This window comes from Comamonas aquatilis (genome assembly GCF_965139575.1).
Taxonomy (GTDB): domain Bacteria; phylum Pseudomonadota; class Gammaproteobacteria; order Burkholderiales; family Burkholderiaceae_C; genus Comamonas; species Comamonas aquatilis.
In genome coordinates, this window is the sequence record NZ_CBCSIW010000002.1 from 55,497 (window position 1) to 169,233 (window position 113,737).

Annotated in this window: 102 protein-coding genes and 2 pseudogenes (2 of these 104 only partly in view); 46 read left to right on the top strand and 58 right to left on the bottom strand. The window is 61.0% G+C overall.

Annotated elements, in window-relative coordinates; translation table 11 throughout:
- The 3 genes from gluQRS to ACNAZA_RS03305 form a co-directional block, all read right to left on the bottom strand.
- Positions 1-489, bottom strand: the 5' portion of a protein-coding gene (gene gluQRS / locus ACNAZA_RS03295; protein WP_415794985.1) for a tRNA glutamyl-Q(34) synthetase GluQRS. The gene continues 588 nt to the left of window position 1, outside the view; 489 of the gene's 1,077 nt are visible here — the first part of the coding sequence; it begins with the start codon at positions 487-489; its stop codon lies beyond the left edge, outside the window.
- Between the two features lie 56 nt (positions 490-545).
- A complete protein-coding gene (locus ACNAZA_RS03300; protein WP_415794987.1) occupies positions 546-1,655 on the bottom strand; it encodes an NAD(P)/FAD-dependent oxidoreductase in 1,110 nt (369 codons plus the stop codon).
- A gap of 163 nt (positions 1,656-1,818) precedes the next feature.
- Positions 1,819-2,757, bottom strand: coding sequence for a LysR family transcriptional regulator (locus ACNAZA_RS03305; RefSeq protein ID WP_415794988.1), 939 nt, complete (start codon positions 2,755-2,757; stop codon positions 1,819-1,821).
- A gap of 123 nt (positions 2,758-2,880) precedes the next feature.
- Here ACNAZA_RS03305 and ACNAZA_RS03310 point away from each other — a divergent pair, with 123 nt between their 5' ends.
- From ACNAZA_RS03310 to ACNAZA_RS03320, 3 genes are all read left to right on the top strand, one after another.
- Complete coding sequence (locus ACNAZA_RS03310) at positions 2,881-3,582, top strand: pirin family protein (protein ID WP_120968539.1); 702 nt, start codon at positions 2,881-2,883, stop codon at positions 3,580-3,582.
- 77 nt (positions 3,583-3,659) lie between these two features.
- On the top strand, positions 3,660-4,067 hold the full coding sequence (locus ACNAZA_RS03315) for a DoxX family protein (RefSeq protein WP_120971133.1): 408 nt from the start codon (positions 3,660-3,662) through the stop codon (positions 4,065-4,067).
- Positions 4,068-4,197: 130 nt separating this feature from the next.
- Complete coding sequence (locus ACNAZA_RS03320) at positions 4,198-4,749, top strand: flavodoxin family protein (RefSeq protein ID WP_415794989.1); 552 nt, start codon at positions 4,198-4,200, stop codon at positions 4,747-4,749.
- A gap of 63 nt (positions 4,750-4,812) precedes the next feature.
- Here ACNAZA_RS03320 and ACNAZA_RS03325 read toward each other — a convergent pair whose 3' ends face one another.
- From ACNAZA_RS03325 to ACNAZA_RS03340, 4 genes are all read right to left on the bottom strand, one after another.
- On the bottom strand, positions 4,813-5,580 hold the full coding sequence (locus ACNAZA_RS03325; protein ID WP_415794990.1) for a sulfurtransferase: 768 nt from the start codon (positions 5,578-5,580) through the stop codon (positions 4,813-4,815).
- A gap of 126 nt (positions 5,581-5,706) precedes the next feature.
- Entirely contained in the window at positions 5,707-6,561 is an 855-nt protein-coding gene (locus ACNAZA_RS03330; RefSeq protein WP_120968529.1) for a MinD/ParA family protein, read from the bottom strand.
- The gene (locus tag ACNAZA_RS03335) at positions 6,554-7,360 is read right to left on the bottom strand and encodes a GGDEF domain-containing protein (RefSeq protein WP_415794991.1); all 807 of its coding nucleotides are present in this window, start codon (positions 7,358-7,360) and stop codon (positions 6,554-6,556) included. Before ACNAZA_RS03335 ends, ACNAZA_RS03330 begins: the two co-directional genes overlap by 8 nt.
- 46 nt (positions 7,361-7,406) lie before the next feature.
- Entirely contained in the window at positions 7,407-9,116 is a 1,710-nt protein-coding gene (locus ACNAZA_RS03340) for a SulP family inorganic anion transporter (protein WP_415794992.1), read from the bottom strand.
- A 155-nt stretch (positions 9,117-9,271) separates the two neighbouring features.
- On the opposite strand from ACNAZA_RS03340, the gene ACNAZA_RS03345 reads away from it, so the two are divergent.
- The 4 genes from ACNAZA_RS03345 to ACNAZA_RS03360 all read left to right on the top strand — a co-directional run bounded on the left by ACNAZA_RS03345 (position 9,272) and on the right by ACNAZA_RS03360 (position 12,461).
- The gene (locus ACNAZA_RS03345) at positions 9,272-9,772 is read left to right on the top strand and encodes a BON domain-containing protein (RefSeq protein ID WP_415794993.1); all 501 of its coding nucleotides are present in this window, start codon (positions 9,272-9,274) and stop codon (positions 9,770-9,772) included.
- Positions 9,773-9,912: 140 nt separating this feature from the next.
- Positions 9,913-11,139: a PLP-dependent transferase gene (locus ACNAZA_RS03350; RefSeq protein ID WP_415794994.1), complete on the top strand. Its 1,227-nt coding sequence runs from the start codon at positions 9,913-9,915 to the stop codon at positions 11,137-11,139.
- Positions 11,140-11,367: 228 nt separating this feature from the next.
- Entirely contained in the window at positions 11,368-12,162 is a 795-nt protein-coding gene (locus ACNAZA_RS03355) for a DUF2189 domain-containing protein (protein WP_415794995.1), read from the top strand.
- A gap of 23 nt (positions 12,163-12,185) precedes the next feature.
- Positions 12,186-12,461 (top strand): hypothetical protein, encoded by a 276-nt coding sequence (locus tag ACNAZA_RS03360; protein WP_415794996.1) that lies wholly within the window; start codon positions 12,186-12,188, stop codon positions 12,459-12,461.
- A 38-nt stretch (positions 12,462-12,499) separates the two neighbouring features.
- Here the strand turns inward: ACNAZA_RS03360 and ACNAZA_RS03365 are convergent, their stop codons facing one another.
- Positions 12,500-13,207: an arylesterase gene (locus ACNAZA_RS03365; RefSeq protein WP_415794997.1), complete on the bottom strand. Its 708-nt coding sequence runs from the start codon at positions 13,205-13,207 to the stop codon at positions 12,500-12,502.
- Between ACNAZA_RS03365 and ACNAZA_RS03370 the strand changes: the two genes are divergently transcribed.
- Positions 13,206-13,886, top strand: coding sequence for an ABC transporter ATP-binding protein (locus tag ACNAZA_RS03370; protein ID WP_415794998.1), 681 nt, complete (start codon positions 13,206-13,208; stop codon positions 13,884-13,886). The two genes, ACNAZA_RS03365 and ACNAZA_RS03370, sit on opposite strands and share 2 nt — an antisense overlap.
- Before the next feature lie 70 nt (positions 13,887-13,956).
- Here ACNAZA_RS03370 and sstT read toward each other — a convergent pair whose 3' ends face one another.
- Positions 13,957-15,189: a serine/threonine transporter SstT gene (gene sstT, locus ACNAZA_RS03375; RefSeq protein WP_415795000.1), complete on the bottom strand. Its 1,233-nt coding sequence runs from the start codon at positions 15,187-15,189 to the stop codon at positions 13,957-13,959.
- 300 nt (positions 15,190-15,489) lie between these two features.
- Here sstT and rlmB point away from each other — a divergent pair, with 300 nt between their 5' ends.
- Positions 15,490-16,266 (top strand): 23S rRNA (guanosine(2251)-2'-O)-methyltransferase RlmB, encoded by a 777-nt coding sequence (gene rlmB, locus ACNAZA_RS03380; protein ID WP_415795001.1) that lies wholly within the window; start codon positions 15,490-15,492, stop codon positions 16,264-16,266.
- A 90-nt stretch (positions 16,267-16,356) separates the two neighbouring features.
- On the opposite strand, the gene ACNAZA_RS03385 is transcribed toward rlmB, so the two are convergent.
- From ACNAZA_RS03385 to ACNAZA_RS03410, 6 genes are all read right to left on the bottom strand, one after another.
- Positions 16,357-18,303 (bottom strand): ATP-binding protein, encoded by a 1,947-nt coding sequence (locus tag ACNAZA_RS03385; protein WP_415795002.1) that lies wholly within the window; start codon positions 18,301-18,303, stop codon positions 16,357-16,359.
- Between the two features lie 270 nt (positions 18,304-18,573).
- The gene (locus ACNAZA_RS03390; RefSeq protein ID WP_415795003.1) at positions 18,574-19,062 is read right to left on the bottom strand and encodes an SRPBCC family protein; all 489 of its coding nucleotides are present in this window, start codon (positions 19,060-19,062) and stop codon (positions 18,574-18,576) included.
- 91 nt (positions 19,063-19,153) lie between these two features.
- On the bottom strand, positions 19,154-19,753 hold the full coding sequence (locus ACNAZA_RS03395; RefSeq protein ID WP_415795004.1) for a chromate transporter: 600 nt from the start codon (positions 19,751-19,753) through the stop codon (positions 19,154-19,156).
- The gene (locus ACNAZA_RS03400) at positions 19,750-20,331 is read right to left on the bottom strand and encodes a chromate transporter (RefSeq protein WP_415795006.1); all 582 of its coding nucleotides are present in this window, start codon (positions 20,329-20,331) and stop codon (positions 19,750-19,752) included. The genes ACNAZA_RS03395 and ACNAZA_RS03400 overlap by 4 nt, the downstream gene beginning before the upstream one ends.
- A gap of 195 nt (positions 20,332-20,526) precedes the next feature.
- Entirely contained in the window at positions 20,527-21,849 is a 1,323-nt protein-coding gene (locus ACNAZA_RS03405; protein ID WP_415795007.1) for a type II toxin-antitoxin system HipA family toxin, read from the bottom strand.
- Positions 21,850-21,890: 41 nt separating this feature from the next.
- On the bottom strand, positions 21,891-22,187 hold the full coding sequence (locus ACNAZA_RS03410) for a helix-turn-helix transcriptional regulator (RefSeq protein ID WP_120968481.1): 297 nt from the start codon (positions 22,185-22,187) through the stop codon (positions 21,891-21,893).
- Positions 22,188-22,346: 159 nt separating this feature from the next.
- Here ACNAZA_RS03410 and cls point away from each other — a divergent pair, with 159 nt between their 5' ends.
- The 12 genes from cls (at position 22,347) to ACNAZA_RS03470 (ending at position 37,616) form a co-directional block, all read left to right on the top strand.
- Positions 22,347-23,801: a cardiolipin synthase gene (gene cls / locus ACNAZA_RS03415; protein WP_415795008.1), complete on the top strand. Its 1,455-nt coding sequence runs from the start codon at positions 22,347-22,349 to the stop codon at positions 23,799-23,801.
- A complete protein-coding gene (locus ACNAZA_RS03420) occupies positions 23,801-24,619 on the top strand; it encodes an NAD-dependent protein deacetylase (RefSeq protein ID WP_415795010.1) in 819 nt (272 codons plus the stop codon). Before cls ends, ACNAZA_RS03420 begins: the two co-directional genes overlap by 1 nt.
- 163 nt (positions 24,620-24,782) lie before the next feature.
- Entirely contained in the window at positions 24,783-26,222 is a 1,440-nt protein-coding gene (gene sbcB, locus ACNAZA_RS03425; RefSeq protein ID WP_415795011.1) for an exodeoxyribonuclease I, read from the top strand.
- Positions 26,223-26,500: 278 nt separating this feature from the next.
- Complete coding sequence (locus tag ACNAZA_RS03430) at positions 26,501-27,010, top strand: sigma-70 family RNA polymerase sigma factor (RefSeq protein ID WP_415795012.1); 510 nt, start codon at positions 26,501-26,503, stop codon at positions 27,008-27,010.
- Positions 27,011-27,034: 24 nt separating this feature from the next.
- Complete coding sequence (locus ACNAZA_RS03435) at positions 27,035-28,105, top strand: FecR domain-containing protein (protein WP_415795014.1); 1,071 nt, start codon at positions 27,035-27,037, stop codon at positions 28,103-28,105.
- 326 nt (positions 28,106-28,431) lie between these two features.
- Positions 28,432-28,938, top strand: a complete 507-nt coding sequence (locus ACNAZA_RS03440; RefSeq protein WP_415795016.1) for a sigma-70 family RNA polymerase sigma factor — start codon at positions 28,432-28,434, stop codon at positions 28,936-28,938.
- The gene (locus ACNAZA_RS03445; protein WP_415795018.1) at positions 28,917-29,936 is read left to right on the top strand and encodes a FecR domain-containing protein; all 1,020 of its coding nucleotides are present in this window, start codon (positions 28,917-28,919) and stop codon (positions 29,934-29,936) included. Before ACNAZA_RS03440 ends, ACNAZA_RS03445 begins: the two co-directional genes overlap by 22 nt.
- Before the next feature lie 116 nt (positions 29,937-30,052).
- Complete coding sequence (locus ACNAZA_RS03450) at positions 30,053-32,485, top strand: TonB-dependent siderophore receptor (protein WP_415795019.1); 2,433 nt, start codon at positions 30,053-30,055, stop codon at positions 32,483-32,485.
- 178 nt (positions 32,486-32,663) lie between these two features.
- On the top strand, positions 32,664-32,960 hold the full coding sequence (locus ACNAZA_RS03455) for a hypothetical protein (protein WP_415795021.1): 297 nt from the start codon (positions 32,664-32,666) through the stop codon (positions 32,958-32,960).
- 1 nt (position 32,961) lies between these two features.
- Positions 32,962-34,650: a PepSY-associated TM helix domain-containing protein gene (locus ACNAZA_RS03460; protein WP_415795023.1), complete on the top strand. Its 1,689-nt coding sequence runs from the start codon at positions 32,962-32,964 to the stop codon at positions 34,648-34,650.
- Positions 34,647-34,940, top strand: a complete 294-nt coding sequence (locus ACNAZA_RS03465) for a DUF3325 domain-containing protein (RefSeq protein ID WP_415795024.1) — start codon at positions 34,647-34,649, stop codon at positions 34,938-34,940. Before ACNAZA_RS03460 ends, ACNAZA_RS03465 begins: the two co-directional genes overlap by 4 nt.
- Before the next feature lie 183 nt (positions 34,941-35,123).
- Complete coding sequence (locus tag ACNAZA_RS03470) at positions 35,124-37,616, top strand: TonB-dependent siderophore receptor (protein ID WP_415795025.1); 2,493 nt, start codon at positions 35,124-35,126, stop codon at positions 37,614-37,616.
- A gap of 140 nt (positions 37,617-37,756) precedes the next feature.
- On the opposite strand, the gene ACNAZA_RS03475 is transcribed toward ACNAZA_RS03470, so the two are convergent.
- Entirely contained in the window at positions 37,757-38,779 is a 1,023-nt protein-coding gene (locus ACNAZA_RS03475) for an ABC transporter substrate-binding protein (RefSeq protein ID WP_415795026.1), read from the bottom strand.
- A 249-nt stretch (positions 38,780-39,028) separates the two neighbouring features.
- Here ACNAZA_RS03475 and ACNAZA_RS03480 point away from each other — a divergent pair, with 249 nt between their 5' ends.
- Positions 39,029-39,682, top strand: a complete 654-nt coding sequence (locus tag ACNAZA_RS03480) for a flavin reductase family protein (RefSeq protein ID WP_415795027.1) — start codon at positions 39,029-39,031, stop codon at positions 39,680-39,682.
- Positions 39,683-39,818: 136 nt separating this feature from the next.
- Here ACNAZA_RS03480 and ACNAZA_RS03485 read toward each other — a convergent pair whose 3' ends face one another.
- From ACNAZA_RS03485 to ACNAZA_RS03515, 7 genes are all read right to left on the bottom strand, one after another.
- The gene (locus ACNAZA_RS03485; RefSeq protein ID WP_415795028.1) at positions 39,819-40,868 is read right to left on the bottom strand and encodes an NAD(P)-dependent alcohol dehydrogenase; all 1,050 of its coding nucleotides are present in this window, start codon (positions 40,866-40,868) and stop codon (positions 39,819-39,821) included.
- A 321-nt stretch (positions 40,869-41,189) separates the two neighbouring features.
- Entirely contained in the window at positions 41,190-41,990 is an 801-nt protein-coding gene (locus tag ACNAZA_RS03490) for an amino acid ABC transporter permease (protein WP_415795029.1), read from the bottom strand.
- Positions 41,987-42,649, bottom strand: coding sequence for an amino acid ABC transporter permease (locus ACNAZA_RS03495; protein ID WP_120968453.1), 663 nt, complete (start codon positions 42,647-42,649; stop codon positions 41,987-41,989). The genes ACNAZA_RS03490 and ACNAZA_RS03495 overlap by 4 nt, the downstream gene beginning before the upstream one ends.
- A gap of 3 nt (positions 42,650-42,652) precedes the next feature.
- Positions 42,653-43,555, bottom strand: coding sequence for a glutamate ABC transporter substrate-binding protein (locus tag ACNAZA_RS03500; protein ID WP_415795030.1), 903 nt, complete (start codon positions 43,553-43,555; stop codon positions 42,653-42,655).
- Positions 43,556-44,113: 558 nt separating this feature from the next.
- Complete coding sequence (locus tag ACNAZA_RS03505) at positions 44,114-47,929, bottom strand: autotransporter outer membrane beta-barrel domain-containing protein (protein ID WP_415795031.1); 3,816 nt, start codon at positions 47,927-47,929, stop codon at positions 44,114-44,116.
- 138 nt (positions 47,930-48,067) lie between these two features.
- A complete protein-coding gene (locus tag ACNAZA_RS03510) occupies positions 48,068-48,694 on the bottom strand; it encodes an HD domain-containing protein (RefSeq protein ID WP_415795032.1) in 627 nt (208 codons plus the stop codon).
- 72 nt (positions 48,695-48,766) lie between these two features.
- Positions 48,767-49,996: a nucleoside recognition domain-containing protein gene (locus ACNAZA_RS03515; RefSeq protein WP_415795033.1), complete on the bottom strand. Its 1,230-nt coding sequence runs from the start codon at positions 49,994-49,996 to the stop codon at positions 48,767-48,769.
- 90 nt (positions 49,997-50,086) lie between these two features.
- Here ACNAZA_RS03515 and ACNAZA_RS03520 point away from each other — a divergent pair, with 90 nt between their 5' ends.
- Entirely contained in the window at positions 50,087-50,539 is a 453-nt protein-coding gene (locus ACNAZA_RS03520; RefSeq protein WP_415795034.1) for a hypothetical protein, read from the top strand.
- The gene (locus ACNAZA_RS03525) at positions 50,539-50,964 is read left to right on the top strand and encodes a virulence factor MviN (protein WP_415795035.1); all 426 of its coding nucleotides are present in this window, start codon (positions 50,539-50,541) and stop codon (positions 50,962-50,964) included. Before ACNAZA_RS03520 ends, ACNAZA_RS03525 begins: the two co-directional genes overlap by 1 nt.
- A gap of 19 nt (positions 50,965-50,983) precedes the next feature.
- Here ACNAZA_RS03525 and ACNAZA_RS03530 read toward each other — a convergent pair whose 3' ends face one another.
- Positions 50,984-52,114, bottom strand: coding sequence for a PQQ-dependent sugar dehydrogenase (locus ACNAZA_RS03530; protein ID WP_415795342.1), 1,131 nt, complete (start codon positions 52,112-52,114; stop codon positions 50,984-50,986).
- A 241-nt stretch (positions 52,115-52,355) separates the two neighbouring features.
- Between ACNAZA_RS03530 and ACNAZA_RS03535 the strand changes: the two genes are divergently transcribed.
- Positions 52,356-53,060 (top strand): YebC/PmpR family DNA-binding transcriptional regulator, encoded by a 705-nt coding sequence (locus ACNAZA_RS03535; protein WP_415795037.1) that lies wholly within the window; start codon positions 52,356-52,358, stop codon positions 53,058-53,060.
- Between the two features lie 153 nt (positions 53,061-53,213).
- Complete coding sequence (locus ACNAZA_RS03540; protein WP_415795038.1) at positions 53,214-53,762, top strand: cupin domain-containing protein; 549 nt, start codon at positions 53,214-53,216, stop codon at positions 53,760-53,762.
- Between the two features lie 190 nt (positions 53,763-53,952).
- On the opposite strand, the gene upp is transcribed toward ACNAZA_RS03540, so the two are convergent.
- The 5 genes from upp to ACNAZA_RS03565 form a co-directional block, all read right to left on the bottom strand.
- Entirely contained in the window at positions 53,953-54,585 is a 633-nt protein-coding gene (upp, locus tag ACNAZA_RS03545) for a uracil phosphoribosyltransferase (RefSeq protein WP_120968434.1), read from the bottom strand.
- 106 nt (positions 54,586-54,691) lie between these two features.
- Entirely contained in the window at positions 54,692-55,660 is a 969-nt protein-coding gene (locus ACNAZA_RS03550) for a threo-3-hydroxy-L-aspartate ammonia-lyase (protein ID WP_415795039.1), read from the bottom strand.
- A 132-nt stretch (positions 55,661-55,792) separates the two neighbouring features.
- A complete protein-coding gene (locus ACNAZA_RS03555; protein WP_415795040.1) occupies positions 55,793-56,689 on the bottom strand; it encodes an enoyl-CoA hydratase-related protein in 897 nt (298 codons plus the stop codon).
- Between the two features lie 156 nt (positions 56,690-56,845).
- Positions 56,846-58,441 (bottom strand): methyl-accepting chemotaxis protein, encoded by a 1,596-nt coding sequence (locus ACNAZA_RS03560; protein WP_415795042.1) that lies wholly within the window; start codon positions 58,439-58,441, stop codon positions 56,846-56,848.
- 358 nt (positions 58,442-58,799) lie between these two features.
- On the bottom strand, positions 58,800-60,347 hold the full coding sequence (locus ACNAZA_RS03565; RefSeq protein WP_415795043.1) for a helicase HerA-like C-terminal domain-containing protein: 1,548 nt from the start codon (positions 60,345-60,347) through the stop codon (positions 58,800-58,802).
- Between the two features lie 79 nt (positions 60,348-60,426).
- Here ACNAZA_RS03565 and ACNAZA_RS03570 point away from each other — a divergent pair, with 79 nt between their 5' ends.
- From ACNAZA_RS03570 to ACNAZA_RS03605, 8 genes and pseudogenes are all read left to right on the top strand, one after another.
- Positions 60,427-61,146: a YebC/PmpR family DNA-binding transcriptional regulator gene (locus ACNAZA_RS03570; RefSeq protein WP_415795044.1), complete on the top strand. Its 720-nt coding sequence runs from the start codon at positions 60,427-60,429 to the stop codon at positions 61,144-61,146.
- On the top strand, positions 61,143-62,426 hold the full coding sequence (gene purD / locus ACNAZA_RS03575) for a phosphoribosylamine--glycine ligase (RefSeq protein WP_415795045.1): 1,284 nt from the start codon (positions 61,143-61,145) through the stop codon (positions 62,424-62,426). The genes ACNAZA_RS03570 and purD overlap by 4 nt, the downstream gene beginning before the upstream one ends.
- Positions 62,427-62,429: 3 nt before the next feature.
- Entirely contained in the window at positions 62,430-63,377 is a 948-nt protein-coding gene (gene hemF / locus ACNAZA_RS03580; protein WP_415795046.1) for an oxygen-dependent coproporphyrinogen oxidase, read from the top strand.
- A 229-nt stretch (positions 63,378-63,606) separates the two neighbouring features.
- Positions 63,607-64,350 carry a ribosome silencing factor gene (gene rsfS / locus ACNAZA_RS03585; protein WP_415795047.1) on the top strand — a complete coding sequence of 248 codons (744 nt, stop codon included), beginning with the start codon at positions 63,607-63,609 and terminating at the stop codon, positions 64,348-64,350.
- 20 nt (positions 64,351-64,370) lie between these two features.
- Positions 64,371-64,838: a 23S rRNA (pseudouridine(1915)-N(3))-methyltransferase RlmH gene (rlmH, locus tag ACNAZA_RS03590; RefSeq protein WP_415795049.1), complete on the top strand. Its 468-nt coding sequence runs from the start codon at positions 64,371-64,373 to the stop codon at positions 64,836-64,838.
- Between the two features lie 132 nt (positions 64,839-64,970).
- Entirely contained in the window at positions 64,971-65,585 is a 615-nt protein-coding gene (locus ACNAZA_RS03595; protein ID WP_415795050.1) for a Maf family protein, read from the top strand.
- Positions 65,586-65,704: 119 nt separating this feature from the next.
- Positions 65,705-67,192: a ribonuclease G gene (rng, locus tag ACNAZA_RS03600; RefSeq protein WP_415795051.1), complete on the top strand. Its 1,488-nt coding sequence runs from the start codon at positions 65,705-65,707 to the stop codon at positions 67,190-67,192.
- A 423-nt stretch (positions 67,193-67,615) separates the two neighbouring features.
- Positions 67,616-68,328: pseudogene (locus tag ACNAZA_RS03605) on the top strand (IS5 family transposase).
- A gap of 55 nt (positions 68,329-68,383) precedes the next feature.
- Here the strand turns inward: ACNAZA_RS03605 and ACNAZA_RS03610 are convergent.
- The 14 genes from ACNAZA_RS03610 to ACNAZA_RS03675 form a co-directional block, all read right to left on the bottom strand.
- Positions 68,384-69,805, bottom strand: a complete 1,422-nt coding sequence (locus ACNAZA_RS03610; protein ID WP_415795053.1) for an amidohydrolase family protein — start codon at positions 69,803-69,805, stop codon at positions 68,384-68,386.
- 7 nt (positions 69,806-69,812) lie between these two features.
- Positions 69,813-70,928: a BMP family ABC transporter substrate-binding protein gene (locus ACNAZA_RS03615; RefSeq protein ID WP_415795054.1), complete on the bottom strand. Its 1,116-nt coding sequence runs from the start codon at positions 70,926-70,928 to the stop codon at positions 69,813-69,815.
- A gap of 50 nt (positions 70,929-70,978) precedes the next feature.
- A complete protein-coding gene (locus ACNAZA_RS03620; RefSeq protein WP_415795055.1) occupies positions 70,979-71,911 on the bottom strand; it encodes an ABC transporter permease in 933 nt (310 codons plus the stop codon).
- A 2-nt stretch (positions 71,912-71,913) separates the two neighbouring features.
- On the bottom strand, positions 71,914-72,945 hold the full coding sequence (locus ACNAZA_RS03625; RefSeq protein ID WP_415795344.1) for an ABC transporter permease: 1,032 nt from the start codon (positions 72,943-72,945) through the stop codon (positions 71,914-71,916).
- 31 nt (positions 72,946-72,976) lie between these two features.
- A complete protein-coding gene (locus tag ACNAZA_RS03630) occupies positions 72,977-74,599 on the bottom strand; it encodes an ABC transporter ATP-binding protein (protein WP_415795056.1) in 1,623 nt (540 codons plus the stop codon).
- Between the two features lies 1 nt (position 74,600).
- Positions 74,601-75,992 (bottom strand): nucleobase:cation symporter-2 family protein, encoded by a 1,392-nt coding sequence (locus ACNAZA_RS03635; RefSeq protein ID WP_415795057.1) that lies wholly within the window; start codon positions 75,990-75,992, stop codon positions 74,601-74,603.
- Positions 75,993-76,077: 85 nt separating this feature from the next.
- The gene (locus ACNAZA_RS03640) at positions 76,078-77,457 is read right to left on the bottom strand and encodes a UbiD family decarboxylase (RefSeq protein ID WP_415795058.1); all 1,380 of its coding nucleotides are present in this window, start codon (positions 77,455-77,457) and stop codon (positions 76,078-76,080) included.
- A gap of 129 nt (positions 77,458-77,586) precedes the next feature.
- Complete coding sequence (locus ACNAZA_RS03645; RefSeq protein ID WP_120968400.1) at positions 77,587-78,534, bottom strand: amidohydrolase family protein; 948 nt, start codon at positions 78,532-78,534, stop codon at positions 77,587-77,589.
- 20 nt (positions 78,535-78,554) lie between these two features.
- Positions 78,555-79,490: an amidohydrolase family protein gene (locus ACNAZA_RS03650; protein ID WP_415795059.1), complete on the bottom strand. Its 936-nt coding sequence runs from the start codon at positions 79,488-79,490 to the stop codon at positions 78,555-78,557.
- 34 nt (positions 79,491-79,524) lie between these two features.
- Positions 79,525-80,622 (bottom strand): CobW family GTP-binding protein, encoded by a 1,098-nt coding sequence (locus ACNAZA_RS03655; protein ID WP_415795060.1) that lies wholly within the window; start codon positions 80,620-80,622, stop codon positions 79,525-79,527.
- Entirely contained in the window at positions 80,619-82,913 is a 2,295-nt protein-coding gene (locus ACNAZA_RS03660) for a xanthine dehydrogenase family protein molybdopterin-binding subunit (RefSeq protein ID WP_415795061.1), read from the bottom strand. Before ACNAZA_RS03660 ends, ACNAZA_RS03655 begins: the two co-directional genes overlap by 4 nt.
- Positions 82,910-83,398, bottom strand: a complete 489-nt coding sequence (locus ACNAZA_RS03665; RefSeq protein WP_415795062.1) for a (2Fe-2S)-binding protein — start codon at positions 83,396-83,398, stop codon at positions 82,910-82,912. Before ACNAZA_RS03665 ends, ACNAZA_RS03660 begins: the two co-directional genes overlap by 4 nt.
- A complete protein-coding gene (locus ACNAZA_RS03670) occupies positions 83,395-84,264 on the bottom strand; it encodes an FAD binding domain-containing protein (RefSeq protein WP_415795063.1) in 870 nt (289 codons plus the stop codon). The genes ACNAZA_RS03665 and ACNAZA_RS03670 overlap by 4 nt, the downstream gene beginning before the upstream one ends.
- 16 nt (positions 84,265-84,280) lie before the next feature.
- A complete protein-coding gene (locus tag ACNAZA_RS03675; protein ID WP_415795345.1) occupies positions 84,281-84,874 on the bottom strand; it encodes a UbiX family flavin prenyltransferase in 594 nt (197 codons plus the stop codon).
- A 66-nt stretch (positions 84,875-84,940) separates the two neighbouring features.
- Between ACNAZA_RS03675 and ACNAZA_RS03680 the strand changes: the two genes are divergently transcribed.
- A complete protein-coding gene (locus tag ACNAZA_RS03680) occupies positions 84,941-85,336 on the top strand; it encodes a DUF2390 domain-containing protein (protein ID WP_415795064.1) in 396 nt (131 codons plus the stop codon).
- Between the two features lie 185 nt (positions 85,337-85,521).
- A complete protein-coding gene (locus ACNAZA_RS03685; protein WP_415795065.1) occupies positions 85,522-86,499 on the top strand; it encodes a LysR family transcriptional regulator in 978 nt (325 codons plus the stop codon).
- Positions 86,500-86,566: 67 nt separating this feature from the next.
- On the opposite strand, the gene ACNAZA_RS03690 is transcribed toward ACNAZA_RS03685, so the two are convergent.
- Positions 86,567-87,310 (bottom strand): SDR family NAD(P)-dependent oxidoreductase, encoded by a 744-nt coding sequence (locus tag ACNAZA_RS03690; RefSeq protein WP_415795067.1) that lies wholly within the window; start codon positions 87,308-87,310, stop codon positions 86,567-86,569.
- A gap of 280 nt (positions 87,311-87,590) precedes the next feature.
- On the opposite strand from ACNAZA_RS03690, the gene ACNAZA_RS03695 reads away from it, so the two are divergent.
- Positions 87,591-88,208 (top strand): YdeI/OmpD-associated family protein, encoded by a 618-nt coding sequence (locus ACNAZA_RS03695; RefSeq protein WP_415795069.1) that lies wholly within the window; start codon positions 87,591-87,593, stop codon positions 88,206-88,208.
- 106 nt (positions 88,209-88,314) lie between these two features.
- On the opposite strand, the gene ACNAZA_RS03700 is transcribed toward ACNAZA_RS03695, so the two are convergent.
- The 8 genes and pseudogenes from ACNAZA_RS03700 to ACNAZA_RS03735 all read right to left on the bottom strand — a co-directional run bounded on the left by ACNAZA_RS03700 (position 88,315) and on the right by ACNAZA_RS03735 (position 95,085).
- Positions 88,315-89,247 carry an SMP-30/gluconolactonase/LRE family protein gene (locus ACNAZA_RS03700; RefSeq protein ID WP_415795070.1) on the bottom strand — a complete coding sequence of 311 codons (933 nt, stop codon included), beginning with the start codon at positions 89,245-89,247 and terminating at the stop codon, positions 88,315-88,317.
- Positions 89,248-89,256: 9 nt separating this feature from the next.
- Positions 89,257-90,135 (bottom strand): amidohydrolase family protein, encoded by an 879-nt coding sequence (locus tag ACNAZA_RS03705; protein ID WP_415795071.1) that lies wholly within the window; start codon positions 90,133-90,135, stop codon positions 89,257-89,259.
- Positions 90,132-91,109: a Bug family tripartite tricarboxylate transporter substrate binding protein gene (locus ACNAZA_RS03710; protein ID WP_415795072.1), complete on the bottom strand. Its 978-nt coding sequence runs from the start codon at positions 91,107-91,109 to the stop codon at positions 90,132-90,134. Before ACNAZA_RS03710 ends, ACNAZA_RS03705 begins: the two co-directional genes overlap by 4 nt.
- 26 nt (positions 91,110-91,135) lie before the next feature.
- Positions 91,136-92,136, bottom strand: a pseudogene (locus tag ACNAZA_RS03715) (tripartite tricarboxylate transporter substrate binding protein).
- 27 nt (positions 92,137-92,163) lie between these two features.
- Positions 92,164-93,093 carry an NAD(P)-dependent oxidoreductase gene (locus ACNAZA_RS03720; RefSeq protein WP_415795073.1) on the bottom strand — a complete coding sequence of 310 codons (930 nt, stop codon included), beginning with the start codon at positions 93,091-93,093 and terminating at the stop codon, positions 92,164-92,166.
- The gene (locus tag ACNAZA_RS03725; RefSeq protein ID WP_415795074.1) at positions 93,090-93,776 is read right to left on the bottom strand and encodes an RraA family protein; all 687 of its coding nucleotides are present in this window, start codon (positions 93,774-93,776) and stop codon (positions 93,090-93,092) included. Before ACNAZA_RS03725 ends, ACNAZA_RS03720 begins: the two co-directional genes overlap by 4 nt.
- A gap of 44 nt (positions 93,777-93,820) precedes the next feature.
- On the bottom strand, positions 93,821-93,970 hold the full coding sequence (locus ACNAZA_RS03730; protein ID WP_415795075.1) for a hypothetical protein: 150 nt from the start codon (positions 93,968-93,970) through the stop codon (positions 93,821-93,823).
- A gap of 110 nt (positions 93,971-94,080) precedes the next feature.
- A complete protein-coding gene (locus tag ACNAZA_RS03735; RefSeq protein ID WP_415795076.1) occupies positions 94,081-95,085 on the bottom strand; it encodes a Bug family tripartite tricarboxylate transporter substrate binding protein in 1,005 nt (334 codons plus the stop codon).
- A gap of 183 nt (positions 95,086-95,268) precedes the next feature.
- On the opposite strand from ACNAZA_RS03735, the gene ACNAZA_RS03740 reads away from it, so the two are divergent.
- Complete coding sequence (locus ACNAZA_RS03740; RefSeq protein ID WP_415795077.1) at positions 95,269-96,015, top strand: IclR family transcriptional regulator; 747 nt, start codon at positions 95,269-95,271, stop codon at positions 96,013-96,015.
- A gap of 146 nt (positions 96,016-96,161) precedes the next feature.
- Here ACNAZA_RS03740 and ACNAZA_RS03745 read toward each other — a convergent pair whose 3' ends face one another.
- Positions 96,162-97,070, bottom strand: coding sequence for a LysR family transcriptional regulator (locus ACNAZA_RS03745; RefSeq protein WP_415795079.1), 909 nt, complete (start codon positions 97,068-97,070; stop codon positions 96,162-96,164).
- A gap of 48 nt (positions 97,071-97,118) precedes the next feature.
- Between ACNAZA_RS03745 and ACNAZA_RS03750 the strand changes: the two genes are divergently transcribed.
- Genes ACNAZA_RS03750 through ACNAZA_RS03760 form a run of 3 tightly spaced genes read left to right on the top strand, consistent with a single transcriptional unit; the run spans position 97,119 to position 100,469 of the window.
- A complete protein-coding gene (locus ACNAZA_RS03750; RefSeq protein WP_415795081.1) occupies positions 97,119-98,177 on the top strand; it encodes a Bug family tripartite tricarboxylate transporter substrate binding protein in 1,059 nt (352 codons plus the stop codon).
- A gap of 15 nt (positions 98,178-98,192) precedes the next feature.
- Positions 98,193-99,722 (top strand): M81 family metallopeptidase, encoded by a 1,530-nt coding sequence (locus ACNAZA_RS03755; protein WP_415795082.1) that lies wholly within the window; start codon positions 98,193-98,195, stop codon positions 99,720-99,722.
- A gap of 18 nt (positions 99,723-99,740) precedes the next feature.
- Positions 99,741-100,469 (top strand): sulfite exporter TauE/SafE family protein, encoded by a 729-nt coding sequence (locus ACNAZA_RS03760; RefSeq protein ID WP_415795083.1) that lies wholly within the window; start codon positions 99,741-99,743, stop codon positions 100,467-100,469.
- Between the two features lie 156 nt (positions 100,470-100,625).
- On the opposite strand, the gene ACNAZA_RS03765 is transcribed toward ACNAZA_RS03760, so the two are convergent.
- Positions 100,626-101,633 carry a Bug family tripartite tricarboxylate transporter substrate binding protein gene (locus tag ACNAZA_RS03765; RefSeq protein WP_415795084.1) on the bottom strand — a complete coding sequence of 336 codons (1,008 nt, stop codon included), beginning with the start codon at positions 101,631-101,633 and terminating at the stop codon, positions 100,626-100,628.
- Between the two features lie 174 nt (positions 101,634-101,807).
- Between ACNAZA_RS03765 and ACNAZA_RS03770 the strand changes: the two genes are divergently transcribed.
- Positions 101,808-102,812 carry an AraC family transcriptional regulator gene (locus tag ACNAZA_RS03770; RefSeq protein ID WP_415795085.1) on the top strand — a complete coding sequence of 335 codons (1,005 nt, stop codon included), beginning with the start codon at positions 101,808-101,810 and terminating at the stop codon, positions 102,810-102,812.
- Between the two features lie 613 nt (positions 102,813-103,425).
- Complete coding sequence (locus tag ACNAZA_RS03775) at positions 103,426-104,802, top strand: MFS transporter (protein ID WP_415795087.1); 1,377 nt, start codon at positions 103,426-103,428, stop codon at positions 104,800-104,802.
- 94 nt (positions 104,803-104,896) lie between these two features.
- Here the strand turns inward: ACNAZA_RS03775 and ACNAZA_RS03780 are convergent, their stop codons facing one another.
- From ACNAZA_RS03780 to ACNAZA_RS03790, 3 genes are all read right to left on the bottom strand, one after another.
- Entirely contained in the window at positions 104,897-105,757 is an 861-nt protein-coding gene (locus ACNAZA_RS03780; RefSeq protein ID WP_415795089.1) for an isocitrate lyase/PEP mutase family protein, read from the bottom strand.
- A 125-nt stretch (positions 105,758-105,882) separates the two neighbouring features.
- Positions 105,883-106,884 carry a Bug family tripartite tricarboxylate transporter substrate binding protein gene (locus tag ACNAZA_RS03785; RefSeq protein ID WP_415795090.1) on the bottom strand — a complete coding sequence of 334 codons (1,002 nt, stop codon included), beginning with the start codon at positions 106,882-106,884 and terminating at the stop codon, positions 105,883-105,885.
- Positions 106,885-106,960: 76 nt separating this feature from the next.
- Positions 106,961-107,950, bottom strand: a complete 990-nt coding sequence (locus ACNAZA_RS03790) for a Bug family tripartite tricarboxylate transporter substrate binding protein (protein ID WP_415795091.1) — start codon at positions 107,948-107,950, stop codon at positions 106,961-106,963.
- 229 nt (positions 107,951-108,179) lie between these two features.
- Between ACNAZA_RS03790 and prpR the strand changes: the two genes are divergently transcribed.
- Positions 108,180-110,156 carry a propionate catabolism operon regulatory protein PrpR gene (prpR, locus tag ACNAZA_RS03795; protein ID WP_415795347.1) on the top strand — a complete coding sequence of 659 codons (1,977 nt, stop codon included), beginning with the start codon at positions 108,180-108,182 and terminating at the stop codon, positions 110,154-110,156.
- Positions 110,157-110,263: 107 nt separating this feature from the next.
- Here the strand turns inward: prpR and ACNAZA_RS03800 are convergent, their stop codons facing one another.
- On the bottom strand, positions 110,264-111,172 hold the full coding sequence (locus tag ACNAZA_RS03800) for an AraC family transcriptional regulator (protein ID WP_415795093.1): 909 nt from the start codon (positions 111,170-111,172) through the stop codon (positions 110,264-110,266).
- Positions 111,173-111,495: 323 nt separating this feature from the next.
- Between ACNAZA_RS03800 and ACNAZA_RS03805 the strand changes: the two genes are divergently transcribed.
- Positions 111,496-111,969, top strand: a complete 474-nt coding sequence (locus tag ACNAZA_RS03805; RefSeq protein WP_415795094.1) for a (2Fe-2S)-binding protein — start codon at positions 111,496-111,498, stop codon at positions 111,967-111,969.
- An 11-nt stretch (positions 111,970-111,980) separates the two neighbouring features.
- Positions 111,981-113,737, top strand: partial view of a xanthine dehydrogenase family protein molybdopterin-binding subunit gene (locus tag ACNAZA_RS03810; protein WP_415795095.1) — the 5' portion only. 493 nt of this gene lie beyond the right edge of the window; only the first 1,757 of its 2,250 coding nucleotides appear in the window; the start codon lies at positions 111,981-111,983; its stop codon lies off the right edge, out of view.

A 113,737-nucleotide genomic window follows, 5' to 3' on the forward strand; every position in this document is an offset into this window, starting at 1 on the left:
CGCAAAGCGCCAGGCACGTGCCGGTTTGCCCTGCAGGCCTTGGCGGCAGGTGCCTGGGTAGGGGCGCTCCACATGGCGTTCATGCACCAGGCCCATGCTCTGCCAGGCCGCTTCAATTTCCTTGCGCGTGCAGCCGCAGGGGTAGGCCAGTTGCCGGGCCATGAGCTGCTCCAGCGCGTTTTGATACAGGGCTTGGCGTCGGGACTGCCAGAGCACGGGCCCGTCAGAGTGCAGGCCGCAGGCAGCGAGCTGGTGCAGGATATGCAGATCTGCGCCGGGCTGGCAGCGCGGTGGGTCTATGTCCTCGATGCGCACCAGCCACCGGCCGCCATGGGCACGGGCATCCAGCCAACTGGCCAGGGCCGCGACCAGGGAGCCCGCATGCAGAGGCCCGGTGGGCGAGGGGGCAAAGCGGCCGATGTAGGAGTTGGAGCCTACGGAGAGGCCGTTTGAGATGGAGGAGGAAGAAAAGGCGCTGACCACAGACATGAGGGCGCCAGTTTACGCGCAGGCTGCAGGGCGTGCAGCCTGGCGTAGATGTGCCATCAGGTCAGCGCCAGTGCCATTTCAAGGCCGGAGACAAAAGCGTCTTCCACACGGCGGCCAATACACCAGTCGCCGCACAGGCCCAGGCCCGTGGAAGGGTCGTGCACATGGCTCTTGCCCAGCGGGGTCAGCGTCTGAGCTTGCGGCCACAGATAAACACTGGCATGGCGCGGGGCGACGCGGATGCCGGTGATTTCGCCAAAGCCTTTTTGCAGCTTGGTCAGCACGCGGGCGGCATCGTCGCTGCGGTGCTCCTGCGACCACTGCGGGTTGGCGTGCACCGTCCAGCGCTCGGTCTGGGCGCGGCCGGGTTTGGAGGATTCGCGGGCCACCCAGGCAATGCGGTCGTGCGTGCTGCGCGCCGCATTCCATTGGGGGCCCAAGGTGCTGAGGCCTGCCTGTGCCGCCATGGGGTAGGAGAGCGTCAGCACCCAGCAAGGCGCCATTTCCACCTGGCTGAGCGATTGGGCCAGTGCCGTTGCCTGGGGCGCACTTTGTAGCAGGTGTTGGGCCTGTGCCGCAGGCAGGGCCAGCACCACGCTATCAAAATTGCTAGCGGTTTGCAGGCCGTGATCTTCGGTGTCCAGCGTCAGTGTCCACTGGTGTTTGCTATGGCCTTTGCCGCCGGCAATATGATGTTCCAGGCGGGTCACGGTCTGGCCCAGGTGCAGACGACCTGCCTCCCACAGCGGAGCGGCCCAGGTCAGGGGCAGGGCCTGCATATCGGGCGTGCCCACCCAGTGGGTTTCGCGCCCCGACGGTGGTTCGGCTGTCTTGCGGCCCTGGGCGTTGCGGGTCTGCACGCTGTTCACGCTCCAGGCGCGCACGGAGCCGGGCACCGTATCCAGTGCCATCTGAAAGCGGGGATCACGCACGGTGAAGAACTGGGCACCAATGTCAAACGTGCCGTAAGGGCCGCTGACCGAACGCAAACGGCCGCCGGCCTGGGGCAGGCGTTCGTAGACATGAACGTCATGGCCGGCCTGCATCAGGGTGCGGGCGCAGGCCAGACCTGCGATGCCCGCGCCGATGACGGCAATGCGCCGGGCTGTGGTGGATGAAGCAGAGCGAGAGGCTTTGGTGGCCGAGGAAGCACGGGAAGCGTTCATGAACAAGCCTTTTCAACACAAGTCCGTCAGAGCGTAGCAGCTACTCAAAGCATAGCAAGAGCGGTAGATACCCTCAAGGCTATGAATGACTGCAGCCTGTGCTGCAGCGCACACTGAGCCCCACTCTACACCGGGCGCTGTACGGCTTGGTACAGAGCATCACTCAATGGCGGTGATGGTTTTCCATAAGGGCGCGGCGCGTGGCGGGGCTTTCCAGCTGCTGCAGCCACCATTGCAGAGCCCGGCCAGGCGTGTGGTGGGCTGCGCCCGACCAGCCGTAATGCAGGCGCAGATTGCGCCTCGCACGCGTGACCTGGCGGGTGACCAGCAGGCCTGCGTCCAGATAGGCTTGCACCATGCCGCGCGGCAGAAAGCCGCAGCCAATGCCGCGCACCTGGGCTTCGACCTTGGCCTGCATGCTGTCCACCGTCAGCACATCCTGGCCGTCAACCAGGCCGTAGCTGATGTTGCTGCGCACTCCGGAGTCGGCCACGGCGATCAGGCGGTGCTTGAGCAGCGCCTCGTCGGTGAGCGGCTCGGGCGCCTGGGCCAGCGGGTGGTGCGGGGCCACGGCAAAAATGAAGTCCATCTCGCCGATCTCGCGCGTTTGCAGCTCGGCCGCATTGCTGGCGTTGACGGCAATGCCTATGGCCAGATCGGCCTGGCCGCTGGTCAGCGTCTCCAGCGTGCCGGACAGAATGCCGTCCTTGAGCTTGAGGGCCGTGGGCGGGTTCAGGGCGTAGAACGCCTCCACCAGCTCGAACATGGGTGTGCGGGCAATGGCTCCGTCGATGACGATGGTCAGCTGCGGCTCCCAGCCCGTGGCCACGCGCTTGACGCGATGGGCCACGGCGTCTATCTCCTGCAGCAGCCGCGCGCCTTCGCGCAACAGCGCCTGGCCGGCCTCGGTGGGCTGGGCCTGGCGTGAGCGGCGGTCGAACAGCAGCACGTCGAGCGCATCCTCGATCTGGCGCACGCGGTAGGTCAGGGCGCTGGGTACCAGGCCCAGCGAGCGAGCCGCTGCGGCAAAGCTGCCGGTCTCGGAGATGGCTTGCAGCATGGCCAGGCTGTCGGGGGTGAGTACATCGCGGGAGCTGGGCATGGGAAGAGGCGAATGTTCAAAGAGTTTGAATGATGCCATCAATCCCGTGCAGCCGCGCCGGGCCTTGGCAGTTCTACAGTAGAGCCCATCAAGAGCTTGTTTTCAAACAGAAAGGTTCACACCATGATGACTCTTCGTCTCTCTCAGGAACGTGGCTATGCGGACCACGGCTGGCTGAAGTCGTTTCACAGTTTTTCATTCGCCGGCTACCACGACCCCCGTCATATGGGCTTTGGCAATCTGCGCGTGATCAACGAAGACCGTATTGCCCCAGGCACCGGTTTTGGTGCCCACGGCCACCGCGACATGGAAATCATCAGCTATGTGATGCAGGGTGCACTCTCGCACAAGGACAGCATGGGCAATGAGCAAACCATTGTTCCCGGTGAGGTGCAGCGCATGAGCGCCGGCTCTGGCGTGGTGCACAGCGAGCACAACCATGCCCAGGGCGAGACCACGCACTTTCTGCAGATCTGGGTGCTGCCTGCACGTGAGGGTATTGAGCCCGGCTATGAGCAGAAAGCCTTTCCAGAGGCCGAGAAACGGGGGCGTTTGCGCCTGGTGGCTTCGCCCGATGGTGCCGAGGGCTCGGTCACTCTGAATGCCGACGCTCGCTTGTTTGCCGGCCTGTTTGATGGAGCCGAAGCCGCTGAGATGGTGTTACCTGCTGGCCGCAAGACCTATGTACATCTGGTCAGCGGCGAGCTGACTGTGAATGGACAAAGGCTGACAGGCGGTGATGCTGCACTTTTGGACAATGAATCCCGTCTGCACCTGGCACAGGGCAAGCATGCCGAAGTGCTGGTGTTTGATCTGCAAGCCTGATCGATTTTGTCTCGGCACCGGGCGCACGCAGCTCGGTGCCGGTCCCTAACGTGGCCGCGTGCCGCAAGGAGTTCAAGATGTTGAAACAGTTTTCCAATCCTCTGGCCCTGGTGGGCCGTGTTCTGATCGCTCTGCTGTTTGTTCCTGCAGGTTTTCAAAAGCTCACCGGCTTTGCCGGCACCGTGGGCTATGCCGCATCGATGGGCATGCCCATGCCTCAGGTGGCCGTGGCCATAGGCCTGGTGATAGAGATCGTGGCCGGCTTGGCGATCTTGCTGGGCTGGCACACGCGCTGGGCGGCCTTGATTCTGGCTTTCTTCACCCTGGTGGCCAGCTTTTTCTTTCACGCGTTCTGGAGTGTGCCAGCCGAGGCCGCCATGGTGCAGCAGCTGCTGTTCTGGAAAAACGTGGCCGTGGTCGGTGGTCTGCTGGGCTTTGCAGCCCATGGCGCAGGCGGCTGGAGTGCAGATGCCGGAAAGCGCTGAAATGCTTGAGCAAGAAGCGCAGCATGCTATTAATTTGATAGGCTAATGGCCTTGATGGTCAAAGCCCCGCAGCTTCGGGCTGGCGGGGCTTTTTTTGAAGCTTGTCTTCGTAGAAAAACAGGGAAATTTCATGGTGAATACGGTTGTGGTCTACCACTCGGGCTACGGGCACACACAGCGCATGGCTCAGGCGGTGGCACAAGGCGCGGGCGCGCAACTGCTGGCAATCGATGCCGATGGCAATCTGCCGGCCGGTGGCTGGGAAACGCTGGCGGCAGCCAGCACCATTGTGTTTGGGACGCCTACCTATATGGGCGGCCCTAGCTGGCAGTTCAAGCGCTTTGCCGACGCATCGTCCAAGGCCTGGTTTGCCCAGAGCTGGAAGGACAAGCTGTTTGCCGGTTTCACCAACAGCGCGGGCGTGCAAGGCGACAAGCAGGTGACGCTGGACTATCTCTACCACCTGGCCATGCAGCACGGCGGCTTATGGGTGGGTCTGGGCATGCTGCCCTCCAACACCAAAGCCGCGCAGCGCAACGACGTGAACTGGATGGGTTGCTTCAGCGGCGCCATGGCGCAGACGCCTTCGGACGCCTCGGTGGCCGAAATGCTGGCCGGTGATCTGGAAACGGCCCGCCAGTTTGGCGAGCGGGTGGCGAAAACCGCCAGGCGTCTGGCTTGATCTGGCGGTAGAAAAGTTGCCGCCGCCGTCACCGCCGCCAGGCAGTGCTGGCGGCTGGTTTGATCAAGCGGTTTTCTTGACCGGGCGCGGATGAACCAGGGGTGTCAGTTGCAGGTCGGTGCCCAGCGAGTCGCGGCCATCGAAGACAAAGCAGCCGCCGTCATAAAAGCCGCCATCGGTTTCCTCAAAATATTTGAGAATGCCGCCCTCAAGCTGATAGACATGCTCCAGCCCCTCGTCGCGCATGAGGATGGCGGCCTTTTCGCAGCGAATGCCACCCGTGCAATAGCTGACCACGGTCTTGCCTTCGAATTCGGCCTTGTGCTCGCGCAGCGCGGGGGGGAATTCGGTGAATTTGGTCAGCCGCCAGTCTATGGTGTTCCTGAATGCGCCTTCATCCACTTCGTAATCGTTGCGGGTGTCGAGCGTGACGACCTCGCGGCCTTCATCGTCATGGCCTTGCTCCAGCCAGCGGCGCAGCGTGGCGGGCGTGACAGACGGGGCGCGGCCTTGGGCCGGGCGAATCGTCGGGTGGTTCATGCGAATGATCTCGTTCTTGACCTTGACCAGCATCTTGCGAAACGGCACGGTATCCGACCAGCTTTCCTTGGGGTTCAGATCGGCAAAACGCGCATCCTCGCGCAAGGCATTCACAAATTCATGCACCGAGGTTGCGGGACCTGCCAGAAAGAAATTGATGCCTTCTTCGGCCAGCAGCACCGTGCCCTTGAGCGCCAGGGCATTGGCGCGCGCGGACAGGGTATCGCGCAGCTCGGCTGCGTCTGGCAGCTGAACAAATTTGTAGCAGGAAATGTTGAGAATATCGGCCACGGAAGAAACTTAGATGGTGTGGCAAGGCGGTGCGCGCATCTTGCCGGACGTTCGATCAAGGTCGAACGTCTGGGTATCAGGAGAGGTGGCTGCAAAGGCCGCAGGCGCCGGCACTCATTCGGGGGCTCAGGCGTTTGCAGTCAGCGAAGCCTTGATTTTATTGGACAGCTGAGCCACTGCCAGCGACGCGGGTGCACCGGGCATGGATTGCAGCAACAACTGGCGGCGCATGACGGCCTCGCGCACCGAGGGGTCGGCCGGTATATCACCCCAGTGCACCAGCTGCACAGGCTCGCCGCTGGCGGTGGTCACAAAGCGGTTGAGCACCTGCTGCAGCTGGCTGGTGATGGCGCGGCCATCGCCAGGGCGTGCGGCCTGGTTGACAACCAGGCGAACCCGCTGACGTTGTTGCTGAGTGGCCAGCACCTTGATGGCAGCGTAGGCATCAGTCAGCGAGGTGGGCTCCGGGGTGGCCACTACCAGCACTTCGGTGGCCAGAGAGACGGAGAACAGCACCACGTCGGAGATGCCGGCGCCGGTGTCCAGCAAGATGATGTCGTAATGCGGCGCCAAGGACTCTATGGTGCGCATGAACTGGTTGCGGATCTCGGGCGTGAGGCGCGAATACTCGATCATGCCGGAACCGGCCAGCAGCACCGAGTAGCCGCCAGGCGCAGCCAAGATGGCGTTATCCAGCGAAGCCCGGCCCGTGAAGACGTCGTGCAGCGTGACCTTGGGATAGAGATTGAGCACCACGTCGAGATTGGCCAGGCCCAGATCGGCATCCAGCACCAGCACCTTGTAGCCGTGGCGAGTCAGGGCCGCGGCCAGATTGGCCGAGACAAAGGTCTTGCCCACGCCGCCTTTGCCGCTGGTGACTGCAATGATGTGCGCCTGCTGTGCACGCGATGGTGCTCGCAGCGCATCCGACATGGAGATGGAAGCTGGCAAAGAGGGAGGAGGGGCTACTGTGTCAGACATTTCCGCATTCTTTGGCGGGGCTTGCATCATCGGTGATCACGTCAGGGTCTAGTTGGTTATCGGCACAATTGTGTGCGGGTTCAGCCTCGAACAAAGGCGCGAAAAGCAGGCCTTTTTCCTCGGCACTCACCGTGCTGTCTGGTTGTTCTTCAATCTGCACACAGTTGCGGCCATTGGCCTTGGCCAGGTAAAGCTGGCGATCGGCGCGTTCAGTCCATAGCGAGGCAGTGCTTCGAATCCACTGCAGGGCATAGACGCCACCGATACTAACTGTTACATTCAGCGATAAAACCGGTGAGACAGGAATAGGTGTGTTCTCTATTGCCTCACGCAGGCGTTCTGCCACGGATTGGCCAAAGCTGGCAGCGCACACGGGCAAGATGATGGCGAATTCTTCGCCGCCATAACGTGCCAGCGTATCCATGGGGCGAATGCCCTGGCTGAGGGTCCGGGCCACGGACTGGAGCACGCAGTCGCCTGCAATATGGCCATGCTCGTCGTTGATCTGCTTGAAGTGGTCAATGTCCAGCATCAGCATCAAGGCGGTTTCGCCGGAGCGGGTGACGCGGTCGATTTCGCGCTCCACCACGGAGCGGAAATGGCGGCGATTGGCCAGGCCCGTCAGCGGGTCGCGCAGCGAAAGCGCGCACAGTCCATCTATCAGCGACTGCAGATAGTGGGTGGGCGTGTCGGTGGGCAACTGAATGCCGCCAGTGCTGGTGCGAGAGACCAGACTGTGGGCCGTAGCCAAGCGCAGATCACGTAAAAATACGGATTGGTGGGATGCGGAGGAAGTCACGTGGAACTACGAAATTTGCAGGCCAGTGTATCAGTCCGTATCACAATCAAGGGTTTGAATTGTTATCAATGGTGATCTGGGCTGGATCTGGATTTGACGGGGAAACGCGAAAATGTAATAGAAATTCGGCATCGGTGCGATAGGTGCGTAGATGAGGGGACGAATTCAGCATGCCGGCACGCTCCAGCCGTTGTTCGGCCGGCAACTTGAGCCCCACCACATGCAGGATGCCTCCGCGCTTGGCAACCAGAAGCTGCAGCCGCGCAAAAGTTTCTACACCGGTAATGTCGATATTGTTGATGGACTGGGCCAGCAAGGCCAGGTGCTGTGCCTCGGGGTTTTGCTGCCAGATATCACTGGCTCTGCTTTCAAGTGCCGAGGCTGCGGCAAAGTCCAGGTCTGCATCCATGCGCAAGGCGATTAGGTGCGGGGCCAGCGGGGGCAACTGCCACAGCTGGCGGCTTCGCAGGCTGCCATCGCCGTGCAGGCCGACTTCGATGATGCGCGGGTGCAGTCGCTGGTACAGAAAATATCCCAGGCTCAGCACAATGCCGGCAAACACGCCCCAGTACATGCGCGGCGCTGTCAAAATAGTGAGCGCCAGGGTGGCAACGCTGATGCTGCCTTCCACCCGTGAAACCCTGAACAGCTGAATGATGGCTTTGGGCTTGATCAGGTTCAGCACAGCCGTAATCACAATGGCGGCCAGCGCAGCCTGAGGCACATGGTAGAGCCAGGGAATAAACCACAGCACCACGGCGATGACCAGCAAAATGGAGAGCACGTTGGCATAGCCCGTCTTGGCGCCGGCCAGCATATTGACGGCCGAACGTGAGAACGAGGCGCTGGTGGCAAAGCTGCCAAAAAGACCGGCACTGACTTTGGACAGGCCCTGGGCGATCAAATCCTGATTTTCGTTCCAGCGTGTGCCTGCCTGCTGATGCTCCACCTGCGCGCTGGAAGCGGTTTCCAGAAAGCTCACCAGCGAGATCACCAGCACCGGCATCACCAGACCGCCAAACTCCTCCCAGCTCAACATGCCCGGCCACTGGAAATGGGGCAGGCCTGAGGGCAGATAGCCCACCACCGCACCGCCGCCATCGGCGAAGCCGGTGGCCCAGCTCACCATTCCGGTCAGCGCAATGATGACGATGGTGGAAGGAAAGGCGGGGCGCCATTTCTTGGCCAGCATCAGCCCGGCCATGCTGATCACGCCGTAAGCGATGGACTGCCAGTCAAACAGGTAAATCGACGGGGAGTTGAACACGGCCGACCAGCTGCTGCTCAGGCCCAGCAAGGTGGGTAGCTGCGAGGCCAGAATCAGCAAGGCCGCAGCCTGGGTGAAGCCCGTGAGTACCGGCGAGGTCACGAGATTGAGCAACCAGCCGGCCTTCACCATGCCCAGAGCCCATTGCAGCAATCCAGCCAGAATGGCCATCCACGCGGCCAAAGCCACCCAATGGGCAGAGCCGGGTTCGGCCATGCCGGTGAGCGAGGCTCCGATCAACAGCGCACTGAGAGCCGTAGGGCCTACGCCCAGCCGTGGTGAGGGGCTGAACAAAATGGCGATGGCGGCCGGAACGATGGAGGCATAAATCCCGGTGATCAGAGGCATGCCTGCCAAAGCGGCATAGGCTACCCCCTGTGGGAGCAGCATCAGACCGACGGTGATACCCGCCCAGAGTTCGCCACGTAGCAAAGTCAGCGTGGGTTTGGGCCAGGCGAGAAAAGGGAACCAGCGTGCGAGGGATTGCATGGGTGCTATTGTCATGTCAACTAGCTGCGGTAAAACAATGTGATTCTGTAGGAGTTTGTCCTACGGACTTGTGCGCGTCCGTCACATTCAGCTTGTTGTCAGGTCTGCGTACAGTGGGTTCTGTGTTTGATTCTTCAAAGATTAAGGGGGTATTCATGACTTCTATGTCTAAGCGCACCATTCACATGCTGGCAATTTCCACCCTGGCTTTTGGCCTGGCGGCCTGCGGCAAGTCCGAGGACAAGACCGCGGGTCAAAAGCTGGATTCTGCGATTTCCCAGACCCAGCAAGCGGCCGAGAATGCCGGCAGCAAACTGGAAGACAGCGCCGCCAAGGCCGGAGATGCCACCACCAACGCGATGGAAAAGGCCGGCGACAAGATCGCCAGCGTGGCCGATAGTGCCGGCGCCAAGATGGAGCAGGAAGCTGCCAAGGCCGGCGCCGCTCTGGACGATGCCGGCATCACCGCGCAGGTCAAGGCAGATCTGATCAAGGAGCCCAATATCAGCGCTCTGAAGATTGATGTGGACACCAAGAGTGGCGTGGTCACGCTGACCGGCACCGTGCCCAGCGAAGAGCTCAAGACCCGTGCCGGCGAGCTGGCCAAGGCCGTCAAGGGCGTGGGCAATGTGAACAACAATCTGACCGTGGGCTGATCGCCGCAGTCGATTGACGCTCACCCGTCCAGCCAGAGTGCGCAAGCCCTCTGGCTTTTTTGTGTCTGGCCCTCTCATTAACTAACCCTGGCGGTCATTTCTGCGGCTTTGGCGCCTGCCAGAGTCGATAAGATGCCCGCATGACCCAAGCCGACCCCAAGCTGTCCACCCATTTGATCCACCACCCCTACCAGGCTCCGCAGGATTTTTCAGGTCCGCAGCCGCCGGTACACAAGGCTTCCACCGTATTTTTCGAGAATGTGCAGGCCATGCGCGAGCGCCGCTGGCTGGACAAGAGCAGCTATACCTACGGCTTGCACGGCACGCCCACCACTTACACGCTGGAAGAGCGACTGGCCACGCTGGAGGGCGGCTTGCAATGTCTGCTGGTGCCCAGCGGGCTGGCTGCCATTGCCACGGTATCGCTGGCGCTGCTCAAGACCAGCGACGAGGTGCTGCTGCCTGATAACGCTTACGGCCCCAATAAATCGCTGGCCGAAGGCGAGCTGGCCCACTACGGCATTCGCCATCAGTACTACGACCCTATGAATGCGGCCGATCTGGCGGCCAAGATCACGCCGGCCACGGCGCTGGTCTGGCTGGAAGCCCCGGGCTCGGTGACCATGGAGTTTCCGGATCTGATCGAACAGGTGCGCCTGTGCCGCGAGCGTGGCGTGACCACGGTGCTGGACAACACCTGGGGCGCGGGCCTGGCTTTCAAACCCTTTGATTTGCTGGCCGATGGCGGTAGCCTGGGCGTGGATGTGACCGCGCACGCGCTGACCAAATACCCCAGCGGCGGCGGCGATGTGCTCATGGGCAGCATCGTCACCCGCAACCAGCCGCTGCATATGCGCATCAAGCTGGCCCATATGCGCATGGGTCTGGGCGTAAGCGGCAACGATGCCGAAGCCGTGTTGCGCAGCCTGCCCAGCATAGGTCTGCGCTACCACGCCCAGGACCATGCAGCCCGCCAGTTGGCCCAGTGGCTGGGCCGGCAAACTGCGGTGGTGCAGGTTTTGCACTCGGCGCTGGAAGGCGCCCCCGGTCATGCGCAGTGGAAGCAGCTATGCACCAGCGCCCAGCACCCGCAAGGCGTGGCCGCGGGTCTGTTCAGCGTGGTGATTGATGCGCGCTTTGGCCAGGAAGCGGTGGATCTGTTTTGCGACAGCCTGCGCCTTTTCAGGATTGGCTACAGCTGGGGCGGACCGGTGAGTCTGGTCATGCCTTATGAGCTGCCCAGCATGCGTCATTGCGCCACGCCGCAAATCGAACTGGGTACGGTGGTGCGCTTTGCCATCGGCCTGGAGGATGCAGGCGATCTGCAAGCCGATCTGGCCCAGGCCTTGCACATCGCGTTCGGTTGATGCTGCCTGGATCACCGCAAAATTGATAGCGGCTTGCGCATGCAGTGTGTGCAGTTGAAAGAGCTTGCTGACGAATATCAAGCTGCATGCAGCGCAACCCGCTCATCAATTCATAGTGAAACCACGGGGCCGGGTCGAGGGCTTTCCGCAGTGTCTGGGCTTTGAAGCCGGGGGTAAGTTCTGTGCATGTAGCGTTCGCCGAACGCGCTGGCAACCAGGAGACCCCGCATGCAAGCGCCCCCTGTTTCCGAAACCCCGGCCGATCCGCCGCCGCTGCTGGTGCGCCGCCTGCGCTGGGCCCAGCCCTGGCAATGGTTGGCCTGGGGCGTACGCGATGTTTTGCGCGCGCCCTGGATTGCCTTGTTTTACGGCCTGTGCTTCTGGGCCATGGCGCTGCTGCTGGGCTGGGTGTTCAAGGCCAGCCCCGAATACCTGATGTCCATGGCCAGCGGCTGCCTGCTGGTGGGCCCATTTCTGGCCATGGGCCTGTATGAAGTCAGCCGTCGCCTGGAGCGCGGCGAACGGCCCGAGCTGGGGGCCTCGCTGGACTGCTGGAGCGGTCATCTGCAAAGCATGGGCATGCTGGTCATGGTGCTGATGGTGCTGGAAATGCTCTGGGGCCGCGCCGCCATGGTGGTGTTTGCCATCTCCTTCGATACCGGCATGCCCACCACCGCCAGTATTTTGCAAACCGTGCTGCGCCGCGAAAACTGGGAGTTCCTGCTGATCTACCTTGCCGTTGGCGCCGTGTTTGCGGCCCTGGTCTATGCGTTCACCGTGGTGTCTTTGCCCACTATTCTGGACAGAGACACGGATGCGCTGACTGCCTGCATTACCAGCATGCGCGTGGTGGGACTCAATATGGGCGTGATGCTGCTGTGGGCGGGCATGATCACGCTGCTGGTGGGCGCCTCCTTGCTGCTGTATGGCGCGGGCCTGCTGGTGGTGGGGCCGGTACTAGGCTGTGCCAGCTGGCATGCATACCGGGCCAGCGTGTATGTGGAGCAGGCGGCAGACCGCTGACCGTTGACAAAAAGGGGGCAGCAATGGATTTTTGGACCTGGATCACCCAGCTTTTCACTCCCTGGCGGGGCAACGGTGCTGGTGTTGGTACCGGCCTTGGCAGGAGTGAGGGCTCCCATCTTTCCATGACTGCGTCATACAGCCGCGACGATGGCCGCGATGTATTTGGCGACAGCTATTTCAACAATGACAAGTACAGCGATAAGGACTGTGACAGGGCAAGCGCCGAACCTGACAGCTGCAGTGATTCGGGCGATGCAGGCGGGGGAGGTGACGGCGGCGGTAGCGGTGGTGATTGAGGTGGCGGTTGAGTCTCGTCGCGGTGATTTCCCCAGCGCTATTTCAGCAAGGGTTTGAGCTTGGGCCAGACATTGCTCAGCATCTGGGGCTGGGCTTTGGCATTGGGGTGAATGCGGTCGCTTTGAAACCACTGCTCGGCATCTGCCGCATCGCCGACACCGGCCAGCAAAAAAGGCACGAGCGGCAGCTTTTCCTGCTTGGCCAGATTTTCGAACAGGGCGGCAAACTGCTCGGTATAGGTGGCGCCGTAATTGGGCGGTACCTGCATGCCCACCAGCAGTACCTGTGCCTTGGCCTGCTTGGATGCTTGCACCATGGCCTGCAGATTGCTCTGCGTGCTTTGCAGCGCCAGGCCGCGCAAAGCATCGTTGCCGCCCAGCTCCAGCATCACGATCGAAGGCCGGTGCTGCTCCAGCAGTGCCGGTAGCCGCGATTTGCCACCGGCCGTGGTCTCGCCGCTGATGCTGGCATTGATCACGCTGTACGCCGGTTTTTCCGCCTGGATCCGCTGCTGCAGCAAGCCTACCCAGCCTTTGCCGCGCGTGAGCCCGTATTCGGCACTCAGCGAATCGCCCAGCACCAGAATCGGGCCGCCGCTTGCGGGTTTGGGGTTTGGGCTATGGTGGGTGGCCGCCGCATGCGCGCTGGCACTGAAAACGCCCAGTGCCAAGACCAGGGCGATACAGTGGCGGCGTCGGGTGCCGCCACCGCCTTGTGTGGATTCCAACGTTTCAAATTGCTTCATGTCAGAAACTCTTGCCATTCCTTTGATCTCTGTTGAGCAGGTATTCAAATCGGTCACCGATTCGACCGGGACGCTGGACATTTTGCGCGATATCAATCTGCGCTTTGCCGAGCGCGAGACCGTGGCCATTGTGGGTGCCTCGGGCTCGGGCAAGAGCACCTTGATGGCCATTCTGGCCGGACTCGATACCCCTAGCCGGGGAGCGGTGCGTTTGCAGGGCCAGGATTTGTTTGCGCTCAGCGAAGACCAGAGGGCGGCGGTGCGGGCGCAGAAGGTAGGCTTTGTGTTCCAGAGCTTTCAGCTGCTGGGCAATCTGACGGCGCTGGAGAACGTGATGCTGCCGCTGGAGCTCAGCGGCGCACGCGATGCCCGTGCCCGCGCCACGCAGATGCTGGAGCGCGTGGGCCTGGGTCAGCGCCTGGCGCATTACCCCAAGCTGCTCTCGGGCGGAGAGCAGCAGCGCGTGGCTCTGGCGCGTGCCTTTGTGGTGGAGCCCGCCGTGCTGCTGGCCGACGAGCCCACGGGCAGCCTGGACTTTGCCACCGGCCAGACCATCATGGAGCTGATGCTGGCCCTGAACCGCGAGCGCGGCACGACGCTGATCATGGTCACCCACGACAGGGCGATTGCCGCCCAGTGCGAGCGCCGCATCACCATCGAGGCCGGGGCCGTGCTCTGAAAAACAAAAAAAGGCCTGTGATCAAACAGGCCTTTTCCATAGATAGCGCAAGCGCTGGTAGCTATGAAAATCAGAGTTGCGGAACGGCCTGTCCCAGCCGGCGCTGGGCAGCGCGGCTGGCAGCGGCCGTGAACAGCACGTCGGTGGAGGAGTTCAACGCGGTTTCGGTGGAGTCCTGGATCACGCCGATCACATAACCCACGCCGACCACCTGCATGGCCACGTCGTTGGAGATGCCGAACAAGCTGCAGGCCAGCGGGATCAGCAGCAACGAGCCGCCCGCCACGCCGGAGGCGCCGCAGGCACAGACCGAAGCCACGATGCACAGCAAGATGGCGGTGGGAATATCCACCGCAATGCCCAGCGTATGGGCCGCCGCCAGCGACAGCACGCTGATGGTGACGGCCGCGCCGGCCATGTTGATGGTGGCGCCCAGGGGGATGGAGATGCTATAGGTTTCCTCGTCCAGCTGCAGGCGCTTGGCCAGCGCCAGATTCACCGGAATATTGGCCGCCGAGCTGCGGGTGAAGAAGGCCGTCAGCGCGCTTTCGCGCAAGCAGGTCAGCACCAGCGGGTAGGGATTGCGGCGGATTTGCGTCCACACAATGAGGGGGTTGACCACCAGGGCCACAAACGCCATGGAGCCCACCAGCACCAGCAGCAAATGGGCGTAATCCCAGAGGGCGGCTGTGCCGCCCGAAGAGAAGGTGGCCACCACCAAGCCGAAAATACCCAGCGGTGCCAGGCGGATCACGCCCTGGATCACGCGGGTGAGGGCCTTGCCCAGATCCTCGATCATGGTGCGGGTGCTCTGGCTGGCATGTCGCAGTGCCGTGCCCAGGGCCACAGCCCAGGCCAGCACACCAATGTAGTTGGCCTCCATCAGCGCGCGCACCGGATTGTCAACGGCACTATGCACCACATTCATCAGCACCTGGCCGATTTCCCCGGGCACGCCTTGCGTCACCGGGGCTTCGCGGAAATGAATGACCGAGGGAAACAGCACGCTGGCGGCCACGCCCACGCAGGCTGCGGCAAGCGTGCCCAGCACATACAGCCACAGCACGGGCTTGATCTGCGTTTCCTGACCCGGGCGGTGGTTGCCTATGGCGGCAATCACCAGCACGAACACCAGCACCGGTGCCACGGCCTTGAGGGCGGAGATGAACAGCGTGCCCAGCATGGATGCGGGCTGTGCGGCGGCTGGCCACAGCCAGGCGACCAGCACCCCGGCCACCAGGGCAATCACGATCTGCAGCACCAGGCTGCTACGGTTGAGCCAATCAAGCAAGGCGTTGAGCATGCAAGGTCTTTGTTGAAAAATGGAACGGGGGAAAGCACTGCAGGCTTTCAGCGGACAGGGCCTGCAGCGCAGCAGCGGGGAAGCGGAAAACGGACAAGTGGCAAAGCTGGATTTTGTGAGTGTCAAAGCTCACAAACGCTGGCGTGCACCGCGAGCCTGGAGCACTCAGTTATGCATGATAAGCGTCCTTCCCGTCCGAAGGGGGCGCAGTTTAGCCTCTGCATAAAACCACAGTCGCGCGCGCAGGCATGACCTTGCAGGCCGCAGGCCTGTAGGCAAACCCCCGGATAATGGCGGCCTATGTCGTCTCCCAAAGTTCTGTTCGGCTTTCACGCCGTTGGCGTGCGTCTGAAGACCGCCCCCAAATCCATCATCGAGGTTTACTTCGAAGCCTCGCGCCGTGATGCGCGCATGCGTCAGTTTCTGGATCGCGCCAAGGAGGCCGGTGTTCGTCTGATCGAAGCCGATTCCCTGCGCATCGCCAAGCTGGCTGGCTCTCACGGCCATCAGGGCGTGGCCGCGCGCGTGGAGGAGGTCAAGGACACCCGCACGCTGGACGAGTTGCTGGACGATCTGGAAGAAGCCGGCGTCAAGGCACCGCTGTTGCTGGTGCTCGACGGCGTGACCGATCCGCACAATCTGGGTGCCTGCCTGCGCGTGGCCGATGGCGCCGGCGTGCATGCCGTGATTGCCCCCAAGGATCATGCGGCAGGCATCAATGCCACCGTGGCCAAGGTGGCCAGTGGTGCGGCCGAGACCGTGCCTTACTTCATGGTGACCAATCTGGCGCGCACGCTCAATGAGCTCAAGGATCGCGGCATCTGGATCATCGGTACCAGCGGCGATGCCGACAAACACCTCTACCAGATGGATCTGACCGGCCCCACGGCTCTGGTGCTGGGCGCCGAGGGCGACGGCATGCGCCAGCTGACGCGCAAGACCTGTGACGCACTGGTGAGCATTCCCATGCAAGGCGCGGTCGAGAGTCTGAATGTCTCCGTGGCCAGCGGTGTGTGCCTGTATGAGGCACTGCGCCAGCGTCTGGGTCAGGGCATTGCTGCCGCTCCCAAGGTCTGAACCGCAAGCGCAGACCGATTGTTCAGTCTCCAAAGGCTGCAGGGCACAAGCCCTGCGGCCTTTTTTTCAGTCTGTGCTGAGGTGAGGCCGTCAATCGCCTAACTGCTCCGCCGCCGGGCTGCGGTGCAGCAGCGCATGCACGGCTTTTGACAGATCGGGCATGGAGACTGGCTTGATCAGCACGGTGAACTCTTCGGTGGCCGGCTGCTCGCTGCGCAGCTCCTCATGGCTTTTGCCCGTGGTCACCAGCAGCGGAATGTGCAGGCCTTCGTTTCGCAGCTGATGGCATAGCTGGATGGCCGACAAGGGCTTTTGCTGGCGGGCGGAGGCAATGATCAGGTTCACCTTGAGCCCGCTGTTGATATAGCGCAGCGCCACTTCGGGCTTGTAGGCCGTGGCCACCTGGTAATCCAGCTCATACAGCACCTGGGCCATGGCGTTGCGGGTGGGCAGGTCTTGCTCGATCAGCAAAATGGTTTCGCGCCCGCCTTGTTCCAGTGCCTGAGGTTCGTCTTTCGGTGAGCTGTCCTGCTCGGAGCGCGGAAAGTACAGGCGAAAACAGCTGCCCTGGCCCTCGGCAGACTCTACTTCGATCAGACCGTGGGAGTGATCCATGAAGTTCTTGACCATGGGCAGGCCCAGGCCTGCACCCTTGCCCTCGGGTTTGGTGGTGAACAACAGCTCGAAGATCCTGGCCTGCACGGCTTCGCTCATACCTATGCCGTCATCGCGCAAGCTGATCATCAGGTAGTCGCCGGCAAAGTCCTGGCGTTTGAGCACCGCGTTTTCCACCGTCAAGGTGATGTTGCCGCCGCCGGCCGTGGCATCGCGGGCATTGATGGCCAGATTGATCAGCGAATTCTCGAAATACATGCGATCCACGCGGATCGGCCACAGCTTGGCTGCCAGTTGAATCTGTAGCTGGGCTTCATCGCCCACGGCCTTGTACAGCAGCTGCTCGATATCGCGAATCAGAGTTTTGGGGTCTGCCGTGACCAGCGTCATGGACTTGCGGCTGCTGAAACCGGTGAGCTGCGAGGCCAGCCGTCCGGCCTTCTTGATGGTCTCGTGAATCACGTCGATGTGTTCGTGCTGCTGGTTGTCGGTGATCTTTTTCTCGAGCAGACCGGCATGCAGGCCGGTGATGAACAGCAGATTGTTGAGGTCGTGGGCCACGCCGGCGGAGAGGTTGGAGATCAGATCCATCTTTTGCGCCCGTGCCAGACTGGCTTGGGACAGTGCCAGTTCCTGCCTGCCCAGTTGCAGCTGATGCTTGAGGCGGGTGATCTGATCCTGGGATTTGTCTTCGGCCTGTTTGAGGGTCTGAATGCTGATGTTGGAGCCCACCCAGTAAAGGGTTTCATTGCTGGCATTTTTGACGGGAGCCAGCGTGGCATAAAACCATTCGTAGCCGCCGCCATGCTTTTTGATGCGCAAACGATAGCCGGTGGCTTTTTCGGTGATCAGCGCCCGTGACAGACCGGCATTGACGCCCGCCAGATCATGGGGGTGAACAATGTCTATCCAGACCGCATCGCTAAGGTCTATGGGCTGAGCGTGGTTGTAGGCGTAGAGCTTGAGGGCCTTGTTCAGCCAGGTCAGCTCGCCGTGCGGGGTGGCAATCCAGGCCTGGTAGGGCAGAAGATCGAGCAAGGCCTCGAAGCGATCGCTGTGCGCAAGCTCGCCTGACCTTGCCGTGCTGCTCTGCGTCTCTGTGAGGGGCGCCGCTGTCAGATAGCATTGCACGGCGCAGACTTGGCCGTCTTGCTGCATGGGCACAAAATGCCATTGCATGCTTTGTTGGGGCAATTGCACCGTGGTTTCTGCCAGCAGCTGCACGCTGTTGTGCAGGGCTTGCAGCAGCAGGGGGTGACGTACGGGATCGAGTCCTGTCTGAAGCGGGCCTGAGCGCATCTGCATCTGCAGCGCCTTGTTGGCGCAGTCGAGTTGCAGTCCGGGGAACTTGATCAGTCCCCATGGCAGCGTGGCCAGCATCATGGCCTGCCTGAGTACATCGAGATGTTCCATTGTGGTCATGGGCAAGCCTGTGGTACTCAAAATCAGGAGCGGTGATCTAAGCAGTGTAGAGCTGATTCTGTAAATGTTTGTCATCCGATGTCCCAATTGACATCGGCGGGACATTTGAGCCTCTCATGCCAAACCATCAAGTCAATGCTGGCCACTCCCGGCTGCCTGCTTGCTGCTGGTCTTTCGGCCGTGTCGGGGTGAAAAAGCTTTCTCCCCTTTTGTTTAAAAGCGCTTTAAGCTATTTAATTGATAGCGTATGGCTTCAATTCTGCGTCAGCATCAGGCAATTCGGGCGGCCAGTGTCTGCAACTGGTCGGCGCATATGCCCCAGCCTTGCTCAAAGCCCATGTCCAGATGCTGCTGGCGGGCTTCGGCACTCCAGTGGCGTGCACGAGCGGTGTACAGGGTTTGCTCGCCCTCGGGCTCGAAGCTGATGATGGCCGTCATAAAAGGCTTGGCCGCCGGCAGCCAGCCTGCGGTATAGGCATCGGTGAAGACCAGGCGACGGTTGGGGATCACCTCCAAATAGACGCCGGGATTGGGGTGTTGATTGCCTTCGGGATCCTGCATGACGATCAGGCTTTGCCCGCCGGCACGCAGATCCAGCTGCACATGGGCAATCGTCCAGGGGCTGGGCACAAACCACTGCTTGATCAGCTCGGGCTCGGTCCAGCATCTGAACAGGGTTTGCGCCGAGGCGGGTATCCGGCGTATGAGCACCAGATCGTTGGCATGTTCGACAATTGCTGACTGGGACGAGGATGTCATGGAAACGCTCCTTTGGAACACAGGGCAGGGCAGTCATCGTAAACAGCTTCTCGAATCCGCCGGCACTGATTTGCCCCAACCTCAGTTTTGCCTAGACCCAGCCCAGCGCTCCCAGCAAGGCTCCGGCGCCCAGCAGCCACAGCAGGTGTATGCGGGTGCGCCATACCAGCAGCATGCAGACCAGGGACAGCAGCCACAACCCGCCGTCCTGGCGCCACTGGCCGCTGGCGCTGCCCAGCAGCCAGCCTGTGGCCAGCAGCAGGCCTATCACCAGCGGTGCCATGCCTTGCTTGAAGGCCCGCACGGTGCGGCGCTCACGGTTGTGCTGCAGCCAGCGCGAGGCCTGCCAGGTCAGCAGCGAGCTGGGCAGCAAAATGCCCAGCATGCAAATCAGTGCGCCCAAGGCTCCCAGAGCCCAGCCCAGCGTGGCCGAGCCGCCTGCGGCATTGAGCCCCACATTCCAGCCCAGCAGTGCAATGAACAGCACATTGGGGCCGGGGGCCGCCTGGGCAATGGCAATCGAGCTGGTGAACTGGGTCTCGCTCAGCCAGTGCTGGCTGTCCACCAGATAGCGATGCATATCGGGTGCCGTGGCAATGGCGCCGCCCACCGTCATCAGCGACAAGGAAAGAAAATACAGCCACAGGTGCAGCCAGTCCTGCCATTGCATGTTGATCAGCAGCTGGTTCATGGCGCCTGCTTCCGGTAGGTCAGCACGCAGCCGGCACCGCCGATGCTCAGCAGCACCCAGAACAGCGGCCAGCGCAGCACGGCCATGGCCGCAAAAGCGGCCAGCGCCAGCACGGCGCAGCACCAGCGTCCCAGAGGATGGCGGGTCAGCGTAGCGGCCAGCTTCAAGCCCATGCCTGCCACCAGGCCGGCGGCCACGGCGCCCATGCCGCGCAGCGCACCGGCCACGGCCGGGTGGTGGGCAAACTGGGCATAGACCACGGTGAGGCTGATGACCAGCAGCAAAGGAAAGGCCAGGATGCCGCACAGCCCCACCACCGCACCGCGCCAGCCAAAATAGCGCTCGCCCAGCATGATGGAGAGATTGACCACATTGGGGCCGGGCATGATCTGAGCCACGGCCCAGTCTTCCATGAACTCTTCGTTGCTCAGCCAGCCGCGCTTTTCCACCAACTCACGTTGAATCACGGCCAGCACGCCGCCAAAGCCCTGCAGGGCCAACCAGGTCAAAGACCAGAACAGCGCGCGCAGATGGGCGGGGCGGGGTTTTTCGGTGGAGTCGGCAGGTACAGGGTTCATGAGAGCAATTCATGCAGCTGCGCCCGTCTGGATTGCGCACAATGCTATGAATTATGTATTTATTAGCCCGCTTTGGGCATGGTTTTGCTGCCATATCAGCTATCTCTTGCGCTCATACCCCCGTGGCTGAATGTGATGGCTGAGCTTGAAGCCGGTTGGCGAACACCTGTGGATTGATCAAAGTCAGGCCGTTCTTCAAACCGCGAGTTTGACGCCGCCTTGCAGCCTTTCGGCAACGGTCTGTGCCACGGACGCCGGTGCCTGCTTGAGCACAGCCGGCCATTGCGCCTTGGCCTGCAGTACCAAATCGCGCAGCAGACTCAGGTGGCGCGGTATGCGCAGCAGGCCGGCCGCTTGCATCAGGGCGCGCAAATCCTCCCAGTCCAGGTCTCTGAGCTGGGCATCGATGGAGCGGTTGACCGCGTACTGGCCCGCAGGCGCGTCATGAAAAAAAGCCGAAACACAGACCGGGTCGTACAGCGGGGCCAGCTGCGGATGGCGGCCGTCGGGGTAGATCAGGGCCCAGTTCTTGAGATGCGCATCGGTATTGCCCATGAGGATGAAGGCCAGCATGCGGGCCAGAAACTCGCGCGTGTCCTGCACAGGCTGGGTGCTCAGACGGTTGAGCACACGCAGCATGGTGGCCCAGTCCTGCAGTGGCTGGGCCGGGTTGCGCTGGCCGTATTTCTGGCGCGGCGCATAGCCCAGCACCTGGTTGAACTCTTCCATATGCACGCGCACGCCGCCGGGCAGGTGGTCAAAGCGGTCCACGGCCAGGATTTTCTGGAACGGCAGATGCTCGGGCAGCTCGGCCTCGGCACGGCTGACGATGCGGGCGCGGGCGCAGTTCAGCTGCAAGGCCTGGCACAGCTGATAGCCGGCGAACTCGTTGGCCACCAGATCCGGGTGCTGACTGGTGGGCAGCTTCAGGATGGTGCTGCCCGCCTGGCCGTGGCGGTGAATGGTGTAGCGCCGCCCGTTGTGCACGGCGCTGAACTTGGTGACCACGCCCGGCAGCGAGGCCGCATCCTCCACCGGGTATTCGACAAAGCCCGGCTCCAGCACATCGAGTCCCTGCGTGGTGTGCCAGTGGCGCACGGTGTCCGGCACGCCTTGCTGCAGCGGCACGGGCTCGACTTCCAGCGCGCCCATCAAGTCGTGGCCGGCAGCGGCCAACAGCTCGAACTCATCGTCTGGCGCGCAGCCACGCTCATGTGCCAGGCGCTCGCGGTTATGGCCTTCGGGCAGCAGGTTCTGAAAGTACACCGGCCAGCGCCCGTCGGTGCGCACTAGGCGCGCATCACGCATGGAAGACAGGATTTGCCGGGTGGCGGCCTCGCTGTCGCCGGTCAGACTCAGCGACAGCGTGGGGCGTTTGGCATCGTTGATGTAATCCTCGTCGAAGGAGATACGCAAAATATCCCCATACTGGGACAGATAGCCCACGCCGCGCCGCCCGCCGCCCCAGGCAGCCGGCAGATGCATGAACAAGCGCAGATAACGGATGGCGGTGCTCATGGGCTTCTTTGGATGTTGGGGCGGTGCCGGCCGTGTTCAGTTCAGAGCTTGTCGACGATGGAGGCCGGTGCTTCGGCCCCCTGGGGCTGGGCCAGAAACTTGCCGCCGGACTGGATGAAGGCCTGCAACTCGGCCCTCAAGGCCGTGGGCACGGCAATCAGATCCATCTCCAGCACGCGGGCCATTTCTTGCAGGGTGGAAAAACGCGGGTCCACATCGCCGGTTTCGGTGCGTTGCACAGCCATGCGCGACAGGCCGGCGCGCGCTGCCAGATCGGCCTGGGTGATTTGGGCGGCTTTGCGCGCCTGAGCCAGTGTGGCGATAAGATCAGAAGTCATGATGATAAATATACTCTTTTAATGCAGATTGAGTATTTTGATATTCATTTTTTGCTTGGGCGTAAAGCAAACATGCAAACACGGCTGGCGCTTGTCGTACCTCTGCCATAGTCTGGGTTCATTGTTGCTGCTGTAAACCTGAAATCAGGAGAGACGCCCTTGGATTGGATTGCAAGCCTGCTGAGCCAGGAAAACGTCAAGCTCTGGCTTTCCGCAGGCTGGACCTTGTATGTGATTGTGGTCGGCATCTGGATTTTGCTGCAGCGCAGCCAGCCGGTGGCTACCTTGAGCTGGTTGCTTTCCATGGCTGCGCTCCCTGTGGTGGGTCTGGTGATTTATTACTTTCTGGGCCCGCAGCGCATGAAGCGCCAGCGCATCAAGCGCCTTCGCTCGCGCAAGCGCTCCAAGGTCAGGGCCAGCATTCAGCGTCTGCGCAAGCGCATGCCCCATGGCGATGCGCGCCTGCACCAGGTGGCGCAGCTGGTGGCGGCTACCAGTGACTTTCCCCTTAGCACGGCCAGTGGCATGCAACTGTTGGTGGGCGGGGCCGCCACTTTTGATGCCATCACGCGGGCGGTGACGGCCGCCAGACACCATGTGCACCTGGAGTACTACATCTACGAGCCTGACCAGACGGGCACGGCGCTGCGCGATTTGCTGATCGATAAAGCTCGACAGGGCGTGCAGGTGCGCTTGCTGGTCGATGCCCTGGGCTCCAAGAAGCTGGGCCGCAAGTTTCTCAAGCCCTTGCTGGATGCGGGTGCCGAAGTGGCGCGCTTTCACGATTCCAAGGTGGGCCGGCGCTTGCGTCCGGTGGTGAACTTTCGCACCCACCGCAAAATTTTGGTCTGCGACGGCCAGGTCGGCTTTACCGGCGGTGTGAATGTGACGGATGAGGAAAACGAGCGCATTTTGGCCAATGCCTATCACGATGTGCATTTGCGCGTGGAAGGTGCGGTGGTCAACTGGTTGCAGACCGTGTTCATGGAAGACTGGGCCTATGCGCTGGAGAAAAAGCCTGGCCAGCTGCCTGCCGATATCGAGGAGCTGCTGCCGGAGCAGGACGATGGCGACATTCCCATGCAGGTCATCACCTCGGGCCCCGACAACAGCTTGCAGGCGATTTACCGTGCGCATCTGGCTGCGATTCACGCCGCCGAGCAGCGCGTCTGGCTGACCACGCCTTATTTTGTGCCGACAGAGGCGGCGCTGGCCGCGCTCACCAATGCCTCGCTGCGGGGCGTGGACGTGCAGATTCTGGTGCCCAAGAAGTCGGATTCGATCTTTGTGACGGCGGCGGCGCGCTCTTACTTTGATGAGCTGATACGCTGCGGCGTGCGCGTGCACGAGTTCCAGGCCAGCATGCTGCACTCCAAGACCCTGGTGGTGGATGACAACATCGCCATCATAGGCACGGCCAATTTTGACTACCGCAGCTTCTTTCTCAACTACGAGGTCTGCCTGATAGGCTATGGTCCCCAGCTCAATGGCGAGCTGGCGCGGCAGTTCGAGCAAGATCTGGGCAGCGCCCAGATGGTTCAGTACAAAAGCGAAAAACGCTTTAGCCGCCGCTTGTTTGATTCCGTGGCCCGACTGACTTCCCCCCTGCTGTAATGACCGAACAACTTCTGGCGGACTGGTTTGCCGCCCATCCCCGTTTACTGGTCATTACCGGCGCTGGCTGCAGCACCGAGGTGGGCATTCCCGACTACCGGGACGAGCAAGGCCAGTGGAAGCGCCCGCAGCCCGTGACCTACCAGGCCTTCATGGGCGATGCGCTGGTGCGCAAGCGCTACTGGGCCCGCTCCATGCTGGGCTGGCGCGTCATGGGTCAGGCGCAACCGGGCAGGGCGCACCGGGCGCTGGCGCTGCTGGAGCAGCAAGGCCGTATCGAGCTGCTGATCACCCAGAATGTGGACGGCTTGCACAGTGCCGCAGGCAGCCGCAGCAGCCTGGATCTGCATGGCCGCATCGACACCGTGCGCTGCATGGACTGTGGCCGGCGCTTGGCGCGCTCCCAGTTGCAACAAAGCCTTCTGGCGCGCAATCCGCACTGGGCTCAGCTGTATGCCGCTCCGGCTCCCGACGGCGATGCCGATCTGGAGCATGAGAATTTCAGCGCTTTCGAGGTGCCGGCCTGCCCGCATTGCAGCACCGGCATGCTCAAGCCCGATGTGGTGTTCTATGGCGAATCGGTGCCGCGCGAGCGGGTCGAGCAGGCCATGGCTGCCCTGGAGCGGGCCGATGGCCTGCTGATTGCCGGCTCCTCGCTGATGGTGTATTCGGGCTTTCGCTTTGCCCAGGCCGCAGCGCGCCAGGGCAAAAGCCTGATCGCCATCAACCAGGGGGTGACGCGGGCCGACGATTTGCTGGAATTCAAGCTGGAGATGGATGTGGGCCAGGCTCTGCTGAGCATGGCCCGGGCGACCTGATTCCAGCAAAACTTTGTTTTTGATAGCTGAAAGCGAAACAAAACAAAGGGGTTGAGCCGTATTTTTCTTGAATTTTTGAAGGCCGAATGTTCTGAGGGTAGTGGCCGACGCTGCCGCAGCATTTGCCTTGAAGCCCCCTGGTTCGCGGGCATACTTGGCCTCCATGGCTCATACCTTTTTCTGGCACGACTACGAAACCTTTGGCGCCCAGCCGCGCTACGACCGCCCGGCGCAGTTTGCAGGCATACGCACGGATGACCAGCTCAACGAGATCGGCGAGCCCGTCATGTGGTATTGCCAGCCCACCAACGACTATCTGCCCGACCCGCAATCCTGTCTGATCACCGGCATCACCCCCCAGCGCGCTCTGGAAGACGGCATTGCCGAGCATGAATTTGCGGCGCTGATCGAGGCCGAGCTGGCCCAGGCCGGCACCGTGGGTGTGGGCTACAACACGATTCGCTTTGATGATGAGATCACGCGCTTCATGTTCTGGCGCAATCTGATCGATCCTTATGCGCGCGAGTGGCAAAACGGCTGTGGCCGCTGGGATCTGCTGGATGTGGTGCGCATGGTTTATGCGCTGCGGCCCGACGGCATTCACTGGCCCCAAAAGGAAGACGGCTCGCCCAGCTTCAAGCTCGAAGACTTGGCCCGCGCCAACGGCCTGCTGCACGAGCAGGCCCACGATGCCTTGAGCGATGTGCGCGCCACGATTGCACTGGCCCGCCTGATTCGCGACAAGCAGCCGCGTCTGTTCGACTTTGCCTTTGGCCTGCATAAAAAAGATGGGGCGCTGCGCGAGATGGGCTTGCCCGCGGTTCAGGAGCATGCACGCCCGTTTCTGCACATCACCGGAATGATTCGCCCCGAGCGCGGCTGCCTGGCCGTGATGTGGCCGCTGGCTACCCATCCGACCAACAAGAACGAGGTGATCTGCTGGGATCTGGCCCAAGACCCCAGCGAGCTGGCCGGTATCAGCATTGAAGACCTGCGCCTGCGCATGTTCACCCGCCAGGCCGAGCTGCCCGAAGGCGTGACGCGCCTGCCCATCAAGAGCATTCACATCAACAAATCGCCCATGGTGGTGGGTAGTCTCAAAACGCTGAGCCCGGCCATGGCCGAGAAATGGGGCGTGAATATGGAGCAAAGTCTGGCATTTGCCGCCATTGCCCGCGATCTGCCCGATATGAGCGCCCAGTGGAAGGCTGTGTTCACGCGCGAGGCGGGCGAGCCGCTGGATGCCGATCAGGATCTCTACGGCGGTTTTGTGGGCAATGAAGACCGCCGCCGCCTGGAGCGCGTCAAGCGGCTCTCGCCCCAGGAGCTGGCGCTGGACAAAACCGGTTTTGACGACCCGCGCCTGACCGAGCTGGTCTGGCGCTACCGGGCGCGCAACTTCCCCATGACGCTGAACGCCGCCGAGCAGCAGCGCTGGGAGCAGCACCGCGCTGCCTGCCTGATTGAAGGCCAGGGCGGCGCACGTACTGCCGAGCAGATGTTCGCCATGATCGACGCTCTGTCCGAAACCGCCGACGAGCGTGCCGAGGAAATTCTGGGCGATCTCTACGACTACGCCGACGGCATGGTGCCCGAGGCCTGATCCACAGATTCTGGCCATTCGTTGCCGTCCCAAAAGGCTGCTTCCGGTAAATACGGGGAGCAGCCTTTGATCTTTGGCACGGGTATGGAAATGCTGCGGACCTAAGCTGCCATAGATAGCGCGACCGGTCTATGCAGCGCTGCAGCAATGTTGCATATGCCGCCGTGGGAGCCGAGCCACGAGTACTGGCGATCTGTAGAGAAAAACTTGATTCGTTGCTACAATGAGAATAGTTCTCAATATCAAGTCAGTGTCGCACCATCGCGGCCTTACAGTCTGTGACCGCATCCTCTTCTGTCCCTGCTGATCCCGTCCACACCCTGTACGTTGAACACCATGGCTGGTTGCAGAACTGGCTGCGGGGCAAGCTGGGCAATACGTTTGAGGCATCGGATATCGCGCATGACACTTTTGTCAACGTCATCGTCTCAGGGATGGCGACGCGCATAGAGCAGCCCCGGCCTTTTCTTGTCACGGTGGCCAAGAATCTGCTCATTCGCCAGTACCGCCGGCGTGTGCTGGAGCGCGCTTATCTGGATGCGCTGGCCTTGCTGGCTGAAGAGCTGGCGCCGCCGCCGGAAGAGCGCCTGATCGCGCTTGAATCCCTGCAGGCCGTGGATCAAGTATTGGATGCACTGGCTCCAAAGGCCCGCGAAGCCTTTTTGCTGGCCCACCTGGAAGGCCTGACTTATGCCGCCATTGCCGAGCGGCTGGGGGTCTCCATGACTTCGGTCAAGCGCTATCTGATGCAGGCGCACCGTCAATGTTTTTTCCTGGCGCTGGCCTGATCCAGGCACTGCGTTCATTTCGTCATGACACTCCACTCCACCGGCCGCTTGGCGGCCCCTGCACCGGGCACGGGCGCACAGCTGCGTGCCGGCGGCGCACCTTTGGATGCGGCCGTTGCCGAGGCGGCAGCAGACTGGTTCACGCGCTTGCATGGCGGCGCAGCTACGGCTGCCGAGCAAAAGCGCTGGCGTCAGTGGCATGACGCCCATGCAGACCATGCGCGTGCCTGGCAGCATTTGCAGTCCATTACCGGCGCGCTGCCGGGTTTGAATGTCGGCGGTCTGGGCTATCGCACTTTGCATGGAGCGCCAGCGTCCGCATCACGGCGCCGCTTGCTGGGCTTGTTCGTGGGTGTGGGCACTGCCGCCGGTGCAGGCTGGATGGTCACGCGCACTGCGCAATGGCAGCAACTGGCGGCCGACTATCGCAGCGGCACTGGCGAGCGCCAGCGTCATACGCTGCCCGATGGCACCGAGCTGCTGCTGGGTACGCGCAGTGCGGTGGTTCTGAGTTTTGCACGCCCTGAGCGCCGCGCGCGCTTGCTGCAGGGCGAAGCCTTGTTCACCACCGGCCACCCGGTGGGTGAGCTGGGAAGCTTGCCCTTTGTGGTTGAAACCGCAGAAGGCCGCGTGCGGGCGCTGGGTACGCGCTTTACCGTGCGCCAGAACGCCGGCATGACGCAGGTTGCCGTGTTCGAGGGAGCGGTGGAAATTCACCCCGTGGATGCCGCACCGGGCAGCAGCCCGCTGCGGCTGGACGCCGGTCAAACCGTGAGTTTTGAACGCTCACACATACAGGAGCCAGTTGCCGCTGGCGAACGGGAGCTGGCCTGGAGCCGGGGGCAGCTTTGGGTGGATAACCAGCGACTGGACGATTTTCTCGTCGAGCTGGGCCGCTACCGCAACGGCTGGCTGCGCGTTGATCCCGCCGTGGCCGCAGTGCGCTTTTCAGGTGTTTTTCCCTTGGGGCCTGAAGGCAGCATGGCCAACACCGATGCGGTTCTGGCCATGCTGCCGAACTCGCTGCCCGTGCAGGTGCGCTGGCGTTTCCCTTGGTGGGTGGTGGTGCAAGCGAGGCAAGTCAGCGGTCGCTGAAGCGGCGATCAGGGCATTGGCCCATGGGAGTGGGTGACCCTTTTGGGAATCTCGTGCGTCATAGATCTCAAAAGGGAAGTGCCGGGCGTACATAGGTGCATCTGCCACGGCATCGTCACATCGTTTTGTTTTGCCAATCCGGTTGAAGCGCTTGCAGTTGGCAGTGAGGTCGAACCTGCTTTATCAGGCTGCGCTGCGGGTCCCTGTCCGAAGCCGAGCAGGCGCGAGTTACAAAAATGCAACTGGGATGCCATGGCCGAGGCTTGATGAAATAGAATAAATAAGAACTATTCTTGTTTGTTTTCCGTCCGCTGTCTTGGTTCGCCATGTCTTCCAGTCTTTCATCTTCGTCTCAGGACATTGCCACGCTCTACACCGATCACCACGGTTGGTTGCAGGGCTGGCTGCGCCGCAGGCTGGCCAATGCCTGTGATGCCGCTGATCTGGCTCAGGACACTTTTGTGCGTATCCTGGGTGCCAGGGACCTAAAGACGATCGAGACTCCGCGTGCTTATCTGACCACGGTGGCCAAGGGCGTGCTGGTCAACTGGTACCGGCGCCAGGCGCTGGAGCAGGCGTATCTGGAAGCGTTGGCCTTGTTGCCTGAGCCAGAGGCTCCGTCGCCCGAGCAGCGTGCACTGGTGCTGGAGACACTGCAGCAGATCGACGCCATGCTGGACCAACTGCCTCCGCTGGTGCGTCGAACTTTCCTGCTCTCGCAGCTGGACGGCATGAAGTACGAGGACATTGCCCAGCAACTGGACCTGTCTCTGAGCAGCGTCAAACGCTATATGGCCCAGGCGTTTCGCCAATGTCTGCAACTGCTGGAGTGAGCAAGTCCATGGGGCAAAGTGCTGCGGCCGGCGACGGTCTGGATGGACTCATCCTTGACGAGGCCGCCGACTGGCTGATGCGTCTGCACGATCAGGAACTGAGTGCCGCGGAGCGTGCCGATTTCGAGAGCTGGCGCGCCCGCAGTTTGGCCCATGGTCAGGCCTGGGAACGCGCCGAGATGCTGATGGGCAAGCTGGGTGATTTGCCTGGTGCCTGGGCCATGCCGGTGCTGGATCGGTCTGTGCGCCACGCCAGCGTTTCGCGCCGTCGGGTGGTGGCCAAGCTGGCCGCTTTGCTGGCGGTGGCGCCGGCGAGCTGGCTGGGCTGGCGATGGGTCGATCAGCAGGGTTGGGTCGCCGATGTGCGCACGGCCACGGGCGAGCAGCGCCGACTGACACTGGCCGATGGCAGCCAACTGCTGCTGGACACCAGCACGGCCGTTGACATCATTTTTGATAGCAATCAGCGCACGATTTACCTGCGCCACGGGGCTATTTCGATTGAAACTGCTCCTGATCGCAGCGGCTTGCAGCGAACGTTTGCTGTGCAGACCTCGTTGGGGCGGCTGCGTGCGTTGGGCACGCGTTTTACGGTGCGTAGTACGCAAGAGAGGGTGCATCTGGCCGTCACGGAAGGCGCTGTGGAGGTGACGCTGCGTGGCCAGACCACCCCTCATACGGTCGTGCCAGCCGGTCAGCAGACCGAGCTGACAGGGCAGGCGAGCGTGGCCCCGCTGACGCCCGTGTCGGTGCGTCAGCAAGCCTGGGTGCAGGGCATGCTGATGGCAGATGCTTTGCCGTTGGCCGAAGTCTGTGCAGAACTTTCGCGTTACCGCAGCGGTCTGCTGCAATGCGCGCCCGAGGTTGCGGGGCTGCGGGTGTCAGGTGCCTATCCGCTGGCGGATACCGATCGCGCATTGGCCATGCTGGAGGCTACCTACCCCATTCTGGCCCGGCAGCGCCTGCGTGGCCGCTGGGTCACCTTGCTGCCCCGCTAGGGGCATGAAGCAAGGCGCGTTCGCATTTTTTTTGCGACTCCCTGAGACTTTTTTTCGATTCGCTTGGCAAAGGAAGTGAAACCCATCTCTTCCTATTTGCGCAAGGACCGCTTTACATGCCCGCTCTCCAGGCTTCACGCCCTATTTTTCATCCCGTTGCCCAGGCTGTGCGCCTGGCTGTACTGGGCTGCGCCCTGGCTGCTGGCGCCGTTCATGCGGCTTCCCCCGCGGCTGCTGCGCCAATGATGGCCCAGAGCTACCAGATTGCCGCAGGCCCCCTGGGGCGTGCATTGGCCGAGGTCGCCGCCGCTTCCGGCGTAGCCCTGTCTTTCGATCCTGCATTGACGCAGGGGCTCAACAGCCCCGCCTTGGTTGGCAGCTTTACACCGCATGACGCGCTGAAGCGTCTGCTGGCAGGCAGCAAGCTGAATCTGGTACAGCGCTCTGACGGCAGCTACAGCCTGCAAAGACAGCCGGCAGCACCGGTATCGCGTGAAGAAGGCAGCCTAGCCGAGGTGCAGGTGACGGCTCAGGCCGAGCGCAGTGGCGCCACCGAAGGTACGGGCAGCTACACCCAGACGGGCCCCAGCCGCACGGCCACGGGTCTGGGCCTTTCGCTGCGGGAGACACCCCAATCCGTGAGCGTGATGACCCGCCAGCGCATGGATGATTTCAAGCTGGAGACCCTGACCGATGTGCTGGAGCAGACGCCGGGCATCGGCGTGTACCGCCAGAACAACGCTACCGATTTTCAGGCCCGTGGCTCGACGGTGAATCTGCAGGTCGATGGCATGGCCCAGCTGACCAACGGCTGGTACTTTGTGACCAGCACCATGTATGCGCTGGACGATATGGCGGAAATGGACCGCGTCGAGGTGCTCAAAGGCTCCTCGGGTCTGGTCGTGGGCAAGGGCGGCTATGGCGCCACGGTCAACATGGTTCGCAAGCGGCCCACGCGCGAGTTTCAGGCCAGCGTGCGTGCCAACGTGGGCAGTTGGGACACCTACCGTGCTCAGGCCGATGTCAGTGGCGCGCTCAACGAAGCGGGAACGCTGCGTGGCCGGATGGTGGCAGCCACCACGGATGCAGGCAGCTTTCGTGACAATGAAAAGAGCAAAAGCCAAATGCTGTTTGGCACGCTGGAGGCCGACCTGACACCCGACACGCTGGTGAACCTGGGCTTCACCCTGCGCCAGCGCGAGGCACGCGGCTTTGGCACCACCCGCCCCAATCAGCGCTATACCAGCGGCGGAGCCGAACTGGCGCTGCTGCCGCGTTCGTTCAACAACGGCGCGCCCTGGTCGGGCTACGAGCAGCAGGCAGCCGAAGTGTTCGGCAGCATCGAGCAGCGCCTGGCCCATGACTGGACGGCCACACTCAAGTTCTCGCATCAGCGCGTGACCATGGACGACATGACGCTGGGCTATCTGTGGAACAGCACCACAGCCGCCTATCTGCCGTGGCAGGACGTGGAAAACCGTAACTGGTCGGTAAATCTCGATGTCAAAGGCCCGTTCACTTTATTGGGTCGCACGCATGAGCTGCTGGCCGGCATGGGCATGTCGCGCTATCACAGCAGTCTGATGTATGGCAGCTCCAAGAACACCTCTCTGGCCAATCTGGGGCTGGATTACGCCCAGGGCGGTGGTGCACTCCTGCGACCCGATTTCAGCAACTGGAACTACGACCGGCATGTGTTCAATCAGCGCCAGAACTATGCCTATGCGGCGGGGCGTTTTCGGCTGAGTGATCCGCTGCAGCTGATTGCCGGTATGCGTGTGACCCAGTACCGTCAGTACGATGCGACGCCCACTTGGTGGAACTACGACATGCGCGAGACGGTGAGCACGCCGTATGCGGGTCTGGTCTATGAGCTGAACCCCCATGTGTCGCTGTATGGCAGCTACGCCACCATCTTCCAGCCGCAAAGCGCTCAGGACGAGCAGGGCCGTGTGCTGGACCCCGAACAAGGCAAAACCTATGAGGTCGGAGCCAAGGGTGAGTTCTTCGACAAGCGCCTCAATGCAAGCATTGCCCATTTCTGGATGAAGACCACCAACACGGCGCAAGAGACCGGCGGCTTCACCCCCGGCGGCGACATGGCGTACCGCTCCGTGAACAGCGCCACGCGCCATGGCTGGGAGCTGGAGCTGTCGGGTGAGCTGGCCCGTGGCTGGCAGGTGCAGGGCAGTCTGGTGCAGCAAAACAATTCGCTCACCAGCTCCAGTCAGTACCCCAAGTATCAGCTCAAGCTGGGCAGTACCTACCGCTTTGAAGGTGGCGCGTTGCGCGGGCTGACTCTGGGCGCCTCCACCCGCTGGCAGAGCAAGACCTCGGTCAGCGACACTCGCAACACGCTGGGACAGAAGTCCTATGCGGTACTGGATCTGATGGCCCGCTATCAGGTGGACAAGCATCTTTCGTTCAGCCTCAACCTGAACAATGCGTTGGACAAAAAGTACTTTGCCGGTGTCAGCAGTCTGGGCGGCCTGTACTACACCTGGGGCGCGCCACGCAGCGTGAGCTTGGGTGCACGCTACGACTTCTGATAGTGCGTGCTACGTCGTTTTCTGGCGGCATTGCCGCTAGAAAAAAGGTCCGCCTTGGGTGGGCGGACCTGTAAACGCAATGCCCGGGTGACCCTTTTTTCAATCTCGTGGGTCATAGCTATTAACGGGGCGCATGCGCCCCTGTTCTTTTTCGCTTCCTGCTTGGGATGACTGCTGCATGACACTTTCCTTCATCGCCCGCCCGGGCTTTTCACTTCTATCGCGCCTGCTCGCGGCCGTGCTCGGCGGCTATGCGCTGGCCAGCGCACTGGCGGTGCTGTTGGCCACGGTGCTGTCAGCCCCTCGCGCCGAAGCCGTGCTGGCCGGCATCCAGTGGAGCTTTGCGGTCTATGTGGCTGCGGTGATCTGGGCTTTTTCTCCCGTGTCGCTGGCCCGGATCTGGGCTGTGTTGCTGGCACTGGTGGCTGCTCTGCTGGCGGCCAGCGGGCAGCTGGGCCCTGGGACAGGGGGCTGAGATGGGAAAGAAAACTACTTCATTTGGCGCAGGTCAGGGAAAGTTTCGCCAGGCCCAGGCCTGGCTGCACACCTGGTGCGGCCTGTGGTTTTCCTGGCTGCTGTTCACGGTATTTTTGACCGGCACGCTGGCGGTCTTTGAGGAGCCCATCAGCCATTGGATGACGCCCGAGCACCATGCCGAGGAAGCCGCCGCGCAGCACGCCGCACCTGTACCAGCTGTGCCTGGGGCTGACATGGCCCAGCGCCTGGCCTGGGGGCTGGCTTTTATGGAAAAAAACCACCCCGGCGCCGAGATGTGGGAGCTATGGCCTTCCGACGCACAGGGGGCGGGCAAGCTGACTGCATATTGGTATGACAGCGCGCGCGCCTATGCCCAGGCCCAGTTGGACCCCGCCACCGGTGAGTTGCTGCCGCCGTCACCAAGAACGGGGCGCGATACGCTGGGTGGTCACCATTTTGTGGACTTTCACTACCGCCTGCATGCCGGCAACGTGGGGCTGTGGATCGTGGGCATTGCCGGGTTGGCCATGCTGGTGGCGCTGATCAGCGGAGTCATCACGCACCGGCGCATTTTTGTGGACTTTTTCACTTTTCGCCCCCGCAAGGGTCAGCGCAGCTGGCTGGACGCGCACAACGTCACGGGCGTGCTGACGCTGCCCTTTTTGCTGATGATCGTCTACACCGGCATCGCCATCTCGGGTGTGCATTTCATACCGGCGGGCGTTCACAGCTTCTTTGGGCCGGGCAAGCAAGGTGTGCGTGCCTATCAGTCGGCGCTGGATGCACCGGGCCAGTCCCCGAGGTCGGGTCAGGCCATGGCGGTACCCGATCTGGCCGCTTTTGCCCTGCGTGGCCAGCAACTGATGGGCCAGCCTGTGCGGGCGGTGGTGATTGCCCACCCGGGCGATGCCCAGGCCCGCATTGGCGTGTATGGCTGGAACGAGGAAGGCAGCATGCTGCGGCGGCTAAGCACCCGCAGCGGCATGGTGATGTTCTCGGCTGCCACGGGCAAGGTGCTGCAGGTACGCCGTCCTGGCGAAGTGGATGGTGGCGCAGCCCTGTTGGTCAAAGAAGTGATGGGCAGCTTGCACACGCTGAAGTACGGGGGGCTGGCGCTCAAGTGGCTGTACTTTGTGTGCGGTCTGGCTGGTTCGGCCATGGTGGCCACTGGCGCGGTACTGTTCATCGTCAAGCGCCGGCACAAGCACCTGGGCGAGTTTGGCCCAGCCACGGCCCGGGTTTACCGGTTGGTGGAAGGGCTGAACGTGGCCGCCATTGCCGGCCTGGCGGTGGCGTGCATAGGCTATCTGTGGGCCAACCGATTGCTGCCGCTGGAGCTGGCTCACCGTCACGACCGCGAGCTGAACGTGTTCTTTGGCCTGTGGCTGCTGGCACTGGTGCATGCCATGTTCCGCCCACCCGCTGCAGCCTGGAAAGAGCAACTTGCCGCTCTGGCCGCGCTGTGCCTGCTGCTGCCGGTGTTGAACTGGGTCACGGTGGGCGACCATTTGGCCGCGCAAATACTGCGAGACGACTGGGAAAGCGCAGGCGTAGAGCTTTGCGTACTGGTCTTGGGGCTGGCGGCGGCCCTGGCCTGCCGCAGTCTGCTGCGCCGCCCCGCAGCTGCCGGGCGACGGAACAGATGGAGCGGATCAAGCACCCAGAAGGCGAAGGAGATACAAGCATGAGCATGTTGCAAGCTGCCTTGGCGGCATGGGCACTGGCCTGGGCGGGCATGACGGCGCTGGCCTTTGCCATGGAGCGTCATTACCAACAGCTCACGGGGAATATGACGCAGCCCCGGCTGCACCGTTATGTGTTGCGAACGGCAGGTGCGCTGCTGCTGGCGGCTTGCTTGCTCGTCTGCCTGGTTGGCTGGGGCACCTCGGTCGGCGTGGTGGCTTGGTTGGGCTGGCTTTCTCTGGGTGCCTTCACCAGCACCCTGCTGGTTGGCATATGGCCGCGACGGGCGATGTAGCGGGGTTGACCGAATTTTCAGTCTTTTTGTGCCGCAGTGACTATGCGTAAAGCGCATATTGCTATTGTTTTAAGAGTATTTGAAATTATTTTCAGCCGGGCCTGACCCGATTTGATTTCTCAGGCTTCTTTGTTTTCGAGAGCTTTCATTCATTGCCATCGGATTCAAAGACTGTTCAATACCATGTATCTCCAAAAACCTCAGCGGCCCGTGCGCCGCGTTTTTGCGCCCACCCTGCTGGCCCGTGCCGTGCATTGGGTTTTGTGCGCCGGCACCGTCGCGGCACTGCCGCTGGTCGGGACGGCGGCTCACGCTCAGTCGGTAGAGCAACGCAGCTACGATATCCCCGCCGGGACACTGGATGCTGCCTTGCGCAGCGCAGCCGGTCAGGCCGGTGTCGCGCTGATCTTTACGCCCGAGCAGACCGTCGGCCGCAACAGCGCTGGGCTGCGCGGCAGCTATAGCGTGGAAGGTGTTTTTGCCGCGCTGTTGAAAGGCTCTGACTGGCAGGCCGTGCGCCAAAGTGGCGGCGGCTGGGCGCTGCGCCGTGTGCCGCAGGTGAGCCAGGCTGGCGCTGCCGCCGGCGAAACGGAGATGGCCCCCGTTACCGTGACGGCGGCTGCAGAACGCCCGGTGGTGGCCGAGGGCGCATACACGCCTACCGGACCGGTAACGACGGCCACGCGCATGGGTTTGACCCTGCGCGAGACGCCCCAGTCCGTCAGCGTGGTCACGCGACAGCTGATGGACGATATGGCGCTAACCGCCGTGCCCGATGTGCTGGAGAAAACCCCCGGCATCACCGTGGGCCGCAACGATAGTGAGCGCTACACCTTTTATTCGCGTGGTTTCACCATCGAGAACTTCCAGTTCGACGGTGTGCCCAACACCATGGACTCGGCCAACCAGTACACCACCTCGCTGGCCGACAGCGCCATCTATGAGCGCGTGGAAGTCGTCAAAGGCGCTACCGGCCTGCTGACCGGTGCGGGCAACCCCTCGGCCGTGGTCAACCTGGTGCGCAAAAAACCGACCAAGGATTTTGCTGCCTCGGTGGAGCTGGGGGCGGGTTCCTGGAATCGCTACCGCTCGACGGTGGATGTTTCGGGCTCCCTGAATGCAACGGGCTCGGTACGAGGTCGTGTTGTGGTGGCCGGCCAGAATGCCGAGTCCAACGTGAACTATTACAGCCGGGACACGCGCAATTTCTACGCCATTGTCGAGGCCGATCTCACGCCCAACACTTTGCTGAGCCTGGGCTTTGACTACATGCAATCCAAGGCCGATGGCTCCACCTTTGGACACCTGCCGTTGTTCTACAGCGATGGTTCTCGCACCGATTTCAGTCGCTCCGTCAACCCGGCCGCGCGCTGGTCCTACTGGAACAATGACAGCCGCAACCTGTTTGCCAACCTCAAGCATGACTTTGGTGGTGGCTGGGTGCTGGATGCCTCGGCCAGTCACCTTACGCAGTCGCGCGACGTGGTCTACGGCGCGGCCTACAACGGCACCGTGAACCGGTTGACGGGCGCAGGTATCCGCATGATTGCGGGCACCATTCCCACGCAGACCGACGCCAACACCTTCAACGCCGCGCTGAGCGGCAAGTTCCAGCTGCTGGGCCGCACGCACGATGTGATGCTGGGAGCAGGCTATTCGCGTCAGCATCGGGCTGCGCAGATGTCAAACACGGTCTGGACGAACATCCCCAATTACTTTGCCTGGGACGGCAACATCGCCCAGCCCGCGTTCACACGTACTTCGGATCGCGACATCGTGGTGCTGGAAAAAGGTCTGTCGGCGGCCACCCGCCTGCGGCCCACGGAGGATCTGTCGGTCATTCTGGGTGCTCGCGCCAGCTGGTACGACATGATGGACACCACCACGGTTCTGGCCACGGGCAAAAGCTCCGTGGGCAACGACCTGCAGGTGAACCGCAAGATCACGCCCTATGCAGGCCTGGTCTATGACCTGAGTCCGCAGTGGTCGCTGTACGGCAGCGTGACCAATATCTTCAACCCGCAGACCTATTACAAGGATGCGGGAGGCAACCCCTTGTCGCCGCTGACAGGGCTGAGCAAAGAAGTGGGCGTGAAGGGCGAGTTGCTGGACGGACAGCTCAATGCCAGCGTGGCGCTGTTTCATATCAAGCAAAAGAATGCGGCGCAGTACCAGGGGCTGAACGGCGCCAGCGGTGAGGAGATCTACACCGCCATCGACGGCATCACCAGCCGGGGCCTGGAGGCTGAACTGTCCGGCAGCATCGCACCGGGCTGGAGCGTGTTCGGGGGCTATACCTACCGCACTTCCAAGGCGCCGGCACAGCCAGACGTGGTCACACCTGCGGTGAACACCAACCAGCCCCGCCACCTGCTCAAGCTGGGCACTACCTACCGCCTGCGCGGCGACTGGTCGCGCTGGACCGTGGGCGGCAACCTCACCTGGCAAAGCCAGACTTATTACCAGCAACCCGGCGCGCCGTACTGGCGTGCCACCCAGCCCTCTTATGCGGTCGCAGGCCTGATGGCGCGCTATGAACTGGACAAGCACTGGTCCATGTCGATCAATGTGAACAATCTGTTCGACAAGACCTATATGCCGGGCCTGGGCTCCTACGGCTCGGGTGTCTACGGCGATCCGCGCAATGTACTGGTGACGGCGCGCTACCGCTTCTGAGTGCCAAGCGTGTAGCGCAAGAAGATGCTGAACGTCGATGAGACGTTTGGCATCCCCTTGCGCCAGGGGCGCCAGGGATGCCAAGGCCCTGCGGGTTGTCGCCAGGGGCAACAATGCTGGCGCATTACGGCGATGCGGGATCAGCGCTTGGGCAGGATGTCGAGTTCCGCCACGGTGGGCAAAAAGCTGCCGTTCCACACGGCGCGCGCCGGCACGGGGTTCTTGGTGGCATAGGCCTTGGCCACCTGCTCGGCCATGGTCTGCAGACGCTCGGCTCGCAGCTGGCCAAAGCCTTCGCTGCGGGCGCCTGGGCTGTCGATGGCGGTTTCAATCGTCAGTTTCAGGCGTTTGACTTCCAGCGGCACATTGACGAGTCCGTCCTTGGCCTTCATGGAAGCAATGGCCGCTTCGGGTTTGGCCATGGCCTCCTTGGCGCCTTTGGCAAAGGCCTTGAGGAAGGCGCGCACGGCCTCGGGCTTTTCGGCAACCAGCTTGGGGCTGGCAATGATCACATTGCCGTACAGCTGCACGCCGTGCGTGGCATAAGGCAGCACCACCACATCTTCGCGTTTGACGCCGCGGGCCTCCAGGTTGAGCAGGCTGGTGAAGGTGTAGCCGGTCACGGCATCCAGATCGCCGCGCGCCAGCATGGTTTCGCGCAACTGGGGTTCCATGGTGCTCCACTGCACCTCGCCCACGCCATTGGCCTGAGCAAAGATGGGGAAGGTGCGGCGGCCGGCGTCAAAGATGGGAGCGCCCAGCTTCTTGCCGGCCAGGTCGGCGGCCTTGGTAATGCCCGATTTCTTCAGCGCCATCACCGAGGCCGGCGTGGTGTTGTAGATCACCATGATGGCCACGGGCTTGATGGGTGCGTCGGGGTTGTTGGCGTGAAACTCCATCAGCGCTGCCAGATCGGCAAAGCCCAGGTCGTGTGTGCCCGAGGCCACGCGCTGGATGGCGCCGGCACCGCTGGCCGCTTCCACGTTCACATCCAGGCCTGCCTGCTTGAATAAGCCTTTTTGTTCGGGGTGGACAAACAGGGCGGCCGGGCCTTCAAAGCGCCAGTCCAGCTGGAACTTGAGCGGCGTATCCGCCGCATGGGCGGCGCTCCAGCTCAGGGCAGCAGCGACTGTGGCGGCTTTGAGAAAGCAACGTTTTTGCATGGGACTCCTCTTTTCATGGATGGCAAACACATGACGGGAGACTCAGCAAATTCGGTGCCAATTTGTATACAAAGTGTGCGCGTCTGTTTTGCACCGAATGAGTGCGTCCAAGCCTATGGAGCGCACGATACGGTGGGCAAAATCCGGGCATGAAACTTGCGGTCAAAACTGCTTGAGGTGCAGATGCAGTTTGCGCTGCCTGCTATTGAATGTGAGTGACAGGCCTTGAAGGCCCGGAAAGAGACTGCCATGACCGAGATCGATTTTTCCCAGCTCGATACCTATGCCCGCTACAAGCTGATGGCCAGCCTGATCGTGCCGCGCCCGATTGCCCTGGTCACCACGCTGGGCGCCGACGGCACGGTGAACGCCGCGCCTTTCAGCATGTTCAACATGATGGGCGAGGACCCTCCGGTGGTGATGCTCAGCGTCAACAAGCGCCAGGATGCGGCGCAGAAAGACACGGCCACCAATATTCTGCGCACGGGTGAGTTTGTCGTGCATATCACCGACGAGGCCATGGCGGCAGCCATGCATCGCTGTGGCGACAGCCTGCCGCCCGAGCACAGCGAGTTGCTGCATACCGGCCTCACGGCCACGCCATCGCAAAGCGTGCAGCCGCCGCGCATTGCCCAGGCGCCGGTGGCTTTTGAATGCGTGTTGCACGAGACGCTGGAAACCGAGAGCCGTTATGTCTTTATCGGCCGCGTGCAATGGCTGGCCGTGCGCGAAGGCCTGGTGGATACCGAGAAATGGCGCGTGCGCCTGCAGGAGTTTTTTCCCGTGGGGCGCTTTGGCGCGAGCTTCTATGTCAACTGTCGCGACCGCTTTGCCATCGAAGCGCATGAGGGCAGGGCGCCGGCATTGAGTGCCGAGGCCTGCACCGCCATTGACGAGATGTAGCGCACAGCATCTTCAATTTTTGCTGGACTGGTGTGGGTGCCGGCCATCGTTGCGCAAAGCGCTGACCGGCGGCAAGCGCCCCCAGTTTTTCTGTGGCTCCGGTGCATGCACTGCAAACTCGATCATGGATGGCAGACTACAAAGCGAGGCTGGCGTTGTCGATGACGAATCGGTACTTCACATTGCCCTTGAGCATGCGCTCGTAGGCTTGGTTGATCTCGTCGGCTCGAATCATCTCAATGTCTGCGACGATGCCGTGCTCAGCGCAGAAATCGAGCATCTCCTGAGTTTCTGGAATGCCTCCAATCATGGACCCGGAAAGACTGCGGCGCTTCATGATCAGATTGAATACGTTGGGCGAAGGATGTGGCGTTGCTGGTGCTCCTACCAACGTCATCGTGCCGTCGCGCTTGAGCAAGGCGAAGAACGCATCAAGCTCATGTGGTGCCGCCACAGTGTTGAGGATGAAGTCCAGGCTCTTGGAATGCGCAGCCATCTCGCGGGCATTGCGTGAGACAACGACTTCATCTGCACCCAAGGCTTTGGCATCTTCGCGCTTGGACTCGGAAGTCGTAAATGCCACCACATGAGCTCCCATCGCGTGTGCCAGTTTGATCCCCATGTGTCCTAAGCCGCCAATTCCCACGACTCCAACCTTATGGCCTGCTCCCACATTCCAATGTCGCAGCGGAGAGTAGGTGGTGATGCCTGCGCAGAGCAGGGGAGCTACCGCAGCGAGTTGTTCCTCAGGATGGCGCACGCGAAGCACATAGCGCTCATGGACGACGACTTGCTGGGAATAGCCGCCCAGCGTGTGGCCAGGTGCATCAGCTGTTGGACCGTTGTACGTTCCAACCATATGGTCGCAGTAATTTTCCAGACCTTCGTTGCAATCGGCGCAGTGCTGGCAACTGTCGACAATGCAGCCGATGCCGACCAAGTCGCCGGACTTGAAAGTCGAGACATGGGCGCCGACAGCGGAGACACGGCCCACAATTTCATGGCCTGGCACACAGGGATACAAGGTTCCTGCCCATTCGGAACGGACCTGATGAATATCGGAATGGCATACGCCGCAGAAGGCAATGTCGATCTGTACATCATGCGCGCCGGGCACACGTCTAGTGATATCCAGTGATTCCAGCGGCTTGTCGGCGGTGTGGGCTCCGTAGGCTTTGACGATCATGGCAGATTCCTTTCGAGGTGGTCGAAACGCATCACAGGGCGCTGGGTTTGGAATATTTCCAGCAGGCCCTAGACAAAAATCTTAGAGACGTATTGGGTTTGGGTTCAGCGAGCTCAAGTTGCTCGTTCAACACACTCTACCTATCGAAAAGCAGGCTTTCCAGATGTCGGCCCAATTCCGCACTGGCGCGTCGTGCAGTTTGAGAGTCGACGCGAGCGGCCAGCGCTTGAGTGACTTCATGCAACTGCTCAGAAGTCACTGGATTGCCCCCTTTGCACCTTCTTCCTTTGTCAGAGCGCCGCTGTGAGCAGCCTATGGCTGTCAGTGCACTGGCCGGCCGAGTCGTTTGCTTGCCCTTGATATTGTGTAATTCACGAGGCAGTAAAGCGCCGCTATGACGAGGTACACAGGCACCAGCGAGTGATAGTTTGCGATGAGCACCTTGGCGTTCTGCATAAGTTCACCATAGGTGACGACATAACCGAAGGTGGTGTCTTTGACCACGATGACCAGCTGTGCCACCAGCGCCGGGACAATGTAGCGAACAGCCTGGGGAAAGACGACGAAGAAAAAAACCTGGGATTCGCTCATCCCCAGGCTGCGCGCAGCATCGGTCTGGCCGCGGGGGACGGCGAGCACGCCCGCGCGATAGACCTCGGCCACCACGGCGGCGGTACTCAGGCCTATAGGCAAGGTCAGCATCCAGTAGGTGCTCAGCTTCAGTCCGACCGACGGCAGCACCAGAAAGCACACATAGATGAGCAGCAGCGTCGGCGTGCCACGCAGAAATTCGATGACCGCAATGCTGGGCCAGCGCACAAGCCGCGACGGCGCCAAGCGCCCCAGCAACAGCACCAGCCCCAAGGTCAGTGCAATGACGGCTGCCGCTGCTGCGGATGCCAGCGTGCCGAGCAGGCCTTTGGCCAGAAAGGCCCAAGTCGTAGGCCAGGCGAAGAATTCCCAGAAGGGGGCTTCGAGCTGCCCAGAGGTGTGGAACTGGAGCACGATACCCGCCGCCAGCAGGAGCAACACGGCCGCCGCCATCACGCTCGCCACCCGAGTGACGGTCTGGGCCTTGGGGCTTGGCGCAGCAAACAGAATGTCTTCCAGAGAGCGGCTCATCGCAGTATCCGCACTTTCTTTTCCAGAATGGATCCGGCCCAGGCGATGAGCAAGCCAGTCGCCACATACATGGTGGCAGCCACCGCGAACGCGGCAATGCCGACAGCGGAGTCATTGGCGATTTTGGACACGAGCGCCGTGAGTTCCCGGCCCGGGAGCGGCACCTGCGACGCCAGCGAGGTCGACAACATCAGTGCAATGAGCAGCGAGGTCATCGGCTGCACCACCGAGCGCAGCGCCTGCGGCAGCACCACGTTGGAAATAACTTGCACCGGCCGCATGCCCAAGCTGAGTGCGGCTTCAATTTGGCTGCCGGGAATCGTGTTGATGCCCGAGCGCAGGTAGTCCGCGGTGAACGCGGAGCAGACCAACGTCAGCGTCAGGATCACGCTGGGCTCATAGTCAATCACAACGTTGAGGTCGGGTAGCGCGAACACAATAAAGATCAGCAGTGCCACGCTGGGAATGTTGCGGAAGATCTCGACGTAAACAGTCAGAGTGAAGCGCAGCGGCGGCAGCGGGAGCAGTCTAAGCACCGTCACAACCATGCCCAGCAAGAACCCGGGCACGAACGACGCCATCGTGAGCTTCCATGTCAGCAAGAGGGCCTGCCAGAAGGCAGGCCCATGGTCGGCCAAAAGCCTGGAAACCTCGCCCATCGTTTAAGGGAGGGCGGGTGGTGTCGGAACGACAGTGCTGCCGGTGCGCTGTCCTATGGAGACAGTCCAAAGTTTGGCCCAGGTACCGTCGGCTTCCAGCTTCTTCAGGAAGGCATTGATAAAAGCGACACCGTCCGAGCCCTTGGGCAGCCCAACGCCGTAGGAGTCCTGCGCACCGAATGGCGCACCCGCCAGACGCGCGTTGCTGGCGCCAAGGCTCAGTGCGTTGAGCAGCAGCGTGTAATCGGTCACGTAGGCGTCCACGCGCCCCTGACGCAGGGCATCGAGAGCTTCCTGGTGCGTCTGAAACTCCTGCACGACTCCTTTGGGCGCGTACTGCGCGAGGATCGCGGGTCCCGTGGAGCCTGCCTGTGTGGCCACCTTCTTGGCGGCTAGGTCGTTGTATGACTGGATCGTCTTGTTGTTCGCCTTGACGAGCACCCCGGACTGCGAGGTGTAGTAGGGCCCTGCAAACGAGATCTTCTCGGCGCGAGCGGGTGTGATGGAGTAGGTGGCGAACACCATGTCTACCTGATCGTTGATCAGCACCTGCTCGCGTGTGGACGAGGTCACCTGTGTGAACTGGTACTTGGCCCCGTCGCCCAGGATGTAGCGAGTGATCAGTTGGGTCAGACCTATGTCAAAGCCACGGATCTTTCCGTCTTTCTCGTTGAGCAGCGAGAAAAGATTCGAGGTTTGCGTGCTGCCCAGGCGTAGCGTGCCGGCCTGCTTGATCTTGCTGGCCCAAGTGCTTGAGGCAATGGTCGCCGCGCTGGCGACAGGGCCTTGCGCGACCAGCGCGTCATACGCAGCTGTATTGATGGGCGTGCCTTGTGCGAAAAGCGAGCCACCGGTCACGATCGTCAGTGCCGCCACGGTGGATTTCAGAATGAATTTGATCGACATGCGGTCTTCTTGAATGGTCTGTGATGCGAATCAATATAAAGCAGCCATGGGATGACCGAGCCGCTCGTCCGAGCCATCATTGTGCACACAATACAGTCGCTTCTGCGGTTCATGGCAGTCGCCGCCATAGCTCGGCGTTTGGAACTGTCCCCCGCTTTTCGACGGTGCATTCGAGAGGCTGAACCGGCCGAGGGTCGGTCATGAGCAGCCGTTAATCCCTGCCCTGAAGGCCCAGCTGACTCTATAAGTCACTGGGCTTTCTCATTGGCGGTGGGTGGCGCAAGACGTCGGTTGCATCTACTGTGAAGCCCAGTCTCAGTCTGGTGCAGCCAGTCGCAATGATGCTGGCGTACTACGGTAGTGCTGCCAGCTTTAAAGATCAGCGCTTGGGCTGAATGTCCAGTTCTGCCACGGTGGGCAAAAAGCTGTCGTTCGGGCAGGGCGCCCGCATTGGGCGCCGAGGCCAGCACCGCCATTGACGAGATGTAAGGCGCAGCGACATGCCGCCTTGGGTGCGAGTGGATTGCTGCTTTAGCCGGGTTGGGTGCGCTCAACCTTCTACCAGCGTTGCCTCACGCCCAGTGTTGCCTGCAGTCCCGATGTGATGCGTGTATCGCCGCCATTGGCCCACAGCTTGCCTAATTCGGCGTAGACACTGGTCATGGGGTTCAGCTGCAATGTGCTGCCCAGCACGAACTCTGTGCTGGTGTAGCCGCCTTTGGCCAGTATCGCTGTGGTCGTTGAAGCCGTTATAAAACTGGCCACATCGGTAGCGCGACTGGAATGAAAGATATTGACCCGCACCGAGGGATGTAACACGCCCAAGGAAATCGGGAAACGGCCTTTAATCCGCGCCCCCAAGCGCACAAGCCAGTCATCGTCAGCCTGACTTCCAACCCGAGTCGAAGCGAGCATGGTGTCCTCCAGAGAAATGCGTCGGTAAATCAGCTGGGCTTGCGGCTCAATTCGCCAGCCGCCTTGCCATGGCAGAGACTGACCGGCTTCCAACGATGCCAGCCAGCCTTGTCCTTTGGTCAACGCTCTGGCATCGCTTCGGCTGTGAAGGTCGCTTCGGTACTCGGCAGCCTGTAGTACCGCATCCAGATACAGTTTTTGTGCATTCTGGTAGCTGCCGTAGAGGCCCAGATAGCGATTGCGCAGACTGTTGAAACCCACGTCCTGGCCTTGTTGCCCTCCGGCAAAGCCGCGAACCTGCATGTCTCCATTGAGCTGTCCCACATACATACCGGCTTTCCAATCACCGTCGCTCCAGACATCCAGACCCGCCTGAAAGCCTGTCAGCAGGGCCCGGCTTTGCGCGCTCACTACGCCTTGTTGGCTGATGCTTGGCTCGCTTCTGATCAGGCGCGCCCAGGCTTGCCGATCTCGCCGGGTGTCGTCGGCCTCGTCCAAATCATCGCCAATACGCTGATGCCGATTGCCCAGCAAGCTCAGATCGGCCTGGCGCAACTGGGCCGGCAAGGCACTGATCAACGCAGCCTCCGCTCGGTAGGATGCATCGATACCGTTGATGCTTGAGTGCAGCGATGCCCCCGAGGCGTCGCTTTTCAGGCGGTATTCATAGGCCCCAGCATCCACATGCCCACCCGCCAGCGTGAAAGCTCCCGAGCTCAGACGGCCTCCGTTCTCCGTGGCTACCACCACAATGCCTTTGGCATCGGTGGGTGCACCCAGGCCTCCCGCATTGGCAATCACCAGCGAGGTGTTTCCACTGGCAATCGCGTTGCTACCGCTGAGCAGCAGCAGGTCGCTGGCGCTGCTCGGGCCTTGAAGTTGGGTCGACAGGGCTAGCGTTGCGCCTTGCCCCACATAAGGGCCGGTGAGTTTGAGCACCGTGCCGGGCCTGCCACCACCCGGTGCGCTGAGTGTCACGTTGCCACTGTTGTTTAAGGCGGCAATGGCTTGGGAATGGCCGGCCAGATCCAGCACCGCGCCGGCCGCAACCGTGTGGGCAGAAGCTTGGCTCAGCACGTCGGCGGCGCCAGCCAGCAGCCGACCTTGTTGCACCACGGTGCTGCCACCGTAGCTGTTGCCGACATAGTCCAGGCGCAGCGTTCCCATGCCTTGTTTGATCAAGCCGCCGCTGCCCGCGATAGCTCCCGTAAGGCCCAGCTCGGTCTGAGCCGCCACCTGTACGCGGCCGGCCGCTGCGCTCAAGCCGATGCTGCGGCCGGTATCGAAGCTGGCGGTTGTCGCCAACGTTCCCCCGTTCAGTTCTATGCCGCCCGAAGTGGCTCCCAGATTGGCATCGCTGGACACGGTCAGTACGCCGCTATTGATTCTGGTGCCGCCGGAATAGGTATTGCGTCCTCCCAGCACCAAGGTGCCCAGATCCGTTTTTACCAAGGTGCTTGCACCGGCGAGCGGGGCATTGATAGTGGCTGTCATGAGGGCGCCGGCAGCGGTTCCATCTCCGACTCGCACCAGACTCTGCCCTCCCGGCCCTTGCAAATCGATGGCGTCGCCCTCGATGCGGTAACCGTCGCTGGCAAACTGCATGCCGGTGACGCCAATGGCTCCGGCCGCGCGATTGACGGTCACGATGCCGGCTTGGGCCTCGAAAATGGCAAAGCTCGTACTGGGCTGATAAAACGGCCCGTTGATCGCACCGTCGGTTGCGGTCCAGTTTTCGCCATCGGCACGCCACTGGCCCGAGCCGCCGTTGACCACGCCGTTGTCATGCAAGGCTAAATCGCCTCCGTCCCAGATGCTCAATTGGCTGCCCACCGAGGAAACCAGATTGACCTGGCCGGCCACGGCAGTCTGGATATGCAGCTGCTTGGAGAACAAGTCCAGTGGCGAGGTTCCCATCTCCAGGCCGCGATTGGTCAGCGCGCCGCCGTAGTCGAACAAGCGATAGATTCCGGCACCGAATCCGCCGAGATCGCTGACATGCAGGACGCCGTCCAGCACCAGATCCCCGCCGACGCGAAACAAGGCCGGGGCGGGCAGGGCGCCCAAGCCGACATTGATCTGGCTGTTGGGGTCCAGACCGAGCTTGCCGGCCATCGTCAGCGTCTGGCCTTGCACGCCGATCAGCACGCCGCCGGCGAAAAAGTCGACTGCGCCATTGATGCTGCCGGCCCCGGTTAGCTCCCCTGTTTGCGTCACCCTGACTGGGCCGCCAAAGCTGCCGTTCACCTGCAACTGGCCGGCGTTCACCGAGGCCTGTCCTCCCAGTTGCTGCTCCACGATCAGCGTGCCGCCTTGCACGCTTGTCTGGCCCTGGAAGCCGGAGCTATCGCCAGTCAGGCGAGTCACGCCGGCATAGTGCGCGATCTGAGGGGTGCCGGCGCTGTTGCTGGACATCGCCGCGCCAAAGGCATAGGCGCTCTCCGTGTGGTTGAAGCTCAGTAAACCGCTACCCTCACCAAATAGCAGCTGTGTTGCATCCAGGCTGCCGGCCGCCACGGCATCGCCGGGATTGCTCGAAGCTGCGCCGATATGAATGGCTCCGGAGGAGTTGCTGAATTTCGCCAGGTCGACCACTTGGCCAGGCAAGGACATGCGCCCGCCGTCCCTGAGCTGCAAAAGCCCGCTGCCATATAAACCAACCGACAGGGCCTGGCTTTCCCAGATCGCGCCCGGACCAGAAATCAGGGCCGTGCCCTGGCTATCCGAAAATGAACCCAGCACGGCACTGCTGCTACGTACCAGACCGCCGTCCTTGATCTGCAGCTCACCGGTGCCGATGTCGCCGATCGTCATGTCCAAAGTGTTGAGCCAGGCGGAACCGGCGCCCGACACCTGCACCGTGCCGCGGCCAGTCGAATCAAGGCCCAAGCTGGCAAAGTGACTGGACACCACGCCACCGCTCTCGATGCTCAAGCTACCCGCCCCAGAAAGGCCGACGAAAAGGCTGGAGCGAATGTTCCAGCGCGAACCCGCGCCAGAGACCAGGACCTCGCCGCTAGCGCCGTCCCAATCGCCCAGCGTACCGTCACGGCTGACGACCAGGGCCTGATCTGCAATGCTGAGCCGGCCGAAGCCGCGCTCTCCGATGGTCAGCCCACCTTGGCTGTTCCACTGCGAGCCCTGGCCGGTGACGATGACCGTGCCAAGGCTGCCTGGGTCTTCACCGACAAGGCCGTTCGCACCGTTCACCACTGCCCCATCACGGATGCTCAAGCTGCCTGTGCCAGTTCGCCCTACGGACAGGCTGGCACCCACATTCCATTGGGCCACTGGAGCAGCAGGTGGCAAGGGATTGACATCGCCCGATGCCTCAATCACCTGAGCTTGCGCTGGCGGCGTAGCTTCTCCGAAGATTAAAGCGGTGAGCAGTGCAGCAGGCCAGACCCGGGACTTGGGTCTTACCGACAAAGCACGGAAAAATACAGGTTTTGGCGTCATGTCGGCATCTTCAGCGTAGCCGCGACGCTTACGGTGTAAGCGCTTGCGCCCTATTGGCGGCAAGCTTGGCCATACGGGCTGAGGCAATGCTGAACTTTTGTCAGCACCGAGCAGTCGCCTTGGAATCAACGGCGCCAATCAAGCGCTGGTGAGCCGTCGCAAATTGCTGCGTGCCTGCTGCTCCAGCCGTTGGTGAAAATGCGCCGTGGTGTAGATCGTCTCGCGTTCCAGAAAGCTGCGCAGCACCTGTTTGCGCTTGAAGCCATAGACCAGCTTGGGCACCCAGGCATATTCGGCGGCGACCTGGCGGTCGTACTCGGCAAAGCGCTGGGGGCTGGCGCCCAGAATGGCCAGGTCTATGTCCACCAGCAGCTTGGCATCGTCGTCGGAGGGGGCTGCTGTATGGCAGGTGGCCATGATGAGGGCAGATACCCGTTGGCGGCTTGCTTCGGTCGCGCCGCTGTCTTTCAAGGCCCGCTCGGCCCATTGCGCGCTGCGCAGTTCGTTGTCCTTGCCCTTGATGTCATACACGGCATCGTGAAACCAGAGCGCAATCGCCAGCTCGCCGGGGCGCTGTGCCTGTTCCCAGACCGCATCAAAGTGCGCCAGGCATTCGGCCAGATGTTGCTGGGTGTGATAGTGGCGTCGGGGCTCGGCGTAGGCTGCCAGCAGGCGCTGCTGAAGCTCGCCTGGCGGCGATAGATTCAGAGCGGCCCAGCTGCGTTGCCAGGAGGACTGAAACAGCGATGCGGTCTCTGTGTTCATGCGCGGCTCCTGAGGCTCTGTGGTCAATAAAATTTTAAACAATCGGCCTGTAGCGCTTGTCAGTCCTGGGGTTTATCCAAAAAACTGATAGCAAACCACAATCGCAGCCACCACGCCAGCCAGCTCGGCAATCAACGCGCAAGGCACGGCATGGCGCGCGCGCTGTATGCCCACGGCGCCAAAATACACGGCCAGCACGTAGAAGGTGGTTTCCGTGCTGCCCTGGATGGTGGCGGCGGCCAGGGCGGCAAAGCTGTCCACGCCCTGGCTCTGCATGGTCTCTATCAGCATGGCGCGGGCCGCGCTGCCCGAGAAGGGCTTGACCAAAGCGGTGGGCAAGGCATCGACAAAGCGCGCATCCATGCCCACGGCATCGACCAACCAGCGAATGCCCGAGAGCACATACTCCAGCGCCCCCGAGGCGCGAAACACGCCCACGGCGCAGAGCATGGCCACCAGATAGGGCAGCAGATTCTTGGCGACATCGAAGCCTTCCTTGGCACCTTCGATAAAGCTGTCGTACACGGCCACCTTCTTGTAGGCCCCCAGAGCCACGAACAGCACGATCAGCGCAAACAGCGTGAGATTGCCCATCAGCGAGGACAGCTGGGCCAGAGCCGCCGCGCTCAGCGTGGCGAGGAACGCCATAAAGGCCGCCAGTACCAGGGCCAGCGGCAACAGATAGGCCAGCACTACGGGGCTGAAGATTGGCAGGCGCTGTACCAGGGCGACGCTAAGCAGGCCCACCAGGGTGGAGGCCGAAGTGGCCAGCAGAATCGGCAAAAAGACCAGGGTCGGATCAGGTGCGCCCTGCTGCATGCGGTACATGAAGATGGTTACCGGCAGCAGCGTCAGCGAGGAGGCATTGAGCACTAGAAACAGAATCTGGGCATTGGTGGCCGTGTCGGGACGGGGGTTGAGCTCCTGCAGCGCGCGCATGGCCTTGAGGCCCATGGGTGTGGCCGCGTTGTCCAGCCCCAGGCCGTTGGCGGCAAAGTTCAGCGTGATCAGCCCCAGTGCCGGATGGCCGCGTGGCACCTCGGGCATGAGCTTGCCGAACAGCGGGCCCAGAGCCTTGGCCAGCCACTCCACCACGCCGGCTTTTTCGGCAATGCGCAAAAAGCCCAGCCATAGCGTGAGCGTGCCGAACAGCAGCACCATCACCTCGACCGAGAGTTTGGCCATGGCAAACAGCGCTTGCACCATGGCCGAGAACACCTCGGTCTGACCGCCAATCAACCACTGCGCCAGCGCAGCCACCGCTGCTACCAGAAAAAAACCGAGCCACAAGGCATTGAGCATAAAAGCGCCTGTTTTTGTACTGGCGCTGATTGTGGCGCGAAATCAGGGATGCGATGGCACACTGCATCTGTTGCTAACCCGAGGAACGCCATGACTGAAAGCTCCGACGTCTCCTGGATGAACAAGCTCCGCACCCGCTTCGCCGGGCACACGCTGGGAACCTGGTTGATCATGTTGTTGTTTGCCTACGCCGGGCTGCTGGTGCTGCACTTTTTGCTGCTGGGCGCCTTGCCCAGCATGTTGCAGGAGGCAGACAACGCCTGGACGCTGCTGGGTGGGGTCTTGCTGCTGGTCTCGGGCCTGCTGGCCTTTGTGGTGGTCTGGCAGCTGTATCGACTAAGACGTGCAGCGCTGTGGTGGGCGCTGGCGCAATGGGTTTGTGCTTTTGCAGCTATAGCGCTGCTGTTCGTACCGTGGCTGGGGGTGGCTTTGGTCATGGCGATTCTGGCCGTGGCCTGGCCGGTGGCGTGGACGTTGCTGGCTTGCCTGCTTGGCACGGTGCTTTATCTGCATCTCCTGATCCGGCGGGGGAGCCTGCGTTGATGCAGACCAGGCCGCCGCTCTGGGAGCAACCGTATGGCAAAGGCCTGACTTTGCTGATCTGCCTGTTCGGCTTTTTGGGCCTGATGAGCGGCTGGATGTTGCTGGAGGCCGATTTTTCCTATGCTTGGCGATCTTCGGGGCGAGCTTGGTGGGCTCTGGTGTTGCAGACCATGCTGGCGCTGAACTCGGCAGTGTGTTTGACGCAGGCGTGGTTGCTTTGGAGTCGCAATCGCGCAGCTGTGTGGCTGGGCGCTCTTTATGTGGCGCTGGGCGTGATCAGTCAGGCCGGCATGTTCTGGTATGTCAACCGACTTGGCAGCCGGGCCGATGCCTTCTCCATAGGCTTTTGGCTGGCTCAGGCTATTTTCTGGGCCGGCATTGTGGGCTATCTGCACTGGCTGCAGCGACGCGGCGTGCTGCGTTGAGCCTGCATGCCGGCCTTGCTCATGGCGCAGCCAGCACGCGCAGCAACTGGCCGTCGGAGGCGTCGGTGAGCAGATAAAGCCAGCCGTCCGGCCCCTGGCGTACATCGCGCACGCGCTGGCCCAGGCGCGGTAGCAGCACTTCGCTGGCCGTGATACGGCGGCTTGTCGCTTTAGCAAAGCTCAGCCGCTCCAGGTGCTGGGCCTTGAGCGCGCCTACCACCAGACTGCCTTTCCACTCGGTCCCATAGCGCTCGCTGGTGATGAAGGCCATGCCCGAAGGGGCAATCGACGGCACCCAGTAGTGCCGCGGCTGCTCCATGCCGCTTTGCTGCGTGATTCCCTGGCCTATCTTGCCGCCGCCGTAGTTTTCGCCATAGGTGATCACCGGCCAGCCATAGTTTTTGCCAGGTTCGATGCGGTTGATTTCATCTCCGCCCTGCGGGCCGTGCTCGTGCATCCATAGCGTGCCGTCCGATGCCAGTGCGGCGCCCTGCGGGTTGCGATGGCCGTAACTCCAGATTTCCGGCCAGGCATCGGCGCGGCCGACAAATGGGTTGTCCCGGGGAACGCTGCCGTCCTTGTGGATGCGGACGATCTTGCCCAGATGACTTTTCAGATTCTGGGCCTGCTCTTTATAGGAGGAGCGTTCGCCCAGGGCCAGAAACAGGCTGCCGTCGCTCTTGCCATCCACAAGGCGCTCCACAATGCGGCAGCCAAAGTGCAGGCTGCTGGAGTATTTGGGGCGCTGGCTGAAAAGAGTCTGCACCTGCTCCAGCTGGCTGGCATCTGCCGACAGTCTGGCCTTGGCCAGGGCTGTGCTGTTCTTGCCGCTGTCGGCGCCCAGGCCAGGCTCCGAGTAGCAAAAATACAGCGTGCGGTTGCGGGCAAAGTCGCTGTCGAGCACCACATCCAGCAGCCCGCCCTGGCCGGCGGCGGCCACGGACGGCAGGCCCTGGATGGGGGCGTTGAGCCGCCCATCGCGCTCGAGCACGCGCAGGCGGCCCGGGCGTTCGGTGACCATATAGCGGCCGTCCGGCAAAAAAGCCAGGGCCCAGGGGTGGTCCAGGCCGCTGGCCACGACCTGGGTCTGCAACTGGGCGGCCAAGGCCTGAGCCGTGCCCAAGACCGCCAGCAGCGCAGGCAGTGCCATCCGCGCGGCGGATATACAGGAGCGGCAAGAGCGGGCGCAGGCGGGTGCTTGAGAGTAAGAGGGCATGTCCACTCCGGTCTAGGTATGAGGCGTTGCGGGCGAGAAGGCAATTTTGCCCTGTCAAGCTCTGGCCTGCAGCCAAGCATGGCTGGTTCGGCGGGTGTATAAACTGCGGTTCGAGTTTTTCTCAGACCGTGCGCCTGGCGCCGGTCATCTCAGCAATCAACAAGGAATCGCACCCATGGGCGCGCAATGGAAAGCAAAGGGCAAGGCGCTGGTCGCTGATGCCAAAGGCAAGCTGTTTGGCAAGCTGGTCAAGGAAATCATGGTCGCGGCCCGTCTGGGCGGCGGCGACCCCGCAGCCAACTCGCGTCTGCGCATGGCTGTTGAAGCGGCCCGCAAGGCTTCCATGCCCAAGGACACGCTGGATCGCGCCATTAAAAAGGGCTCCGGCGCGGGCGCCGATGCCGTGAACTACTCCAGCGTGCTGTTCGAAGGCTACGCTCCCCACCGCGTGCCGGTGATGGTCGAGTGCCTGACCGACAACCCCAACCGCACAGCGCCCAATATGCGCGTGTGCTTTCGCAAGGGCCAGATGAGCGCCGTGGCATGGGATTTTGACCATGTGGGCATGATCGAAGGCGAAGCCGAAAGCGGCGCCGACGTGGAACTGGCCGCCATTGAAGCCGGCGCGCAGGACTTCGAAGCCGGCGATGAAGAAGGCGTGACCCTGTTCATCACCGAAATTGCCGATCTGGACGCAGTCAGCAAGGCCTTGCCCGCCCAAGGCATCAAGGTGCTGTCGGTCAAGCTGGGCTACAAGGCCAAGAATCCTGTGAGCATGGGCAGCCTGTCTGCCGAGCAGCAGGAAGAAGTGCAGGACTTTCTGGCCGGCCTGGAAAACGACGACGACGTGCAGCATGTCTTCGCCGGTCTGGTGGACTGAGGACGCGGCCCGCCGTGTCGATCAAGGGAGCAGTGCAGTCACTGCTCCTTTTTTTATGTAGATCTTGACCAGATGATTTCCTGAATTGATAGCTGCTAGCGCTTGATGGATAAGCGCAGCATGTCATTTTTATTCATAAAAAGAGAACACCTTATGTCCAGCTTGTCGGCACAGCACCCTGTTTGGGCCACTGATCCGGAACTGCGTGTCGCAGTGGCCGCCTTGGGCGTGGACTGGCAGCACCGGCCGCTGCAGGCCGAGCCTGCCCTGGCGGCCTTGCTGGCCCGGCCTGAGCTGGACGAGGGCGGCAGGGCCACGGTGGTACAGGCGCTGGGCATCGAATTGATCGACGTTTGCATCGCCCATGGCTACCAAAGCATGGACCTGGTGGTGTTGCACCCGGACACGCCGGGCCTGGAGGAGGCGCTGGCGCGCTTTGACCGCCCGCACACCCATGGCGATGACGAGGTGCGCTACATAGTGGACGGGGCTGGGTTGTTCGGTTTTTTCGACGCCCAGGGCCGCGAGTACAGCGTGCCGGTGGAGCCGGGCGACTATCTGCGTGTGCCCGCCGGTGCCGAGCACCGTTTTACATTGACCAGTACACGCCGCATCAAGGCGTTGCGCCTGTTTAGCGATACCGTCGGCTGGGTGGCGCAGTACACGGGCCGCCCGGTCGCGCCCATGGCGATGGTGGAGTGACTTTGCCCTGTTTCTCCATGCGGCAAGCGTCTGGATCAACGCAACATGCTGTCGTGATCGCATTGCTCAAAACTTTGTAGCGCCATGCGCTTGAATGGATTGGGTTTCAGGCTGTTTTGATGCGTAAATGCAAAAGCCCCTGCAGCATGGGACTGCAGGGGCTTTTGCTCAAAGCGCGAGGTCGCTGCCTTTACTTGGTGCCGAAGATGCGGTCGCCGGCATCGCCCAGGCCCGGCAGGATATAGCCGTGGCTGTCCAGCTGGCGGTCCACGGCGGCGGTGTAGATGTCCACATCGGGGTGAGCGGCCTGCATGGTCTTCACGCCTTCGGGGGCGGCCAACAGGCACATGAACTTGATGGACTTGGGTTGGCACTTGTCCTTGAGCTGCTGCACGGCGGCGGCGGCGGAGTTGCCGGTGGCCAGCATGGGGTCAACCACCACCACATCGCGCTCGTTCATGTTGTCGGGCATCTTGAAGTAGTACTCGACGGGCTTGAGCGTCTCGGGGTCGCGGTACAGGCCGATGTGGCCGATACGGGCGCCGGGCACCACGTTGAGCATGCCGTCCAGAAAGCCGTTGCCTGCACGCAGAATGGAGACCAGCACCAGCTTTTTGCCGTCGATGACCTTGCCGGTCATGGTTTCCATCGGAGTTTCGATCTCGATGTCCTGCAAAGGCATGTCGCGCGTGATCTCGTAAGCCATCAGCGTGGACAGCTCGCCCAGCATGCGGCGGAAACTGTTGGTACTGGCTTCCTTGCGGCGCATCAGTGTCAGTTTGTGCTGGATCAGCGGATGGTCGATCAAATGCAAAGTGCTCATATTCTTGGTCTAAGTGTTCGGTTGGCGCCGCGCAGGCGGGTGGCCTGAGCGCTGGCAAAAGAGTGCGCAGGGGTAAGGCCTGCCGCAGCAGGCGCTATTTTCCCCGTCAGTCGGCCAGAAAGCGCGACAGTCGGTCTAAATCCACATTGCCACCGCTGATCAAGACCCCGACCCGGGCTCCGGCCAGCGCCACGCCGCCGTGCAAGGCACCGGCCAGCGAAAGCGCGCCCGTGGGCTCGACCACGATTTTCATGCGCTCGGCGTAAAAGCGCAGGCATTGCACCAGTTGCTCGTCCGAAACCGTCAATATGTCCTGCACATGCTGGCGGATGATGGCAAAGGTGATGTCGCCGGGCGACTGGGTTTGCGCGCCGTCGGCAATGGTGTGGGGCGTGGGAATCTTGACGATCTGCCCGCTTCTGAACGACTGCTGCATGTCGTTGCCGGCCTCGGGCTCCACGCCATAGACCTTGCATTGCGGAGCCAGTGCCTTGGCCGACAGCAGACTGCCCGAGAGCAGGCCGCCGCCGCCGGTGCAGACGAACAGATAGTCCAGATCGGGTACTTCCTCCAGCAGCTCCTTGGCAGCCGTGCCCTGGCCGGCAATCACGTCGCCGTGGTTGTAAGGGGGGATCAGCGTCATGCCGCGTTCGGCCCCCAGTTGCCGGGTAATGGCTTCGCGGTCTTCGGTGAAACGGTTGTAGGTGACGACCTGGGCCCCGTAGCCGCGCGTGGCCGCCATCTTGGAGGCCGGTGCGTCTTCGGGCATGACGATGAGGGCCGGCATGTCCAGCAGTTGCGCCGCATGGGCAATGGCCTGGGCATGGTTGCCAGAGGAAAAGGCCAGCACCCCGCCTTTACGCTGCTCGGGGGTGAAGCGGGCCAGGGCGTTATAGGCCCCGCGAAACTTGAAAGCGCCTATGCGCTGCAGGTTCTCGCACTTGAAAAACACCTGGGCGCCGAGTTGGTCGTTCATGGTGCGGCTGGTCAGCACCGGCGTGCGGTGGGCCACGCCTTGCAGGCGCTGGGCGGCCGCGACGACGTCATCAAAAGTGGGCAGGGCAGCTTGGGTCATGGATAGACATTCAGATACAGGTGAAGACATCATATCTGCCGGTATTCATGACCCAAAGCTGTCTTCAGATTTGGCTGGTATGAGTGAAAAAGGCTTGCAGCCTAATATATGAAAGCGCAAGCAGCTATTGAATCAGGAGTCTTTGCTCTGAGCGGTCTGGATATCGCTGAAGTCGTGCAAGGCCTCCAGCGGCGGAAAGTCTCCGGCGCGCTTGGCCTGCATGGCGCCGACGGCCTCCAGCACATGGCGGTTGCTCCAGATGCCGCTTTGCACCCAGCCCAGTTGCTGCAGCGAGTCGCGCACGCCATGGTCGCGTGCATAGTTGATCACCTGTTTGCTGCCCCAGATGGCGACCGGCGGCTTGCTGGCAATCTCGCGGGCACAGGCCAGAGCCGCCAGCACGGCAGCTTCGTGGGTGTCATGGACGGCATTGACCAGGCCATGGGTGGCGGCTTCCTGCGCGCCCATGCGGCGGCCGGTATACGCCAGATCTTTGACCAGGCCCAGCGGCATGATCTTGGGCAGGCGCTGCAAGCTGCCCAGATCGGCCATCATGCCGATGTTGATCTCCTGCACGCAGAAAAACGCATCGGCGCTGGCATAGCGAATGCAGGCTGCGGCCACCAGATCCAGCCCGCCGCCGATGCAACCGCCCTGTATGGCACAGACCACGGGCATGCGCAATTCTTCGAGGCGGTTGAAGGTGGTCTGCATTTGCGCCAGCATGTCGACAACGGCAGCGCGCCCTTCGGGCGTGCGATCATTGGGAGCAAATTGCGGATTGGCAAAGGTCTCCAGTGCCATACCGGCCGAAAAATGCTTGCCCGTGCTGCTGATGACCAGCACCCGTGCCTGGCCGCTGCGCTGCAGCATGTCTAGCACGCTGTCCATTTCGCGCCAGAAGGCCGGGCTCATGGTGTTGAGCGCCTGAGGGCGGTTGAGTACCAGGTGGGCGATGTTGTCGCTCAGATCCAGGCGAAAGCAGCTCAGGTCTGCGGCCTGCAAGCGGTGGTCATGGGTGTTGGGCATGGCTCAGATGGTGTCCTGAGCCCTGCCGTGTGCAAGTCACGCGGGCGACTGAGCGCGTGCCGGATGCACAGGGAGATTCCCTTGGGGCGCGGTCTGGCCAGTCCCGTCAAGCATGCGGCGAGCGCTGCAGGCTTGAGGGTTGGGCGCCAAAGAGGCTTAGACGGTCAGCGCGGGAGCTGGCTGGGTGTAAGTGATGGGAGCTCCCGTGGCGCTGACCTTGAATACGGCCACCATGCCGGTGAGGCGCTGGGTCTGGTCGTGCAGCGAGACGGCCGCTGCGGTGGACTCCTCCACCAAGGCCGCATTCTGTTGCGTCATCTGGTCCAGGTGCGTCACGGCCTGATTGACCTGGCTGATGCCGTCGCGCTGCTCCGTGGAGGAAGCGCTGATTTCTCCGATCATGTCGGACACCTTGCGCACGCTGCTCACGATGTCTTCCATCACCAGGCCTGCCTGAGACACCTGCTCGGCGCCTTCATTCGCTGCGTCCACCGAAGTGCCTATCAAGGTCTTGATTTCCTTGGCGGCTTCCGCGCTGCGGTGGGCCAGTGCACGCACCTCGCTGGCGACCACGGCAAAGCCGCGGCCTTGCTCGCCGGCGCGAGCGGCCTCCACAGCCGCGTTGAGCGCCAGGATATTGGTCTGGAAAGCGATGGAGTCGATGACGCCGATGATGTCGGAGATGCGGTGCGCGCTCTCGCTGATGCGGCTCATGCTGCTGACCACCGATTCCACGACGGTTCCGCCGCGCTGGGCCGCCTGCGCCGCATTGCCGGCCAGATGGGTGGCCTGGCGTGCTGTGTCGGCCGACTGGGCCACGGTGGCGGTCAGCTGCTCCATGCTGGCGGCGGTCTCTTCCAGGTTCGAGGCCGTCTGCTCGGTGCGCGAGGACAGATCATGGTTGCCCGAGGCGATCTCCGAAGAGGCGGTGGAGATGGAGTGCACGCTATCGCGCACGTCGCTGACCAGGCCGCGAAGGCGGGTTGCCATGGCAGAGACGGCGTTCAGAAGATGGCCGAATTCGTCCTGACGAGCTCCGTTGGCAGTCACGGTCAGGTCTCCCTGGGCAATGGCGTGGGTCAGCTCCACGGCTTCGGCCAGAGGGCGGGTGATGGAGCGGGTCAGCGCCAGGGCCAGGCCTAGTCCTGCAAGCAAGACCACGCCTTGAACCGCCCAGGCCCACCAGGCAGCGTGTTGCTGGGCTTGCTGGGTCAGCAGATTGGCGGCATCGCGTTGCTGTTCCTGCAGCTTGACGAAAGCCTGCAGCGAATCCACATAGCGGGTGATGGCGCCCAGATATTTCTGTTGAATAAAGTTGCGCAGGGCGGCGATATCGCCCGTTTGCTTGATCTCGCGCGCCTGCTTGTTCAGTGTCAGCACTTCGTTGCGCACGGCCGAGATTTGCTCCAGCGCCTTCTTGTCGGCATCGCTCTGAGCCAGCTTGACCACCTGGGTCTGCAACTGGGAGTTGATGCCGACCCCGGCTTTGACTCGCTCATCCATCAGGGCTGTCAGCTCCTCATCGGCTGTCACATTGCTGGTGAGCACGCGCTCGCCCGTGGTTTCCGTGGCGCCTTTCCATTGGAGGGCAAGGTTGATGCGGCTGTCGAAGTCGGCCTGGGTGCGCATGCCGGCCTGCATGGTCTGGCCTGCCGTGTGCTGAGCCCAGAGAGAAACTGCCAGCATCATCACCAGCAGTCCGCCGAGAGTGCTCCATAGCTTGGTGGATACGCGCCATTGATTGAATTGCATTCGCTGTGCTCTTGTACTGAAAAATGAATTGCAAAAAGCGCTGCAAGGCAATGCGGCGGCCTGGAAGGCCGCAGTCAATGCCTGTTGGCGCTGATTTGGAGAGTGGGAAGCGATGCACTCACTGTGAATCCGGGTTTGAAACACCCGATACAGCAGATGTGAGCGCAAGCCTTGAGGCTTTATGTATCGACATAATGAGTTCGGGCTTGAGCTATTTTTCTGGTCCGCGGCCGTATGCTGTCGCAGCGCAGGCCAAAGAGCGGCGTTGGATGCCTCGCAGAAATCCGTGGCGCAACAAAAAAGGCCTGCATCTGCAGGCCTTGGAGCGGGGGAATGGGGGAAGGGGTGTTGCCGGGTTTCAGCGTTTTTTACCGCCCAGAATGCCGCCCAGCACGCCGCGCAGGATTTCCTTGCCCAAGTTGTTGCCCACGGTGCGCACGGTGGACTTGGCCATGGTCTGTACCAGACCGTCGTGCTGGCCGCCGCGCGGGCCGGTGCGGCCAAACAGCAACTCCTTCAAGCCGTCCATCATGGCGCTGCCGCCGGAGCCTGCGCCTTGCTCGGCCGCCGTACCTGCTGCCGCGCCGGCAGCCGCAGGTGCTTCACCGGGTTTGGCGGGAGTGGCTGTGGCCGTGCGGTTGCGCAGCACCTCATAGGCGGATTCGCGGTCCACCGCCTTTTCATAGACGCCGGCGACCAGCGAGCCATCCATCAGCGCCTTGCGCTGCTCGGGCGTGATGGGGCCGAGTTGGCTGCCGGGCGGAATCACGAAGACGCGCTCGGTCACGCTGGGCCGGCCTTTCTCGTCCAGAAAGCTGATCAGCGCCTCGCCCACGGCCAGCTCGGTGATGGCCGCCGCGATGTCCAGGCCGGGCTTGGGGCGCATGGTGGAGGCCGCAGAGGCCACGGCTTTCTGGTCACGCGGAGTAAAAGCGCGCAAAGCATGTTGCACGCGATTGCCCAGCTGGCCGAGCACGGAATCGGGCACATCCAGTGGATTCTGGGTGACGAAATACACGCCCACGCCCTTGGAGCGCACCAGACGCACGACCAGCTCGATGCGCTCGACCAGGACCTTGGGCGCATCGTTGAACAGCAAGTGGGCCTCGTCAAAGAAAAAGACCAGCTTGGGTTTTTCGGGGTCACCAATCTCGGGCAACTGCTCGAACAGCTCGGACAGCAGCCAGAGCAGAAAGGTGGAGTACAGGCGCGGCGAATTCATCAGCTTGTCGGCGGCCAGCACATTGACCACGCCGTAGCCATTGGCATCGGTCTGCATCAGATCGTTGATGTCGAGCATGGGCTCGCCAAAGAACTGCTCGCCGCCCTGGGACTCGATCTGCAGCAGGCCGCGCTGGATAGCGCCCACGCTGGCGGCGCTGATATTGCCGTATTCGGTGGTGAATTGCTTGCCGTTGTCGCCCACGTATTGCAGCATGGCGCGCAAATCCTTGAGGTCCAGCAGCAGCATGCCGTTGTCGTCTGCGATCTTGAACACCAGATTGAGCACGCCCATCTGCGTCTCGTTGAGGTTGAGCATGCGGCCTATCAGCAGCGGGCCCATGTCGGAGATGGTGGCGCGCACCGGATGGCCTTGTTGGCCAAACACATCCCACACCGTGGTGGGGCAGGCCAGAGGCGAGGGCGGCGCTATGCCGCGATCCTTGAGGGAAGCGGCCAGCTTGTCGCCTATCTTGCCGCTTTGGCTGATGCCGCTGAGATCGCCTTTGACGTCGGCCATGAAAACCGGCACCCCAATCTGTGAGAAGCTCTCCGCCAGTTTCTGCAGGGTGACGGTCTTGCCCGTGCCAGTGGCGCCGGTGATCAGTCCATGGCGGTTGGCCAGGCCCGGCAGCAGAGCACATTCTGTGGCAGAGTGCTGGGCAATCAAAAGGGGTGAAGCCATTTGGGGTTTCCTCCGGGAGAGCTTTCAGTCAAAAGTAAAATCTCATCCGTAAGGTTAAATCAAATATCAAAGGACTCCCGTGGCAGGACACAGCAAATGGGCCAACATCCAGCACCGCAAGGGTCGCCAGGATGAAAAGCGCGGCAAGATCTGGACTCGCATCATTCGTGAAATCATGGTGGCTGCGCGTCAGGGCGGTGCCGATCTGGCTGCCAACCCGCGCCTGCGCCTGGCGGTGGACAAGGCCAAGGCCGCCAATATGCCGGCCGACAATATCAAGCGCAATATCGACAAGGCCACCGGCAATCTGGATGGCGTGACCTACGAAGAAATTCGCTACGAAGGGTACGGTATTGGCGGTGCGGCGATCATCGTGGACACAATGACGGACAATCACGTTCGTACGGTGGCCGATGTGCGCCATGCTTTCAGCAAATACGGTGGCAATATGGGAACGGCAGGCTCTGTGGCTTTCCAGTTCAAACATGTGGGCCAAATCCTGTTTGCTCCAGGCACCAACGAAGACAAAGTCATGGAAGTGGCTCTGGAAGCGGGTGCGGAAGATGTGCTCAGCGATGACGACGGTGCCATTGAGGTGCTGACGTCCCCCGGCGACTTTGAGACTGTTCGCAATGCACTGCAAGCCGCAGGATTAAATCCTGATATGGCCGAAGTGACCATGCGCCCAGAAAATACAATCGCTCTTGAAGGCGACGATGCAGCTCGCATGCAGAAGCTGCTGGACATGATTGAAGACCTGGATGACGTTCAAGACGTCTACCACAACGCAGAACTATGAAAATTCTTGTGATTGGCGGCGGTGGCCGTGAGCACGCTTTGGCGTGGAAATTGGCTGAGTCGCCCAAGTCGACCAAGGTGTTTGTGGCCCCCGGCAACGGTGGCACGGCCTTGGCAGGTGGCAAGCTGGAGAACCTGAACATCACCGATGTGCAGGCCCTGCGTGAATGGGCGCAAGCCGAAAAGATCTCACTGACCGTGGTGGGGCCCGAAGCCCCTCTGGCGGCCGGTGTGGTGGACGAATTCCGTGCCCACGGCCTGCGTGTCTTTGGCCCGACCAAGACCGCTGCCCAGCTGGAAAGCTCCAAGGCTTTCTCCAAGGATTTCATGGCTCGCCATGCCATCCCCACGGCCCAGTACCAGACCTTTACCGACCCCGTGGCAGCCCACGCCTATGTGGATCGCCTGGGTGCACCCATCGTGATCAAGGCCGACGGCCTGGCTGCTGGCAAGGGCGTGGTGGTTGCCACCTCGCTGCAGGAAGCGCACGATGCCGTGGACTTCATGCTGGTGGACAACAAGTATGGTGTGACCCACAACGAAGGTGGTGCGCGCGTCGTGATCGAGGAATTCCTCGATGGCGAAGAGGCATCGTTCATCGTGCTTTGCGATGGCAAGAACGTGCTGGCGCTGGCGACCAGCCAGGACCACAAGCGCTTGAAGGATGGCGACCAGGGCCCCAACACCGGCGGCATGGGCGCATACTCGCCCGCACCGGTGGTGACGGCCGATGTGCACCACCGTGCCATGCGCGAAATCATTTTGCCCACCATCCGCGGCATGGAAAAAGACGGTGTGCCTTACACCGGCTTCCTGTATGCCGGCCTGATGATTGACAAGGCAGGTCACCCCAAGACGCTGGAATTCAACTGCCGCATGGGCGATCCTGAAACCCAGCCCATCATGATGCGCTTGAAGAGCGATCTGGTGGACGTAATGCTGGCCGCCACCGAAGGCAAGCTCGACCAGCTCGAGCTGCAATGGGACCGCCGTACGGCTTTGGGCGTGGTCATGGCCGCTGCCGGTTATCCCGAAGATCCGCGCAAGGGCGATGCCATCACCGGCCTGCCTGCGGCAGCTGATGACGCCATGGTCTTTCATGCCGGCACCCAGCTCAAGGACGGCGTGCCCGTGACCACCGGTGGTCGCGTGCTCTGCGTCACGGTGCTGGCCGACAGCGTCAAGCAAGCCCAGCAAAAAGTGTATGACGTGGCACGTGGCATCCATTTCGATGGTGCCCAGTACCGCCGCGACATCGGTTTTCGCGCCATCAAGGGCTGAGCCATGAGCGCCGTACCGCAATCCATGGATTTGCCGACTGTGGCCGAGGTGCGTGAGTACCTCACCGGTCTGCAAGCGCGCATCACGCAAGCTCTCGAAACCATCGAGGGCGAGGGCGGTGCACGCTTTCTGGTCGATGCCTGGAGCAAAGGCCCGCAGGAAAAGCTGCAGGGCGACGGCATCACCAAGATCATGGAGGGCGGGCGTGTGTTCGAGCGCGCCGGCTGTGGCTTCTCGCATGTGCGCGGGCCGCAGCTGCCGCCATCGGCCACCCAGCACCGGCCTGAATTGGCAGGTGCACCGTTTGAAGCCATGGGGGTGTCGCTGGTTTTTCACCCGCGCAATCCTCTGGTGCCTACCGTGCACATGAATGTGCGCATGATTTCGGCAGGACATGCCGGTCAGCCCAAGACCTGCTGGTTTGGCGGCGGCATGGATTTGACGCCCGTCTATGGCTTTGAGGAAGATGCCGTGCATTTTCACCAGAGCTGCCGCGATGCGCTGGCGCCCTTTGGCGAGCAGCTCTATCCGCGCTTCAAGACCTGGTGCGACGAGTATTTCTTTCTCAGGCACCGTAACGAGCAGCGCGGGATTGGCGGCATCTTCTTTGATGACTTCGCCGAACTGGGTCAGCAGCAGAGCTTTGCCATGCTGCAGTCCGTGGGCGATGCCTTTCTGAACGCCTATCTGCCCATTGTGGAGCGCCGCAAAAGCGCGCCCTACAGCGAGCAGCAGCTGGCGTTTCAGCGCTACCGCCGTGGCCGTTACGTGGAGTTCAACCTGGTCTGGGACCGGGGCACGCACTTCGGCCTGCAGTCCGGTGGCCGTACGGAATCCATTTTGCTGTCCATGCCGCCGCATGCCGACTGGAGCTACCAGCGTGAAGACGCCCCGGGCACGCCCGAGCGGGATCTGCTGGAAAACTATCTGATTCGCCGCGACTGGCTTTGATACCCTACCTGCGACCGACGGTGCAAAAAGCACCTTCAGCAGGGGATTGCCCACTAAAACTATAATTTCGATAGCTGGATGCGCCACATGGGCTGGCGCATTGCCATTTTTTCAAGGCGTGGTGGTGCGGGTTTGTGAAAGCCCGGGTTGCCGCATCTGAGCCGACCCTGAGACGGGTGTGGTGCAGCACACGCTATATTGATCTCACTTTTACAGATTCCATCGCCTGATGACCACCTCCACCAAATCGGATTCCGCAGCCAAGCGCGACGTGACCAAACTGCAACGCGCCATTGTTGACGGCCTCGAAGACGTCAAGGCACACGATATCCAGGTGTTCAACACCGAAGCGCTGTCGCCCCTGTTCGAGCGCGTCATCGTGGCTTCGGGTACCTCCAACCGCCAGACCAAGGCCCTGGCCTCCAGCGTGCGCGAGTCGGTCAAGAAGGCCGGTTTCCCCGTACCCCGCCAGGAAGGCGAAGAAAACGGCGAATGGATTATTGTGGACTGCGGCGCTGCCGTGTGCCACATCATGCAACCCGCCATCCGCCAGTACTACCGTCTGGAAGAAATCTGGGGCGAAATGCCTGTGCGCCTGAAGATCGGTGCCGCCAAGCCCAAGCCCGCTGAACTGGCTGCCAAGAAGCTGGCCGCCAAGCAGGCCGTGGACAAGGCTGCTGCCGAGAACACCGTGGTCGAGAAGAAGTCTGCCAAAAAGCCAGCGGCCAAGAAGCCCGCCGGCAAGACAACCGCTGCCAAGACGACCACCGCTGCCAAAAAGCCGGCCAGCAAGACAGCTGCCGCCAAGGCACCAGCAGCCAAGAAGCCCGCCGCCAAGTCTGCAGCTCCCAAGGCTGTGAAGACTGTGGTGGTCAACGGTGCCAAGCCCGGCGCCAAGTCGGCAAGCAAAGCTGCTGCCAAGCCCGCCGCTGCAAAGCCTGCGGCAAAGCGCGCGCCCCGCGCCAAGGCCTGATTGCGTCCTGAGTTTTTGCCATGAGACTGACCATCGTGGCCGTAGGCCTGCATGTGCCCGATTGGGCGCAGACGGCCTACGACGATTACGCCAAGCGTTTTCCGCCGGAACTCAAGGTTGAACTCAAGGCCGTCAAGACCGAGCCGCGTGGCTCCAAGACGGTAGAGACTTTGTATGCCGCCGAGCGCAAGCGCATTGAAGCGGCCATTCCCCGCGGTACCCGCATCGTGGTGCTGGACGAGCGCGGTACCAATCTCACCACCAAGGCTCTGGCCCAGCGACTCAAGGGCTGGCAGCTGGAAGGTGACGATGTGGCGCTGGTCATTGGCGGCCCGGACGGGCTGGACCCCGAATTCAAGGCCAAGGCGCATGAGCGCGTTCGTCTCTCGGATCTGACCTTGCCCCATGCCATGGTGCGTGTGCTGCTGATTGAGCAGCTCTACCGTGCCTGGTCGGTGAACGCCGGTCACCCTTACCACCGCGAGTAAATCAGCCGCTTGCTCAAGGCCGCAGCTCGCGGCTGTGCTCTGCGTGCAATTTCATGCACTGCGTGATACTATGATTTTGATAGCCGTTAGCGCTTTATTGATAAGCGCTAGCGGCCAATTTTTATCTTAATCATGGCCTCATACCTCTACCTTGCTTCCCAAAGTCCCCGTCGTCGTCAGCTGCTGGAGCAGTTGGGCGTGGCGCATGAATTGCTGCTGCCCAATGCGGCCGGCGATATTGCCGAAGATGCGGAAGGTATAGAAGCCGAGAAAGAGGGCGAGGCGCCGCGCGAATATGTGCAACGCGTGACCGCCGGCAAGCTGGATGCGGCCGTGGCCCGCCATGCCCGCCGTGGCTTGCCGCCAGCGCCGATTCTGTGCTCCGACACCACGGTGGCCTTGGGCATGCAGATTCTGGGCAAGCCTCAGGATGCGGAAGATGCCAGGCGCATCCTGCGCCTGCTGGCCGGCACGGAGCATGAGGTGCTGACTGCCGTGGCAGTTCAAAATGATGTGCAGCGTCTGCAGGCTTTGAGCATCTCCACCGTGCGCTTTGCCCCCATGAGCGAGGCGCAGATCGATGCCTATGTGGGCACGGGTGAACCCATGGGCAAGGCCGGCGCCTATGGCGTGCAGGGCAGGGCGGCGGCACATATTTCACAGATCAGCGGCAGCTATTCGGGCATCATGGGTTTGCCGGTGTTTGAGACGGCGGCGCTGTTGCGCCAGCTGGGCTGGCCGCTCTGATCTTCTAAGGCCAGAACTGCAGTCTTGTCGCCGCCATAGACCGGCGCAGCCTGCGCATGCCTTCTTGCCGAAAAACAAGCACAAGATCAGGCCAGACAACCAAGAAAGTACGACAGTCAATGCAGCAAGATATTTTGATCAACTGGTCGCCGCAGGAGACGCGAGTGGCGGTCATCGAAAACGGTGCGGTGCAGGAGCTGCACATGGAGCGCCCGCTGGAGCGCGGCCTGGTCGGCAATATCTACCTGGGCAAAGTCTCGCGCGTGCTGCCGGGCATGCAGTCGGCGTTTATCGATATCGGCCTGGAGCGGGCGGCTTTTTTGCATGTGGCCGATGTGTGGCATCGCCAGGAAGGCGGCGAAGCGCCCATGTTCGCCCGCAAGGATGCGCCCCTGGTACCGATTGAAAAGCAGGTGTTTGAAGGCCAGACCATCATGGTGCAGGTCATCAAGGATCCGATAGGCACCAAGGGTGCGCGCTTGTCCACGCAGATCAGCATTGCAGGCCGCCTGCTGGTGTTTTTGCCGCAGGACGACCATATCGGCATCTCGCAGAAAATTCCGCAAAACGAACGCGATGCGCTGCGCGCGCGCCTGCAGGGCCTGGTCGGCACCAAGGACACGGGCGGCGGCGGTGGCTTTATATTGCGCACCAATGGCGAAGATTCCTCGGACAGCGAGCTGGCAGACGATATCCGCTACCTGCGCAAGACCTGGACGCGCATCAAGGATGCCTCGCAGAAATTGCCAACCATGTCGGTGCTGCATCAGGATCTGAACCTGTTGCAGCGCGTGCTGCGCGATCTGGTGAGCGAAGCCACGCAAAGCATTCGCATTGATTCGCACGAGCAGTTTGCGCTGCTGCAGACCTTCGGCCAGGAGTACATGCCTGCCGCCGTACCCAAGCTGCAGCATTACAAGGGCGAGCGGCCGATTTTCGATCTGTACTCGATTGACGAGGAAATCGCGCGCGCGCTGGGGCGGCGTGTGGATTTGAAGTCGGGCGGCTATCTGATCGTGGACCAGACCGAGGCACTGACCACCATCGATGTGAATACCGGCGGCTATGTCGGGGCCCGCAATTTCGACGACACGATCTTCAAGACCAATCTGGAAGCGGCTCACGCCATTGCACGTCAACTGCGCTTGCGCAATCTGGGCGGCATCATCATTGTCGATTTCATCGACATGGTGCGTGAAGACCACCAAAGCGAGGTGCTGTCCGAGTTTCGCCGCCAGCTGGCCCGCGACCGGGTCAAGACCATGGCTGGCGGCTTCTCACAACTGGGCCTGGTGGAGATGACCCGCAAGCGCACGCGCGAGTCTCTGGCCCATATGCTGTGCGAGCCCTGCCCAGCATGCTCGGGCAAGGGCGTGGTCAAAACCGCCCGCAGCATCTGCTATGAGGTGTTGCGTGAAATCCTGCGCGAAGCCCGCCAGTTCAACCCCCGTGAATTCCGTGTGGTGGCATCGCCCAAGGTGGTGGAGATGTTTCTGGATGAGGAAAGCCAGCATCTGGCCAGCCTCTCGGACTTTATTGGCAAGCCCATCTCCCTGCAGTCCGAGACGGTGATGGCGCAAGAGCAATACGACATTGTGCTGCTGTGAGTGTTTTGGCGTCCGAGAGAACCTTTTTTATGAGGTCTGCGTAACCTCATAAAAAAGGTCTGGCCATGGCTCAATCGGACGGTAGTAGTCTCCTTCACTCTGTCCTCTGCGGGCGCTACTGCTTGGATACTGCGATCAGAGTGGGTGGGCCGGCCGGTAGAGTCGACTCTAGGCCGCCTCCCGACCTCACGCTGGCTGCTGCACAAAAGCGGGCCGCAGAGAAAGGTGTCGAAATTCAGTAAGGAAAAATCTTGCCGTAGAAAAGTGCAAGGCGAAATCACACAGGGGCTGGCTTGTGCTGCGATGTTGTCAGACTGCCAAATCCAGTATCTAGGGTCTGTTGAGATTTGTTTTCTAGCCCGCTGATGGCATCACAATTGCGCCGTGATGCGATATGTTTTGACAAACGCACAATGGGCTCGAATGAGCCCATTGTGTTTAGGGAAAGTTGGCGACAGAGGTCGTAGCGGCATGAATAACCGGCTATTCGTGGAAGCCGTGCTTTGGATAGTGCGTACGGGCTGTCCCTGGAGAGATTTGCCCATCGAGTTCGGCAAGTGGAACACCATATTCAAACGGTTCCGTGACTGGGTCAAAGCCGATGTATTTCAAAAGCTGTTTGATGCGGCCAGTGACCAGGCGGACATGGAATACGCCATGGTGGATGCAACGATTGTGCGAGTCCATCGACATGGGCAAGGTGCAAAAGGGGGTCTTCGAGCCAGGCCATAGGCCGTAGTCGAGGCGGCTTGACCACGAAAATCTTGGTACTGACCGATGCCCTTGGAAATTTGGTCCGATTCGTTTTATTACCGGGCCAGCGGCATGATCTGCAAGGAGTAAAGCAACTGCTCGAAGGCGTTGATTTGAAGGCACTTCTGGCAGACAAAGCGTTTGATGCAGACTGGTTGAAGCAACGCTTGCTGGCACAGGGTTGCGAAGTGGTCATTGCGCAAAAGTCCAATCGCCGAGAGCCCTTGCCCATTGATATGGAAGTCTACAAGTGGCGGCACTTGATCGAGAACTTCTTTTGCAAGCTCAAAGAGTTCAAGCGCATTGCAATGCGTAGCGACAAGACTGACAGCAGCTTCGCTGCTGTCATCACGTTGGCATCTGCAGTAATTAACTCTCGATAAATCTCAACAGACCCTAGTGTGAGCGACGTTGCAATGCCCTTTATTGAAGGTTTGATCAGCTTTGCATTGCTAGCAATGCTTGAACTTCGGCTTGAGCTTGCATTCCGAGTCGTTCGAGATCAAGGCCATTGGGAATATCGTTTTCGAGAATGATTCTGCCGCCGCAGACCAGCCATTTGATATGCGGCCTGCCGCCGCTGACGACTGGGCCAAGCGCAGAATCATGTAGACCAAAGTACCGAGGGTCGTCGAGCGCATAGACGGCCAGATCTGCTGCCATGCCAGAGGCCAGGTGGCCTACACCGTCAAAGCCCAGCATCTGTGCACCGCTTTGGCTGGCCCAGTGAATGATCTGCTCCACCGTGGTGGCGTCGCCACCTTCTTCTCCATGGCCTTCGGGTCTGGCGCGTGAGAGGGCACCTGCTTGTGCACGGTGCAGCATCCAGGCGAAATGCAGCTCGCTGATCATGTCTGCGGCTTCATTGGATGCGGCACCATCCACCCCAATGGTGACTGGCGATCCCATTTTTGCCAGCGCAGGAGCTGGAGCAATGCCATCCGCCAGGCGGGCATTGCTTTGTGGGCAGTGGGCAATGCCGGTGCGGGTTTCGCCCAGCATCTTGATTTCCGCAGGGCTTAGATGCACCAGGTGCGCCAGCCAGACATCGGAGCCCAGCCATTCGTTCTGGGCCAGATATTCAATGGGCAGGCAGCCGAATTTCTCGCGGCAATGCTCGATATAGGCCACGGACTCAGACATATGACTGTGCAGGCGCAAGCCCATGGAGCGTGCGGCTCTGGCAACTTCCTTGAGCTCTTGCGTGGGCAGCGAGACATGGACTGAGGTGGGGGCCATGGCCACTTTGCTCATGGCCATGGGGCCGGTCTGATGAAAATGTTTGGCTGTGGCTTGTACCGAGGCCAGCATCTGATCCAGTGTCTCCGTGGCTTGCTGCAGCTTTTCATGATCTTCGAGCTTGCGTGTCACGGTGGCACCACCTCGCAGCAGCATGAAGCGCATGCCAAGAGCCTGGGCTTCTTCGAACAAAATGGCTGCAGCATCAAAATCCTGCCCGGGCTGGAACAGGTAGTGGTGGTCGGCCACGGTGGTGCAGCCCGAACGCAATAGCTCCACCAGGCCGATGCGTATGGCAATGCGCAAGCGCTTTTCATCAAAGCTGCGCCGATAGCTGAATGGCACAGCCTGCAGCCAGGGGCTGAGCGTGAGGTTGATGCCTGATGGAACCCCTTTGAGCAGGGACTGGAACAGGTGATGATGGGTGTTGACCCAGCCGGGGTAGATGACGCAGCGACTGGCATCCAGAACCTGCTCATCGGGCTGCGCGCGCAAGCCACTGCCCATTTCGGTAATCACGCCATTTTCAATGCGTATATCGCTGACCGGGCTTCTGGCTTTTTCCCCCGACAGCCCGGTCATGATGGCTGCTGCGTTTCGAATCAGAATATTCTTCTTCATGGCGTTCTCAGTTCTTGGGCATCAGGCCTTCAATGCCCTGAACCAGATAGTTCATGTTGGCCAGGTCGTTGGCCGAGATATTCTGACCTGCGGGAACGCGTGTCGTGCCTTGCTGGTCCCGCACCGGGCCTGAAAAAACCTGACGCTGGCCTGAGGCAATTTCTTTGCCCATGGCTTCGATCTGAGTGTGTACTTCGGCAGGAATGGCTGCATTCAGCGGTGCCAGTTTGATGATGCCGTCGTTGAGGCCGCCCATGACGCTCTCTGGCTTCCATTGACCCGCAAGCACGTCATTGACGACCTTGATGTAGAAGTTGCCCCAGTTCTGGGTGATGGATGTCAGATTGGTGCTGGGACCGAACTTGGACATATCCGAGTAATAGCCCAAGGTGTAGACCTTTTTCTCTTCACCTGTCGTGACGATGGACACACCTGAAGTGGCATAGGCCATGGTATCGGCTCCCAGCTTGATGAGGGCATTAGCCGCATCGCGCTCCTTGCCGGGGTCGTACCAGGCATTCACCCAGATCAGACGCAGCTGAGCTTTCGGGTTCACGCTTTTCATGCCCAGGGCAAAAGCGTTCACGCCTTGCAGCACTTCGGGAATGGGAAAGGCTCCCACGTAGCCGACCACATTGTTCTTGGTCATATGTCCGGCAATCACACCTTCCAGATAGCGGCCTTCGTACCAACGGGCGTTGTAGGTGCCGACATTGGCCGCAGTCTTGTAACCTGTGCCGTTCATGAAGGTAATCTTGGGCGCTGTGCGGGCGACTTTGAGCGTAGGCTCCATAAAGCCGAAGGAGGGCGTGAAGATCAGCTTGCAGCCATCTTGTACAAAATTTCGTACAACGCGCTCTGCATCTGGGCCTTCTGCTATGTTTTCTACGAATTTGGTGCTGATTTTGTTACCCATGACTGCGACCAGCTCTTTGCGTGCCAATTCATGCTGATAGGTCCAGCCGCTTTCTCCAATCGGATTGGAGTAGAGAAAGCAGACCTTGAGCGGCTCTGCCGCCGCAGTGCCAGCAAGGCATGTCAGCAGGAGCGAAGCTGTGCTCCACTTGAGAAAGCGAGGGCGTTTCGTCGGGCGGTACAGGCGTTGCGCGTTGTAGCGGGTCATGGTCATGTCTCCGTAGTTGTAGTGGCAGGGAACTGGATGGGTGGGCGTCTTCAGCTTTCTGGTCTATAGCTCTGGCCGAGGGAGGCCGGCGAATTCAACTTGATCGTGGTCTTGTTGCGCGAGATCAGCACCAGCACCACGATGGTGGCGATATAGGGCAGGGCCGACAGCCATTGCGACGGGATCTCCAGCGCCAGGCCCGAGCCCTGCACAAACAACTGGGATACCAGCACGCCGCCAAACAGGTAGGCCCCCACCAGAATGCGCAAGGGGCGCCAGGTTGCGAACACCACCAGTGCCAGTGCAATCCAGCCTCGCCCGGCGACCATGCCATCGGCCCACAACGGGGTATAGAACACCGACAAAAATGCGCCGCCCAGGCCTGCCATGGCTCCGCCGTAGAGCACGGCCAGATAGCGAATGGCAATTACCGGGTAGCCAATGGCGTGGGCGGCCGTAGGTGATTCACCCAGCGCGCGCAACACCAGGCCGCCTCGACTGCGGTCCAGAAACCAGGCCGTCGCTGCGACCAGCAGCCAGGAGGCATAGACCAGCCAGTGATGGTGAAACAGCGCAGGGCCAATGATGGGAATATCGCCCAGCAGCGGAATATTGGGCACAGGAACTGCATTGAGCGGCGCCGACTCATAGGACTTGCCAAGAAAGGCCGACAAGCCCACGCCAAAGATGGCCAAAGCCAGACCGCTGGCGACCTGGTTGGCCTGCATGGTCAGGCACAGATAGCCGAAGATCAGCGCCAGCGCCGCGCCAGCAAGCATGCCGATGGCTGCGGCTGCCCACGGTCCTGCGCCAGCATAGGCTGCTGCAAATGCGGCAACGGCGCCCACAGACATCATGCCCTCGGCCCCGAGGTTGAGAACGCCAGAGCGCTCCACAATCAGCTCGCCCAGCGCCACGATGATCAGCGGTGTGCCTGCGACCAGAGTCGCTGCCACGATGGAGGAAATCAGCGATGCATCCATGATTAAGCTCTCCGAAGGCCGCTTTGCCAGCACAGGCGATAAGCGATGAACAAGTCAGATGCAAGCAGGAAAAACAGCAGCATTCCCTGGAAGACCTTGGAGATGGAAGAGGGCAGATTCAGTTGCTGCTGGGCTTGCTCCCCGCCCAGAAAGAACAAGGCCATGATGAGGCTGCTGGCCAGAATGCCCACAGGATGCAGACGCCCGACAAAGGCCACGATGATGGCGGCAAAGCCGTAGCCGGCGGAGATCTGTGCTGTGAGCTGCCCCATGGGGCCAGCGACTTCCGTCATGCCAGCCACCCCGGCCAGAGCGCCACCTGCCAGCAGTCCGACCCATATGGCCTGTTTGCCGGAAAAGCCCGCGTAGCGCGCTGCATCGGGTGCCTGCCCGCCGACCTGCATGCGAAAGCCTTGCATGCTCAGTTGCAGGAATACATAACCTGCGAGCAGAACAAACAGGGCCAGAATAAAGCCCGCATGCACGCGTGTGCCTTCGATGAGTACTGGCAGCAGAGCGCTGTCACCGAAGTTGCGGGTTTGCGGGAAGTTGTAGCCATCCGGGTCTTTCCAGGGCCCATAGATCAGCCAGGACGCCAGTAGCTGCGCCACATAGACCAACATCAGGGACACGAGAATTTCATTGGTGCCAAAGCGCGTGCGCAGCCAGGCAGGGATTGCTGCCCATAAGGCGCCGCCCACAGCCCCCGCCAGCACCATGACCGGCAAGGACCAGAAGGCGCTTGTATCGCCCGCCATCAATGCAATGCCTGTGGCAAACACTGCGCCGAGGATGAACTGGCCTTCGGCACCAATATTCCACACGCCTGCGCGAAAACCTATGGCCAGGCCCATGCTGATGAGCATCAAGGGCGTGGCCTTGAGCAGCAACTCGCTCAGGCCATAGATGTCGCTGATGGGTTGAATAAAGAAGACGTGAATGCCTTGCCAGGGTTTGTTCCCCAACACGGCAAACAGCATGGCACCGCTGAGCACGGTGAGCGCTACAGCCAGCAGTGGAGACAGCCAGCGCATACGGCGCGAGGCTTCGGGGCGTTTTTCAAACCTAGGCCACACGGTATACCTCGCTTCCCATTGCGCTGCTTGCGGGCTGCGATATAGAAGGAATTTCCGGGCTGTGATCCATGCCTTCGTGAGGCCAAATGCCGCTCATCCAGAGGCCTATGGTTTCCACATCGGTGTCTTCAATGGGGACTACCGGGGAGAGCCGGCCATCGGCAATGACGGCAATGCGGTCGCAAATTTCAAACAGCTCATCCAGCTCTTCGGAGACCACCAGCAGGCTGGCACCGCTGTTGCGCAGGTCGATCAGGGCCTGACGTATGAAAGCTGCAGCCCCGACGTCCACTCCCCAGGTCGGCTGAGCGGCTATCAGTACCTGAGGCTTTTGCATCAGCTCGCGCCCGACGATGAACTTCTGCAGATTGCCGCCAGACAGCGAGTTTGCCGGAGCTTGCGGCCCTGAGCATTTGACGCGAAAGCCTTCTATGCAGCACTGGGAAAACTGGTCTACGGCATTACGGAGAATCAGCCCGTGCTTGAGCAGACCCTGGCCGTAGGCGGTGAGCAGCGTGTTGTCTGCCAGGCTCATGGCCGGCACGGCACCGCGTCCCAGGCGCTCTTCCGGCACAAATCCCAGACCCTGCGCATGGCGGCTGGCGCTGTCCAGATGGGCCACGGCCTGGCCGTTGAGCCGAATCATCTGCGCCTGGCGCGCGGGCAGCGGGTCTTCTCCGGAAAGTGCAAACATCAGTTCCTGTTGACCGTTGCCAGAGACACCGGCAATGCCTAGGATTTCGCCGGGCTTGAGTTCAAAGCTGATGTCCTTGAGTGCTGTGCCAAAAGGGTGGCTGGCTGTTCGCGATAGTGCCTGGACCTGGAGTTTTGCTTCGCTGGTTTCGCTCGTGATGGGCTTGGGGCGCTGGCAGGGTACGAGCTCCTTGCCGATCATCATGCGTGCCATGGAGGCCGGTGTTTCCTGCGCAGGAATGCAATGGCCTGTGATTCGGCCGCTGCGCAAGATGGTGGCGCTGTGGCATAGCTCCTGCACTTCGTCGAGCTTGTGACTGATGTAGAGAATGCTGCAGCCTTCGTCGGCCAGTTGGCGCAAGGTTTCAAACAGCTTGCGCACGGCCTGTGGTGTGAGAACCGAGGTTGGCTCGTCCATGATGAGCAGGCGCGGGTTTTGCAGCAGGCAGCGAATGATTTCCACGCGCTGGCGCTCTCCGACCGAAAGGGTATGCACGAGTCGCTTGGAGTCGACCGGCAGACCGTAGCGCTGGCCTACGGCATGAATGCGCTGGCATAGGTCGTCCAAGTCCGGGCGACCCGGCAGAGCCAAGGCTACGTTCTGCACCACAGTCAGTGTTTCAAACAGCTGGAAGTGCTGGAACACCATGCCAATGCCCAGTGCACGGGCCTGGTTGGGGCTGCTCATCTGCACGCGCTGGCCTCGCCAGTAGATCTCGCCTTCGGTAGGGGCAGTCATGCCGTAGATGATCTTCATCAAGGTGGACTTGCCGGCTCCGTTCTCGCCAAGAATGGCTTGAATCTCCCCCGGTGCGACGACCAGATCGATACCGTCGTTGGCGACCACTGAGGCATATACTTTGCGAATACCGCGCAGCTCCAGCTGTGGCTGGTCGGAGGAAGGGATAAGGCTGGGCATATCAAGCCGCCTTTCCGAGAGTGTGCAGATTGGGCGCTTCGCTGCTTTTGGCGTTGAACAGCACATTCAGCAGCACGGCGGTGAAGGTGCCCAGCAAAATACCGTTCTGGCAGAACTTGGCCATCATGTCAGGCAGGCGCATGAAGAACCTGTCAGCCACTAGCGGAATCATGCCCATGGCCAGACTAATGGCCACGATGTAGGCGTTCTTGCGGTTCTCGACAAAATCCACATGGCTGAGGATGCGTATACCTGTAGCTGCCACCATGCCAAACATCACCATGGCTGCACCGCCCAGTACGTATTGAGGAATGGAAGCAGCGATAAAGGACAGTTTGGGGAAGCAACTGATCAGGACCAGCATCACGCCAGCCGTCACACAGACCCAGCGGCTACGCACCCCGGTGACCTGCACCAGCCCAATGTTCTGGGCGTAAGAGGTATAGGTGAAGGTATTGAAGATACCTCCCACGATGGCCCCAACGCCATCGGCACGCAGGCCGCGGGCAATATCGTCTGTCTCAAGCGGGCGCTCCACCACCTCGGCCAGAGCCAGGAACTGGCCCACGCCTTCGATCATGATGACCACCATGACCACGCACAGCGTGACCGTGGTCATCACATCGATGGTAGGAATGCCGAAGTGAAACGGCGTGATGATGCGCACCCACTGGGCGGACTGCAGGCCCACGAAGTTGACTTGCCCGGAGACCAACGTGATCAGAAAGCCGACGGCAATGCCCAGCAGTACGGCAATATTGGACAGAAAGCCTTTGCACCAGGCAATGATGAACAAAATTGTCATCAGCACAATGCCCGAGATGGCAATGTGTGAGGGAATGCCGTAGTCGGGATTGTTGATGGGCCCGTTGGGACCGGCAATGGTGGGAGTGCCGCCAGCAGCCCAGTTGATGCCCACGCGCATCAGCGATATGCCGATGATGAGTACTACTGAGCCTGTAACCACTGGAGGGAACCAGCGCAAAAGCCGACTGACATAGGGTGCAACAAGCAGGGTGAATATGCCCGCGACAATGACGCCGCCAAAAACTGCTTTAAGCCCCAGTCCTGGAGTGCTTCCTGCTGCAATAATAGGAGCGACAGCTGTAAAGGTTACCCCCATCATCATGGGCAGGCGTATGCCTATCTTGCCGATGCCCATGCTCTGGATAATGGTCACCAGGCCGCAGCAAAACAGGTCGGCAGCAATCAGGAAAGCCGTATCTTCCTTGGTGAGTTTGAGGGCGCTTCCAATGATGAGTGGGACGGCGATCGCTCCCGCATACATGACCAGTACATGCTGCAGCCCGAGTGCTGCGAGCTGGGGCAGGGGCAGTTTTTCATCCACGGGATGTACGGCTGGGGGACTTTTGGGTACGGTGCTCGTCGTCATGGCTTGTCTCCTGAACTGGTTATCGAGCTGCCTGGGCACGCCCGGCCTTTTTGGCTCTGTGCGTTCCCGGCGTTTTAAGGTTCTCTCAAGTCATATTGCGATGGGCGGACTGAATCAGTGATTGGGCGCGTTGCATGACTTCGGGGCTGATGCGTGCCCGTATGCCATCGAATTTCGGACCTCTGGTGGCATCAATACCAAGGCGGGAGGTTGTTCCGTCAGCAGAGGACGATGGATCCAGGGGGCTGCCGGGCAGACCATCGACCATGAACAAGTCTTGGTGTGGCTGGAAATGCGTGGCCATGGCCCAGAGCACTTCTTCGTCACGGGTGATGTCGACGTCCTCGTCCACGGCAAACACGGTCTTCAGATAAGGGTCCCAGCCCAGCAGGCCCAGCATGACCTGGCGAGCCTCGCCAGGCCGGGATTGCTTGAGCGCGATATAAGCGTGAAAGTGGGTGCCCGAACTGGGGTAATGCACGGCGGTGACTCCCGGAAAGCGCTCTTTGAGCTTTTCCACCATCTCGGATTCACGCGGGATGCGGCCCAGATTGAGGTGTTCTGCAGAATTGCCACCCACCACGTCGAGCAGCCAGGCATCGCTGCGCTGCATCAGCGTCTCGACCTTGAAGACATTGTTGGTTGAGCGGTCCGATGAGTAGCCCGTGAATTCGCCAAACGGTCCTTCCTCGGCGCGCAGGCTGGGGTCGATCACCCCTTCGAGCACATACTCCGCATGGGCCGGCACCGAGATGCCATATCTGGGCGTCTTGACGACCTGCAGTGGTGCTCCGATCAGGCCGCCCGCCACTTGGCGCTCGTCGACGCCATAAGGCAAGCGGGCGGCAGCGGCCAGCATGAATAGTGGATGAGCACCTATCACCATGGCTACAGGCAGTGGCTTGCCCTGAGCTTCTGCGGCTCGCAACATGCGCCAGAGGTGACCGCGTGAGTGCAGGCTGGTAGCGATCTCGGTGTCAGAGTGCACCATGGAGCGGTGGTAGCTCACATTGCTGATGCCGTCGAACTCCGAAATCAGAATCGAATTGGTGATGTAAGGACCCCGATCGCTGGCGAAATGCTTGATGGTCGGAATGTCCTGGTGCAGATTGATCAGGCTGGTCTTGACCTGTTGCAGCACCTTGCCATCCTCAATCAGCTGGGGCTTGAGCAGATTTCTGCTGCGGGCCTGGTACTCGGCATGGATGCCCGCGGCAGAGACTCCGCCCAGCATGCGGCCCACGCGTTCACGCGAGGCAAACAAATTGGTCAGCAGAGGACGCTGCAGGCTTTCAACCTGATTGAAGCGCAGCATGGGATGCCGGCCTTGAGCGGCCAGTGACCAGACCGTGGCGGTAACGTCCTGGTCGCGGCTGGTGGGTTGGTCAATGGACAGAACATCGTCTGGCCAGCTATCCGCATAGGCTGCGTAGAAGTCGTGCAAGTCCTGACCGGTGTCTGTCATTGCTGTTCTGGCATTCATCGAGTGGCTCCGGCAAAGCAAAAACTGGGGTGCCAGCGGTCTGTGGCACTTCTTCGGTGGTGTGAAGCCCACCGCCGCTTGGCGGTGGGTGACGCTCGCTGTGGAGCGCAACTACTTCGCGGGGGCGAAGGTCAGGGCTTCTTTCTTGCGAACGCTTGCGTAGGTGTCCGTCAGGCGAGCCTGGGCGTCTTCCAGATTCTTGGGCGGTGGTGTGGTTTCAATGCCGACCAGTCGCGCAATGTTGTTGCCCAGATAGTCTTCCAACGTGTCCTCGTCCAGGTCGATGCCGTGGGGCGCTGGACGGCACAGCATCTCCAGTTCGCGCAGCCACATGCCGGGCTCGTTGGGAGGGCTGTCTGTGCCGAAAACCAGCTTGTTGCGTGGCAACTCCTTGGCGAATTCGGCAATGCGTGCCTGGAAGCACCAGCCAGATTCCACATAGACATTGGGCGTATCCATGGCCATCCAGAAAGTCTCGAACGAGTAATTGCCGCCAGTCTGAATGCCAAAGTGTGCAATCACGAAGTTCACCATGGGGAACTCGCGGATGATGGGGTAGAACATCGTGGGAATGGTGAAGGGGCCATCACCCGTGTGAATGAGCACCACGATGTTGTACTTGGCGCAGACCTTCATGGCAGGACGTAGCCATTCCAGCGCGCGGTCAGGCCGGTACCCATGCATATTGGCGTGCAGCTTGATCATCTTGAAGCCATAGGCCAGATGGTGGTGCTCGATCTCGGCGGCCCCGTTTTCCGGACCCCAGCGGGGGTTGTAGGTGAAGTTGCCTATGAAGCGGTCGGGATATTTCTGCGTGAGCTCGGCGATGTACGACATGTAGTCGCGAATGCCGTCACGTCCGCGGCGGTTGCCGTCGCGGTAACCCGTGTTACCGGGCGGAGGCTGGATGAAACCCATGTCGATGCGGCGAGGTTTGCCGTTGATCATGTAGGGGCCGTCCATGAGCTTGAGCATGCGCTCGCCGTTGAAAGGCGTGCCAGTGTGGCGCCATGCCTCGTCCACCAGATTGGTGGGGTGCAGATGGGTATCGATGATCATGTGTTGTCTCCTGGCTTGAATCAGTACAGTTCAATCACGGGATGGCGTTCGGCCTTGCGACCCAGCATCCGCTCGGCTTCTTCAAAAGTCCTGGGTGCAGGCGTGGGCTCAAGTCCGATCATTCGTGCGATGTTGTTGCCCAGGTAGTCCTCAAGCGTTTCTTCGTCGAGGTTCATGCCCTGCGGAGGGTTGGTGCACAGCACTTCCAGCAGGCGCAGCCACATGCCGGGTTCGTTGGGCGGTGTGTCGGTGCCGAAGATGATCTTGTGCTTGGGCAAGACCTTGGCGAATTCCACAATGCGCGATTGCAGGCACCAGCCCGATTCGCAATACACATTGGGCAGGTCCATGGCAGCCTGGAAGGGCTCGAAGCAATAGACGCCCCCGGTCTGCACGCCGAAGTGGGCCATGATGAAGTCCACATTGGGGAATTCCTGAATCATGGGAATCCACTCGGAAGGGATGCTGTAGGGGCCATCGCCCGTATGCAGCTTCACGGGAACGCCCAGCTCGGCGCATTTTTCAAACGCGGGGCGCACCCAGTCCAGCGCGCGGTCGGGACGGTAGGCATGCATATTGGCCTGCATCTGCACCATCTTGAAACCATGCTCTTTGACATAGCGCTCAATGGCTTCCACACCGTTCTGCACGCCGCAGCGAGGGTTGTAGACAAAGCAGCCGATGAGTCGGTCGGGATGCTCCTGCACGCATTTGAGCGTGTAGGCCATATAGGCATCAATGGACTCGCGGCCCGACTTTTCACCGTCGCTCCAGGTATAGATGGTGTTGCCCTGAGGCGGCTGGATAAAGGCTTTGTCGATGCGGCGAGGCTTGCCGTTGACGTAGTAGGGGCCGTCCATGGTCTTGAGCAGCCGGTCCACGGTATAGGGCTTGCCGTCATGCCACCAGGCCAGGTCAACCTGGTCGGTGGGATAGCAGCTGATGTCGATGATCATGTGTCTCTCCTTTGGTGATGACGGATGAAGCGCTTCAGGCGGCTTCCTGAGCCTCGATGGAAACCAGGTGACGAGTGAGTGCGCTTCGCAGCAGCGAGGCGTTGAGATTGCGGCCGATGAAAACCAGCTTGCTGCTGGGCGTTTTGTCCCACCAGGGAATGGAAGGTTTGAGTTCGAGCAGGCGGTGCACGCCTTGCAGCACATGGCGGCGGTCATCGCCCTGCACATGCAAAATGCCTTTGACGCGGAAGATGTCATCGCCTTGCTCGGCCAGCAAGCCATCAAGGGTTTGCATCAGCGCGTCGATTTCGAAGGGACGGTCGAAGACGAAAGACACCGAACTCACCGAGGGGTCGTGTGTGTGGCCCAGGTCTACGGATTGCCCGATTTCTGGTAGATGCTCATGGTCGTGCGCACAATGCGTATCGCAGACATGGCCGCCTATGGCAGGCTGGTGCAAAAAGTCGGGGTCCGTCATGGAAAGCGCATCGGACTCAAAGGTCTGCAGGCCCAGAATCTGGGACAGATCCACCTGTGCCTGAACACTGCGAATCAGTGGAGCATTGCTGTTGAGGGTACGAATGCGGCGCTCTACTTCCTGCAGCTCGCTCTCGCTGACCAGATCGGATTTGTTGAGCAAGATGCGGTCAGCCACCACAATCTGCGTCACTGCCTGGTTGTCGTATTCGGCAAGCGCAGGATCATCCAGGTGCGGCTGCACATGCACGGCATCCACCAGGGTCACGATGCCGTCCAGCACCACCTTCTTGGCCACTTCGTTGTCCATGAAGAAGGTTGCAGCCACGGGCGACGGGTCGGCCAGGCCGCTGGTTTCCACGAGGATGTGATCGAACTGATCCTTGCGATCCAGCAGCTTTTGCAGAATCTCCACCAGATCGTTGCGCACATCGACCACGCAGCAGATGCAGCCGTTGGCGACCTGAAAAATTTCCTCTTCAGAAGCCATCACCAGGTCGGAGTCCACATCGACTTCGCCGAACTCGTTTTCAATCACGGCAATGCGGTGGCCATGTTTTTCCGTCAGGATGTGGTTGAGCAGCGTGGTCTTTCCTGCCCCGAGAAAGCCGGTGAGGATGGTGACGGGGATAGGGCGTTGGCTGGTCGAGGTCATGCATGAGCTCCTTCTGTGACACGTTGGCTTTGGCCGTCCCGGGCTTTCAGGGCTTGCAGCACCTGCTCGGGGCGGATGGGGTAGTGATGAAAGCGCACGCCGATGGCGTCGTAGACTGCGTTCACGATGGCCGGACCGATGGCGATGATGGGGTCCTCGCCCACGCCCTTGGCACCGAACGGACCTCCAGGGTCGGGCGCGGTTTCCAGTAGCACCGTGCGGATCTGGGGCATGTCCATGGACAGCGGCATCTTGTAGTCAACGAAGTTGGCATTCAGGGATCGGCCCGTCTTCATGTCGATCTGGTAGTCCTCGTACAGCGTGTGTCCAATGCCTTGCTGTATGCCGCCCTCGATCTGGCCTGCTGCGGCAACGGGGTGAATGACCTTGCCGATCTCATGCACAGGAACTACTTGCAGCACCGTGATCTGGCCGGTCTCTGTGTCTACGCTGACTTCTGCAAAGTGAGCAGCGAAGGAGTAGGCCTTGGTCGGGTGATAGGTGGCCGTGCCCACCAGTTGAGCGGCGGGAATGCCTTTGCGTGGCCCGACAGCATCGCGCACACTCATGCTTTTGCCATTGGGCGCATGGATAACACCTTGCAAGACTTCGAGCGTGCTGGCCTCTGCATCCAGATAACCGGCAGCTCTTTCCAGTAACTGCTCCTTGACCTTGGCTGCAGCCATCTGGGCCGCACGACCACCCATATAAGTCGTGTGGCTGGCAAAAGCGCCAATGTCCCAAGGAACGACATCCGTGTCGCCGTGCGTGACGCTGATGGCCTCAAAACACAGGCCCAGCTCTTCGGCCACGATCTGCGCCAGAGCCGTGTGGGCACCTGTGCCCAGGCCGGCAGTGCCGGTCAGCAGTACGACCGTCCCATCCTCATTCATCTTGACGATGGCATTGCCTTGCTCCTTGATGCCGGGGTAGGCACTGCTGCCATGCATCTCGCAGCCCATGCCCCAGCCGTGGCGTACCGGACCTTCGGTCTGCTCAGGGCTGCGCGGCCAATGGACTTCCTGCATGCCCCGACGTATGCAGTCGGGCAGACCGTTGCCGACAATGGGGTGCCCGGATGGAGCCAGATCTCCCTCGCTCACGGCGTTCTTGAGCTTGAGTTCTGCAGGGTTCATGCCCAGCACGACAGCAGCTTCGTCGAGCTGCAAGTCCAGCGCAAAATAAGTCTGCACCACGCCGTAGCCGCGAAATGCGCCCGCGATGGGACTATTGGTATAGACGCAGAGTCCTTCCAGATCCACGTTCTCGCATCGATACAGCGAGGTCATCGCGGCTGTGCCAACATTGGTCACGCCTGGGCCGTGCGAGCCATATGCGCCGGAATTGAAGACTACGCGGGCCTGGCGCGCGGTAATGCTGCCGTCCTTGCGAAAGCCCTGTTTGAGCCAGATCTTGACGGGGTGCCTTGTGCGCCCACCCAGAAAAGTCTCTTCGCGAGAGAACTCCATGCGCACCGGCCTTCGGGTCTGCTTGGCCAGCAATGCGCAGAGGAATTCGCTTTGGAACAAGTCCTGCTTGGCACCAAAGCCGCCGCCCATGTGGTCTACCAATACCCGAACCTTGTGCAGCGGCAGGCCCAGCACCTCGGCCATGATGCCGCGTACCATGAAAGCGGTTTGCGTGGAGATCCAGACCGTGAGATTGCCGTTGCCATCCCATTGGCACATGCAGGCATTGGGCTCCATATAGGCTGGGGTGGGGCGACCGCCTTCGTATTCACCTTCCAGGATGAAGTCGGCCTCGGCAAAGCCTTTTTCGATATCGCCGCGCTGAATTTTCACGGGTGGCAGTACCAGATTGCGGCCCGGCTCGCGGTCGTGAATCAGCTGTGTATCAGGCGCTGCCAGTGCCTCTTCGGTGGTGAAGAAGGCGGGCAAGGCTTCATATTCAACATCGATCAGATCCAGCGCCTGTTCGGCAATTTCTTCGCTGGTCGCGGCGACCACCGCCACACTTTCACCCCAGTAGCGGACCTTGCTGTCCAAAATGTACTGGTCACAGGTGACCGATGCAGAGCGAGGGTGGGGCGAGCCTGCATGCAGAACACGCGGAACGTTCTCGTGCGTCAGCACCGCCTTGACTCCGGGCAGAGCCAGAGCCCGGCTTGTGTCGATTTTCACAATGCGAGCATGGGCGATATTGCTGCGCTTGGTTCTGGCATAGAGCAAGCCAGGCAGATGCATGTCGGCCACGTATTTGGCGTCGCCAGTCACCTTGGCGAGCAAATCGTTGCGCTTGACGCTGGTTCCGATGATGGATTTCTTGTTCATGATGCTGCGCCCTCCTGCATGGCGGGGGCGGCAGCGGCAATGGCATCCACAATTTTTGTGTAGCCGGTGCAGCGGCAGATATTGCCGGCAATCGCAAAGCGAATGTCTTCTTCCATGGGGGTGGGGTTGATGTCAAGCAAGGCCTTGGCGGCGACCAGAATGCCGGGGGTGCAAAAGCCGCATTGGGCTGCGCCGCACTGCATGAAGCATTCCTGCAACGGGTGCAGTGTGCCGTCGGGGCTTTGCAGGCCTTCTATCGTGGTGATTTCTGTGCCATGAGCTTCTGCAGCAAGTACCAGGCAGGCATTGATGGGCTGGCCATTGAGCAAGATGGTGCAGGAGCCGCACTCACCCACATCGCAGCCTTTCTTTGTGCCTGTCAGACCCATCTCGGTGCGAAGTGCATCTAAAAGGCTGCGGTTGGGTGCAACTTCAAAGTCCAGCAACTCGCCGTTGACCGTGCATGAAACACTGAGCTTTTTCATTCTTGGGCCTCCTTGATGGCTTGAGTCAGAGCGCGGGCGGTGAGCACGCGCACCATGTCCCGGCGGTAGTTGGCGCTGGCGCGCACATCGCTGATGGGGGCTGCAGCCGCGGCGGCTGCCTGGCTTGCTGCCTGAATCTGGGCTGCGTCAAGGGCGCAGCCCTTGAGCAAAGTCTCTGCACCGGCGGCACGCAATGGTGTGGGAGCCACTGCGGCGAGGATGATGCTGACGGTGTCCACATGTCCTTCAGGGGCCAGAGTGAGACTGACTGCCACACCGACGGTGGCCAGTTCCATTTGGCTGCGCCTGCCGTGCTTGAGATAGACCTTGCCCGTGCGGGGGGGCGGCGCAGGGATATCGATGCGCGTGACGACTTCGTCAGTGGCCAGGCTCGTGCGGCCAGGGCCTAGCAGGAAATCTTCAACGCGGCATTGGCGCTGGCCGAGCAGTCCGTGGATGTTGAGCACGGCTCCGTCGGCGATCAGTGGCGGCAAGCTGTCAGCAGAAGGGGATGCGCGGCACACATTGCCCGCCAGGGTGGCACGGTTGCGCACCTGGATGGAGGCGAAATCGGTGCAGGCCTTGGCCAGACTGGCATAGTGTTTGAGCGTGATGGCCGAGGTCTCGATCTCGCGGGTGGTCACCAGAGCGCCTAAGCGCAGACCGCTGCCTGGCACGTAGCTGAAGTCATTCAGTCCGGGGATCTTCTTGAGATTGACCACATGGGATGGAGCGCGAACATGCTCTTTCATCATCACCATGAGGTCTGTGCCTCCGGCCATCAGACTGGCTGAGCCAGCACAACGCTGCAGCAGCTCCGAAGCCTCTTGCAGGCTGCCGGGCTCGACATATTCAAAAAATTTCATGCGGGGAGCTCCTGTTTCATGAGACTTCGGTGCGGCGGCTGGCTGAGAGCCCTTGCCAGCGCTTGACGGCATTCACTTCAATATCGAAAAGATCCAGAACCCGGCCCAGCGAGTGATCGACCATTTCATTGAGATCCGCAGGCCGGGTGTAGAAGGCGGGCACCGGCGGGGCGACGATGGCCCCCATCTCGGTGACGGCCAGCATGTTCTTGAGGTGCGTCAGCGTCAGCGGTGTTTCGCGTGCCATCAGCACCAGGCGGCGGCGCTCCTTGAGCATCACGTCAGCAGCTCGGGAAATCAGCGTGGAGCCAATGCCGTTGGCGATCTCGGCCAGTGTCTTCATGGAGCAAGGCGCAATCACCATGCCCAGTGTTTTGTATGAGCCGCTGGCCACGCAGGCGCCTATGTCCTCGTTCTTGTGAACCTGGGCGGCCAAGGACGTGACGTCGGAAAGACTGAGCTCGGTTTCTGCACCCATGGTGATCAGTGCTGCACGGCTGAGGATGAGGTGAGCCTCGATGTCTGTGCCTTGAAGCAGCTGTAGTAGCCTGTGGCCATAGACAAATCCGGAGGCTCCGGAAATTGCCACAATCAGGCGCTGACGATTGATCGGCTGTATCTTCATTTAGACGCTCCGCATCAGGCGTTTGCCTCTAGCACAAAACCTTTGAAAGCCATGAACTCTGAACAGACCTGGAAGGAAATTTGCGAGCGCTATGCCGATCACGAGCATGCGGCAGCGCTTTTGCAGCGGCAGGAGCAGCAAGGTATGGACGTGGTGCTGGAGCTTTTCTGGGAATGTGCCCAGGCGCGGGGATACCGCTTGAGCGAGCAAGCCAGACAGGAGGCTGCTGCCTTTGTGAGCGACTGGCGTGCTCAAGTGCTGCTGCCGCTGCGCCAGTTGCGCCGAGGCATGAAACCCATGGAGGCCAGGGTGCTTGAGGCTGCTGAAATCAGAGCGCAGGTTCAGGGCGCTGAACTGCTGGCCGAGCGCACGCAGGTACGACTGCTTTGCGAATGGCTTGACACACACCTGGCCCGATCTACCACGGACTACGCCGTTGGCGGCTAGATCTGAAGCTCCCCTTGAGAACGTTAGGGTAGAGCACAGCATCTTGGTCTCCTGCATTCGGAACACCAACCCGACGAAGCCTTTTCGTCACGGGGATGAGTCAATGCTGGCAGAAGGCAAAGCTTTGTAAAACTATCGCAAGCTTATATATTCATTGCTGATTCATATTATTTGGCGATAAATATATGTCGATTACCCTACGTCAGCTCGAAGTGTTTGTGGCAGTTTCCGAAGAGGGCAGCCTCACCAGAGCGGGTGACGTGCTGGGCTTGCCACAGTCCAGCATCAGCAAACAGCTCAAGGAGCTTGAGGACTTGCTGGGCCTCAAGCTTTTTGACCGCCACACACGTATGTTGCGCTTGACGGAGGGTGGCATGGAGATACTGCCGCTGGCCAAGAAGACGCTGGCCGATCTGGATGCCATGCTTGATGGCTCGGCCCAGCTCAAGACGTTGGAGCGGGGTCGAGTTTCTATTGCTGCATCGTCCATGCAGGCGGCTTTGGTACTTCCCCGAATGGTCAAAGCCTTCAGCGAGATGCATCCCGGCATCCGCATTGAATTGCTGGATGTGACGCAGGATGATGTGATCCAGATGGTCAGTGGCGGAGCGGTGGACTTCGGCGTGGGCTCAGCCTTTGGGGATCATGGCGATCTGTCCATGAAGACACTTTGGTCAGAGCCATTTTTTGCGGTCGTGCAGCAGGACCATGCCCTGGCTAGGAAAAAAAGCGTGACCTGGAAAGAGCTGCAGAAATTCCCGCTGATTGGTTCACGCAAAGGTAACCCGGTGCGCACGGCTCTGGAGTTCTCTCTGGCCAGTGAAGGCATTTCTCTGAAATATGTGCATGAGGTAGCACTGCCCCTGACCACGATTGGCATGGTCGCTGGTGGCCTGGGTGTGGGAATTTTGACGGGATCGACACGCCGCCTGTCTGAGTCACTGGGGTTGCTTTTTAAACCGATTCTTCAACCAAAGCTGGAGCGGGAAGTTGTGTTGGTGCTGCATTCAGCCCGCTCTCTCTCTCCTGCAGCCAAAAAATTCAGCGATGCATTGGTGAGTTGGACAAGTCTCAAGAAATCACGCTTTAACGAAGAGGATAACGTCCATCGGTTTTGCAACGTTTGCTATCAGTTTGGATGTTCATTGACGCATCAGCACTGAATATGAGATCGCCCCCTGAATCTCGGGGCGCGCTCCAATCTTCACCATTTGTGTCTAATTTGGATGCTCAGGCGACCAAGCCGCCGCCGTTCACAGGCAATACCTGGCCGTTGACCCACTCTGCCTCGATCGATGCCAGATAGGTCACGGCGGCACCCACATCCTGGGGCGATCCGGCGCGGCCTACAGATGTCCCCTTCTTGGCAATCTTTTCGGAGCCTTCCCAGTTGTTCATGGTACCCAGCGACAGCGCATTGGCAGTCACGCCATGCGGACCGACCTCGCCTGAGAGATTGCGGATAAAGCCAATCGCCGCCGCCTTGGCAGCGCCGTAAGCGCACAAGCCCATGCCCGTGGCCGTGCGTGCTGCGTCGGAGTTGATGGCAACAATGCGGCCCCAACCCTTGTCCTGCATGGCAGGCAGCAGCGCCTGGCTGGCGTGCATCAGACCATGCAGATTGAGCGACAGCCAGGCATTCCATTCCGACTCGGGCGACTGTAAAAACGGTGTGTAGCCCCAGCCCTGCGCAGGAATGCCGGCGTTGTGCACAAAGATATCGACCACGCCGACCTCGGCCTTGATGCGCTCGACCATGGCAAAGATGGCGGCGCGGTCCGTCAGATCGGCGGCCTGGGCCGAGGCCTTCAGCCCGGTTTCACGCAGCTGCGCGGCAGCATTTTCTGCACGGTCCAGGTGAAAGTCGTTGACTACTACATGTGCGCCCTGCATGGCCAGCGCCTGTGCAATACCAAAGCCCATTCCACGACCGGCGCCACTGACCAGCGCCACTTTTCCATCGAGTCTGAACATGTCTTGCCTCTCTTTTTTCCTTGGGAGCTGGCAGTGTTGCGTGAGCCTGTGCAGCGGACATACTCCAAATGGACGGGGTCAAAAAGCATGAATGGCAAGCTCAAACCTTAAAAGGCGATGAACCTTCAGGCTTCACTCAACTGCGAGTCAATGCGATAGCGAGACAACTGGACGATAGGGCGTGCAAGTCAGTCCGGCCCTTTCATGTCGAATTGATGCACCAAGCCTCGTGCCGCTGTGCAGCGAGACGCACGAGAACTCTTGCGGCACACTCAGGGCAATGCCCACCGCCAAATCCGCCATCCAACTCGACGCCGCGCCGAGCTTATTCAAGAGCGCCAAGGCTTTCGAGGCTTGGATGAAGAAAAATCATGCTGCTTCCGACGGGCTCTGGCTCAAGATCGCCAAGCGGGGCGCCAACGAACCCAGCGTGACCTACCCCGAGGCCGTGGAGATCGCGCTTTGTTGGGGTTGGATCGATGGCCAGAAAAAAGGCCTCGACGAGCAGCACTTTCTTCAGCGCTTTACGCCACGGCGCGCGCGCAGCATTTGGTCGAAAGTCAACGTCGACAAGGTCGAGGCACTTATTAAGGCGGGTCGCATGCAGGCGCCTGGCCATGCGCAGATTGAGGCTGCCAAGTCCGACGGACGCTGGGCACGGGCTTACGACGGCGCGCGTACGTCCACAGTACCCGAGGATCTGCTGGCTGCGCTGGAGGCCGAGCCGAGGGCCAAGACTTTCTTTGCAACGATCAATGCGGCCAATCGCTATGCGGTACTGTGGCGTATCCAGACGGCCGTGAAAGCCGAGACGCGCGCCAGGCGTATTGCCCAGTTGGTGGAGATGCTCGCGCGCGGCGAAACCATCCACCTCTTCAAGCCCAGAGCCAGGAGCTGACCGCTAGGCGCTCGAGCTGAATTTTCGCTCGATACCCCAAATCCGTCACCGGGCCAGCGATAAACCCTGCCAGCTCTCAATGGCAGCTCGGTCATCTGCCTGTGCTTCAGTTCTTCCCCATGCTGCCAAGCTGATGCAGCTGCAGCCCCTGCACACTCATTGTTGTTCGCAGAATATGTCCGTGCGTGGAATCGGTCACATAGAGGTCGCATCGATCCGCGCCGCCAAATGCCAGATTGGTCGTAGAGATACCAGGCAGGCTGCGCAGCACCTGCACAGGCTCCGCGCGACTGTTGAGTACCCAGACACAGCCCAGCCCCGGATTGGCAACCAGCAAGCGACCCTCCACATCCACAGCAAGACCATCGGGTCCACTGGGACCGTACGAGGTAAAAAACTGGCTCACTTTGGACACGCTTCCATCGGAAAGAAGCGGTACCCGCCATATGCAGTTGCCGCGAGTCACCGCAAGGTACAGAACGCGTTCATCTGGTGACAGTGCCACGCCATTTGGGCTTGGCACATTGTTCAGCAATAGATCGAGCTGCCCATTGGGGCGCAGACGATAAAGACGTCCCGACGGATCATGCAGCCCGCTCTGTCCCTGATCCGTGAAATACAAGTTGCCCTGGCTGTCGAATACGAGATCGTTCACCCCTTTAAAGCGCTCGCTGTTGCGGCGCTCCAGATAGGGGCTTACCTGACCGCTCTCAATGTTGAGACACATCAGCCCGTTTTTGTAGTCGGTAATGAGCAGCGTATGGGCATCCAGGAATTTCATGCCATTGGGTTCGCCATCGTATTCCGTGATCAGCGACCAGTTGCCCAGACGGTCTATGCGCAGGACACGGCCCCAGGGGATGTCGGTCACATAAAGATTGCCGGCACCGTCAAAAACAGGTCCTTCAAGAAAGGAATCAACAATCGCTCCACCGCGGTTTGCATCGGCCCAGGCACTTCGCTTGCGGAGGCGCAAGGACTCGGGCAATGAACTGAATAGTTCCAGTTCACGGACTTCAGGTGCTTGCAGTAAAAACATGGGTTGCTTTCAAAAACCGTACAAATGTGCCGGGTTGTCCACCAAGATTTTCTCCATCGCGGATGGAGACACGGTCCATGCAGCCAAAAGATTCAACAGGTCTGCGTCATTCACCGTGTCAGGGGCTGCGGTGGTGTGTGGCCAGTCGCTGCCCCAGATCAGCCGCTCGGGAGCTTCCCGCACCAGGGCGCGGCCTAGCGCTAAGGTATCTGAATACTTGGGGCCTTGTACTGTAGAGCGCATATAGGCGCCCGAGAGCTTGACCCAGGTATTGCCGCCGTCCAGCAAGCGCCGCATGGCATCGTAGGCTGCGCCCGAAGCTCCATCCGCCGGGTCGACGTATCCCAGATGATCAATCACCAAGGGCACAGGCAGCGCAGCAAGTACGGAGGCAAGCTGAATGAGCTGCTCCGGATGCACAAAAACCTGAATATGCCAGTCTTCGCAGGCCGGGTGAGCGGCCACTTTTTGTGCCAGCGTGCTCAGCATTTGCAGTGTGGTCTTGCCCCAAGACTGAGGCGTGACAAAGTTCACACGGAGACCTCGAACGCGGCGGGCGGCCAGCAAGTTCAGCTCGGCATCGCTTACGTCGTGCGCCACGACAGCCACACCGCGTGCACAATCGCCCAACTCATCCAAGGCATTCAGCATGCAAGCGTTGTCGGTGCCATAGGTTGATGGCGTGACGACCACGGCCCGCTGAGTGCCCAAGCGACTTTGCAATTGCCTATAGGCCGCAACCGGGGCGTTCGGAGGCTGGCGCATCCAGTGAGACGACGCAGCGAAGCGCGGGTCGAAAATATGCATATGGCTATCACAGGATAGCGGCGGGACCGCGCGTGCCGGTCGATTGAGTCCTGCGGAATACGGAACTGCAACAGATGTCATTGCTTGTCCATTCCCAGCTTGCCTGCGACAGATTCCCAAAGTCGAGCATCGCTTTTGAGTTTGTCGGCAAAGGCTTGCCCGCTCAGCACGCTGGGCACCGCTCCCAGGTCATCTGCAAAGGACTGGATGTCGGCGCTGGCCATGGCTTGCGCAATATTTTTGCGAAGCACCTGCAGCACGGCATCGGGCGTACCCTTGGGGGCCCACAGCCCGGTAAAGTTGACCACCTTGTAGCCAGGCGCTCCGGCTTGCGCAAAGGTGGGTACGTCAGGCAAGGCCTTCAGGCGCTGGTCTCCACTCACAGCCAGCAACCGCACTTTGCCGCCGCGCACCTGGCCCATGACACCAGGGGTCGAGGCAATCTGAAAATCGATAGAGCCGCCCAACAGCGCCATGGTGGCTTCACCTGCGCCCTTGTAAGGGACGTGGGTCGCGCTCAGCCCGCTGGCAGTCTTGAGTGATTCGGTGGCGAAATGCGGCATGGTGCCCGCTCCGCCTGTACCGTAGTTGAGCTTGCCCTGATGTGCTTGCGAATAGGCAATCAGCTCTCCCAGGGTCTTGAATGGAGAGTTGCTCGCCACGACGACTGCGGTAGGTGCGAAATTGAAGCCGGCCACGGCGACCAGATCGTTTGCATAGTCCCACGGCAACTTCTTGAAGACCTGAGGCAAGATGGAGTAAGTTGTGTCATTGGCCAGCAGCGTGTAGCCGTCGCCTGGCGCGCGAGCTACCTGCGAAGCACCAATGGTTCCGGTTGCTCCGGCCTTGTTTTCGACGAAGAAGCTCTGACCGGTCTGCTCGGTCAGTTTCTGTGCAATGCGTCGCGTGACTTGATCCACGGCTCCGCCCGGCGGATAGGGAACTACGATCTTGACCGGCTTGCCTGGATAGGCAGCTTGAGCGAGTGCACCCACAGGGGCATATGCAAGCGTCGTGGCAAGCAGCAGGAACGGAGAGAAGAGGGTAGGGTTCATGAGAAACTTGCTTTCAAGTCAATGCTTCAGTCAGCTTTGATTTCCAGTTCCTGTGCAACGCGCGAATATGTCGCAACTTCGCGGCGCACTTGATTTGCAAATGGGGCTCCGCACAAGGAGGAAGTCTCTATGCCCAAGCTGCGCATCCTGTCTGCCGCCGCCTCGCTCTTGGAGAAGCCTGAGGCGGCATCTTCCAGTGCCTTGACGATGGAGGCGGGTGTTCCTGCGGGAGCAAAAACGCCGTACCAGGCATCTGCAGAAAAATCTCCGCCACCGGCCTGTGCAAAGGTAGGCAGCTGCGGCAAGAGAGTGGAGCGCTTGGGCGCGGCGACAGCCAGCGCCGTTAGCTTGCCGCTCTTGATTTGAGGCAGCACTGAGCACAGCGTGGCGAACGAGCTGTCGAGCTGTCCGCCCATCAAATCCGTCACCACCGGTGCCGCGCCTTTGTAAGGGACGTGGTTGAAACGCAGGCCATTGGCACGAGCGAACATTTCGGTCGCGAAGTGACCGAGCTGCCGACGCCTGGCGAGCCAGCCGTCACCTTGCCTGGCTGCGCGCGAACCGTGGCCATGAAGTCTTTCAAGGTACGCGACGCAATGGCTGGGCCGGTCACCAGGACAGTCGGGCTGGTGGCAACGGCGCAAATGGCCTGAAAGGATTTCACGACATCAAACTTCACACGAGACCCGTACAGCGCGGGAATCATGGTGTGATTGCTTGCGCCGAACAGCAAGGTGTATCCGTCAGCCGGGGAACCGAACACGGCCTGCGCCGCCAGTATGGTGTTGGCGCCTGGCTTGTTGTCCACCACAAAAGCTTGTCCTAGTGCGCGGCCAGCGTAGTCAGCAAAGGCTCGTGCCACCACATCCGTTGGACCACCTGCAGCAAATCCAACAACTAGCCGTACCGGCTTCATCGGATAGTGGCCAGCCTGTGCGAGGCAAGTGCCTGAAGTGATCAATAGCGCTGCCAACAATAGGCTGGGGCTGACTATCGAATGTCGGTTTTTTTTATGAATTTGCTGCATGTTTTGTCTCCTGATGGCTGAAGAAGTTCAGGCAACAGCTGCGGGGCTCAGCACCGCCAGCGCATTACGTGCAGCGCTCAGACCCATATTCACATAGGCATCGCTGGTCACGCCACCAATATGCGGACTCAGGATGAATCCCGGTTGATGCCTGAACGGATGGTCGGGCACCATGGGCTCAACGGAGAAGCTGTCCAGACCGGCGGCCAGTACCTGTCCGCTTTGCACCGCAGCAAGCAATGCAGCCTCTTCGATTAATCCGCCACGCGCAGTGTTCACCACAATCACACCCCGCTTGCAGCGGGCCAAGGTTTCAGCGTTCAGCAGGTTCCGGTTTTCGTCCATCAAGGGGCAGTGCAAGGAAATTGCATCGCTGTCGCGCCACAAAGTTTCCAAGTCCACGGACTGCACATAGTCGGGCAGGTTCTTGGCAAACGGATCGAAACCAATGACTCGCATGCCTAGCGCATCTGCCATTTTTGCAAAGCGCAGTCCGATAGCTCCCAAACCTATCAGGCCTATGGTTCTGGCTCCTAGTTCCAGGCTCTTGTGCGTGGACTTGTCCCAATGGCCTTGATGCATGCGCTCATCAAGCTGTGGTATCGACTTGGCGCATGCCAGGAGCAGCGCCAGAGCTTGTTCTGCCACTGCGGCGGCATTGACGCCCACTGCTGCAACCACCTCGATGCCTCGCGATTTGGCGGCTTCCTTGTCAATGGTGTCCGTGCCGCTGCCATGCTTGGAGATCACCTTGAGCGAAGGTGCTGCATCCATGGCTTGTGCACCTACTTTGCTGTAGCGAACAATGATGGCGACGGGGTCATGCTGGCGGCACAAATGAATGATGTCATCTTCGGCAGGGGTCTTCCCCGCATAGACGATGTCATAGCCTGTGAGCAGTTCGAGCGCCTGTGGTGCAAGATCGGCAGCCGTGATCAGTATGGTTTCTCGCTTCACAGGGCTTCTCCTTCTTTGAGCACGCCAGCTGCGCGCAGTGCCGCCGGAAGCCACTTTGAAGCGGTGTCGCCACCTGCGATGGCCTCGATGCGCGCGGCCTCGTCGGCGACTTTCTTCACTGCCAAAGCCATCATTGCCGGGGCCTTGGTACGCTCGATGACGACGACGCCATCGGCATCGCCAACCACCAGATCTCCGGGGTTCACCGTTGCACCACCGCACGAAATAGGATGGTTGATACGCCCAGGCACGAACTTGGTTGGTCCGGCAGGGTTGAAGCCCGCACTGAAAACCGGAAAGTCCAAGTCCAGAATTTCAAGCTTGTCGCGAATAGAGCCATCGACGATGACTCCAGCCAGGCCGCGCTTCTTGCAGGCGCTCAACATCAAGGTGCCCATGAGCGCAGCGGTCTGATCGCCTTTGCCATCGATCACGAGGATGTCGCCGGGTTGCGCGAGCGCGATGGCGGCATGGATCATGAGGTTGTCGCCAGGGCGCACCTCGACGGTGAATGCAGGGCCTGCGAGTTGCATGCGCTCGTGTACCGGTGTTACGCGGGCATGCATGGTGCCGCGACGGCCTGCCACGTCCGCGAGAATGGCCGCTTGGAAGGTGGCGGCTTGCTGTACGACTTCAGCGCTGACACGCTCGACGTCACGAATGATTTCAGGAAGTTGGCTCATGGTGTGCTTTCAGTTGAAAAGAGATAGGTGATGGGCGCTGGTCTTTATTCGGCCTTGATGTTTCCGTCCTTGATGACCTTGGCCCACTTGGCGGAGTCGGCCTTTTGCAGGTCGGCCAACTGCTGTGGTGTGCCGCCGACCAAGTTGATGCCCAATTTGTCGGCGAGAGCGACGACAGCGGGGGCCTTCGGCACGCGGGCGATTTCAGCGTTCCGGAGGGCGGGAAGAGACACCGTGCTCTAAGGCCGCTGGCGGCCTGCAGAGAAAGGCACGCTCTCCATGCTCGTCTCGTCGCCGCTTTGGGTTAGTCCAGACTTGCGCCGGATTTCTTGACGATCTGACCCCAGCGAGGGATCTCGTTTCGCAGCAGTTGAGCAAACTGCTCCGGGCTTCCTCCCAGTACATCGCCGCCTTCGGAGCGCAGCTTTTCGGCCACGTCAGGCTGCTTCAGTGCCTGATTGATCGCCTGATTGAGCTTTTGAATGATGGGAGCCGAGGTCCCTGCGGGAGCCAGGATGCCAAACCAGGAAATTGCATCAAAATTTTTGTAGCCGTTTTCAGCCAAGGTCGGTGTGTCTGGCAGTTGGCCGGAGCGCTCGGCCGAGGTGATGACAATCGGACGCACCTTGCCGTTACGCACATGACCCAACAGAGTGGGTATCGATGACATGTAAAACGTTACTTGGCCGCTCATCACGTCGGTCAGGGCCTGCGCTGCGCCTTTGTAGGGCACGTGGCGCAATTGAATGCCGGCGGCGTTCTCTGCCATTTCTCCGGCCAGGTGGGCCACGGTTCCGTTGCCCGAATATCCCAACGTAAACGAGTCCGGGGCTTTCTTGGCTGCTGCCACCACCTCTGCAAAGCTCTTAAAAGGTGAGTTGACGGATGCCACCATCACGATGGGAGAGGATGAAACCAAGGCTACGGGCGCCAAGTCTGTGAGTGGCTTGTAGGGCAGCTTGGGATACAGCGTAGGGTTTATCGCGAGATTGCTGGTCTGCCCCATAACCAAGGTATAGCCATCCGGCGCGGCCTTGGCTGCAGCATCTACTCCAAGGTTGCCGCCGGCTCCTGGACGGTTGTCTATCACCACATTCCATTTGTTTTGCTCAGCGATTTTCTGAGCAACAGCGCGCGCAATCATGTCGGTTCCGCCGCCGGGCGGGAAGGGAACGATGAGCCTGATGGGCTTGCTGGGATAGCTGGATTGCGCGAAGGCCGGAACCGCCGGGCAGGCTGCGGCCACGAGGCCGAGCAGCACAGCACCCGCATTGACAGCCGAGATACGAGAACGCATAGAAAAACGCATGGCAAAGTCTCCTTGTCTAATTCACGGCATCGCCAGCCACGGGAACCGCATGAGCGCAATTTTGAAAAAACGTTTCACATAGTACAATCTGGTTTCGTACAGTGAAACGAAATAGACATGGAAAACCCTCGCGTACCACTCTTGTCCAGTCGAAATGACGTGTCTCATGCGGAGCCTCCGGAGATGCAATCTGGTCAGGCAAGCACTGAAGGCGGTGTTACGGCAGTGACGCGTGCGCTGCAGATACTGGATGCCTTTGCATTGGGCGAGTCACATCTGCCTCTGGCCGAACTCAGTCGCCGATGTGGATTGCACAAAACCACGGTTCTACGACTGGCACGCACGCTGGCCTTATCGGGCTACATGGTTCAGCGCGACGATGGTGAGTGGCGCCTTGGCCCCTCGACGGGGTGGTTGGGAGCGCGCTATCAGGCAGGTTTCGATGTGCAGAATGTGCTGGAGCCAGCTTTGCGCATGCTCACCCAAAGCAGTGGCGAGAGTGCCGCCTTCTATGTCCGTGAAGGCAATGTACGGACATGTCTTGTGCGTGTTGAAGGACCTCAGGCGCTACGGCATCACGCTCGCATGGGCGAAGGCTTGCCCCTGGATCAGGGCTCGCCGGGCCGGGTGATTCTGGCGTTCTCGGGCGAGCCGGGGCGAGTGTATGAGCAGATCCGCAGGCAAGGCTACCAATGGTCGATCGGTGAGCGCGAACCGGGCGTCTCAACGGTGTCGGCTCCTGTATTCGGAATGAATCGTCGGCTGCTAGGTTCTGTGTGTATTTCAGGACCCGAATCGCGATTGCCGCCGGCCAAGCTGGAATTGCTTGCGCCCCAGGTCATGGACACGGCTAGACAGCTATCGTATGCACTGGCCGGCAACAGCTCGGCGGCACCGGCTGCTTTGCCTCAGAGCCGCTGGCATCCCTAGACGAACCGAGAAAAGCAGATGGACATCGCCGTGGGTCTTATGAAGGCGACGTCGGAGTTGATTCACTGGCTTTGTCGCTGAAACAGCATTGTGACGCTGGGATTGTTGGCCTCGTTTGTCCTGCCTGAATCAGCTTGTCTAAGGGCCTAAGACTCTTGCAGATTCGTCGATGCAAAGCGTTCCAGAATGATGGTCTTAAGCCGTTCGGCCGCTGGCGGCAGAGGAGGGTGGCGGGGCCAGATGATGTTCAGGTGCGTGCGCAGGGCGGGATCATCGAGCGGTACCAAGGCCGGAAACCCTTGCATGCCCAGTTGGGAGAAACTTTCCGGAGCAAAGGCTACACCCAGACCCTTTTGCACCATCAGCAGCATGGGCAGCGTTTCCACACCCCAATACAGCACATCCGGCGTGAACCCCGCGTCCTGGCAGGCGCGCATCAGCATGTCGGAAATACCGGAGCCCAGCAACGAGCTGTGAAGCAGAAAGCGCTCATTGCGCAGCTCTCCGATATGGACCTGGGCTCGGCCGTGCAGCCTGTGGCCCGGTGGCAGAGCCAGCCGCAAGGGCTCGTCCATGAGCACCTGGTTTTCCAGTTCGGGTGCAGTGTACTGGCTGCGGCAGATGATCAGATCCAGGCTGCGCTCGCGCAGTCGTTGCAGCATATAGCCCGTCTCGCCTTCATGTACATGAACGGTGATCTTCAGCCCGCTGGCGGTGATGTGTTCCATGACACTGGGCATGATGAAAAGACTGGCGGCCGTGGCACAGCCTATGTGCACTGTGCCGCGCGACCCCAGCTCTGCTTCCTGCAGTTCCCGGCGCATGGCTTGCAAGCTGGCTTGCAAGGCCTTGGCGCGCAGATAGAACAGCTCCCCTGTTGCCGTAGGCACAAGACGGTGCCCGCTGCGATCGAACAGTCCCACGCCCAGCTCGTCTTCCAGCTTGCGCAGCAGGATGCTCAGAGGCGGCTGTGTCATATGCAGGCGCACGGCAGCAGCGGAAACACTGCCTTGTTCGTACACCGCAATAAAGCATTTCAGTCTGTGTTCATCCATACATTAAATATATAAAAACATATTTAATATATATTAGACGATATCGACATGCGTTTCTATACTCCGCCCATTCGCACTCAGCTGGAGTACGAGCCTCATACACAGGAGACACGCATGCACCACATCCGCCGCCAGGTCCTGGGCCTGGTACTCACCACATGTCTGACGCCCATGCTGGGCCTGAACGCCGCTCATGCCGAGGCGGAGTGGCCAAGCCGTCCGATCCGGGTCGTGGTGCCTTATCCGGCAGGTGGCACGGCGGACATCATGGGGCGCTTGGTGGCCAACAAGCTCGGCAAGGCTTTTCCTAAAGTGAGCGTGGTGGTGGAGAACGTCTCGGGTGGTGCCACCGTGCCAGGAACGATGGCTGCTCTGCGCGATCCTGCCGACGGCCACACCTTGCTCATGGCCAGCGACAACACGCTCAACATCAACCGCTGGTTACTCAAGGACGTGCGCTACGACGGCGATCGCGATTTCTCTCCCGTCACCGTGCTCGTGACCTATCCCCACTGGCTGATCGTCAACGGCCATGGCCCTTACAAGAGCTTTGATGATCTGGTCAAAGCCATACGTGCCAAGCCGGGCAAGGTATCGATCAGCGTCAATACCGTGGGCGGTGCTGCGTACCTGGCGCTGGACAACTGGCGTCGTGAAAACGGTCTGAATTTCGAAATCGTGCCTTACCGCGGATCGCCACCGGCCGTGGCCGACCTGATTGGCGGTCACATCGATGCGCACCTGGACGTGGTGGGATCTTCCATGGCCCATGCACGCAGCGGACGCGTGCTGCCGGTGACCGTGTTGCAAAACACTCCACTCAAGGAGTTTCCTCAGGCGATTCCGCAAAACGACAGCAACCCCAAGTCTCTGAATGCACGGGTCAATCTGTCGGTGGTCGTGCGCAGCGGCACGCCAGCCGCCATCGTGGACAAGCTGTATGCCGTGCTGAAAGTCGGCGTCAAGGAAGAGGATTTCATCAAGACCGTGGACATGATGGGCCTGGGCACGGTGATGTACGAGCCCAAGAAAGCCAAAGCCTTTCTGCAGCAGGAGACTCAGCGCTATCGCGTGCTGATTGAAAAATCCGGCCTGGAAAAGCAGTAAAGGGAAATGCACGTCATGAAGTTTGTTGTTGCGCTGATCCGCCACGAAACCAATACTTTTTCGCCAGTCAGCACGCAACTGACCGACTTTAGGCGCGGAACCGGCGAGAACGGCCCAGCGTATGGCGAAGCGGCCCTAAAGGCCTGCGAAGGCACGAACAGCGCTGCTGCGGCCTATCTGGACCTGGCCCGTGAGATGGGGGCCCAGGTGGAATTTGCGATTTGCGCCAATGCAGTACCCAGCGGGCTGGTAACGCGTGAAGCGTTTGAGAGCCTGTGCGATACGGTTGTACACAGTGTCAGCCAGGGCTGCGATGCGGTGCTGCTGGATCTGCACGGCGCCATGGTGGTTGACGGTTTTCCCGACGCGGAAGGTGAGTTGCTGCGTCGCCTGCGCAAGTGCACGCCCGCCGACCTGCCGATTGGCGTGGCGCTGGATTTTCATGCCAACTTCAGCGCCGAGTTGATCCGCCACGCGACAGTGATTGCCGGCTACTGCACCTATCCGCACATCGATATCTATGAAACCGGTGTACGCGTAGGCCGCAGCATCCGTGCACTGCTGGAAAAGCGCAGCCAGCCGGTGATGCTGTGGCGGCGCTTGCCCATGCTCACGCATATGTTGCGCCAGGCCCCTTCCATGCAGCCCATGAAGGACATCATGGATCGTGCCATGCAGGCCGAGAAGGATGGACAGGTGTGCAATGCGTCGGTGTTTGGCGGCTTTCCGCTATCCGATATCGACTGCGCGGGCCTCTCGGTGGTCATCGTGGCGGAGCGCGCGCAAATCGATGCCGGCAATCGCCTGCTGGATGAGCTTTGCGAGCTGGCTTGGTCGCGGCGTGCCGATTTTGTCTTTCCGGCCGAGTCGGTGACAGCCTCTGTGGCCTATGCCAAAACGCTGGAGCAGGGTCCGGTGATCCTGGTCGACCATGGAGACAACTGCGGCGCCGGAGGCACCACAGACATCATGGCGGTGCTGGAGGAAGTGCTGCGCCAGGGCCTAGAGGATGTGGTTGCCGGCCCGTTCTGCGATCCCGCGACCGTGGCGATCTTGGTCGAACAAGGGGTGAATGCCGAAGTGACCGTGGATCTCGGTGGCAAGACCGATATGCCGGCACTGGGTTTGACCGGCCAGCCGCTGCGTCTGACGGGCGTGGTCGAGCGTCTGACCGATGGCGAATACACCGTGACCGGCCCCATGTTCACCGGCATGCGACTGAGTCTGGGGCGCACGGCTGTGCTGCGTGTGGGCACGGTGCGCATTTTCATCTCCGAGCGGCCGCAGGAGCCCAACGACACCGGCGTCTTCACCCATGCGGGCGTGGATCCTGCGCAATCCAAGTATGTGCTGCTCAAATCGCGTCAGCACTTTCGTGCGGGCTTCGAACCTTTTGCTCGGCATATTGTGTTGATCAGCGGGCCTGGCGTGTGTAGCTCGGACTATGGCCTTTTCCCGTTCAAGCATCTGAGCCGTCCCATGTATCCGCTCGATGCTGACGCCAGCCTGGCCCAGGCCGAAAGCTGGGCGCATGACGTTTGTTGATATCCAGAGAGGTTGATTTTGGATTTGGTTTATCCCGTTTGTGTCGTGTTGCTCGGCTATGTGGTGCTGGGCATTACGGGGTTTGGTTCAGCGCTGGTCATCGTGCCTTTGCTGGCTTGGCATTGGCCCCTGCCTGAAGTGGTGGCTTTGACCTTGCTCATGGATGTGCCGGCTTCCCTGCTGCACGGTGGCCTGAACCTGCGCCAGGTGAACTTTGCCGAGTTGCGGCGCCTGCTCCCGGGCATGGCGGTCGGTGCCTTGGTCGGGCTGTGGCTCTCCAGCGTGCTGGCTGCGAGCTGGCCTTTGCTGGTGCTGGGTCTGTACGTCGTCATGGTGGGGGCACAAACGTTGCGAGTCGCGCCAGCCAAACGCCCCCAGCTGGCCGCACCGTGGGCCTATGCCATGGGCGGAGCCATTGGGGTGGTTGAGATGTTGTTTGGCACTGCGGGTCCGCTGGTGGTGGCAGGGTTCAGCCGCCGCCTGTCCGATGTGAATGTGCTGCGCGCCAGCACTCCCGTGGCCATCGCCGCCAGTGCCGGCGCGGTGCTGGTGGCCATGGGATGGTCAGGCAGGTTGTCCCATGTTGATCTATGGCAGCGTTGGCTGGCACTGATGGGGGTGTCCGTACTTGGTGTGATGCTGGGCAATCGCCTGGCATGTCGCGTGTCGCCTGTAGCCTTGCGCAAGGTGATTTGCGGCCTGCTGATCGTCAGCGGACTCACGCTTGTGGCACATGCTTTGAGCTGAGACGACCGCTGCACAGCGGACATTGGCGATCGAGACAGAGCGAGATTTCAGGCCGAGTTAATTAAGGTCCGCAGCGCGTACAGAATACGACCAGGGCAGGCACTGCATTGCTGGCCGCTGGTATAGGTGGCCCTTATTTCTCCAGAAAGAGGGCCCTCAGATGGGCTGCTTTGCCAGCACTTTGCCCACGCGTTCATAGTCGGCCAGCAAGTCCTTGTGCAGGGTCTGAGAATCGCGCTGACTACTGGGTTCGAACCCGGCATGGTTCAGTATGTTTTTATAGTTGGCGCTGTTGAGCACGGCTTGCACCTGCTGCTGCACGGCTGCCTGAACCTCTGCCGACAGTGCGCTATTGCTCCACAAACCCATCCAGCCCGTGTAAGTGAGTTGCGGGTAGCCCAGTTCCTGGAAGGTCGGGACCTCGGGCAGCAGCGTAGATCGTTGCGCCGAGCTGATGGCGATGGCCTTGATTTTTCCGGAGCGTATCAGCGGCAGCGATGTGGCCAGACCGTCAAACATCAGCGGGATATGGCCGCCCATGACATCGCCCAGTCCCGGAGTTGAGCCTTTGTAGCCCACATGCACAAATTTCGCACCGCTGGCCTGCTCCAGCAGCACGCCGGCAACATGGGACATGGTCCCGGGGCTGTATGAGGCATAGCTGAGGCCATCGGCGCGGGCGCGTGCCTGGGCAATGACGTCCTTGAGGTTTTGCACCGGTAGGTTGGGCGCCGCAACCAGGACCAGACCGCCGCGCGCCAGCTCCGCCAAAGGCGTGATGGCTTTGCGCGTGTCGTAGCGCATTTTCACGATGTGCGGAATTTCGCTGACCAGAGAGCTCACGCCCACCAGCAAGGTATAGGCATCGTTAGGTGCTTGCAGCAAATCATTGACGGCGATGACGCCTGCAGCCCCTGGTTTAGGCTCGACCACAAAAGGTTGTTTGAGCGTTCGGCCCAGCTGATCGCCCAGGGCGCGTGCCACCACATCGGCAGAGCCGCCCACTGGGCCGGCCACCAGAATGCGAACCGGCTTTGCCGGCCAATGGGTAAAGCTGGCTTGCGCATGGCTGGCAGGCACGGTGCCAGCCAATGACAGTGCCCCTGCCACCCGTAGCAGCTGGCGGCGGTTGATGGGCGCATGGGGGGTGATCAAAGTACTCATCGCGTCTCCTGCTGGCTGGAAAATTTGTTTTTCAGGCGACTTAATGTAGAGATTTGGTAGTAATATTTTTCTCTTTTGGTGTCTTATTCTTTTCTTTTTGCGTCATTTGGTGCAAACCCTGATGGGGATCAAGGCCGGTTCGCAAAGACTGCCTGCTCGGTATTGGATGTGGATATGGATACGCTGGTAAGAACGGTCACCCTGAACGGATTTTTGAGCGTCTGCAACATGCATGGGCTGCGCGCTCATGAGTTGCTGCGCATAGTCGGATTGGATGCAGGCTCGCTGGTGGATGCCGAGCGGCATGTCTCGGCAGAGACCTTGTGCCGCCTTTTGGAGCTGGCAGGGGAGGAGTCCGGCTGCTCTGCCTTTGGTGTGCAGATGGCCGAGGCCCGGCAGTCCCTGGACTTTGGCATTCTTGGCAATCTGATGCGCCACAAACCCAGCTTGCGGGAAATGTGGCAGTCCGCCATTCATTACCGGCAATTGCTGAATGCGGCGCTGGCGCTGTCTTTGGAGCCCGCAGGCGACTTCAGCATTCTTCGCTTCGAAATGCTGGTCAACAGCCAGGTGCCGCAAAAACAGGCTTGCGAGCTGGTGGTGGCGGTGGGCGTGCGCGCTTGTCAGGCGGTGCTGGGAGACGGTTGGAGTCCGCATAGTGTGAGCTTTATGCATGCCGCACCGTCCGAGCTGTATTTGCACAAGAAATTTTTTGGTTGCCCGTTGAGCTTCAACAGCGAATTCAACGGGCTGCTGCTGCGCAACAGCGACCTGAATGCGCCCAATCCGGCGGCAGATCCCGAATTGGTGCGCTATGCCGAGAGCGTGGCCATGCCGCTGAGAGCCTCTGGCGAGAATCCCGTGCTGCAGGAGGTGCGCAAGAACATCTATCTGCTGATGCCGCTGGAGCAGGCCAAGATCGAACGTGTGGCTGAGCAGATGCATCTGAGCACCCGAACGCTGCAGCGTCACCTGGATCAAAGCGGAACCAGCTTTTCGGAGTTGCTGGAGAACGTGCGCAAGAACCTGGTTTTGCGTTATCTGAACAATCAGCGCTATTCCATTGGGCAGGTTGCCTCGTTGACGGGCTATACGCGCCAGGCTTCGTTCACCCGCTGGTTTCAGCTCAATTTCGGCATGTCGCCGCGTCAGTGGCGGCAGCAGAACGCTGCACACTGAGGCTTGCAGCAGAAGCTCAGGGATTGTTCGTGCATTGAAGCGCCGTGAGGCGCTTCTTTGCTTTGAACCCGTGCTTTCTGTGGCACAGGCAGCTTCCACGCGGAGCAAAGCCCATCGCCTGCATGCAGCGATGGACTCTGCAAGGGTTTTTGCGCCCATCGTCCTCCGAACAGACCCTAGTAGCGCTATCCCGTAGTGGCGCCAACTATGAAAAAGATGGCGTCATATGTGTAAAGCCAAAAGCCTTGCACAGACACACTGAGATTCGTGTTCGCAGCCTGCCAGGCATGTCGGATGGGTGGAAACACACCCTGGGTTAAGGCTTGCTTACGGCACGGCAATCACGCAATTCGCAGGAGACAACTTGAAAAAGACACCAAAAAAACAAAAGCACTGGGCCCCACTTATCCGGACTTTGGTGGCGTTCGCAATGGGAAGTGCACAGGGAACGCATACAGGGCAGTACGCGCTGTAGCGGCCCTGAATTCAGCCTTGAGTTGACAGGGCTGCTTGCGTTGCGCTTTTGGCTTCAAGCGAAAGCGAATCATCCATTTTTGCGTCCCGGCGGAGCATCGCTCATCGCGTGGGACGCCGTGTTCCTGGAGTCTTCACCATGATTTCACCCAGTGCCAATGATGCTGTGAACGAGAAGGCCGACTACAGCGTGAGTCGATCGCGCGCCTGGTTTGGCTTTGCCATGATTTTCCTGCTGATGATGTCGGATTACATAGACCGGCAGATCATCGTTTCGCTGTTTCCTCATCTCAAGGAAGAGTGGGGTCTGTCCGACAAGCAGCTGGGCGGACTGGTTTCGGTGATTTCGGTGGTGGTGGCCATAGGCAGCATTCCCGTGGCCATGCTGGCCGACCGTTTCGGCCGCGTGAAGAGCATTTTCGTGATGGCAACGGTCTGGAGCATGGCCACGATCTCCTGCATGTTTGCGCGTAACTACGGCCAGTTGTTTGCTTCTCGCGCTGTGGTGGGCCTGGGCGAGACGGGCTATGGCTCGGTAGGTTCGGCGTTGATCAGCGCGCTGTTTCCCAAGCGCCTGCATGCCACGCTGCTGGGCGCATTCTTCGCGGCCAGCTCCGTAGGTGCCGTGCTGGGTGTGGTGCTGGGCGGGGTGATTGCCGAACACTGGGGCTGGCGTGCCGCATTTGGGGCGGTGGGCTTTCCCGGGCTTGTCATGGCGCTCCTGTTCTTGCTGGTGCCAGACTACAAGAATGTGATCGTGAAGATCCGCCCGACCATCGACAGCAAGGGTGCGGGCGCACATCTGTCGCGTTTGATCAAGACGCTGAGTCGCGGCCCGACCATGTGGATTTTGTGCGTGGCGGGTTCGTTCCAGATGATTGTGGTCTCGGCCATGTGGTCGTGGATGCCGAGCTTCTTCAATCGCTACCACGGCATGCCCGTCGCGGTTGCTGCCAAGTATGCGGCCGTGCTGGTGCTGTTCGGCGCCTTTGGCGCGCTGTTCTGGGGCTGGGTGGCAGATCGTGTGAGCCGTCGCGAGGGCGCCAATAAACTGCGACTGCTCGCGTTGACCACAGTGCTCACCGCCGTCCTCTTCATTGCGGCATTCACGTTGTCGCTCACGCAGTCCCTGCAGTTCGCGCTGATACTGGCAGGCGGCTCGATGATGACTTGCACGGTAGGGGTTTCGGTGAGCGCAATTCTGGATGTGACCCATCCCGGCTTGCGTTCCACGGGGGCCGCAGTCCATGCGTTTGCCATCAATCTGTTTGGCTTGGCGGTGGGGCCGTTTCTGGGCGGCGTGATCTCGGATCACTGGAGTCTGCAGACCGCGATGGCCATCATTCCGGCCGCTGGCTTTTTTGCCTCGTTCTTCTACTGGAAGGCTTCCCGCTCCTATGGCGCCGACGCGGCGCTGGCTGCGGACATGCTCACCGACACGGCCACAGACGTGGTTTCCCAGCCAGAAGGGTATGCAGCACGTGCTGTGGGCGGGCTGCAGAAAGCGCAGGCCTGAACGCGCATCGATGACTGGCTGAAAGCCCAAAAAGCCGCAGGGTGGCAAGATCCTGCGGCTTTTTGCATTGGCTTGTAGGTATCCCAAGCCGCGCTTATTGGTATTTTTGCTCCAGTCCATCCCAGAAATCCTTGTTCACCAGGCGCTGGCGCTCCAGGAAAGGGGCGACGATGGCCGGGTCTTCATCCACCTTGTGCTCGTCGCGCAGCAGGGTTAGGCATTTGTTCATGCCGGCCAGAGCGCCTTGTAAGGCGGCATTGGCATAGAGCACAAAGCCAAAGCCCAACTGGCCCAGCTCGTCGGCGTTGAAGATGGGGGTCTTGCCGCCGATCACCATGTTCATGAGCTGGGGGCGGTCGAGCAACTGAGGCAGGGCGCGTACTTGCTGCTCCTGGGTCACGGCTTCGACAAACAGGATGTCGGCTCCGGCCTCGGCAAAAGCCTGGGCGCGCTCGATGGCGGCGTTGAAGCCGTGGACGGCAGCGGCGTCGGTGCGGGCCATGATCAGCGTGCCTTCATCGCGGCGCGCATCCACGGCGGCGCGGATCTTGCCCAGCATTTCATGGGTTTCGATCACATCCTTGCCGTTGAAGTGGCCGCAGCGCTTGGGCGAGACCTGGTCTTCCAGCTGAATGCAGTCGGCCCCGGCGCGCTCCAGCGTGCGCACGGCGTGGTAGGTGTTGACGGCATTGCCAAAGCCGGTGTCGGCATCGACCAGCAGGGGCACATCCACCGCATCGCGGATGCGGGCCGTGTGGTCGGCGATATCGGTCAGGCCCATAAAGCCTTGATCGGGCATGCCGAACCACATATTGGTCACGCCCGCGCCGGTCACATAAATGGCTTCAAAGCCCAGATCGGCAATCAGCCGGGCCGACATGGCATTGAAGGCGCCGGGAATGATGACGCCACGGCGCGCATCGGCCAGGGCTTTGAGTTTCTGCTTGGAGTTCATGAGATTTCTTAATAAAAACGACTCTGGTGCTTATCGGACAAGCGCAGCCAGCTATCAAATTTCGCAGAACTAAGGGCATGCCAGGCCAGAGGCGTGGCGCCGCCTCGGCAAAGCGCCTCAAGGGGTTAGTCCAACGAAATATTGGCGTTCTTGATGACCGGGCCCCACTTGGCGCGCTCGGCCTCTATGTACTTGCCATAGGCCTCTGGCGTGCCGCCCATGATCTGGCCGCCGCTGCTTTCGATCATCTGGCGCAAGGCCTTGTCGTTCTTGAGAGCAGCGTTGACGGCCTGGTTGAGCTTGGAGATGACGACGTCCGGCGTGCTGGCAGGAGCGATCATGCCCAGCCAGTTGTAAGACTCAAAGCCTTTGATGCCGGCCTCATTGAGGGTGGGTACATCGGGCAGCACGGCCAGACGTGTCTTGCTCGATACCGCCAGTGCATTGATTTTCCTGGCCTTGATGGAGGGCAGGGCCGAGTAGCCCATCTCGAACATCATGGCCAGATGCCCGCCCATCAGGTCGGTGGCGGCCAGAGAGCCGCCCTTGTAGGGCACATGGGTCAGCTGGGTTTGGGTCTGGTAGGCCAGCAACTCGCCCGACAGATGGTGGGCACCGCCCACGCCGGAGGATCCAAAGGTCAACTCGCCGGGTTTGGCCTTGGCGTAGGCAATCAACTCCTGCACGTTCTTGAACGGCTGATTGGGGGCCGTGGTCAGGAACAGCGGGGCCTGCTCGATCAGGATGATGGGCTTGAAGGCTGTCCTGGCGTCGTAGGGCAGCTTCTTCATCAGCATGGGGTTGGTGACCAAGGGGCCGGGCGAGCCAAAGCCGAAGGTATGGCCGTCACCGGCCTTGGCAATCACGTCCGTGCCGGTCACGCCGCCGGCGCCGCCACGGTTGTCGATGATGACGGGTTGGCCCAGCACCTTGCCCAGAGAGTCGGCAATCAGGCGGGCACGGGTATCGGCGTAGCCGCCAGCGGCATAGGGAACGATGAGCTTGACGGTGCGGCTGGGCCAGGCATCGGAACCCTGGGCCAGGGCAGCATGCGAGCCGCCCAACAAGGCGATGGATGTCGCAGCGTAAGCAGCGGTGCGAAAAAGGGTGTTTCTACGGGAAATCATGAATCTAGTCTCAAGGTTGTTTTAAGGCTCCAGCGCTTATTGGGAAAGCGCTGGCAGCTATGTTTTTCAATGCGGCTTACTTTTCCTGCATATGGGCAGCTTTGACGATCTCGCCCAGGCGTTTGCGTTCGGCATTGACGAATTTCACGAATTCGGCACGTGTGCCACCCACGGGCTCGATACCCAGGCCTTTGAGCTTTTCCACGGTGGCGGGCTCTTTCATGGCCTGGTCCACGGCGGCGGCCAGCTTGTCCAGAATCGCGCTGGGGGTGCCCTTGGGCGCGTGTATGCCGGCCCAGTGCGCAATCTGCACATCGGCAAAGCCTTGCTCCACCGCAGTGGACAGCTGTGGGTAGGCCGAGATGCGCTGGGTCCAGGTGGTGGCCAGGGCCTTGAACTTGCCTTCGTTGACGATATGGGGCAAGGCGATGATGCTGGCCTCGGACGTACCTTCGACCTGGCCGCCCAGCACGGCCGTCGTGCTTTCGGAGCCGCTCTTGTAGGGCACGGGTTGCAGCTTGGCGCCGTATTTGACGTTCAGCATCTCGGCCACAAAGTGCGGCGTGCTGCCGGTGCCGGCGGTGGCGAAGTTAAAGCCCTGGCCCTTCTTGGAAGCCTCCACAAAATCGCGCAGATTGTTATAGGGCGCGTTCTTGGGCACCACGATCACCGACGGCGCCAGGCCAATCATCACGCCCGGTTGCAGCGCATCGTCCTTGAAGGGCATGGACTTCTTGATCATGCTGTTGGAGATCACGCCTGCCGCGCTGACCAGCAGGGTATAGCCATCGGGCTGGGCCTTGGCCACCATGTCGGCACCGACGGTGCCGCCCGCGCCTGGGCGGTTGTCGATCACTACCGGCTGGCCCAGTACTTTGGAAGCACCTTCGGCGGCGGAACGGGCCATCAAGTCGTTGGCGCCTCCGGCAGAAAAGGGCACGACCAGGCGAATCGGGCGGCTGGGCCAGTTGTCTGCGGCCTGGGCGGCATGAGTGGCCGTCATCGTGGGGGCCAAGGCAGACAGAACAAGGGTTTGGGCCAGCAGGCTGCGGCGGGACAAAAACATGGTGGTCTCCTGATTTGTTATCGATCTGCCACCACGTTTGCAAAGGCCGTGCCAAAAGGCCTGGGCTCAGCTGAATGCATCTCAAGCACCTGATTTTTATAGAAATGTTCGAGTCGTAGTGCTTGTTTGACCTGATCGGATGAAGGTTGCTTGTTTCAAAAATGAAATAATGCATTTCATGAATGAAGCAAGTGAGACTAAGCCTGGGAAAAGCCTGCCTTTGCGCGTCATGGCGGCTGGTGCGGATGCGTCGCAGCTGCCGCATATCGTGACCGTGGGGCGCTACCGCATAGGGCGGGTGTTGCAGAAGATCTCGCTGCTATGGTCCGAGCAGGCGCGCTTTACCCATGTTGCGGCCTCGTTTGATGAGGCCGTGGCCCAGGTTCAGGCACTGAATCAGCGACAACCCATAGATGCTCTGGTGGGCGCCGGTGCCAGCGGTGCCTGGGTGCGCGAGCGTGTGGACATACCGGTGAGCATGGTGGAAGTGCGGGGCCTGGATTTGCTGCAAGCCCTGCGCCAGGCCAAGCTCCAGGTCTCGCCCGAGGCGCCGAATGTGGGCCTGGTGTCTTTCGAAGCCCCGTCACCCATCGTGGCCCAGTTTGATCAGCTGTTCGGCCTGGGCCTGGTGCAGATGGCTTATCAGGGACCGCAGGATGCGGCAGCCTGCATTCAAAAGCTGCAGGCCGCAGGCGTGGGGGCGGTGGTGGCGCCGGGCTTGATTTCCGATCTGGCGGAGCAGGCCGGCATGCCCAGTGTCTTGCTGTATTCCGAAAAATCCGTGCACCAGGCCTTGGGTGACGCTTTGCTGCTGGCCAGGCACAAACAGGTGGAGCGCGACCGCCACCGGCGCCTGGAGACCGTGATCGGCCAATTGCAAGATGGTGTGGTTGCCGTGGATGAGCAGGGCCGCATACAGGCCCTGAATGCACGCATGGCCTTGTTGCTGGGTGCCGAGCTTCAGGCCCTGCACGGGCGTTTGCTCGATGAAGTGGCACCGGTGCTGAGGGTGGCCCAGGTGCTGCAGGGCGATGAAGGCGGCGAGGAAGTAGTACAGCTGGCAATGCGCACCCTGGTGTTGCGCCGTGCGCCCATCTGGGAAAACGGTCGGCTGACCGGTGCGCTGCTGGTGTGCCGCGACCCGGCCGTGATCCAGAGTGCAGACCGCAGCTTGCGCGCCAACCGCAGCCAGCGCGGCGCGGGTGTGCGCTGGCGGCTGGAAGACTATGTGGGCGAAAGCCCCGCCACCCAGCGCGTGCGCCAACTGGCGCGCCAGTACGCGGCGACCGAGGCCACGGTGCTCATTCTGGGCGAGAGCGGCACCGGCAAAGAGCTGCTGGCCCAGGGCATGCACAGCGCCAGCCGGCGTGCGGGCCAGCCTTTTTTAGCCGTCAACTGCGCAGCGCTCAGCGAAAGCCTGCTGGAGAGCGAGCTGTTTGGCTACGACGAAGGCGCTTTTACCGGCGCACGTCGGGGCGGCAAGACCGGGCTGATTGAAGCGGCGCACACGGGCACGCTGTTTCTGGACGAGATTGGCGATATGCCGCTGGCGCTGCAATCGCGCCTGCTGCGCGTGCTGCAGGAGCGCGAGGTGCTGCGCGTGGGCTCCACCACGCCCGTGCCCGTGGACGTGCGGGTGATGGCCGCCACCCACGCCGATCTGGCGGCTCAGGTGGAAAAAGGGCTGTTTCGCCGTGATCTGTATTACCGCCTGGCGGTGCTGCGCCTGCAGACCTCGCCGCTGCGCGAGCGCGGCGCGGCAGATGTGGCCCTGCTGGCCCGCCGCAGGCTGGCAAGCCGCCCGGGTTTGAAAGACGAGACTCCGCTGGCATCGACCCCGCATGCAGCGCTGGACCTGCTGCTCCAGGCCATGCTGGCGCATGCGGCCGACTATGGCTGGCCGGGTAATGTGCGTGAGCTGGACAACTGGGTGGAACGCCTGCTGGCCTGCCAGCCCCATTTATGCGATGCCCAGGGCCAGCCCGATGCGGCGCGGCTGGCCGAGGTCTTTGTGGAATGCGCCGCACCGATTGCGGCTGCGGCAACGGTGAGCAAGACCCGGCTCAAGGACAGCAGCCGCGAGGCCGAGCGCCAGCGCGTGCTGCAGGTGCTGCAAAGCGTGGGCGGCAATCAGACCCGTGCCTGCGAAATTTTGGGCATCAGCCGTGCCACCTTGTGGCGGCGCATGAAAGCGGCCGTTGAATGATATTGCTGCGTATTTAATAGCATTCAGCTAAGTATCTGAAAGGAATAACTGCCTTTTTTATGTGTTTTTTATGAGCGCTGCGAGAAGAGCGCTCTGGCCGGCCAGCGTCAGGGGGCGGGCGGCTCCGCATCAGCCAGGGACAGGTGCTGCATTCTCTTGATGTCGCGCTGAGGCGGTGCACCAAACAGGCGGCTGTAGTCACGGCTGAACTGCGAGGCGCTTTCATAGCCCACGCGCGCTGCCGTAGTGCTGGCATCCAGAGCCTGATTGAGCATCAGCTGCCGCGCCTGTTGCAGGCGCAACTGCCTTTGGTACTGCACGGGGCTCATGCCTGCGAGGTTGCGGAAATGCTGTCTGAAGGTGGATGGGCTCATGTGCACGCTGGCGGCAAGCTCGTTCATCAGCACGTCGCGGCTGAAATTCTGTTTGAGCCAGGTCATGGCTTGTGCGATCTGGTGGCTGGGGGAGCCTGATGCCACCAACTGCCTTAGATAGGGCCCATGCGGGCCGGACAGCAGTCTCACCATGATCTCCCGCTGAATCAGGGGCGCAATCGGGGTGATGAGTTCAGGCTCGCTCAGCAGTTGCACCAGGCGGGTCAAGGCATCGAGCAAGGGCGCTTCCAGCGGGCGCAGCGAGATCGCGCGAGATACCTGCTCTCGCGACACCGGCGGCAGCGCCATCTCGGTGGCCAATTGCAGCAGAGCGCTGCCGTCGAATCGCAGCATCATGCCCAGAAAAGGCTGGGCCAGACTGGCCTTGGTGACATGGGAGACCACGGGCAGATCGACGGTGGTCAACAGGGATTGGCCTGGCCCGTAGGCAATCACCTGCTCGCCAAGAGTCACCTGTTTGCCACCTTGCGCGGTGATGCCCAGGCCCAACCCGTAAATGCAATGCATGGGTGCGGTGCTGGCACTGCGCCGGTGGATGCTCAGCTGCGGTATGCCCGTCTGATGGTCGCCATCATTTTGAGCAATCTTGCCAATTTCCTGGGCCAAGGTTTCGATGGACATGTCAGCAGGTCTAAAGAGTTGAATGGATTCTGAAATTCAGATGGCTAGCCAGCATGCAGCCGGAACGCAGCCGTGGCGCTCGGCCTACAGAGACTGTATGACCGATGCAGCTTCTGGACAGGTCTGGGCGCGCGAAAAATCGAAAAAGGCAATACAAAAATCGAAAATGGCAAGTTAGATCCGATGCAAACACAGACACTCATAGGCGGCGATCACCCTTGAGAAGTGTCAGCTGGCGTCGCTTTTCTCGCCTTGTATGCTCAAGAGCGTCATCCCGCGCAACCGCATTGCGGCATCGCCGATCCAATGGAGAACTGCCCACCATGAACACGTTAAACGTTAACGGCCGTGAGCACACGCTCGACGCTGACCCCACCACCCCCATCCTCTGGGCCTTGCGTGACACGCTGGGTATGACAGGCACCAAATTCGGTTGCGGTGCGGCGCTGTGCGGCGCCTGCACGGTGCATCTGGATGGCCAGGCCATCCGCTCCTGCGTGACCCCCATTTCCTCCGCCGAGGGCAAGCAGATCACCACGATCGAAGCGGCAACCGATGGCAACGACCGCATAGGCTCTGCTGTGTACACCGCCTGGGTCAAGCACGACGTGGCGCAGTGCGGCTACTGCCAGAGCGGCCAGATCATGAGTGCGACGGCCTTTCTCAAGTCGCTGCCGCGCGGCAAGCAGCCCAGCGCCGCCGAGATTGATTCGGCCATGGCGGGCAACATCTGCCGCTGCGGCACTTACGCTCGCATTCGCGCCGCCGTGGCCGATGCAGCCAAAACCCTGGTTTGAAGGAGAGCTCCATGCTGCCCACCCACATTGATCCCAGCGAGTTGCCGCGCACCCTTCAACGCCTGATGGCGGTAGACAAGCGCGAAGAAGCGGCGCCCCTGGCTCGCCGCAACTTCTTGAAGCTGGCCGGTATCGGCGGCCTGGCGCTGGGCGCGTTTCCCCAAGTGGCAATGGCGCAGGCCGACGGTGCGACCAAGCTAGCACAGACCCTGAAACCGACGCAGCAACCATCGGCCTTCGTGCAGATTGCCCCGAACGGCGAGGTCACGGTGACCATCAACCGGCTGGAGTTCGGCCAGGGCGTTCAAACCGGCCTACCGATGATTCTGGCCGAGGAGCTGGATGCGGACTGGAGCCTGGTTCGCAGCCAAAGCGGCAGTAACGACGCGGCCTACTTTGATCCGCTGTTTGGCATGCACATCACCGGCGGTTCCCAGTCCATCAAGAACAGCTTCACCCAGTATCGCGAGCTGGGCGCGCGCGCCAGGGCCATGCTGCTGTCCGCTGCGGCGGCCCGCTGGAAGCTTGATGCCGCCACTTTGCGCACCCAGGCCGGCATGGTGCTGAGCCCGGATGGCCGCAAGCTGGGCTATGGCGAGCTGGCCGAAGCCGCCATGGCCTTGCCGGTGCCGGAAAAAGTCACGCTGAAGAACCCCAAGGACTTTCGCCTTATCGGCCAGCCCACCACGCGTCTGGATGCGGGCGCCAAGAGCAGCGGGCGTCAGGACTTCGGCATTGATGTGAAGCAGCCCGGTCAGCTGACGGCCGTGGTGGCACATCCGCCCGTGTTTGGGGCTCGCCTGGCCTCGGTGGACGACAGCGCGGCGCGCGCCGTCAAGGGTGTGAAGGCCGTGCTGCGCGTGCCGCTAGACCGTGGCGCCGAGGGTGTGGCCGTGGTGGCTGATGGCTACTGGCCCGCCAAGCAGGGCCGCGAGGCGCTCAAGCTGAAGTGGGACACTGCTGCCGTGGAAAAGGTGGATAGCGATAAGCAACTGGCACAGTACCGCGAACTGGCCAGCCAGCCGGGCCCGCGAAAATTCGATGCCGACATGGCGCCGCTGACCAAGGCGCCACGGCAGCTTCAAGCCGAGTTTGTCTTCCCTTATCTGGCCCATGCACCCATGGAGCCGCTGAACTGCACCGTCAAGCTGTCCGGCGACCGCGCCGAGCTGTGGGTGGGTTCCCAGTGTGCCGGTCTGGATGCCGCTGCTGCTGCGCGCGTGCTGGGCGTAAAGCCTGAGCGGGTCAAGCTGCATGTGCAGATGGCGGGCGGCGGTTTTGGCCGGCGCTTCTCGGCCAGCAGCGATTTTGTGGTCGAAGCCTGCCAGATAGCCAAGGCCATGCAAGCCGCCGGCCTGAACGTGCCGGTGCGCCTGCTGTGGAGCCGCGAGGACGACATCAAGGGCGGCTATTACCGGCCCATGCATCTGCATCGGGCACATATAGGCTTTGATGCGCAAGGAAAGGTTCTGGCCTGGGACCATGTCATCGTGGGGCAGTCCATCACCAAGGGCTCCATCTTCGAGCAGTTCCAGCTAAAGAATGGCATAGACGGCACGGCCACGGAAGGCATGCGCGACCCCTATCCGCTGCCCATGCGTCTGACCGTGCAGCACCCCGAGGTCAATGTGCCCGTGCTGTGGTGGCGCAGCGTGGGCTCCACTCACACCGCTTTTGTGATGGAAACCCTGATCGACGAGATCGCCCGAGCCACTAGGCAAGACCCGGTGGCCTATCGCATGCGGCTTTTCGGCAAACAGCATGAGCG

Coding starts and splice junctions, on each gene's coding strand:
- ACNAZA_RS03565 (WP_415795043.1), bottom strand. CDS start 60,347: ATGGCTTCACCCCTTTTGATTGCCCAGCACTCTGCCACAGAATGTGCT.
- ACNAZA_RS03540 (WP_415795038.1), top strand. CDS start 53,214: ATGTCCAGCTTGTCGGCACAGCACCCTGTTTGGGCCACTGATCCGGAA.
- ACNAZA_RS03420 (WP_415795010.1), top strand. CDS start 23,801: ATGACCGAACAACTTCTGGCGGACTGGTTTGCCGCCCATCCCCGTTTA.
- ACNAZA_RS03680 (WP_415795064.1), top strand. CDS start 84,941: ATGAACTCTGAACAGACCTGGAAGGAAATTTGCGAGCGCTATGCCGAT.
- ACNAZA_RS03655 (WP_415795060.1), bottom strand. CDS start 80,622: ATGACCTCGACCAGCCAACGCCCTATCCCCGTCACCATCCTCACCGGC.
- ACNAZA_RS03370 (WP_415794998.1), top strand. CDS start 13,206: ATGTCAGAAACTCTTGCCATTCCTTTGATCTCTGTTGAGCAGGTATTC.
- ACNAZA_RS03525 (WP_415795035.1), top strand. CDS start 50,539: ATGCAGACCAGGCCGCCGCTCTGGGAGCAACCGTATGGCAAAGGCCTG.
- ACNAZA_RS03450 (WP_415795019.1), top strand. CDS start 30,053: ATGCCCGCTCTCCAGGCTTCACGCCCTATTTTTCATCCCGTTGCCCAG.
- ACNAZA_RS03555 (WP_415795040.1), bottom strand. CDS start 56,689: ATGCCCAACACCCATGACCACCGCTTGCAGGCCGCAGACCTGAGCTGC.
- ACNAZA_RS03510 (WP_415795032.1), bottom strand. CDS start 48,694: ATGAACACAGAGACCGCATCGCTGTTTCAGTCCTCCTGGCAACGCAGC.
- ACNAZA_RS03460 (WP_415795023.1), top strand. CDS start 32,962: ATGGGAAAGAAAACTACTTCATTTGGCGCAGGTCAGGGAAAGTTTCGC.
- ACNAZA_RS03735 (WP_415795076.1), bottom strand. CDS start 95,085: ATGCGTTTTTCTATGCGTTCTCGTATCTCGGCTGTCAATGCGGGTGCT.
- ACNAZA_RS03770 (WP_415795085.1), top strand. CDS start 101,808: ATGGATACGCTGGTAAGAACGGTCACCCTGAACGGATTTTTGAGCGTC.
- ACNAZA_RS03645 (WP_120968400.1), bottom strand. CDS start 78,534: ATGATCATCGATACCCATCTGCACCCCACCAATCTGGTGGACGAGGCA.
- ACNAZA_RS03740 (WP_415795077.1), top strand. CDS start 95,269: ATGCAATCTGGTCAGGCAAGCACTGAAGGCGGTGTTACGGCAGTGACG.
- ACNAZA_RS03630 (WP_415795056.1), bottom strand. CDS start 74,599: ATGCCCAGCCTTATCCCTTCCTCCGACCAGCCACAGCTGGAGCTGCGC.
- ACNAZA_RS03495 (WP_120968453.1), bottom strand. CDS start 42,649: ATGGGCGAGGTTTCCAGGCTTTTGGCCGACCATGGGCCTGCCTTCTGG.
- ACNAZA_RS03620 (WP_415795055.1), bottom strand. CDS start 71,911: ATGGATGCATCGCTGATTTCCTCCATCGTGGCAGCGACTCTGGTCGCA.
- ACNAZA_RS03615 (WP_415795054.1), bottom strand. CDS start 70,928: ATGACCCGCTACAACGCGCAACGCCTGTACCGCCCGACGAAACGCCCT.
- ACNAZA_RS03435 (WP_415795014.1), top strand. CDS start 27,035: ATGACACTCCACTCCACCGGCCGCTTGGCGGCCCCTGCACCGGGCACG.
- ACNAZA_RS03790 (WP_415795091.1), bottom strand. CDS start 107,950: ATGTTTTTGTCCCGCCGCAGCCTGCTGGCCCAAACCCTTGTTCTGTCT.
- ACNAZA_RS03445 (WP_415795018.1), top strand. CDS start 28,917: ATGTCTGCAACTGCTGGAGTGAGCAAGTCCATGGGGCAAAGTGCTGCG.
- ACNAZA_RS03785 (WP_415795090.1), bottom strand. CDS start 106,884: ATGATTTCCCGTAGAAACACCCTTTTTCGCACCGCTGCTTACGCTGCG.
- ACNAZA_RS03355 (WP_415794995.1), top strand. CDS start 11,368: ATGCAAGCGCCCCCTGTTTCCGAAACCCCGGCCGATCCGCCGCCGCTG.
- ACNAZA_RS03625 (WP_415795344.1), bottom strand. CDS start 72,945: ATGCGCTGGCTGTCTCCACTGCTGGCTGTAGCGCTCACCGTGCTCAGC.
- ACNAZA_RS03465 (WP_415795024.1), top strand. CDS start 34,647: ATGAGCATGTTGCAAGCTGCCTTGGCGGCATGGGCACTGGCCTGGGCG.
- ACNAZA_RS03500 (WP_415795030.1), bottom strand. CDS start 43,555: ATGTCGATCAAATTCATTCTGAAATCCACCGTGGCGGCACTGACGATC.
- ACNAZA_RS03360 (WP_415794996.1), top strand. CDS start 12,186: ATGGATTTTTGGACCTGGATCACCCAGCTTTTCACTCCCTGGCGGGGC.
- ACNAZA_RS03350 (WP_415794994.1), top strand. CDS start 9,913: ATGACCCAAGCCGACCCCAAGCTGTCCACCCATTTGATCCACCACCCC.
- ACNAZA_RS03635 (WP_415795057.1), bottom strand. CDS start 75,992: ATGACGACGAGCACCGTACCCAAAAGTCCCCCAGCCGTACATCCCGTG.
- ACNAZA_RS03340 (WP_415794992.1), bottom strand. CDS start 9,116: ATGCAATCCCTCGCACGCTGGTTCCCTTTTCTCGCCTGGCCCAAACCC.
- upp (WP_120968434.1), bottom strand. CDS start 54,585: ATGAGCACTTTGCATTTGATCGACCATCCGCTGATCCAGCACAAACTG.
- ACNAZA_RS03745 (WP_415795079.1), bottom strand. CDS start 97,070: ATGGATGAACACAGACTGAAATGCTTTATTGCGGTGTACGAACAAGGC.
- ACNAZA_RS03780 (WP_415795089.1), bottom strand. CDS start 105,757: ATGAACTCCAAGCAGAAACTCAAAGCCCTGGCCGATGCGCGCCGTGGC.
- ACNAZA_RS03765 (WP_415795084.1), bottom strand. CDS start 101,633: ATGAGTACTTTGATCACCCCCCATGCGCCCATCAACCGCCGCCAGCTG.
- ACNAZA_RS03595 (WP_415795050.1), top strand. CDS start 64,971: ATGGCCTCATACCTCTACCTTGCTTCCCAAAGTCCCCGTCGTCGTCAG.
- ACNAZA_RS03345 (WP_415794993.1), top strand. CDS start 9,272: ATGACTTCTATGTCTAAGCGCACCATTCACATGCTGGCAATTTCCACC.
- ACNAZA_RS03670 (WP_415795063.1), bottom strand. CDS start 84,264: ATGAAATTTTTTGAATATGTCGAGCCCGGCAGCCTGCAAGAGGCTTCG.
- ACNAZA_RS03305 (WP_415794988.1), bottom strand. CDS start 2,757: ATGCCCAGCTCCCGCGATGTACTCACCCCCGACAGCCTGGCCATGCTG.
- rlmB (WP_415795001.1), top strand. CDS start 15,490: ATGTCGTCTCCCAAAGTTCTGTTCGGCTTTCACGCCGTTGGCGTGCGT.
- ACNAZA_RS03550 (WP_415795039.1), bottom strand. CDS start 55,660: ATGACCCAAGCTGCCCTGCCCACTTTTGATGACGTCGTCGCGGCCGCC.
- ACNAZA_RS03685 (WP_415795065.1), top strand. CDS start 85,522: ATGTCGATTACCCTACGTCAGCTCGAAGTGTTTGTGGCAGTTTCCGAA.
- ACNAZA_RS03710 (WP_415795072.1), bottom strand. CDS start 91,109: ATGAACCCTACCCTCTTCTCTCCGTTCCTGCTGCTTGCCACGACGCTT.
- ACNAZA_RS03470 (WP_415795025.1), top strand. CDS start 35,124: ATGTATCTCCAAAAACCTCAGCGGCCCGTGCGCCGCGTTTTTGCGCCC.
- ACNAZA_RS03410 (WP_120968481.1), bottom strand. CDS start 22,187: ATGACTTCTGATCTTATCGCCACACTGGCTCAGGCGCGCAAAGCCGCC.
- ACNAZA_RS03640 (WP_415795058.1), bottom strand. CDS start 77,457: ATGACAGACACCGGTCAGGACTTGCACGACTTCTACGCAGCCTATGCG.
- ACNAZA_RS03755 (WP_415795082.1), top strand. CDS start 98,193: ATGAAGTTTGTTGTTGCGCTGATCCGCCACGAAACCAATACTTTTTCG.
- sstT (WP_415795000.1), bottom strand. CDS start 15,189: ATGCTCAACGCCTTGCTTGATTGGCTCAACCGTAGCAGCCTGGTGCTG.
- ACNAZA_RS03775 (WP_415795087.1), top strand. CDS start 103,426: ATGATTTCACCCAGTGCCAATGATGCTGTGAACGAGAAGGCCGACTAC.
- ACNAZA_RS03365 (WP_415794997.1), bottom strand. CDS start 13,207: ATGAAGCAATTTGAAACGTTGGAATCCACACAAGGCGGTGGCGGCACC.
- ACNAZA_RS03310 (WP_120968539.1), top strand. CDS start 2,881: ATGATGACTCTTCGTCTCTCTCAGGAACGTGGCTATGCGGACCACGGC.
- ACNAZA_RS03515 (WP_415795033.1), bottom strand. CDS start 49,996: ATGCTCAATGCCTTGTGGCTCGGTTTTTTTCTGGTAGCAGCGGTGGCT.
- ACNAZA_RS03455 (WP_415795021.1), top strand. CDS start 32,664: ATGACACTTTCCTTCATCGCCCGCCCGGGCTTTTCACTTCTATCGCGC.
- ACNAZA_RS03660 (WP_415795061.1), bottom strand. CDS start 82,913: ATGAACAAGAAATCCATCATCGGAACCAGCGTCAAGCGCAACGATTTG.
- ACNAZA_RS03300 (WP_415794987.1), bottom strand. CDS start 1,655: ATGAACGCTTCCCGTGCTTCCTCGGCCACCAAAGCCTCTCGCTCTGCT.
- purD (WP_415795045.1), top strand. CDS start 61,143: ATGAAAATTCTTGTGATTGGCGGCGGTGGCCGTGAGCACGCTTTGGCG.
- ACNAZA_RS03440 (WP_415795016.1), top strand. CDS start 28,432: ATGTCTTCCAGTCTTTCATCTTCGTCTCAGGACATTGCCACGCTCTAC.
- ACNAZA_RS03690 (WP_415795067.1), bottom strand. CDS start 87,310: ATGTTCAGACTCGATGGAAAAGTGGCGCTGGTCAGTGGCGCCGGTCGT.
- ACNAZA_RS03390 (WP_415795003.1), bottom strand. CDS start 19,062: ATGACATCCTCGTCCCAGTCAGCAATTGTCGAACATGCCAACGATCTG.
- rlmH (WP_415795049.1), top strand. CDS start 64,371: ATGAGACTGACCATCGTGGCCGTAGGCCTGCATGTGCCCGATTGGGCG.
- ACNAZA_RS03505 (WP_415795031.1), bottom strand. CDS start 47,929: ATGACGCCAAAACCTGTATTTTTCCGTGCTTTGTCGGTAAGACCCAAG.
- ACNAZA_RS03490 (WP_415795029.1), bottom strand. CDS start 41,990: ATGAGCCGCTCTCTGGAAGACATTCTGTTTGCTGCGCCAAGCCCCAAG.
- hemF (WP_415795046.1), top strand. CDS start 62,430: ATGAGCGCCGTACCGCAATCCATGGATTTGCCGACTGTGGCCGAGGTG.
- ACNAZA_RS03695 (WP_415795069.1), top strand. CDS start 87,591: ATGCCCACCGCCAAATCCGCCATCCAACTCGACGCCGCGCCGAGCTTA.
- ACNAZA_RS03520 (WP_415795034.1), top strand. CDS start 50,087: ATGACTGAAAGCTCCGACGTCTCCTGGATGAACAAGCTCCGCACCCGC.
- ACNAZA_RS03805 (WP_415795094.1), top strand. CDS start 111,496: ATGAACACGTTAAACGTTAACGGCCGTGAGCACACGCTCGACGCTGAC.
- ACNAZA_RS03705 (WP_415795071.1), bottom strand. CDS start 90,135: ATGACATCTGTTGCAGTTCCGTATTCCGCAGGACTCAATCGACCGGCA.
- ACNAZA_RS03385 (WP_415795002.1), bottom strand. CDS start 18,303: ATGACCACAATGGAACATCTCGATGTACTCAGGCAGGCCATGATGCTG.
- ACNAZA_RS03315 (WP_120971133.1), top strand. CDS start 3,660: ATGTTGAAACAGTTTTCCAATCCTCTGGCCCTGGTGGGCCGTGTTCTG.
- ACNAZA_RS03405 (WP_415795007.1), bottom strand. CDS start 21,849: ATGAGCACCGCCATCCGTTATCTGCGCTTGTTCATGCATCTGCCGGCT.
- ACNAZA_RS03400 (WP_415795006.1), bottom strand. CDS start 20,331: ATGAACCCTGTACCTGCCGACTCCACCGAAAAACCCCGCCCCGCCCAT.
- ACNAZA_RS03560 (WP_415795042.1), bottom strand. CDS start 58,441: ATGCAATTCAATCAATGGCGCGTATCCACCAAGCTATGGAGCACTCTC.
- ACNAZA_RS03530 (WP_415795342.1), bottom strand. CDS start 52,114: ATGGCACTGCCTGCGCTGCTGGCGGTCTTGGGCACGGCTCAGGCCTTG.
- ACNAZA_RS03700 (WP_415795070.1), bottom strand. CDS start 89,247: ATGTTTTTACTGCAAGCACCTGAAGTCCGTGAACTGGAACTATTCAGT.
- rng (WP_415795051.1), top strand. CDS start 65,705: ATGCAGCAAGATATTTTGATCAACTGGTCGCCGCAGGAGACGCGAGTG.
- ACNAZA_RS03475 (WP_415795026.1), bottom strand. CDS start 38,779: ATGCAAAAACGTTGCTTTCTCAAAGCCGCCACAGTCGCTGCTGCCCTG.
- ACNAZA_RS03650 (WP_415795059.1), bottom strand. CDS start 79,490: ATGATCATCGACATCAGCTGCTATCCCACCGACCAGGTTGACCTGGCC.
- ACNAZA_RS03800 (WP_415795093.1), bottom strand. CDS start 111,172: ATGTCCATCGAAACCTTGGCCCAGGAAATTGGCAAGATTGCTCAAAAT.
- ACNAZA_RS03330 (WP_120968529.1), bottom strand. CDS start 6,561: ATGTCTGACACAGTAGCCCCTCCTCCCTCTTTGCCAGCTTCCATCTCC.
- ACNAZA_RS03610 (WP_415795053.1), bottom strand. CDS start 69,805: ATGAAGAAGAATATTCTGATTCGAAACGCAGCAGCCATCATGACCGGG.
- ACNAZA_RS03725 (WP_415795074.1), bottom strand. CDS start 93,776: ATGAGCCAACTTCCTGAAATCATTCGTGACGTCGAGCGTGTCAGCGCT.
- ACNAZA_RS03535 (WP_415795037.1), top strand. CDS start 52,356: ATGGGCGCGCAATGGAAAGCAAAGGGCAAGGCGCTGGTCGCTGATGCC.
- rsfS (WP_415795047.1), top strand. CDS start 63,607: ATGACCACCTCCACCAAATCGGATTCCGCAGCCAAGCGCGACGTGACC.
- ACNAZA_RS03750 (WP_415795081.1), top strand. CDS start 97,119: ATGCGTTTCTATACTCCGCCCATTCGCACTCAGCTGGAGTACGAGCCT.
- ACNAZA_RS03320 (WP_415794989.1), top strand. CDS start 4,198: ATGGTGAATACGGTTGTGGTCTACCACTCGGGCTACGGGCACACACAG.
- ACNAZA_RS03485 (WP_415795028.1), bottom strand. CDS start 40,868: ATGATCGTCAAAGCCTACGGAGCCCACACCGCCGACAAGCCGCTGGAA.
- prpR (WP_415795347.1), top strand. CDS start 108,180: ATGGCGGCTGGTGCGGATGCGTCGCAGCTGCCGCATATCGTGACCGTG.
- ACNAZA_RS03480 (WP_415795027.1), top strand. CDS start 39,029: ATGACCGAGATCGATTTTTCCCAGCTCGATACCTATGCCCGCTACAAG.
- ACNAZA_RS03395 (WP_415795004.1), bottom strand. CDS start 19,753: ATGAACCAGCTGCTGATCAACATGCAATGGCAGGACTGGCTGCACCTG.
- ACNAZA_RS03665 (WP_415795062.1), bottom strand. CDS start 83,398: ATGAAAAAGCTCAGTGTTTCATGCACGGTCAACGGCGAGTTGCTGGAC.
- sbcB (WP_415795011.1), top strand. CDS start 24,783: ATGGCTCATACCTTTTTCTGGCACGACTACGAAACCTTTGGCGCCCAG.